The organism is Thalassococcus sp. BH17M4-6 (genome assembly GCF_049323015.1).
Taxonomy (GTDB): Bacteria; Pseudomonadota; Alphaproteobacteria; order Rhodobacterales; family Rhodobacteraceae; genus Puniceibacterium.
In genome coordinates, this window is sequence record NZ_JBMPGU010000003.1 from 54196 (window position 1) to 163620 (window position 109425).

General features: G+C 65.6%; 113 protein-coding genes, 2 tRNA genes, 1 other RNA gene and 1 riboswitch (2 of these 117 cut by a window edge). Of the genes, 61 read left to right on the forward strand and 55 right to left on the reverse strand.

Translation table 11 applies throughout. The features are described from left to right. From ACOXXX_RS05080 to ACOXXX_RS05100, 5 genes are all read right to left on the reverse strand, one after another. On the reverse strand, positions 1–102 hold the 5' end (the start) of the coding sequence (locus ACOXXX_RS05080; protein ID WP_422825472.1) for a hypothetical protein. It extends 663 nt beyond the left edge of the window; only the first 102 of its 765 coding nucleotides appear in the window; its start codon is at positions 100–102; the stop codon falls past the left edge of the window. A 141-nt stretch (positions 103–243) separates the two neighbouring features. After that, positions 244–876, reverse strand: a complete 633-nt coding sequence (tmpT, locus tag ACOXXX_RS05085; RefSeq protein WP_422825473.1) for a thiopurine S-methyltransferase — start codon at positions 874–876, stop codon at positions 244–246. 12 nt (positions 877–888) lie between these two features. Further along, positions 889–1530, reverse strand: coding sequence for a class I SAM-dependent methyltransferase (locus ACOXXX_RS05090; RefSeq protein WP_422825474.1), 642 nt, complete (start codon positions 1528–1530; stop codon positions 889–891). A gap of 7 nt (positions 1531–1537) precedes the next feature. After that, the gene (gene pssA / locus ACOXXX_RS05095; protein WP_422825475.1) at positions 1538–2305 is read right to left on the reverse strand and encodes a CDP-diacylglycerol--serine O-phosphatidyltransferase; all 768 of its coding nucleotides are present in this window, start codon (positions 2303–2305) and stop codon (positions 1538–1540) included. Next, on the reverse strand, positions 2305–2997 hold the full coding sequence (locus ACOXXX_RS05100) for a phosphatidylserine decarboxylase (protein ID WP_422825476.1): 693 nt from the start codon (positions 2995–2997) through the stop codon (positions 2305–2307). Before ACOXXX_RS05100 ends, pssA begins: the two co-directional genes overlap by 1 nt. Before the next feature lie 168 nt (positions 2998–3165). Between ACOXXX_RS05100 and murJ the strand changes: the two genes are divergently transcribed. Both murJ and ACOXXX_RS05110 read left to right on the forward strand, forming a co-directional pair. Continuing rightward, positions 3166–4719: a murein biosynthesis integral membrane protein MurJ gene (gene murJ, locus ACOXXX_RS05105; RefSeq protein ID WP_422825477.1), complete on the forward strand. Its 1554-nt coding sequence runs from the start codon at positions 3166–3168 to the stop codon at positions 4717–4719. Beyond that, positions 4716–6200: a phospholipase D family protein gene (locus ACOXXX_RS05110; protein WP_422825478.1), complete on the forward strand. Its 1485-nt coding sequence runs from the start codon at positions 4716–4718 to the stop codon at positions 6198–6200. Before murJ ends, ACOXXX_RS05110 begins: the two co-directional genes overlap by 4 nt. A 294-nt stretch (positions 6201–6494) precedes the next feature. Here ACOXXX_RS05110 and ACOXXX_RS05115 read toward each other — a convergent pair whose 3' ends face one another. Continuing rightward, the gene (locus tag ACOXXX_RS05115; RefSeq protein ID WP_422825479.1) at positions 6495–7196 is read right to left on the reverse strand and encodes a rhomboid family intramembrane serine protease; all 702 of its coding nucleotides are present in this window, start codon (positions 7194–7196) and stop codon (positions 6495–6497) included. A 78-nt stretch (positions 7197–7274) separates the two neighbouring features. Between ACOXXX_RS05115 and trpS the strand changes: the two genes are divergently transcribed. The 14 genes from trpS (at position 7275) to ACOXXX_RS05185 (ending at position 19054) form a co-directional block, all read left to right on the forward strand. After that, positions 7275–8306 carry a tryptophan--tRNA ligase gene (gene trpS, locus ACOXXX_RS05120; protein ID WP_422825480.1) on the forward strand — a complete coding sequence of 344 codons (1032 nt, stop codon included), beginning with the start codon at positions 7275–7277 and terminating at the stop codon, positions 8304–8306. A gap of 67 nt (positions 8307–8373) precedes the next feature. Further along, positions 8374–9693, forward strand: coding sequence for an ABC1 kinase family protein (locus ACOXXX_RS05125; protein ID WP_422825481.1), 1320 nt, complete (start codon positions 8374–8376; stop codon positions 9691–9693). A 100-nt stretch (positions 9694–9793) separates the two neighbouring features. Beyond that, positions 9794–10279 carry a VOC family protein gene (locus ACOXXX_RS05130; RefSeq protein ID WP_422825482.1) on the forward strand — a complete coding sequence of 162 codons (486 nt, stop codon included), beginning with the start codon at positions 9794–9796 and terminating at the stop codon, positions 10277–10279. 60 nt (positions 10280–10339) lie between these two features. Beyond that, positions 10340–11203, forward strand: coding sequence for a branched-chain amino acid aminotransferase (locus ACOXXX_RS05135; RefSeq protein ID WP_422825483.1), 864 nt, complete (start codon positions 10340–10342; stop codon positions 11201–11203). A 103-nt stretch (positions 11204–11306) separates the two neighbouring features. Further along, positions 11307–11762, forward strand: coding sequence for a universal stress protein (locus tag ACOXXX_RS05140; RefSeq protein WP_422825484.1), 456 nt, complete (start codon positions 11307–11309; stop codon positions 11760–11762). A gap of 116 nt (positions 11763–11878) precedes the next feature. Then, on the forward strand, positions 11879–12442 hold the full coding sequence (locus ACOXXX_RS05145) for a NifU family protein (RefSeq protein WP_422825485.1): 564 nt from the start codon (positions 11879–11881) through the stop codon (positions 12440–12442). A 9-nt stretch (positions 12443–12451) separates the two neighbouring features. Then, positions 12452–12745, forward strand: a complete 294-nt coding sequence (locus tag ACOXXX_RS05150; protein ID WP_422825486.1) for a DUF6958 family protein — start codon at positions 12452–12454, stop codon at positions 12743–12745. Next, complete coding sequence (gene tsaB / locus ACOXXX_RS05155) at positions 12742–13305, forward strand: tRNA (adenosine(37)-N6)-threonylcarbamoyltransferase complex dimerization subunit type 1 TsaB (RefSeq protein ID WP_422825487.1); 564 nt, start codon at positions 12742–12744, stop codon at positions 13303–13305. Before ACOXXX_RS05150 ends, tsaB begins: the two co-directional genes overlap by 4 nt. Then, positions 13302–13721: a GNAT family N-acetyltransferase gene (locus tag ACOXXX_RS05160; RefSeq protein ID WP_422825488.1), complete on the forward strand. Its 420-nt coding sequence runs from the start codon at positions 13302–13304 to the stop codon at positions 13719–13721. The genes tsaB and ACOXXX_RS05160 overlap by 4 nt, the downstream gene beginning before the upstream one ends. A gap of 143 nt (positions 13722–13864) precedes the next feature. Next, on the forward strand, positions 13865–14854 hold the full coding sequence (locus ACOXXX_RS05165) for a BMP family lipoprotein (RefSeq protein WP_422825489.1): 990 nt from the start codon (positions 13865–13867) through the stop codon (positions 14852–14854). Positions 14855–14927: 73 nt separating this feature from the next. Continuing rightward, positions 14928–15284 carry a nuclear transport factor 2 family protein gene (locus ACOXXX_RS05170; protein WP_422825490.1) on the forward strand — a complete coding sequence of 119 codons (357 nt, stop codon included), beginning with the start codon at positions 14928–14930 and terminating at the stop codon, positions 15282–15284. Next, positions 15281–16885 carry an ABC transporter ATP-binding protein gene (locus ACOXXX_RS05175; RefSeq protein ID WP_422825491.1) on the forward strand — a complete coding sequence of 535 codons (1605 nt, stop codon included), beginning with the start codon at positions 15281–15283 and terminating at the stop codon, positions 16883–16885. Before ACOXXX_RS05170 ends, ACOXXX_RS05175 begins: the two co-directional genes overlap by 4 nt. Positions 16886–16994: 109 nt before the next feature. Then, positions 16995–18089 (forward strand): ABC transporter permease, encoded by a 1095-nt coding sequence (locus tag ACOXXX_RS05180; protein ID WP_422825492.1) that lies wholly within the window; start codon positions 16995–16997, stop codon positions 18087–18089. Further along, positions 18089–19054 carry an ABC transporter permease gene (locus tag ACOXXX_RS05185; RefSeq protein ID WP_422825821.1) on the forward strand — a complete coding sequence of 322 codons (966 nt, stop codon included), beginning with the start codon at positions 18089–18091 and terminating at the stop codon, positions 19052–19054. The genes ACOXXX_RS05180 and ACOXXX_RS05185 overlap by 1 nt, the downstream gene beginning before the upstream one ends. 24 nt (positions 19055–19078) lie before the next feature. Here ACOXXX_RS05185 and ACOXXX_RS05190 read toward each other — a convergent pair whose 3' ends face one another. Beyond that, the gene (locus ACOXXX_RS05190; protein ID WP_422825493.1) at positions 19079–20194 is read right to left on the reverse strand and encodes a THUMP domain-containing class I SAM-dependent RNA methyltransferase; all 1116 of its coding nucleotides are present in this window, start codon (positions 20192–20194) and stop codon (positions 19079–19081) included. Positions 20195–20307: 113 nt separating this feature from the next. On the opposite strand from ACOXXX_RS05190, the gene ACOXXX_RS05195 reads away from it, so the two are divergent. The 4 genes from ACOXXX_RS05195 to ACOXXX_RS05210 all read left to right on the forward strand — a co-directional run bounded on the left by ACOXXX_RS05195 (position 20308) and on the right by ACOXXX_RS05210 (position 22918). Then, positions 20308–21222: a sulfite exporter TauE/SafE family protein gene (locus ACOXXX_RS05195; protein ID WP_422825494.1), complete on the forward strand. Its 915-nt coding sequence runs from the start codon at positions 20308–20310 to the stop codon at positions 21220–21222. Then, positions 21222–21986, forward strand: coding sequence for a TIGR02186 family protein (locus ACOXXX_RS05200; RefSeq protein ID WP_422825495.1), 765 nt, complete (start codon positions 21222–21224; stop codon positions 21984–21986). Before ACOXXX_RS05195 ends, ACOXXX_RS05200 begins: the two co-directional genes overlap by 1 nt. Continuing rightward, positions 21986–22417 carry an acyl-CoA thioesterase gene (locus ACOXXX_RS05205; RefSeq protein ID WP_422825496.1) on the forward strand — a complete coding sequence of 144 codons (432 nt, stop codon included), beginning with the start codon at positions 21986–21988 and terminating at the stop codon, positions 22415–22417. The genes ACOXXX_RS05200 and ACOXXX_RS05205 overlap by 1 nt, the downstream gene beginning before the upstream one ends. Positions 22418–22504: 87 nt before the next feature. After that, positions 22505–22918, forward strand: coding sequence for a hypothetical protein (locus tag ACOXXX_RS05210; RefSeq protein ID WP_422825497.1), 414 nt, complete (start codon positions 22505–22507; stop codon positions 22916–22918). Between the two features lie 8 nt (positions 22919–22926). Here the strand turns inward: ACOXXX_RS05210 and uvrC are convergent, their stop codons facing one another. The 7 genes from uvrC to ACOXXX_RS05245 form a co-directional block, all read right to left on the reverse strand. After that, a complete protein-coding gene (uvrC, locus tag ACOXXX_RS05215) occupies positions 22927–24792 on the reverse strand; it encodes an excinuclease ABC subunit UvrC (RefSeq protein WP_422825498.1) in 1866 nt (621 codons plus the stop codon). Beyond that, on the reverse strand, positions 24792–25079 hold the full coding sequence (locus ACOXXX_RS05220) for a hypothetical protein (protein ID WP_422825499.1): 288 nt from the start codon (positions 25077–25079) through the stop codon (positions 24792–24794). The genes uvrC and ACOXXX_RS05220 overlap by 1 nt, the downstream gene beginning before the upstream one ends. 403 nt (positions 25080–25482) lie before the next feature. Then, the gene (locus ACOXXX_RS05225) at positions 25483–26259 is read right to left on the reverse strand and encodes an SDR family oxidoreductase (RefSeq protein WP_422825500.1); all 777 of its coding nucleotides are present in this window, start codon (positions 26257–26259) and stop codon (positions 25483–25485) included. A 10-nt stretch (positions 26260–26269) separates the two neighbouring features. Next, a complete protein-coding gene (locus tag ACOXXX_RS05230; protein ID WP_422825501.1) occupies positions 26270–27220 on the reverse strand; it encodes a calcium/sodium antiporter in 951 nt (316 codons plus the stop codon). Next, a complete protein-coding gene (locus tag ACOXXX_RS05235) occupies positions 27221–27388 on the reverse strand; it encodes a hypothetical protein (RefSeq protein WP_422825502.1) in 168 nt (55 codons plus the stop codon). Beyond that, the gene (locus tag ACOXXX_RS05240; protein WP_422825503.1) at positions 27388–28185 is read right to left on the reverse strand and encodes a S49 family peptidase; all 798 of its coding nucleotides are present in this window, start codon (positions 28183–28185) and stop codon (positions 27388–27390) included. The genes ACOXXX_RS05235 and ACOXXX_RS05240 overlap by 1 nt, the downstream gene beginning before the upstream one ends. A 156-nt stretch (positions 28186–28341) precedes the next feature. Then, positions 28342–30534: a primosomal protein N' gene (locus tag ACOXXX_RS05245; RefSeq protein ID WP_422825822.1), complete on the reverse strand. Its 2193-nt coding sequence runs from the start codon at positions 30532–30534 to the stop codon at positions 28342–28344. A gap of 185 nt (positions 30535–30719) precedes the next feature. Between ACOXXX_RS05245 and ACOXXX_RS05250 the strand changes: the two genes are divergently transcribed. The 4 genes from ACOXXX_RS05250 (at position 30720) to ACOXXX_RS05265 (ending at position 33818) form a co-directional block, all read left to right on the forward strand. Continuing rightward, positions 30720–31427, forward strand: a complete 708-nt coding sequence (locus tag ACOXXX_RS05250) for a DUF484 family protein (protein WP_422825504.1) — start codon at positions 30720–30722, stop codon at positions 31425–31427. Further along, positions 31424–32350, forward strand: coding sequence for a tyrosine recombinase XerC (locus ACOXXX_RS05255; protein WP_422825505.1), 927 nt, complete (start codon positions 31424–31426; stop codon positions 32348–32350). Before ACOXXX_RS05250 ends, ACOXXX_RS05255 begins: the two co-directional genes overlap by 4 nt. 4 nt (positions 32351–32354) lie before the next feature. After that, positions 32355–32978, forward strand: a complete 624-nt coding sequence (locus ACOXXX_RS05260) for an FMN-binding negative transcriptional regulator (RefSeq protein WP_422825506.1) — start codon at positions 32355–32357, stop codon at positions 32976–32978. 234 nt (positions 32979–33212) lie between these two features. Next, positions 33213–33818 (forward strand): glutathione S-transferase, encoded by a 606-nt coding sequence (locus tag ACOXXX_RS05265; protein ID WP_422825507.1) that lies wholly within the window; start codon positions 33213–33215, stop codon positions 33816–33818. 38 nt (positions 33819–33856) lie between these two features. Here the strand turns inward: ACOXXX_RS05265 and ACOXXX_RS05270 are convergent, their stop codons facing one another. Beyond that, positions 33857–34516 (reverse strand): outer membrane protein, encoded by a 660-nt coding sequence (locus ACOXXX_RS05270; RefSeq protein WP_422825508.1) that lies wholly within the window; start codon positions 34514–34516, stop codon positions 33857–33859. A 225-nt stretch (positions 34517–34741) separates the two neighbouring features. Here ACOXXX_RS05270 and petA point away from each other — a divergent pair, with 225 nt between their 5' ends. Genes petA through ACOXXX_RS05285 form a run of 3 tightly spaced genes read left to right on the forward strand, consistent with a single transcriptional unit; the run spans position 34742 to position 37469 of the window. Next, positions 34742–35302, forward strand: coding sequence for a ubiquinol-cytochrome c reductase iron-sulfur subunit (gene petA, locus ACOXXX_RS05275; RefSeq protein ID WP_422825509.1), 561 nt, complete (start codon positions 34742–34744; stop codon positions 35300–35302). A gap of 12 nt (positions 35303–35314) precedes the next feature. Next, the gene (gene petB, locus ACOXXX_RS05280) at positions 35315–36661 is read left to right on the forward strand and encodes a cytochrome b (protein WP_422825510.1); all 1347 of its coding nucleotides are present in this window, start codon (positions 35315–35317) and stop codon (positions 36659–36661) included. Positions 36662–36680: 19 nt separating this feature from the next. After that, positions 36681–37469, forward strand: a complete 789-nt coding sequence (locus ACOXXX_RS05285; RefSeq protein ID WP_422825511.1) for a cytochrome c1 — start codon at positions 36681–36683, stop codon at positions 37467–37469. A gap of 87 nt (positions 37470–37556) precedes the next feature. On the opposite strand, the gene ACOXXX_RS05290 is transcribed toward ACOXXX_RS05285, so the two are convergent. Genes ACOXXX_RS05290 through ACOXXX_RS05300 form a run of 3 tightly spaced genes read right to left on the reverse strand, consistent with a single transcriptional unit; the run spans position 37557 to position 40712 of the window. Next, the gene (locus tag ACOXXX_RS05290) at positions 37557–38255 is read right to left on the reverse strand and encodes an ATP-binding cassette domain-containing protein (protein WP_422825512.1); all 699 of its coding nucleotides are present in this window, start codon (positions 38253–38255) and stop codon (positions 37557–37559) included. Continuing rightward, positions 38242–39756 carry a thiamine/thiamine pyrophosphate ABC transporter permease ThiP gene (locus tag ACOXXX_RS05295; RefSeq protein ID WP_422825513.1) on the reverse strand — a complete coding sequence of 505 codons (1515 nt, stop codon included), beginning with the start codon at positions 39754–39756 and terminating at the stop codon, positions 38242–38244. The genes ACOXXX_RS05290 and ACOXXX_RS05295 overlap by 14 nt, the downstream gene beginning before the upstream one ends. Continuing rightward, positions 39732–40712: a thiamine ABC transporter substrate-binding protein gene (locus tag ACOXXX_RS05300; protein WP_422825514.1), complete on the reverse strand. Its 981-nt coding sequence runs from the start codon at positions 40710–40712 to the stop codon at positions 39732–39734. Before ACOXXX_RS05300 ends, ACOXXX_RS05295 begins: the two co-directional genes overlap by 25 nt. 36 nt (positions 40713–40748) lie before the next feature. Further along, positions 40749–40855: riboswitch (TPP riboswitch) on the reverse strand. Between the two features lie 94 nt (positions 40856–40949). Between ACOXXX_RS05300 and aroC the strand changes: the two genes are divergently transcribed. Then, positions 40950–42050, forward strand: coding sequence for a chorismate synthase (gene aroC, locus ACOXXX_RS05305; RefSeq protein ID WP_422825515.1), 1101 nt, complete (start codon positions 40950–40952; stop codon positions 42048–42050). A gap of 32 nt (positions 42051–42082) precedes the next feature. Here the strand turns inward: aroC and ACOXXX_RS05310 are convergent, their stop codons facing one another. From ACOXXX_RS05310 to ACOXXX_RS05335, 6 genes are all read right to left on the reverse strand, one after another. Then, positions 42083–42952 carry a DMT family transporter gene (locus ACOXXX_RS05310; protein WP_422825516.1) on the reverse strand — a complete coding sequence of 290 codons (870 nt, stop codon included), beginning with the start codon at positions 42950–42952 and terminating at the stop codon, positions 42083–42085. Between the two features lie 84 nt (positions 42953–43036). Further along, complete coding sequence (locus ACOXXX_RS05315; protein WP_422825517.1) at positions 43037–43576, reverse strand: cytochrome b/b6 domain-containing protein; 540 nt, start codon at positions 43574–43576, stop codon at positions 43037–43039. 50 nt (positions 43577–43626) lie between these two features. Further along, positions 43627–43875, reverse strand: a complete 249-nt coding sequence (locus ACOXXX_RS05320) for a ParB N-terminal domain-containing protein (RefSeq protein ID WP_422825518.1) — start codon at positions 43873–43875, stop codon at positions 43627–43629. Positions 43876–44018: 143 nt separating this feature from the next. Further along, a complete protein-coding gene (locus ACOXXX_RS05325; protein WP_422825519.1) occupies positions 44019–45134 on the reverse strand; it encodes a site-specific DNA-methyltransferase in 1116 nt (371 codons plus the stop codon). Positions 45135–45240: 106 nt separating this feature from the next. Then, positions 45241–45849 (reverse strand): ribonuclease HII, encoded by a 609-nt coding sequence (locus ACOXXX_RS05330; RefSeq protein ID WP_422825520.1) that lies wholly within the window; start codon positions 45847–45849, stop codon positions 45241–45243. Positions 45850–46047: 198 nt separating this feature from the next. Next, a complete protein-coding gene (locus ACOXXX_RS05335; protein WP_422825521.1) occupies positions 46048–46617 on the reverse strand; it encodes a hypothetical protein in 570 nt (189 codons plus the stop codon). A 187-nt stretch (positions 46618–46804) separates the two neighbouring features. Between ACOXXX_RS05335 and ACOXXX_RS05340 the strand changes: the two genes are divergently transcribed. Next, the gene (locus ACOXXX_RS05340) at positions 46805–47080 is read left to right on the forward strand and encodes a hypothetical protein (protein ID WP_422825522.1); all 276 of its coding nucleotides are present in this window, start codon (positions 46805–46807) and stop codon (positions 47078–47080) included. After that, the gene (locus ACOXXX_RS05345; RefSeq protein WP_422825523.1) at positions 47052–47756 is read left to right on the forward strand and encodes a hypothetical protein; all 705 of its coding nucleotides are present in this window, start codon (positions 47052–47054) and stop codon (positions 47754–47756) included. The genes ACOXXX_RS05340 and ACOXXX_RS05345 overlap by 29 nt, the downstream gene beginning before the upstream one ends. A 91-nt stretch (positions 47757–47847) precedes the next feature. Here ACOXXX_RS05345 and ACOXXX_RS05350 read toward each other — a convergent pair whose 3' ends face one another. The 5 genes from ACOXXX_RS05350 to ACOXXX_RS05370 form a co-directional block, all read right to left on the reverse strand. Beyond that, positions 47848–48477 carry a YdeI/OmpD-associated family protein gene (locus ACOXXX_RS05350; protein ID WP_422825524.1) on the reverse strand — a complete coding sequence of 210 codons (630 nt, stop codon included), beginning with the start codon at positions 48475–48477 and terminating at the stop codon, positions 47848–47850. A 30-nt stretch (positions 48478–48507) separates the two neighbouring features. Then, complete coding sequence (locus ACOXXX_RS05355) at positions 48508–50169, reverse strand: tryptophan halogenase family protein (protein WP_422825525.1); 1662 nt, start codon at positions 50167–50169, stop codon at positions 48508–48510. 80 nt (positions 50170–50249) lie between these two features. Beyond that, positions 50250–50903: a hypothetical protein gene (locus tag ACOXXX_RS05360; protein WP_422825526.1), complete on the reverse strand. Its 654-nt coding sequence runs from the start codon at positions 50901–50903 to the stop codon at positions 50250–50252. 16 nt (positions 50904–50919) lie between these two features. Beyond that, complete coding sequence (locus ACOXXX_RS05365) at positions 50920–52320, reverse strand: selenium-binding protein SBP56-related protein (RefSeq protein ID WP_422825527.1); 1401 nt, start codon at positions 52318–52320, stop codon at positions 50920–50922. A gap of 248 nt (positions 52321–52568) precedes the next feature. Beyond that, positions 52569–53015, reverse strand: a complete 447-nt coding sequence (locus ACOXXX_RS05370) for an MmcB family DNA repair protein (RefSeq protein WP_422825528.1) — start codon at positions 53013–53015, stop codon at positions 52569–52571. Positions 53016–53119: 104 nt separating this feature from the next. Between ACOXXX_RS05370 and ssrS the strand changes: the two genes are divergently transcribed. The 3 genes from ssrS to ACOXXX_RS05385 all read left to right on the forward strand — a co-directional run bounded on the left by ssrS (position 53120) and on the right by ACOXXX_RS05385 (position 54682). Beyond that, a non-coding RNA gene (ssrS, locus tag ACOXXX_RS05375) (6S RNA) lies at positions 53120–53276 on the forward strand. Positions 53277–53462: 186 nt separating this feature from the next. Further along, positions 53463–54008 (forward strand): sigma-70 family RNA polymerase sigma factor, encoded by a 546-nt coding sequence (locus ACOXXX_RS05380; RefSeq protein WP_422825529.1) that lies wholly within the window; start codon positions 53463–53465, stop codon positions 54006–54008. After that, entirely contained in the window at positions 54005–54682 is a 678-nt protein-coding gene (locus ACOXXX_RS05385) for an anti-sigma factor (protein WP_422825530.1), read from the forward strand. The genes ACOXXX_RS05380 and ACOXXX_RS05385 overlap by 4 nt, the downstream gene beginning before the upstream one ends. 61 nt (positions 54683–54743) lie before the next feature. On the opposite strand, the gene nusB is transcribed toward ACOXXX_RS05385, so the two are convergent. From nusB to rlmB, 5 genes are all read right to left on the reverse strand, one after another. After that, positions 54744–55229: a transcription antitermination factor NusB gene (nusB, locus tag ACOXXX_RS05390; RefSeq protein ID WP_422825531.1), complete on the reverse strand. Its 486-nt coding sequence runs from the start codon at positions 55227–55229 to the stop codon at positions 54744–54746. After that, positions 55226–55777 carry a 6,7-dimethyl-8-ribityllumazine synthase gene (locus tag ACOXXX_RS05395; protein WP_422825532.1) on the reverse strand — a complete coding sequence of 184 codons (552 nt, stop codon included), beginning with the start codon at positions 55775–55777 and terminating at the stop codon, positions 55226–55228. The genes nusB and ACOXXX_RS05395 overlap by 4 nt, the downstream gene beginning before the upstream one ends. Next, positions 55777–56904: a 3,4-dihydroxy-2-butanone-4-phosphate synthase gene (gene ribB / locus ACOXXX_RS05400; RefSeq protein WP_422825533.1), complete on the reverse strand. Its 1128-nt coding sequence runs from the start codon at positions 56902–56904 to the stop codon at positions 55777–55779. Before ribB ends, ACOXXX_RS05395 begins: the two co-directional genes overlap by 1 nt. A gap of 72 nt (positions 56905–56976) precedes the next feature. Then, positions 56977–57300 carry a hypothetical protein gene (locus ACOXXX_RS05405; protein WP_422825534.1) on the reverse strand — a complete coding sequence of 108 codons (324 nt, stop codon included), beginning with the start codon at positions 57298–57300 and terminating at the stop codon, positions 56977–56979. 54 nt (positions 57301–57354) lie between these two features. Beyond that, positions 57355–58146 (reverse strand): 23S rRNA (guanosine(2251)-2'-O)-methyltransferase RlmB, encoded by a 792-nt coding sequence (rlmB, locus tag ACOXXX_RS05410; RefSeq protein ID WP_422825535.1) that lies wholly within the window; start codon positions 58144–58146, stop codon positions 57355–57357. A gap of 149 nt (positions 58147–58295) precedes the next feature. Between rlmB and ACOXXX_RS05415 the strand changes: the two genes are divergently transcribed. Beyond that, a tRNA-Tyr gene (locus tag ACOXXX_RS05415) sits at positions 58296–58379 on the forward strand. Positions 58380–58400: 21 nt separating this feature from the next. Here the strand turns inward: ACOXXX_RS05415 and ACOXXX_RS05420 are convergent. The 3 genes from ACOXXX_RS05420 to ACOXXX_RS05430 form a co-directional block, all read right to left on the reverse strand. Next, positions 58401–58997: a ferric reductase-like transmembrane domain-containing protein gene (locus ACOXXX_RS05420; protein ID WP_422825536.1), complete on the reverse strand. Its 597-nt coding sequence runs from the start codon at positions 58995–58997 to the stop codon at positions 58401–58403. 7 nt (positions 58998–59004) lie between these two features. Continuing rightward, positions 59005–59493 carry a twin-arginine translocation pathway signal gene (locus ACOXXX_RS05425; RefSeq protein ID WP_422825537.1) on the reverse strand — a complete coding sequence of 163 codons (489 nt, stop codon included), beginning with the start codon at positions 59491–59493 and terminating at the stop codon, positions 59005–59007. Positions 59494–59660: 167 nt separating this feature from the next. Next, on the reverse strand, positions 59661–60344 hold the full coding sequence (locus ACOXXX_RS05430; RefSeq protein ID WP_422825538.1) for a fumarylacetoacetate hydrolase family protein: 684 nt from the start codon (positions 60342–60344) through the stop codon (positions 59661–59663). A 210-nt stretch (positions 60345–60554) separates the two neighbouring features. On the opposite strand from ACOXXX_RS05430, the gene ACOXXX_RS05435 reads away from it, so the two are divergent. Further along, positions 60555–62084 (forward strand): aldehyde dehydrogenase (NADP(+)), encoded by a 1530-nt coding sequence (locus ACOXXX_RS05435; RefSeq protein WP_422825539.1) that lies wholly within the window; start codon positions 60555–60557, stop codon positions 62082–62084. Positions 62085–62126: 42 nt separating this feature from the next. On the opposite strand, the gene ACOXXX_RS05440 is transcribed toward ACOXXX_RS05435, so the two are convergent. Then, positions 62127–63041, reverse strand: a complete 915-nt coding sequence (locus tag ACOXXX_RS05440; protein ID WP_422825540.1) for a LysR family transcriptional regulator — start codon at positions 63039–63041, stop codon at positions 62127–62129. Between the two features lie 128 nt (positions 63042–63169). Here ACOXXX_RS05440 and chvE point away from each other — a divergent pair, with 128 nt between their 5' ends. The 6 genes from chvE to ACOXXX_RS05470 all read left to right on the forward strand — a co-directional run bounded on the left by chvE (position 63170) and on the right by ACOXXX_RS05470 (position 70705). Further along, entirely contained in the window at positions 63170–64225 is a 1056-nt protein-coding gene (gene chvE, locus ACOXXX_RS05445) for a multiple monosaccharide ABC transporter substrate-binding protein (protein ID WP_422825541.1), read from the forward strand. 117 nt (positions 64226–64342) lie between these two features. Next, complete coding sequence (gene mmsA / locus ACOXXX_RS05450; RefSeq protein WP_422825542.1) at positions 64343–65845, forward strand: multiple monosaccharide ABC transporter ATP-binding protein; 1503 nt, start codon at positions 64343–64345, stop codon at positions 65843–65845. Positions 65846–65856: 11 nt separating this feature from the next. Beyond that, positions 65857–67086 (forward strand): multiple monosaccharide ABC transporter permease, encoded by a 1230-nt coding sequence (gene mmsB, locus ACOXXX_RS05455; protein ID WP_422825543.1) that lies wholly within the window; start codon positions 65857–65859, stop codon positions 67084–67086. 5 nt (positions 67087–67091) lie between these two features. Next, complete coding sequence (gene araD, locus ACOXXX_RS05460; RefSeq protein WP_422825544.1) at positions 67092–68834, forward strand: L-arabinonate dehydratase; 1743 nt, start codon at positions 67092–67094, stop codon at positions 68832–68834. After that, positions 68834–69757: a Gfo/Idh/MocA family protein gene (locus tag ACOXXX_RS05465; protein WP_422825545.1), complete on the forward strand. Its 924-nt coding sequence runs from the start codon at positions 68834–68836 to the stop codon at positions 69755–69757. Before araD ends, ACOXXX_RS05465 begins: the two co-directional genes overlap by 1 nt. Before the next feature lie 30 nt (positions 69758–69787). Further along, positions 69788–70705, forward strand: coding sequence for a dihydrodipicolinate synthase family protein (locus ACOXXX_RS05470; protein ID WP_422825546.1), 918 nt, complete (start codon positions 69788–69790; stop codon positions 70703–70705). Positions 70706–70995: 290 nt separating this feature from the next. Here the strand turns inward: ACOXXX_RS05470 and ACOXXX_RS05475 are convergent, their stop codons facing one another. Beyond that, the gene (locus ACOXXX_RS05475) at positions 70996–71877 is read right to left on the reverse strand and encodes a helix-turn-helix domain-containing protein (protein ID WP_422825547.1); all 882 of its coding nucleotides are present in this window, start codon (positions 71875–71877) and stop codon (positions 70996–70998) included. A 134-nt stretch (positions 71878–72011) separates the two neighbouring features. Here ACOXXX_RS05475 and pobA point away from each other — a divergent pair, with 134 nt between their 5' ends. Beyond that, positions 72012–73196 carry a 4-hydroxybenzoate 3-monooxygenase gene (pobA, locus tag ACOXXX_RS05480; protein WP_422825548.1) on the forward strand — a complete coding sequence of 395 codons (1185 nt, stop codon included), beginning with the start codon at positions 72012–72014 and terminating at the stop codon, positions 73194–73196. Positions 73197–73267: 71 nt separating this feature from the next. Then, positions 73268–73939, forward strand: coding sequence for a DUF1045 domain-containing protein (locus tag ACOXXX_RS05485; RefSeq protein WP_422825549.1), 672 nt, complete (start codon positions 73268–73270; stop codon positions 73937–73939). Between the two features lie 27 nt (positions 73940–73966). On the opposite strand, the gene ACOXXX_RS05490 is transcribed toward ACOXXX_RS05485, so the two are convergent. Genes ACOXXX_RS05490 through ACOXXX_RS05500 form a run of 3 tightly spaced genes read right to left on the reverse strand, consistent with a single transcriptional unit; the run spans position 73967 to position 79394 of the window. Next, positions 73967–77269 carry an error-prone DNA polymerase gene (locus tag ACOXXX_RS05490; protein WP_422825550.1) on the reverse strand — a complete coding sequence of 1101 codons (3303 nt, stop codon included), beginning with the start codon at positions 77267–77269 and terminating at the stop codon, positions 73967–73969. A gap of 12 nt (positions 77270–77281) precedes the next feature. Further along, on the reverse strand, positions 77282–78748 hold the full coding sequence (locus ACOXXX_RS05495) for a Y-family DNA polymerase (protein WP_422825823.1): 1467 nt from the start codon (positions 78746–78748) through the stop codon (positions 77282–77284). Next, positions 78717–79394 carry an ImuA family protein gene (locus ACOXXX_RS05500; protein ID WP_422825824.1) on the reverse strand — a complete coding sequence of 226 codons (678 nt, stop codon included), beginning with the start codon at positions 79392–79394 and terminating at the stop codon, positions 78717–78719. Before ACOXXX_RS05500 ends, ACOXXX_RS05495 begins: the two co-directional genes overlap by 32 nt. Positions 79395–79597: 203 nt before the next feature. Here ACOXXX_RS05500 and ACOXXX_RS05505 point away from each other — a divergent pair, with 203 nt between their 5' ends. From ACOXXX_RS05505 to ACOXXX_RS05525, 5 genes are read left to right on the forward strand one after another with little or no spacing between them, the layout of a single operon-like run. Beyond that, positions 79598–80731 carry an ABC transporter substrate-binding protein gene (locus tag ACOXXX_RS05505; protein WP_422825551.1) on the forward strand — a complete coding sequence of 378 codons (1134 nt, stop codon included), beginning with the start codon at positions 79598–79600 and terminating at the stop codon, positions 80729–80731. A gap of 54 nt (positions 80732–80785) precedes the next feature. Beyond that, positions 80786–81706 carry a branched-chain amino acid ABC transporter permease gene (locus ACOXXX_RS05510; protein WP_422825552.1) on the forward strand — a complete coding sequence of 307 codons (921 nt, stop codon included), beginning with the start codon at positions 80786–80788 and terminating at the stop codon, positions 81704–81706. After that, positions 81703–82686 carry a branched-chain amino acid ABC transporter permease gene (locus tag ACOXXX_RS05515; RefSeq protein WP_422825553.1) on the forward strand — a complete coding sequence of 328 codons (984 nt, stop codon included), beginning with the start codon at positions 81703–81705 and terminating at the stop codon, positions 82684–82686. The genes ACOXXX_RS05510 and ACOXXX_RS05515 overlap by 4 nt, the downstream gene beginning before the upstream one ends. Next, positions 82679–83428, forward strand: a complete 750-nt coding sequence (locus ACOXXX_RS05520; RefSeq protein ID WP_422825554.1) for an ABC transporter ATP-binding protein — start codon at positions 82679–82681, stop codon at positions 83426–83428. The genes ACOXXX_RS05515 and ACOXXX_RS05520 overlap by 8 nt, the downstream gene beginning before the upstream one ends. Beyond that, positions 83425–84111 carry an ABC transporter ATP-binding protein gene (locus ACOXXX_RS05525; RefSeq protein WP_422825555.1) on the forward strand — a complete coding sequence of 229 codons (687 nt, stop codon included), beginning with the start codon at positions 83425–83427 and terminating at the stop codon, positions 84109–84111. Before ACOXXX_RS05520 ends, ACOXXX_RS05525 begins: the two co-directional genes overlap by 4 nt. 9 nt (positions 84112–84120) lie before the next feature. Here ACOXXX_RS05525 and ACOXXX_RS05530 read toward each other — a convergent pair whose 3' ends face one another. From ACOXXX_RS05530 to ACOXXX_RS05540, 3 genes are all read right to left on the reverse strand, one after another. Then, complete coding sequence (locus ACOXXX_RS05530) at positions 84121–85527, reverse strand: UbiD family decarboxylase domain-containing protein (RefSeq protein ID WP_422825556.1); 1407 nt, start codon at positions 85525–85527, stop codon at positions 84121–84123. Continuing rightward, complete coding sequence (locus ACOXXX_RS05535) at positions 85514–87925, reverse strand: efflux RND transporter permease subunit (RefSeq protein WP_422825557.1); 2412 nt, start codon at positions 87923–87925, stop codon at positions 85514–85516. Before ACOXXX_RS05535 ends, ACOXXX_RS05530 begins: the two co-directional genes overlap by 14 nt. Positions 87926–88023: 98 nt before the next feature. Beyond that, entirely contained in the window at positions 88024–88914 is an 891-nt protein-coding gene (locus ACOXXX_RS05540) for an outer membrane lipoprotein-sorting protein (protein WP_422825558.1), read from the reverse strand. Positions 88915–89305: 391 nt separating this feature from the next. On the opposite strand from ACOXXX_RS05540, the gene ACOXXX_RS05545 reads away from it, so the two are divergent. The 5 genes from ACOXXX_RS05545 to ACOXXX_RS05565 are packed head-to-tail and all read left to right on the forward strand — an operon-like array spanning position 89306 to position 94120. Continuing rightward, the gene (locus ACOXXX_RS05545; RefSeq protein WP_422825559.1) at positions 89306–89971 is read left to right on the forward strand and encodes a phosphoribosylanthranilate isomerase; all 666 of its coding nucleotides are present in this window, start codon (positions 89306–89308) and stop codon (positions 89969–89971) included. Next, a complete protein-coding gene (trpA, locus tag ACOXXX_RS05550) occupies positions 89971–90783 on the forward strand; it encodes a tryptophan synthase subunit alpha (RefSeq protein ID WP_422825560.1) in 813 nt (270 codons plus the stop codon). Before ACOXXX_RS05545 ends, trpA begins: the two co-directional genes overlap by 1 nt. Continuing rightward, positions 90780–91631, forward strand: coding sequence for an AfsA-related hotdog domain-containing protein (locus ACOXXX_RS05555; RefSeq protein WP_422825561.1), 852 nt, complete (start codon positions 90780–90782; stop codon positions 91629–91631). The genes trpA and ACOXXX_RS05555 overlap by 4 nt, the downstream gene beginning before the upstream one ends. Continuing rightward, positions 91632–92936, forward strand: a complete 1305-nt coding sequence (locus tag ACOXXX_RS05560) for a protoporphyrinogen/coproporphyrinogen oxidase (RefSeq protein WP_422825562.1) — start codon at positions 91632–91634, stop codon at positions 92934–92936. Next, entirely contained in the window at positions 92933–94120 is a 1188-nt protein-coding gene (locus ACOXXX_RS05565) for an MFS transporter (RefSeq protein ID WP_422825563.1), read from the forward strand. Before ACOXXX_RS05560 ends, ACOXXX_RS05565 begins: the two co-directional genes overlap by 4 nt. A gap of 100 nt (positions 94121–94220) precedes the next feature. Here ACOXXX_RS05565 and ACOXXX_RS05570 read toward each other — a convergent pair. Beyond that, positions 94221–94296 (reverse strand) — tRNA-Lys (locus tag ACOXXX_RS05570). Positions 94297–94412: 116 nt separating this feature from the next. Here ACOXXX_RS05570 and dapF point away from each other — a divergent pair. From dapF to ACOXXX_RS05590, 4 genes are all read left to right on the forward strand, one after another. Beyond that, positions 94413–95246, forward strand: coding sequence for a diaminopimelate epimerase (dapF, locus tag ACOXXX_RS05575; RefSeq protein WP_422825564.1), 834 nt, complete (start codon positions 94413–94415; stop codon positions 95244–95246). Then, positions 95243–96499 (forward strand): tRNA (N(6)-L-threonylcarbamoyladenosine(37)-C(2))-methylthiotransferase MtaB, encoded by a 1257-nt coding sequence (gene mtaB, locus ACOXXX_RS05580; RefSeq protein WP_422825565.1) that lies wholly within the window; start codon positions 95243–95245, stop codon positions 96497–96499. Before dapF ends, mtaB begins: the two co-directional genes overlap by 4 nt. Positions 96500–96603: 104 nt before the next feature. Continuing rightward, positions 96604–97404: a glutathione S-transferase family protein gene (locus tag ACOXXX_RS05585; protein WP_422825566.1), complete on the forward strand. Its 801-nt coding sequence runs from the start codon at positions 96604–96606 to the stop codon at positions 97402–97404. A 105-nt stretch (positions 97405–97509) separates the two neighbouring features. Next, positions 97510–98202, forward strand: coding sequence for a CDP-alcohol phosphatidyltransferase family protein (locus tag ACOXXX_RS05590; RefSeq protein WP_422825567.1), 693 nt, complete (start codon positions 97510–97512; stop codon positions 98200–98202). 143 nt (positions 98203–98345) lie between these two features. Here ACOXXX_RS05590 and ACOXXX_RS05595 read toward each other — a convergent pair whose 3' ends face one another. Further along, positions 98346–99158 carry an ABC transporter permease gene (locus ACOXXX_RS05595; protein ID WP_422825568.1) on the reverse strand — a complete coding sequence of 271 codons (813 nt, stop codon included), beginning with the start codon at positions 99156–99158 and terminating at the stop codon, positions 98346–98348. A gap of 118 nt (positions 99159–99276) precedes the next feature. Between ACOXXX_RS05595 and ACOXXX_RS05600 the strand changes: the two genes are divergently transcribed. Next, positions 99277–99876 carry a GcrA family cell cycle regulator gene (locus tag ACOXXX_RS05600; protein WP_422825569.1) on the forward strand — a complete coding sequence of 200 codons (600 nt, stop codon included), beginning with the start codon at positions 99277–99279 and terminating at the stop codon, positions 99874–99876. A 24-nt stretch (positions 99877–99900) separates the two neighbouring features. Here ACOXXX_RS05600 and ACOXXX_RS05605 read toward each other — a convergent pair whose 3' ends face one another. Further along, the gene (locus tag ACOXXX_RS05605; RefSeq protein WP_422825570.1) at positions 99901–100803 is read right to left on the reverse strand and encodes a mechanosensitive ion channel family protein; all 903 of its coding nucleotides are present in this window, start codon (positions 100801–100803) and stop codon (positions 99901–99903) included. Between the two features lie 121 nt (positions 100804–100924). Between ACOXXX_RS05605 and rimO the strand changes: the two genes are divergently transcribed. Continuing rightward, positions 100925–102304: a 30S ribosomal protein S12 methylthiotransferase RimO gene (rimO, locus tag ACOXXX_RS05610; RefSeq protein ID WP_422825571.1), complete on the forward strand. Its 1380-nt coding sequence runs from the start codon at positions 100925–100927 to the stop codon at positions 102302–102304. 420 nt (positions 102305–102724) lie between these two features. Here rimO and ACOXXX_RS05615 read toward each other — a convergent pair whose 3' ends face one another. Beyond that, positions 102725–103546, reverse strand: coding sequence for a helix-turn-helix transcriptional regulator (locus ACOXXX_RS05615; protein ID WP_422825572.1), 822 nt, complete (start codon positions 103544–103546; stop codon positions 102725–102727). 58 nt (positions 103547–103604) lie between these two features. Beyond that, complete coding sequence (locus ACOXXX_RS05620) at positions 103605–104060, reverse strand: hypothetical protein (protein ID WP_422825573.1); 456 nt, start codon at positions 104058–104060, stop codon at positions 103605–103607. Positions 104061–104464: 404 nt separating this feature from the next. On the opposite strand from ACOXXX_RS05620, the gene ACOXXX_RS05625 reads away from it, so the two are divergent. Further along, positions 104465–105046 (forward strand): thymidine kinase, encoded by a 582-nt coding sequence (locus tag ACOXXX_RS05625; RefSeq protein WP_422825574.1) that lies wholly within the window; start codon positions 104465–104467, stop codon positions 105044–105046. A gap of 6 nt (positions 105047–105052) precedes the next feature. Here the strand turns inward: ACOXXX_RS05625 and ACOXXX_RS05630 are convergent, their stop codons facing one another. The 5 genes from ACOXXX_RS05630 to ACOXXX_RS05650 form a co-directional block, all read right to left on the reverse strand. After that, on the reverse strand, positions 105053–105625 hold the full coding sequence (locus ACOXXX_RS05630; RefSeq protein WP_422825575.1) for a L,D-transpeptidase: 573 nt from the start codon (positions 105623–105625) through the stop codon (positions 105053–105055). Between the two features lie 195 nt (positions 105626–105820). Further along, complete coding sequence (locus tag ACOXXX_RS05635) at positions 105821–106942, reverse strand: beta-ketoacyl-ACP synthase III (protein WP_422825576.1); 1122 nt, start codon at positions 106940–106942, stop codon at positions 105821–105823. 146 nt (positions 106943–107088) lie between these two features. After that, positions 107089–107427 carry a tRNA-binding protein gene (locus tag ACOXXX_RS05640; RefSeq protein ID WP_422825577.1) on the reverse strand — a complete coding sequence of 113 codons (339 nt, stop codon included), beginning with the start codon at positions 107425–107427 and terminating at the stop codon, positions 107089–107091. Beyond that, entirely contained in the window at positions 107420–108232 is an 813-nt protein-coding gene (gene proC, locus ACOXXX_RS05645; RefSeq protein WP_422825578.1) for a pyrroline-5-carboxylate reductase, read from the reverse strand. The genes ACOXXX_RS05640 and proC overlap by 8 nt, the downstream gene beginning before the upstream one ends. A gap of 82 nt (positions 108233–108314) precedes the next feature. Further along, positions 108315–108815 carry a YbjN domain-containing protein gene (locus tag ACOXXX_RS05650; protein WP_422825579.1) on the reverse strand — a complete coding sequence of 167 codons (501 nt, stop codon included), beginning with the start codon at positions 108813–108815 and terminating at the stop codon, positions 108315–108317. A gap of 490 nt (positions 108816–109305) precedes the next feature. Here ACOXXX_RS05650 and ACOXXX_RS05655 point away from each other — a divergent pair, with 490 nt between their 5' ends. Further along, on the forward strand, positions 109306–109425 hold the beginning of the coding sequence (locus ACOXXX_RS05655) for a CheR family methyltransferase (RefSeq protein ID WP_422825580.1). The gene runs 3768 nt beyond the window's last position; only the first 120 of its 3888 coding nucleotides appear in the window; it begins with the start codon at positions 109306–109308; its stop codon lies off the right edge, out of view.

The window sequence follows — 109425 nt, forward strand, 5'->3', positions numbered from 1 at the left end:
GGTGCGGGCGTAGTCGAGGTTCACCGCGGCGCGGGCCGTGGGTTGCACCGGCTCGCAGGCGGGCAGGAGCAGGAACAGAAGCGGAAGAAGGGCAAGGCGCATGGAATGATCCTGAGACAATGATTCGGAAAAATTTGAATGGAATGACGGCATGATCTTACCCCAAGAGCCGCCGGGACCGGCTGAAAAAATGTCTCAGGGTGGCATTCGGGCGGCGGACCGCCCGCGCAGCGGGTGGGACTGTCAGGTCAGATGCCAGATGGACTCGGTCGCCGGGACGCGGCCCTTGAGCCCCTCGGCCAGCGCGTCGGACCACAGTTTGCGGATGTCGTAGTGCGCGCCGTAAACCCGCGCGACCTCGGCCGCATCCACCGAAAACGGCGGGCCGTCCATCAGGCCTTGATCGTATTCCAGGCAGATCAGCAATTGCGGCGCGCCGCCCGTGATCCGGTGCAGATGCGGCGCGTAGCGGCTGCGCATGTCCGGGGGCAGCGCGATGAGCGCGGCACGATCATACGTGGCATCGACCGCGCCCAGCAGATCCGCGCCGAGGTCGAAGATATCGCCGACGAAGATGTCGATGCCGGGGGCACCGAAGCGGTCCAGACTACCCTGCGACGTGATCTCGGGCGTGGCCCCCAGATCCTCGAACAACTGCTCGACCGCCAGGCGGCTGAGTTCGGCCCCGACGACGCGATGCCCGCGCGCCAGGAGCCAGGCGATGTCCCGGGTCTTGCCGCAGAGCGGGACAAAGACGCGTGCGCCCTGCCCCAGCCCCAGCGCATCCCAATGCGCGACCATCGCGGCGTTGCCGGAGCGTTCGTGAAAACCGATCTGGTTTTCCTGCCAGCGCTGATGCCAGAAACCGGCGTCCATGGGATGCCCCTTTTATGGATGTGCCGTGGCCGGGCTGCCTGCCTTGCGCAGCACTAGAAAGGTCATCATGCCAAACGGCGGCAGGGTGTCTTTCTTGGTCACCCGCAGGGTCGGTTCGCCCAGAACCGCCTGGATCGAAAAATCCGAATGCCACCCCAATAGGTTGGCGAACGGCGCGGTCAGCTTTTCGATTTTGGCAAGGGCGCCCTGATCGCTGGCAAAGTGGTTGGTGATCACGATTTCGCCGCCCGGTTTGCAGACTCGCGCCATTTCAGCCACCACACGCTCGGGCTCGGGCACGACCGAAACGATGTGCATGGCAACGACCGTGTCGAACTGGTTGTCGGCGAAATCGAGCTTGCGGGCATCCATCTGGCGCAGTTCCGTCACCTGGCTCAGCGACATCTCTTGCACCTTGTCGCGGGCCTTTGCCAGCATCTCGTCGCTGAAATCTATCCCCGTCACGTCAAGGTGGGGCGCGTAGTGCCGCAGTGCGAGCCCGGTGCCCACACCGACCTCGAGCACCTTCGGGCCACCGTTTTCGTTGATGTATTCGACCGCCTTTCGGCGCCCGGGTTTGGTGACGGCGCCGAAGGTCCGGTCGTAGACCGGGGCCCAGCGTGCGTAAGAGGATTTGACTGCGCTGATATCCATGGATTTCCTATGGCTTGGGTTTGGAAGACTTCCCACGCGACAGTAACGCCCAGATGACGCTGACCGTGTAGATGCCGCCAAGCACCAGAAGCGTGGCCCAGAGGTAGGTCAGCAGGGCCGCGATCAGAACCATGACCGCCAGAAGATAGAACTTCGCGCGGTCGCGCGAAATGACAAGGGTCTTGAACGAATAAGTGGGAATCTTGCTGATCATCAGCAGGCCGATCACCACCATGTAGGCCGCAATCGCCATCGGCGGCACCGGCCCCATTTCGGGAAACAGGAAGGTCACGTACATCGGCACCATGACAAGGATCGCGCCCGCGGGCGATGGGACCCCTTCGAAAAAGGCGTTGTCGGGTTTCACCGCCCCTTCGGCGGATGCGGTCTTGTTCATCACGTTGAACCGCGCCAGCCGCAGCACGCAGCACACCACGTAGACCAGCACAGCGATCCAGCCGGCGCTTGGCAGTCCCTCTTGGAAGAAGGCGACATAGACGATCAGCGCGGGAGCGAGGCCGAAGTTGCCGAAATCGGCAAGCGAATCCAGCTCGGCCCCGGTGAGCGACTGCCGCTTGAGCAGCCGCGCCATGCGCCCGTCGAGCCCGTCCAGAACCGCCGCCAGAAGGATAAGCTGCACCGCCCTTTCGAACGCCTGTTCGAAGCCGAAGCGAATCGCCGTCAGCCCGGCCACGATCGCCGCCATGGTGATCAGGTTGGGCAGCAGATCGATGATCCGCATGTGCGAGTGGCGTTTGACCGGTTCGTCGCTCATCAGTCGTCCCGCCCCAGCCGGGCGCCTTCGGCGCTGGTGAAATCCGCCAAGACGGTTTCGCCCGCCACCATCGTTTGCCCCAGCGCCACCAGCGGCGCCACCCCGTCAGGCAGGTACACATCGAGCCGCGAGCCAAAGCGGATAAGCCCGAAGCGTTCGCCGGTCCGCATCTGCTGGCCTTCGCTGACAAAGCAGACGATGCGCCGCGCCACCAGCCCGGCGATCTGCACCACCGCCAGCTCTTGCCCGTTGGGCAGGGCAAAGCGCAGCGAATTGCGTTCGTTGTCTTCGCTGGCCTTGTCGAGCGAGGCGTTGAAGAACTTGCCCGGGCGGTAGGCGACCCTGGCCACCGTCCCCGCCGCGGGCGTGCGGTTCACGTGGCAGTTGAAGACGTTCATGAAGATGCTCACCCGCACCAGGGCGGTATCGGGCATGCCCAGTTCCGGCGGCGGCACCGCCCGTTCAATCAGCGACACCACGCCGTCGGCGGGGCTGACCACCAGACCGTCGCGGGTGGGCGTGGTGCGCACCGGGTCGCGGAAGAAGTAGTAGCACCAGACGGTCAGCCCGACGCCGATCCACCCCAGCGGCTCTGCCACAAGGAACAGCGCCAGCGTGATCGCGGCAAAGATGCCGACAAAGCGCCGCCCCTCGGGGTGCATGGGTTTGATGAAGGTGTCGCGCATGCGCATTGCCGGGGGCTCCTGCTGGTCCTGTCCTTCCTCCTATCGTCTGGGGGCACCAAGGTAAAACCCTTATAGCACAGACAGGTTGCTGTCCCGGACGCGGCCCCTTCCCCCTTTGGGCGCGATGCTCTAATCCTGCGGCGGGCGGCATGCCCGCGCAGACCGGAGCCGGAAATGAAGCCCATTCGCCTGATGTCAGGCATCCTTACCGTCGGGTTCTGGACCCTTGCCAGCCGGGTGCTGGGGGTCGCGCGCGAGATCATGATCCTGGCGCTGATCGGGCCGGGTCCGGTGCTCGACGCCTTTGTGGCGGCGTTCCGCCTGCCCAACATGTTCCGCCGCTTTTTCGCCGAGGGCGCGTTCAACGCCGCCTTCGTGCCGATGTTTTCGAAAAAGTACGAGGCGGACGAGGAACCGCTGACATTCGCCCGCGACGCGATGAACGGGCTGGGCTTCGTTCTGCTGGCGCTGTCGGCGCTGGCGCTGATCTTCATGCCCGCGCTGGTCTGGGCGACCGCCGGGGGCTTTGCCGGGTCGGAGCGGTTCGACCTGACGGTGGGGTTCGGGCGGATCGTCTTTCCCTATATCCTTTTCATCTCCATCGCGGCGCTGTTTTCCGGGGCGCTCAATGCCACGGGCCATTTCGCCGCCGCCGCCGCCGCGCCGGTGCTGCTGAACATCTTTGTCATTCTGGCGATGATCGCGGGTCACTATCTGGGCGGCGACGTGGTCATGTGGCTGGTCTGGACCGTGCCGCTGGCGGGCGTCGCGCAGCTGGCGCTGGTCTGGATCGCGGCCGAACGGGCCGGGGTGCGCCTGCGCCCCGGGCGGCCCCGGCTCACGCCCGACATGAAACGGCTGACGGTGGTGGCGATCCCGGCGGCGCTGGCCGGCGGGGTGATGCAGATCAACCTGCTGGTGGGCCAGCAGGTCGCGTCGCATTTCGACAAGGCGGTGGGCTGGCTTTATGCCGCCGACCGCCTCTACCAGTTGCCTCTGGGCGTGGTGGGTATTGCCGTTGGCATCGTGCTGTTGCCCGATCTGTCGCGCAGGCTCAAGGCCGAGGATACCGTCGGCGGCCGCGAGGCGTTTTCCCGCGCCGGCGAGATTTCGCTGGCTCTGACCGTGCCCTGCGCCGTGGCGCTGGTGGTGGTGCCGCTGCCGATGGTTTCGGTGCTGTTCGAACGGGGCGCGACCGGCCCCGACGACAGCGCCGCCATCGCGCTGGCGGTGGCGCTGTACGGGCTGGGCCTGCCGGCCTTCGTGCTGCAGAAGGTGCTGCAGCCGCTGTTTTTCGCGCGCGAGGATACGCGCAGCCCGTTCCGCTATGCGGTGGTGGCGATGCTGGTCAACGCCGCCATCGCCATCGGGCTGGCCCCAGTCATCGGCTGGATCGCCCCCGCCATCGCCACCACGGTCGCGGGTTGGATCATGGTCGCACAGCTGAGCATCGGCGGCCGCCGCTTTGGCGAGGTGGCGCGCTTTGACGCGCGGTTCCGCCGCCGCGCCTGGCGCATTTGCCTGGCGTCGGTGATCATGGGTGTGGTGATGTGGGGAACCCTTGTGCTACTTGGGCCGTTGTTCGCAGTGACCGGCTTGCGCTACCTGGCGCTGCTGGCTTTACTTGTTGTCGGCACGATCAGCTACGGTCTGGCCGGCCAATCCATCGGGGCCTTCCGGCTCTCTGAATTCAGGAACGCACTGCGCAGAAAGCCCCGAATGCAATGACACTGACACCGCTGATCACCGCCGCAGAAGGATTTCCGGCGCTTGAACGCCTTGCCATGTCGGCGCAGGACGAATTGTTCCTGTCCTTCCGCATCTTCGACCCGCGCACCCGGTTGCGCGACCCGCAAGTGCGCGAACGCGGGCTGGACACCTGGGCCGACCTGCTGGCGCTGGTGGCGCAGCGCGGGGTAAAGCTGCGCATGGCGGTGGCGGATTTCGATCCGGTGCTTGCCTCGCATCTGCACCGGCAGGCCTGGACAAACGCATCGGGCTTTGCCGATACGGTGCAGGGCGATGTGCAGATCCTGTGCGCCCCGCACGGCCAGAACGCCGGGACGTTCTGGCGTCTGGTGATCTGGGGCAAGCTGAACCGCCGCCTGCGCGCCCTGCGGTCGGACGATCCCAACCGCCTGACACCGGTGCAGCGCCAAGTGCTGAAATCCGGGCCGATCCTGCGGCCGGTGACGCTGCACCAGAAATGCGCCGTGGCCGACGGCACGCGCTGCATCATCGGCGGGCTGGATGTCAACGAACGGCGCTATGACGACCATGATCACGAGGGCCTGCCAGAAGAGACCTGGCACGATGTCGCGGCCGAAATCCACGGCGATTTCGCCGCCAGCCTGCGCGCCCACCTGGCCGACACGTGGAACGCGGCACTGGCCTGCGGGGCGGCGTCGCTGGCCGACCGCGCGCTGCCCATCGATACCAGCGCCCGCACCCAGTCGCCGGTCGACATGCGGCTGGTGCGCACCTTTTCGGACCCCTGCAACGGGGTCGCGCGCCTGTCCCCCGCGGTGCGCATCACCGAACACGAGGCGGTGCTGCTCAAGGAAATCGGCAAGGCCGAGCGGCATATCTACATCGAGACCCAGTTCCTGCGGCACGCCCCCATCGCCGATGCGCTGGTAAGCGCGGCGCGCCGCGCGGACAATCTGCAACTGGTGATCGTGCTGCCGCCCGAACCCGACCGGGTGATGTTCGACGGCGATACCAACTGGGACGCCCGGCACGCGCAGGGGCTGCAATTGTCGCAGCTGGAAAAGCTGCGGGATGCCTTTGGCGACCGGCTGGCGCTGATCGCGCCGGCGCAGCCCTTCAAAGCACCCGAGGGCAGTGCCGAGGTCTATGGCGCGGGGCCGGTCTATGTGCATTCCAAGGTCACACTGATCGACGACCGGTTCGGGCTGATCGGGTCGGCGAACCTCAACGGTCGGTCGATGCGCTGGGACACCGAGGCGTCGGTGGCGTTCCGCGATCCGGCCACGATCCGCGGGCTGCACGACCGGTTGGCAAGGATCTGGCTGGCCGATCATCGGGGCGACAAGGACATCACGCAGGCCGAGGTCTGGAATGCGGCCGCGAAATCCAACGTCGCCGTCGAGCCGGACCAGCGCATCGGCTTTGCCCTGCCGTTCCCGATGCAGCGGGCGCGCGAGTTTTCGCGCCGCCTGCCTCTCGTGCCGCCGGAGTTCTTCTAGGGCGAGATGCCGCCAGATTGAGTTGCCCGCGAGCAGCCTGAAGCGGACCTTGCGCAACCGGGTAAGGAGCCGCGCCATTGCAGTCGCGTGCGGCTGCGATCAGGTCTTTCCGCGGCGCGCTTTATGGCAGCCAAGTCCGCACGCCACCCCCGCTACGCACCAAGCTCAATCAAATCGCAGCCGCGTGGGGGCGCGACTGCAATGGCGCGGCGGCCTTCGGCCTTGATTCCGCGCCGGGTGCTTGGCTCGTCGTCCTCTCAAGGCCGTTTCAAGCCAATCGCATCACGCGCCGGGTCAATCGCGCCGCAGATAGGCACGCAACCGGGTCCAGCCGCCCGGCACCAAGAGGATCGACAGGCCAAAGCCCACGACAAAGCCGCCGATATCCGCGATCCAGTCCTGCCCGCCGCCAAAGAGCAGGCCAAAGATCAGTTGCAGCCCCAGCAAGATTCCGATGAGCGAAAACGCCCGGATCTGCTGCGCGCCCATACGGCCCAGCTGCACCCAAAGCAGGTAGGTGAACCCGCCGATGAGGCCGTAGACCGCGGGCAGCGCGCCGATGAGCGGCACGCCGCTGCTGGTGAACCATCCGTAGATCAGCGCGCCGCCGATGGCTGAGCCGAGGAAAAGCACCAGCGTGGCGAGGTTTCCCATCACCTCGCCCACCATCTTGCCGAGCGCCAGCAGCATCACGCAGGCGAACATCGCATGGGTGAAATTGGCATGCACAAAGGCATAGGCGACAAAGCGCACCAGCTGCTCTGCGGGGTATTGCCCGGTCTCGACCATCCAGTGCAGCAGCCGGCCTGATACCGCGTAGTCCTGCATCGCCCCCAGCCGCCAGCCCACCGCCTGCGGGCCGCCCATCAGACCACGCGTGCCCAGCTGGAACAGCGCCTCGATGCCCGCGATCATCAGGAAAAGGGCCACCACCACCGGCGGCAGCGGATTGACCGGGCTTTGGTTGATCGGGCTTTCGCGGGGGTCGCTGGGCATGGTGTCGGACCTTTGCTTGACGGCACTGACCCCCATGGGTAAGCCAGCCGCAGCCTTTATGCCAGACGGAGATTTGCCATGTCCGAGGGGGTCCAAACCTCTCCCGCTTTCAGCCAGCGCGTGTTCTCGGGGATCCAGCCCTCGGGCGGGCTGACGCTGGGCAACTACCTGGGCGCGCTCAAGCGGTTCGCCGACAGCCAGAACAGTGGCGTCCAGTCGATTTTCTGCATGGTCGACCTGCATGCGATCACCGTCTGGCAGGATCCCGACAAGCTGCGCCGCGCCACGCGCGAACTGTGCGCGGGCTTTATCGCCAGCGGCATCGACCCGGAAAAGTCGATCCTTTTCAACCAGTCCCAGGTGCCCGAACACGCGCAGATGGCGTGGATCTTCAACTGTGTGGCGCGCATGGGCTGGATGAAGCGGATGACCCAGTTCAAGGACAAGGCGGGCAAGAATGCCGAAAACGCCTCGCTCGGTCTATTCGCCTATCCGGCGCTGATGGCCGCCGACATCCTGACCTATCACACCACCCATGTGCCGGTGGGCGAGGATCAGAAACAGCATCTGGAACTGGCCCGCGACATCGCGACCAAGTTCAATCACGATTACGGGGTGGAATTCTTTCCCCTGACCGAACCGGTGATCGAAGGCGCGGCGACACGGGTGATGAGCCTGCGCGACGGGTCCAAGAAGATGTCGAAGAGCGATCCGTCGGACATGAGCCGGATCAACATGACCGACGATGCCGACACCATCGCCGGCAAGATCCGCAAGGCCCGCACCGATCCAGAGCCGCTGCCGTCCGATGTGAAGGGGCTGGAGGACCGGCCCGAGGCGCGCAACCTCGTCAACATCTACGCCGCGCTCAACGACCAGTCGGTCGAGGCGGTGCTGCGCGACGTGGGCGGCAAGCAGTTTTCCGAGTTCAAGCCGATGCTGTCAGAACTCGCGGTGGAAAAGCTGGCCCCGATCTCGGGCGAAATGGCGCGGCTGATGGAGCAACCGGACGAGATCGACGCGATCCTGCGCCGCGGGTCGGAGCAGGCCCGCGCCATCGCCACGCCCATCGTCGAAAAGACCTACGACATCGTCGGCATGGTACGCTGACGCGCCGCGCGCGTTGCCCCGGGCGGCGCGCGCCTTACCTCTGACCCATCCCCGGAGCCAGAGGCCGATGACCGACAGCGATCCCCCCCGTGAATTTCGCGTGCCAGCGGGCCGCCTGCCCCGGCTTGGCCGGTTCGGGGCGATGACCACCGGCATTCTCGGCTCTGCCGCCGTTCACGGCACCCGGCAACTGGCCAGCGGTCAGCGCCCGGACTGGCGCGGGCTGCTGCTGACCCCGGCCAATGCCACGCGCCTGACCGCGCAGCTCAGCCAGATGCGCGGCGCGGCGATGAAGATGGGCCAGCTTCTGTCGATGGAGGCGGGCGAGTTCCTGCCGCCCGAACTGGCGCAGATCCTGGCCCGGCTGCGCGACGACGCCCATGTCATGCCCGGCCCGCAGCTGAAGAAGGTGCTGACCGACAACTGGGGCGCAGATTTCCTGACACGCTTTGCCCGGTTCGACGTCCGCCCCATCGCCGCCGCGTCCATCGGACAGGTGCACAGGGCGCGTACCCGCGATGGCCGCGATCTGGCGATCAAGGTGCAATATCCGGGCGTGCGCCGCGCCATCGACAGCGATCTGGCGAATGTCGCGTCGCTGCTGCGAATGTCGGGCCTGCTGCCAAAGGGGCTGGACCTTGCGCCTTTCCTGGCCGAGGCGCGTGCGCAGCTGCATGAAGAGGCCGACTACCAGCGCGAGGGCCGCTATCTTGCCCGGTTCCACGAGGTGTTGGCGGGCGATGCCCGCTTTGCCGTGCCGCGCCTGCACGCCGATCTGACGACGCGCGACATACTGGCGATGGATTTCCTGCCCGGCACCCCGGTCGAAGCGTTGGAGAGCGCCGATCAGGCGACCCGCGACCGGGTGACCACGCATTTGCTGGAGCTGGTGCTGGCCGAGCTCTTCGATCTGCGGCTGATGCAGACAGATCCCAATTTCGCCAACTACCGCTATCAGGCCGACACCGGGCGGATCGTCCTGCTGGACTTTGGCGCCACCCGCGACATCCCGCCCGAGAGTGCCGTAAAGTTCCGGCGCCTGCTGCACGCCGCCCTGAGCCGCGACCGCGACCGGCTGCGGACGGCGGCGCATGACATTGGCTATCTGTCCGACGCGACCGCGCCGCATCATGCCGCCCTGTTGCTGGAGATGATGGAGGTGGCCTTTGCGCCGCTGTCCAGCGAGGGGGCGTTCGACTTTGGCACCGCCACGCAGATCGCCGATCTGCAGGCGATGGGATTGCAGTTTGCCACCGACCGCAGCTTTGCCGATGTGCCGCCACCCGAAACGCTGTTCCTGCACCGCAAGATCGGCGGGCTTTACCTGCTGGCCGCCCGCCTGCGCGCCCGCGTCGACATGCCCGCGCTGCTGGCGCCCTACGCCTGACGGGCTTCCGTGCGCCTGCGCACCGAAACGGTTCATCTGCGCCACTTTGCGGATATTGCAGCCATGGCTATCATCTTTTTCTCAGCAAGAGAGACAAAAGATGAGCCAGACCACACATCCCGACACCCGGATCGGACACGTGCACCTGCGGGTGGCCGACCTCGACCGCTCCATCGCTTTCTACCGCGACGTGATGGGGTTCGAGTTGCAGCAGACCTTTGGCGATCAGGCCGCGTTTCTGGGCGCGGGCGGGTATCACCACCACATCGGTCTGAACACCTGGGAAAGCCGCGGCGGGCGTCCTCCCGCGCCGGGCAGCACCGGGCTTTATCACGCCGCCTTCCTTTATCCCGACCGCGCCGCCCTGGGGGCGGCGCTGAAACGGGTGCTGGACGCGGGTGTGCGGATCACCGGCGCGGCCGATCACGGCGTGTCCGAGGCGGTCTATTTCGACGACCCCGACGGCAACGGCATCGAGATCTACCGCGACCGCCCGCCCGAAGACTGGCCGCGCGGGGCCGACGGCACCTTGCAGATGACGAACGCCCGGCTTGACCTTGCCGCCCTGCTGGCCGACGCCGCCTGACCACTGGACGTGGCACCCGCCCCGGCCTAGGGTCGCGCATCGACGATCAGAGGGAACGACATGGCCACCGGCAGCAACATCCGCACCTTTTTCAACGGCCAGTGGCACGACGGCGACGTGCCGGTAATGCGTGCCGCCGACCACGGGTCGTGGCTGGGATCGACCGTGTTCGACGGGGCACGGTCGGTGAACGGGCTGACCCCGGACCTGCGCGCCCATTGCGACCGGGTGAACAACTCTGCCCGCGCGCTGATGGTCACACCGACGGTCAGCGTGGACGAGATGCTGGCCATCGTGCACGAGGGGCTGTCCGCCTATCCCAAGGACGCCGCCGTCTACATCCGCCCGATGTACTGGGCGATCAACGGCGACGTGACCGCCATCGTGCCGCAGCCCGAGGAAACCGGCTTTGCCATCTGTCTCGAGGCGATCCCCATGGCCCCCGAAAGCGCGTCGCTGACCCTGACCCGGACGCGGTTCCGCCGCCCGGTGATGGAGGATGCGGTGGTCAACGCCAAGGCCGGGTGCCTTTATCCCAACAATGCCCGCATGCTGACCGAAGCGCGGTCCAAGGGGTTTTCCAACGCGCTGGTGGCCGATGCCATGGGCAATGTCGCCGAAACCGCCACAGCCAACATCTTCATGGTGCGCGACGGCGTGGTGATGACGCCGGTGCCCAACGGCACCTTCCTCGCCGGGATCACCCGCGCCCGGCACATCCAGAACCTGCGCGCCGACGGCATCGAGGTGGTGGAAACGGTGCTGAGCTTCGGCGATTTCCACGCTGCCGACGAGGTGTTCGCCACCGGCAACATGAACAAGATCACGCCGGTGACCGCCTTCGACGACACGCAATACCAGGTCGGCCCCATCGCGCGCCGGGCCCGGTCGCTTTATTGGGACTGGGCCAGCTCTGAAGGCTGACACGGCTGCGCGTGCCTTGGGGCAGATCCCCCGCGTCACGGCGAAGGACGGTTGTTGCCAGCCCGAAGCGCCTGCGCCATGATCACGCCGAAGGAGTTCGAAGATGCGCAAGTTCCTTGTCGTGCTGGATGACAGCCGCGAATGTCTGAATGCCATGCGGTTCGCCGCGATGCGCGCAGCCCATACCGGGGGCGGGGTGACGATCCTGTCGGTGATCCCACCCGATGAGTTCAACCACTGGATCGGGGTGGGCGACATCATGCGCGAAGAGGCACGCGAAAGGATCGTCGCGCATTTCGAGGTCTTCGCCAAATGGATGCGCGACAAGCAGGGCGTCGACCCCGAGCTTTTGATCCGCGAAGGCGAACCGCAGCCCGAGATCATCGCCCAGGTGCGCGACGACCCCGAGATCGGGGTGCTGGTGCTGGGGGCCGGCACCGACAAGAAGGGCCCCGGTCCGCTGGTCACGCAGCTGAGCCGCATCGCGGGCAGCCTGCCGATACCGATCACCATCGTGCCCGGCGATCTGAGCAAGGAACGGCTCGAAGCGATCACCTGAGCGGACGCGTTCCGCGCGCGATCCCCGGCCAGGTCCAAATTAGAATCGTTCTAAGCGGTTGACGCCTGCGGCCCTCGGGCGCATATAAGAAGTCCATGCGCGAAAGGACGGCACCGATGTTCATCCAGACCGAATCCACCCCGAATCCAGCGACGCTGAAATTCCTGCCCGGCCAGACCGTGCTGGAGATGGGCACCGCTGATTTCCCCTCTTCCGAGGGTGCTGAGGCGTCGCCGCTGGCGGCGCGGCTGTTCAGTGTCGAGGGTGTGAAGGGCGTGTTCTTCGGCACCGATTTCGTCACCGTGACCAAGGGCGACGACACCGACTGGGATCATGTCAAACCCGCCATTCTGGGCGCGATCATGGAGCATTTTCAGTCCGGTCAGCCGGTGATGAAGGACGACGCGCACGGTGGTGACGGCCATGCCGAACACAGCGGCGAGGATGCCGAGGTGGTGGGCCAGATCAAGCAGCTGCTGGACAGCCGCGTGCGCCCGGCCGTGGCGCAGGATGGTGGCGACATCACCTTTCACGGGTTCGAGCGCGGCGTGGTCTACCTGCACATGCAGGGCGCCTGCGCGGGCTGCCCGTCCTCGACCCTGACGCTGAAGATGGGGATCGAGAACCTGCTGCGCCATTATATCCCCGAAGTCACCGAAGTGCGCCCCGTCGCGGTCTGATCCGGGACGATGGCGGACAAGGTCGCGGTCGAGAACGTCAACCATCCGGGGCAAGTGACCCGGGTGGATGCGGCGAAATACACGGCCATCCGCGAGTTGATGCTGAAGGTGCTGCCGAAGGGCGCGCCGGGGCTGACCAATGCCCAGCTGAAGGACGCCATGCGCCCCGATCTGCCGCAGGACCTGTTTCCCGGCGGCGACAAGCTTGGCTGGTGGGTGAAATGCGTGCAGCTTGATCTTGAGGCCAAGGGACTGGTGGCGCGCGCCGACACTAAGCCGCTGACCTTCCACCGCCCCTCATGACCCTGACACTGGCCTTCGACACCTCGGGTCCCTGGTGTGCTGCGGCGCTATTGCGCGGGGACGCGGTGCTTGCTACGCGCGCCGAAGAGATGGCGAAGGGACAGGCGGAGCGGCTGATGCCGCTGCTTGAGGACCTGCTGGCGGAGCATGGGTACGCTTGGGCGGATCTCGACCGGATCGGCGTCGGCACAGGCCCGGGCAACTTCACCGGCATCCGCATCGCGGTCTCTGCCGCGCGCGGTCTTGCGCTGGCGCTGAACATTCCCGCCGTCGGCGTCAGCACGTTTGACGCGATCCATCACGACGCGCCGGAGGCGCTGGCCGGGGTACCGGCACCGCGCGATCACCTGTATGTCCGTGCGCCCGGCGGCGCCCCCGCCTATATTCGCGAGGCCGAGGCCCCCGGCGCACCGATGCTGCCCCCCGCCCCCGCCGCGCTTGTGACCGCCATGGCGCGGGTGGCCGCCGCCGCGCCGAACGGGCCCCCGCCCGCACCCCTTTACATCAAGCCCGCGGATGCCGCGCCGTCGCGCGACGCGCCGCCGGTGCGGCTGGGATGACACCCGAGGCGCTGAGCGCGCTGCAGGCACGGGCCTATCGCCACATGGTGCCATGGTCGGCCCGCGACTTCGCCGATCTGCTGGACCAGCCGACCACGCAGCTTACCGCCACGCCCGAGGCGTTCTGCCTGATGCGGGTGGTGGTGGACGAGGCGGAAATCCTGGCCATCGCCACCGATCCCGACCGGCAGCGCCGTGGCCATGGGTCTGCGGTGCTGGAGCGGGCGATCGGACAGGCGCGGGCGCGCGGTGTCGCGACGGTGTTCCTGGAGGTCGAGGCGGGCAACGCCCCGGCGCTGGCCTTCTACGCCCGGCACGGGTTCAGCCAGACCGGGCGGCGGCGCGGCTATTACCGCCAGAGCGACGGCAGCGCCACCGATGCGCTGCTCATGTCGCGCGCAGTGACCCGAGGTTAAAGGGCCAAACGCCCGCCCTGCCCCCGAAAAACCGGTTGACCCCCAGCGCCGCCTGCGGCCTTAATTGCACCTGATCTGACAGGATCAGCCAAAGAGCGGCAGGGCCACGCGCCCGCCGCCCATCCAACACCTGGGAGCAACGAATGACCCTCATGCAGAAATTCCTCGGCGCGGCCGCCACGCTGGCGCTGAGTGCAGGCGCCGCAGCGGCCGAACCCGCGCTGATCTTCGACCTTGGCGGCAAGTTCGACAAATCCTTCAACGAGGCGGCGTTCAACGGCGCGCAGCGTTGGGCCGAGGAAACCGGCGAGTCGTTCCGCGAGATCGAACTGCAGTCCGAAGCACAGCGCGAACAGGCGCTGCGCCGCTTTGCCGAGAACGGCAACAACCCCATCGTGATGACCGGCTTTGCCTTCGGCAACGTGCTGGGCGAGGTGGCCCCCGACTATCCCGACACCAAGTTCGCGATCATCGACATGGTGGTCGACGCGCCCAACGTCCGCTCGGTCGTGTTCAACGAACACGAAGGCAGCTACCTTGTCGGCATGATGGCGGCGATGGCGTCTGAGTCGGGCACCGTCGGGTTCATCGGCGGCATGGACATCCCGCTGATCCGCAAATTCGCCTGCGGCTATGTGCAGGGCGTAAAGGCGGTGAACCCCGATGCCACCGTGATCCAGAACATGACCGGCACCACCCCGGCGGCCTGGAACGACCCGGTGAAGGGGTCCGAGCTGACCAAGGCCCAGATCAGCCAGGGCGCCGACGTGGTCTATGCCGCGGCGGGCGGCACCGGCGTGGGCGTGCTGCAGACCGCCGCGGACGAGGACATCCTGTCCATCGGCGTCGACAGCAACCAGAACTACCTGCACCCGGGCGAGGTTCTGACCTCGATGCTCAAGCGGGTCGACAACGCGGTCTACGATGCCATGTCGGCGGGTCCCGATCTTGAGGTCGGCATCAATGTCATGGGCGTCGGCAACGGCGGCATCGGCTACGCGATGGACGAATACAATGCCGATCTGGTCACCGAAGACATGCAGGCCACGGTGGACGAGGCCGCGTCCAAGATCGCCAGCGGCGAACTGATGGTGCACGACTACATGTCCGACAACGCCTGCCCGGTGGAATAATCCGCCCCGGCAGACCGATCCCGGGGGCCGGCCCACCTGCGGTGCGGCCCCCGCTTTATTGAAAGGCTTCCTCATGTCCGACGCGATCCGCAACTTTTTTGCCGCCTGGGGGATGGAAGATGCCGCCCTGCGCCAAAGCACCATCGAAGAGGTGACCGGCGCATCCTTCGCCTATACCGACCCCAACACGCCCGACCCGGTGGCCACGGTTCCGGCGTTCCTGGACTATATCGCCATGTTCACCAGCAACATGCCCGGCGCCACTGCCGAGGTGGTCGACGTGTCGGCGCATCACGGCTTTGCCCGCGCGACGGTCGATTTCATGCGCGACGGCGCCACGATGGTGCGCGGGCAGTACTTTGCAGATCTCGACGACAGCGGCGCGATCATCCGCATGGTCGGCTTCACCGGCACCGGAGAGCCCGCATGACCACCGCCGCGCCTGCCATCGAACTCAAGGGCATTTCCAAGGCCTTCGGTCCGGTTCAGGCGAACAAGGACATTTCGATCCGGGTGATGCCCGGGACGATCCACGGGATCATCGGCGAAAACGGCGCGGGGAAATCCACGCTGATGTCGATCCTCTACGGCTTTTACAAGGCCGACGCGGGCGAGATTTTCGTCGGCGGCAAGAAGACCGAGATTCCCGACAGCCAGGCCGCCATCGCCGCGGGCATCGGCATGGTCTTCCAGCATTTCAAGCTGGTGCAGAATTTCACCGTGCTGGAAAACGTCATCCTCGGGGCCGAGGACGGCGGGCTGCTGCGTCCCAGCCTGGCCAAGGCGCGCGGGGTGCTGAAACAGCTGGCCAGCGAATACGAACTGAACGTCGACCCGGATGCGCGGATCGAAAACCTGAGCGTCGGGCACCAGCAGAGGGTCGAAATCCTCAAAGCGCTGTACCGCCAGGCCGATATCCTGATCCTCGACGAACCCACCGGCGTGCTGACCCCGGCCGAGGCCGATCACCTCTTTCGCATCCTCGACAACCTGCGGGCCGAGGGCAAGACGATCATCCTCATCACCCACAAGCTGCGCGAGATCATGGAGATCACCGACACCGTGTCGGTGATGCGCCGGGGCGAGATGACCGCGACCGTGAAGACATCCGAGACCTCGCCCGAACATCTGGCCGAGCTGATGGTGGGCCGCAAGGTGCTGCTGCGCGTGGACAAGAAACCCGCGCAGCCCGGCTCACGCGTGCTCGAGGTCGAGAACCTGCGCCTGACCGACGACAAGGGGGTGGAGCGGCTGCGCGGCATCAGCCTCGAGGTGCGCGCGGGCGAGATCCTGGGGCTGGCCGGGGTTGCGGGCAACGGCCAGTCCGAACTGCTCGAGGTGCTGGGCGGCTATGCCGACGCGACCGGCACCGTCCGCGTCAACGGCGAAGAGATCGACCTGACCGGTGCCGGATCGGACGGGCAAAGCCGCCGCGCCCGAGGCATCGCCCATGTGCCAGAGGATCGCCAGCGCGAGGGGCTGATCATGCCCTACACCGCCTGGGAAAACACCGCCTTCGGCTATCACCGCGACCCGGCGCTGCAATTGGGCCTGCTGATGAACAACGCCGCGATCCGCGACGATGCGGCCGCCAAGATGGAGCGGTTCGACGTGCGCCCGCCCAACCCGAACCTGACCGCCCGCAACTTTTCCGGCGGCAACCAGCAGAAGATCGTTCTGGCGCGCGAGATCGAGCGCAATCCCGACATCCTGCTGATCGGCCAGCCGACGCGCGGCGTCGACATCGGCGCCATCGAATTCATTCACCAGCAGATCGTGGCGCTGCGCGATGCGGGCAAGGCGATCCTGCTGGTGTCGGTGGAGCTTGACGAGATCTTTTCGCTGTCGGACCGGATCGCGGTGATGTTCGACGGCCGGATCATGGGCGTTCGCGACCCCGCCGAGACCGATCAGAAAGAGCTGGGCCTGATGATGGCGGGCATCACCGAAACGCCCGACCGCCCGCTGATCGAAGCGGTGGATGCACAACTGAACGCCAAAGAGGCGCGGGGCTCTAGCCAGCATGTATAGCGTGATACAAACATTAGTTCTAGCTGCCTTAGCTGGCGGGATGATCGGAGGGGCTATCTGGGCATTCCGACGACTTTCTCCCTCAAACGCGGGTGCCAGTGGTACCGCCATGGATAGAATGCCCAACTGGGCCGACGCGGTCCTGGTTCCTCTGATCTCGCTTCTGCTAGCGGCAATCCTGTCGGCGCTGGTGATCCTGGCCATCGGCGAAAGCCCGGTCGAGGCGTTCAAGCTGATGGTCGAGGGGGCGCTGATGCGGTCCTCGGGCTGGGGTTACACGCTTTATTACGCGACGAACTTCATCTTCACCGGGCTTGCGGTATCGGTGGCCTTTCACGCGCGCATGTTCAACATCGGGGGCGAGGGGCAGGCCATGCTGGGCGGCCTTGGGGTGGCGCTTGTCTGCCTTTACATCCCCTGGCCGCACTGGACTGTGGCGCTGGTCTTTGCCAGCGTCGGCGCGGCGCTCTTTGGCGCGCTTTGGGCGCTCATCCCGGCCTATCTGCAGGCCAAGCGCGGCAGCCATATCGTGATCACTACGATCATGTTCAACTTCATCGCGGCCGCCCTGCTGAATTATATCCTCGTCAATCTGCTGCGGCCCGTCGGCTCCATGGACCCGGCGACCGCACGGTTTCCCGAGGCGACGTCGCTGCCCACCTTTCAGGACATGTTTTCGACCGCCGCTGCACCGATGTTTCGTGGCGCGCCCGCGAACGTGAGCTTTTTCATCGCCCTTCTCGCCTGCGTGCTGGTCTGGTTCCTGATCTGGCGCACCCGGCTGGGCTATGAGATCCGTGCCTTCGGCCATTCGGAATCCGCCGCACGCTACGCCGGTATTTCGCCGGTGCGCATCACCATCGTGGCGATGCTCATCTCGGGCGGGCTGGCAGGCATGATGGCGATCAACACCACCATGGGCGAGGCAGAGCGGCTGGTGATGAACGCCACCGAGGGCGCGGGCTTCATCGGCATCGCCGTGGCGCTGATGGGCCGCAATCACCCGCTGGGCGTGCTGCTGGCGGCGATCCTTTTCGGGTTCCTCTACCAGGGCGGGGCCGAACTCGCGCTCTGGACGAACATCCCGCGCGAATTGATCGTGGTGATCCAGGCGCTGGTGATCCTCTTTACCGGCGCGCTCGACAACATGGTGCGGATGCCGCTTGAACGGGTGTTCCTGGCGGCGCGCAAAGGGGGGGCATGATGGATTTCCTGACCCTTCTTCAGGTGCTCGACAGCACCGTGCGGCTGGCCACGCCGCTGCTTCTGGCCTGTCTGGCGGGGCTCTTTTCCGAACGCGCCGGCATCTTCGACATCGGGCTTGAGGGCAAGATGCTCGCGTCGGCCTTTTTCGCCGCCGCCACCGCGTCTATCACCGGGTCTGTCTGGCTGGGCCTGCTGGCGGGGATCGCCGCGTCGATGGTGCTTTCGGGCATCCACGGGCTGGCCTCGATCACCTTTCGCGGCAACCAGCTGATCTCGGGCGTGGCGATCAACTTTCTGGCGGCGGGCATGACGGTGCTGATCGCGCAGGACTGGTTTTCCCAGGGCGGCCGCACGCCGTCGCTGATGGGCGCGGGCCGGTTCGAGAATATCACCCTGCCCTTTGCCGAGGCGCTGTCGGGCGTGCCGATTCTGGGCCCGATCTATGCGGAACTGATTTCGGGCCATTCGATCCTGGTCTACGTCGCCTTTCTTTGCGTGCCCGCGACCTGGTGGATCCTGTTCCGCACCCGGTTCGGCCTGCGCCTGCGCGCCGTGGGCGAGGCGCCCGAAGCGGTGGACACCGCCGGCGTGTCGGTCATCGGCCTGCGCTATGCCGCCATCGCGATCTGCGGCGTGCTGTGCGGTGTCGCGGGTGCCTATCTGGCCACAGGGCTGCAAGCGGGCTTCGTCAAGGACATGACCGCCGGTCGCGGCTACATCGCGCTGGCGGCGCTGATCTTTGCCAAGTGGCGGCCCTGGTACGCGCTTTATGCCTGTCTGCTCTTCGGCCTCTTGCAGGCGGTGGCGCTGCGGTATCAGAACATCGACCTTGGCGGCTTTGTCATCCCGGTGCAGTTCATGGACGCCCTGCCCTACATCCTCACGGTGGTGATCCTCGCGGGCTTTGTCGGCAAGGCGATCCCGCCGCGGGCCGGTGGCGAGCCCTATGTCAAGGAACGCTGAGGCACCTTACGCCCCTTTTCGCGCTCAGCGCAGCGGTCCGGTGTGGTAGAGGCGGATCTTCAGCCCGCCATGGGGCACCGGCGGACCTGCGGGCCTGAACGGCAGGCCTGCCGCCTTGGCCAGCGACGGTTCGCTTGTCACCATGCCGACGCGCCAGCCTGAAAACTGCGTTTTCAGACGCTCACCCAAGGCCGCGTAGACCCCGAAAAGCAGTTTCTTGTTGCCGATGCGCCCGCCGTAGGGCGGGTTGACCATGATCAGCCCCGGCGGGCTTTCGGGCGGGACAAGGTCGCTGACCTGACCGGCTGTAAAGGTGGTGCACTCTGCCACCCCGGCGCGGGCGGCGTTTTCGGTGGCCATCCGCACGGCGCCCGCGTCACGGTCATGGCCGAAGAACCGCAGGTCCGGCACGCCGCCTGACGGTGCGGTCTTCATCGCGGCGAAGGCGTCGGCGTCAAAACGCGCCAGATCCTCGAAGGCAAAGCGGCGGGACCGCCCCGGCAGCAGGCCCGACGCGATCTCCGCCGCTTCGATCACGAAGGTGCCAGAGCCGCACATCGGGTCCAGCAGCGGTTCGGACCCGTCAAAGCCACATTGCCGCAGGAAAAGCGCCGCCAGCGTTTCGCGCATCGGGGCCTTGCCGATGGCCTGTTTGTGGCCACGCTTGTGCAGCCCCTCGCCCGAGGTATCGACGCTGAGGATCACCAGATTGTCGTCGATGCGGACCTTGAGCCTGACGCTGGCGTCGGCGGCGATCTGCACACCCATTTCTTCGCGCAGGGCGGTTTCGATCCGCTGGGCAGCGGCCCCGGCGTGGTAGATCTTGGAGGCGCGGCACGTCACCTCGACCTTGACCGGCACGTCGGCGCGCAGGCTGTCGCCCCATAGAAATTTCCGCGCGCGTTTGTCGAGCTGCGCCAGGTGAAAGGCCCGAAACTCCCCGATCCGCGCCAGAACCCGGCTGGGCCCGCGCAGCACCAGATTGGCGCGCCACACCTCTGGCCAACCGCCCTGGAACGCGACACCGCCGGGCACCGCCTCTGCGCCCGCAAAGCCTGCCGCCTGCGCCTCTTGCAAGAGCGGCGCTTCCAGACCCGGCACCGCCACCAGGAAAATCTCGAACTTGGATGTTTCTGCCATCCGCGTGGCTTAGCCGCTTTTGCTGCGCTCTACGACAGCAAACATGTCGCGGAGCGCCGGTTCTGCGCATCTGACGTGTTGCCATTGCGCGCCGCCTGGGCGCAAAGTGAGATATGCAAGTCTACCTTCCCATCGCCGAGGTCGCGGTCAATCTTTACCTGCTTCTTGGGGTGGGCACGGTCGTGGGCATGTTGTCGGGCATGTTCGGGGTGGGCGGCGGCTTTCTGATCACGCCGCTGCTGTTCTTCATGGGCATCCCGCCCGCCGTGGCGGTGGCCACCGGGGCCAACCAGATCGTCGCCTCCTCGATCTCGGCGGTGCTGGCGCATCTCAAGCGGCGGACGGTCGATCTGCGCATGGGCACGGTGCTGCTGGTGGGCGGCCTGATCGGCGCGGCGCTCGGGGTCTACGTCTTCAACCTGCTGCGCGAGATCGGCCAGGTCGATCTGCTGGTGCGCCTGTGTTACGTGGTTTTCCTGGGCATCATCGGGGCGCTGATGTTCGTGGAGTCCCTGCGCGCGCTGCGCCGGTCAAAGCGCGGCGGTCCGCCCAAGCGCCGCCATCACGGCTGGGTGCACGGGCTGCCCTTCAAGATGCGGTTCCGCACCTCCGGGCTTTATATCTCGGCCATTCCGCCGGTTCTGGTGGGCGTGTCGGTCGGTTTGCTGGCGGCGATCATGGGCGTGGGCGGCGGGTTCATCATGGTGCCCGCGATGATCTACCTGCTGGGCATGCCCACCAAGGTCGTGATCGGCACGTCGCTTTTCCAGATCATCTTTGTCACCGCGTTCACCACGCTTTTGCACGCCACCACGAACTACACCGTCGACCTGGTGCTGGCGCTTGCGCTGATCGTCGGCGGCGTGGTGGGGGCGCAGCTGGGCACGGTGATCGGCATGCGGCTCAAGGCCGAACAGCTGCGGATCCTGCTGGCGCTGCTGGTGCTGGCGGTCTGCGGCAAGCTGGCGCTTGAACTGCTGATCACACCGTCCGAGCTTTATTCGGTCGACGCCACGAGGAGCCTGTGATGCGGCGGGCGCTGGCGATCCTTATGCTGAGCCTGCTGCCGCTACGCCTGTTCGCGCAGGAAGAGGTGGTGCTGGGCCTGAGCCAGGACGAGGTGGCGATCACCGCGAATTTCGACGGCTCCGAAATCCTGATCTTCGGCGCGATCAAGCGCGAAACGGCCATTCCCGAGGATCCGTTGCAGGTGCTGGTCACGGTGGCGGGCCCGCGCCGTCCGCTGACCGTGCGGCGCAAGGAACGCCGGTTCGGGATCTGGGTCAACACCGACGCGGTCGAGGTGGATCTGGCCCCGTCCTTCTATGCGGTGGCCACAAGCGCCCCCTGGAGCGACACGATCAGCGATATCGAGGATCTGCGCTACAAGGTGTCGATCCCGCGTGCGATCCGGTCTGTCGGCGCGCCGATGTCGATCCAGGACAGTCAAAGCTTTACCGAGGCGCTGATCCGCATCCGAGAGAACAACGACCTGTATCAGCTGCGCGAGGAAACCGTGACCCTGCGCGAACAGACGCTGTTCAACACCGCCGTCGCCCTCCCCGCGAACCTGACCGAAGGCATCTACAGCACCCGCATTCTGCTGACACGGGGCGGTGTGGTCATTGCGGAACATGATGCCGCCATCGACGTGCGCAAGGTCGGGCTGGAGCGGTGGCTGTTCAACCTGTCGCGCAATCAGCCGCTGATCTACGGGTTGCTGTCCATCGCCATCGCCATCGCGGCGGGCTGGTCGGCCTCGGCCGCGGCGCGGTACCTGAGGCCCGGCTGATGGCCCGCCCCGCCGCCCCCGTCCGTGCCGATTTCGCCAGCTTCCGCGCGTTGCCGACGCGCTGGATGGACAATGACGAATACGGCCACATGAACAACGCCACCTATTTTTCGCTGTTCGACACCGCCGTCAGCCTTTGGCAGATGGATCAGGGGATCGAGATACGCGGACCTCAGGCAAACCGGTTCCTGGTGGTCGAAAACGGCTGCAGCTACTACGCCGAGGCGGGGTTCCCCGATCTGATCCACGCCGGTCTGCGGCTGGGGCACCTGGGCCGCAGTTCGTTCCGCTACGAGCTGGGCCTCTTTCGCAATGACGAGGACAGCGCCTGCGCCACCGGGTTCTTTGCGCAGGTGAACGTGGATGCCGACGGGCGGCCCGCGCCGCTGTCCGACCATCTGCGCGAAATCCTGTCGCGGATTGCGGTCTAGAACGGCAACCAAAAATTGTTTTTTCCCGGCCTTCGCGTAGACTTTGGGCACCACCACCCCAAAGCAACATCTGCCGAAAGGACCGCCATGTCACGCCGCACCGCCGTTTTCGGAGCTTTTCTGGGCCTTGTCACGCTGGCCACGCCCCTTCTTGCGCAGTCCACGTCCGACGTCCGGTTCGAGGCCGGAAACTATGGCACGATGGTGAACGGCGCGATCATCGGTGATGAATACATCGACTACCGTCTGGGCGCGAAGGCCGGGCAAGAGATGTTCGTGGAACTGAACGTGACCGACAGCAACGGCAACGGCTCGGTCTTTTTCAACATCCTGCCGCCGGGGTCGGATGGCCTCGCGATCTACAACAGCTCGATGGACGGCAACAGCGTCACGCAGGCGTTGCCGACGGACGGAACCTACACGATCCGCGTCTACCAGATGGGCAATGACAGCGACACCGGCAAGACATCCGGGTTCACCATCGACCTGTCGATCCAGTAGATCGCGGTTCAGCCCTGTTCGTGGAAAAAGCCGTAGATCCGTTCGGCCAGCGCCTCTGACACGCCCTCGACCGCGGTGAGGTCCGACAGGTTGGCGCGGGCCACGGCCTTGGCCGATCCGAAATGCGCCAGCAGCGCGCGTTTGCGCGCGGCCCCCACGCCGGGCACGTCGTCCAGCGGTGTGGCGCCAATGGACTTGGACCGTTTCGCGCGATGGGTGCCGATGGCAAAGCGGTGCGCCTCGTCCCGCAGACGCTGCACGAAATAGAGCACCGGATCGTTGTGGCGCAGCGCAAAGGGGCGCTGGCCGACGCGGTGAAACTCCTCTTTGCCGGCATCGCGGTCGATGCCCTTGGCCACGCCCACCATCGGAATATCCTCGACCCCGTGGTCGCGCATGATGCCCGCGACCGCCGACACCTGCCCCGCCCCGCCGTCGATCAGCAGCAGGTCGGGCCAAAGCCCCTTGTCGCGGTCCGGGTCTTCCTTGAGAAGGCGTTTGAACCGGCGTTCCAGCACCTCTTTCATCATGCCGAAGTCGTCGCCAGGCACAAGATCGGCGCCCTTGATGTTGAACTTGCGGTACTGGCCCTTCATCAGCCCTTCGGGCCCCGCAACGATCATCGCGCCGACGGCATTCGTGCCCTGAATATGGCTGTTGTCGTAGACCTCGATCCGCTCGGGCGGCGCCTCAAGCCCAAAGGCCTCGGCCAGGCCTTTCAGAAGCTTTCCCTGCGTCGCGGTTTCGGCCATCTTTCGCGCCAGGCTTTCGCGGGCGTTGCGCGCCGCCCCTTCCACCAGCTCGGCCTTTTCGCCGCGCAGGGGCACCGCCAGTTCGACCTTGCGCCCCAGCTTGCCGGTCAGCGCCTCTTCCATCAGGTCGGTGTTCTCGATCGCGTGGCTGAGCAGGATCAGCCGCGCGGGTTCCTTGGTGTCGTAGAACTGGCCCAGGAACGCCTCGAGCACTTCGGCCTCGTCCACATCGGCGCCGACGCGCGGATAGAAGTCGCGGTTGCCCCAGTTCTGGTTGGCACGGATGAAAAACACCTGCACGCAGGCCTGCCCGCCATCCAGATGCAGCGCGATCACGTCCGCTTCGGTCACGCCGCGGGGATTGATGCCTTGCGCCGTCTGCACCTGCGTCAACGCGCGGATGCGGTCGCGCAGGGCGGCGGCGCGTTCGAACTCCATCGCCTCGGACGCCTGGGCCATCTGGGTGGCCAGCGTTTCCTGGATGCGCGTGGTCTTGCCCCGCAGGAACTGCGCCGCGTCACGCACGCTGTCCTTGTAATCCTCGCTCGAAATCTTGCCGACGCAAGGCGCGCTGCAGCGTTTGATCTGGTGCAGAAGGCAGGGGCGTGTGCGGCTTTGGAACATCGAATCCGAACAGTTGCGCAGCAGGAAGACTTTTTGCAGCTGATTGAGCGTCCGGTTCACCGCGCCTGCGCTGGCGAAGGGGCCGAAATACTGGCCCTTGTCCTTTTTCGCGCCGCGATGTTTGGTGATCTGGGGAAAGTCGTGGTCGGTCACGAGGATGTTGGGAAAGCTCTTGTCGTCGCGCAAAAGCACGTTGTAGCGCGGCTTGAGCTGCTTGATCAGGTTCTGTTCCAGCAGCAACGCTTCGGTTTCGGTCCGGGTGGTCAGGAACATCATCGACGCGGTTTCGCGGATCATCCGCGCGATGCGCCCCGAATGTCCGGCGGGCCGGGCATAGTTGCTGACCCGCGCCTTGAGGTTGCGCGCCTTGCCGACATATAGCACGCGGCTTTGGTCATCCAGCATTCGGTAGACACCGGGGCTGCTGTCCAGCGTTTTGAGATAAGACTGAATGCAGGCGTGCCCGGTCAGCGCGGCCTTTTCCGTCGTATCCGTCATCAGTTTTCCACCCCTGCGCCCATGGTCTTGATTCTATGCTGCTGCTGCAAAAATCCAAGCCCCTGCACAACCCCAAAGGCATCCCCGGTTTCTGTGGATAAGTCTGGGTGCAAACCTGAGGCAACCGGGATTTTTCCTGCAATTCGCCTGACTTCGTTGATCTGCTCATTTATTGGGCAAAGTTGCAACCGCATGAAATAATTGAAAGAAAAATAGATTTTCCGAGTAAGCCGCTGACTTCGCACGGAATTTTTAACAGATTTGTGACGGTCCGTCGCGCGGTGCACAACTTTACTTGCAACCGGATGCAAAAGCTGACGCTAGGTCAGTTTTGGCCCCGGGCGCCGCTTCCGCCTCGACCTGTCATCCGCCACTGACAACCACTTTGTCAGATTAGACTTTCAGAATGTGATTCTTGGCGTCGGGCTGCAAAAACCGTCGATCCGATGCAAGTGTGAAGACATCCCCGGTTCCTGTGGATAACTGCGGTGGTAACTTTCGCTGAGCCGGAAAAATCCGAGCGTTTACGGATATTTCATAAATTTGCATGATTTTTAGGCTACTGCGTAAGCCTTTGAATAAAAATAAAACTTTTTTGACCTCTTGGCAAACATTTGAAATCTCAGGGGTTTTTGTAACGGCTACGTGACGCTGCGACGACCGGTGCAAAAGTTTACTCTGCGTTATGCTTTACTCCACCCCAAGGACATCCGGCGTCTGCCATGCCAGGTGCTGACCGCCGTCGACGCAGAGCAGTTGGCCGGTGATCGCGGGCGCGTTCAGGAAATAGCCAAGCGCCGCGCAGATGTCGTCTTCGTTGGCACCCCGGCTCAGCACCGTTGCGGCCCGCTGACGGGCGAAGTGATCGGTGGACTGGCGCGCCCCGCGCAGGGTCGGGCCGGGACCGATGGCGTTCACCCGCACGCGCGGGGCCAGGGCCTGTGCAGCGGTCTGCGTCAGCGTCCAAAGCCCCGCCTTGGCCAGCGTGTAGGTCATGAACTCCGGCGTCAGCTTGCGCACCCGCTGGTCGATCATGTTGATCACGAGCCCCTGCGCCAACGGTTCGTCCTGGGCGTCCGCCTTTGGGGCGGGCACCTGCGCGGCAAAGTCCTGCGTCAACACGAAGGGCGCGCGCAAGTTGCTTTCGAAATGCCGGTCCCAGCTGTCGCGGGTGGCGGTCTGGATGTTGTCGTAGTCAAAGATCGAGGCATTGTTGACCAGGCAGGTGAGCGGCCCGTCCAGCGCGTTGGCCGCCCGCGCCACCAGACCCTTGACCGCCGCCTCATTCAACAGGTCGGCCTGCAGCGCCTCGGCCTTGCGGTCCATCGCGCGGATCTTCTCGACCACTTCCATGGCCCCGTCGTCAGAGGTGGCGTAATGCACAGCGACGTCGTGCCCGTGTTCAGCGAGGTAAAGTGCCATGGCGCGGCCCAGCCGCTTGCCTGCCCCGGTTACCAGTGCGCGCATTGCCATACCCCTATTGCGTCAGAACCACGGCCACGTAGACCACATAAAGCAGCGTCAACGCGATACCCCAGCGACGGCCGATATTGCGCTTGAGAAAGACGAAGGGAATGAGCAGCAGCGACGCGGCCAGCATCACCCACAGGTCAAAGCGCAGGAAATCCGGGTCGACCGGCATCGGCGCGATCAGCGACGCGATCCCGATGATGGCCAGCAGGTTGAACACGTTCGACCCGATGACGTTGCCCAGGGCCACATCCGCCTGCCGCCGCAGGGCCGCCATGACGGTGGTGGCCAGTTCCGGCAGCGACGTGCCGATCGCCACCAGCGTCAGGCCGATCACCGTGTCGCTGACTCCGAACTGCTGCGCGATCTCGGTGGCGCTGTCGACCAGCAGATCGGCCCCCAGCGGCAGGCCCACAAGGCCCAACACCAGATAGAGGCAGATCTTCCACCAGCGCATGTCGGGATCGACGCCTTCAAGCTCTTCTTCCTCGGGGGCCGCTGCCCCTTCGCGCTTGTGAGCCAGAGAATCGCGCACCGCGTCGCCCAGGATCAGCGCCAGCGCAGCCAGCAGGATCAGCCCCGCGATCCAGTCGAAGACCCCGCGAAACGCCAGCCCGATGAACAGGAACGAACCCAGGATCATCTGGACGTAGCTTTTGCGGGTGTCGTGTTCGGCGGTGTGCATCACCGCCAGAAGTGCCGGAATGCCCAGCACCAGCAGCACGTTGGCGGTGTTCGATCCCACCACGTTGCCAAGCGCGATGCCCGGCACGCCATCGAGCGCCGCCTTGATCGAGATGAGGAGTTCCGGCGCAGAGGTCCCGAAGGCCACGATGGTCAGGCTGACGATGAGGGCGGGAATGCCGACCCGCAGGCTGAGGTTCACCGCCCCCTTGACCAGCGCATCACCGGCCAACAGCAGGATGACCAGCCCCAAGCCCCCGTAAAGCCACACCATTCAGCCGGTCCCCTTGCCACAGGGGCACGGCCCCTTGCCGATGCGGTAGCGCCCGCAGTTGCGGCATTTCGCATTCGCGAGCCGCTTTGCCCCCGGAATCCGCAGCTTTCCGAACATCGCGAGCACGCCCATGGCGACCAGGAACAGGGTGACGATCTTGATGATCACTAGAGCCCGTAGCGCGCGAAATCCGCCCGCTCCTCGATCCCGGCCAGCGCGTCGCGCGTGATCTGCATGCCGAACCGCTGCAGAAGACCGCGCTTCTGCTCGTAGCGGCGAAAGCGGACCTTTTCGCCGAACCGGTCCTTCATCACCACCGCCAGATGGCCGATCCCGTCGGCCAGACCCTCGTCGACGGCCTTCTGGCCGATCCAGACCTCACCGGTGAAAAGATCGGGGTTCTGGCTCAGCCTATCGCCACGACGCGCCTTGATCTGCGCGATGAAGTTGCCGTGCAACTGTTCCAGAAGCCGGTTGAGCCGCGCCACGTCCTCTTCGTTCTCGGGCTTGAACGGGTCCAGCATGGATTTGGACTTGCCCGCGGTATAGACCCGCCGTTCGATCCCCTGCCGTGCGAGGAAGACATGCGCGCCGAACCCGGCCGAGATCACCCCGATGGAGCCCAGGATCGAGCTTTCGTCGGCAAAGATCTCATCCGCCGCAGAGGCCAGCCAGTAGCCGCCCGACGCGGCGACATCCTCGACAAAGGCAAAGACCGGCACGCCGGTTTCCTCGGCCAGCCGCCGGATGCGCGCCCCGATGAGCGAGGATTGCACCGGAGAGCCGCCCGGCGAATTGATCTCGAGCGCGACGGCCTTTGGCTTGCCGCGCTTGAACGCCTTTTCGAGCATGTCGCGCACCGACGCGTCCGACAGCGAGCCGCGCCCGCCCATGCCGATGGCGCCCTGCAGGCGCACAATCGCCACCAGCGGCTCGGACTTCATGAAGGGAATGAAACGTCTCATGTCACGCGATGTAGATTGTGTGCCGGGATGAAACAAGGCGCAGCCGCCAAAGAACCGACCGATGCTGTTCGCCCCGCCCCCTTCTTCGGTTTGAAAAAACCTCGGGGGTGTGGGGGCAGCGCCCCCGCACGCGCGCCGCGCGCGCGTCAGGTTCGGTCAGTAAAAGCTTTGCGGGTCGATATCGATGGCCATGCGCAGCTGGCCGCGCAGGCGAAACTGCCCCGCCCACTCCGCGAGCGCCGGTTGCAGGGCCGCACCCTTGTCTGCCTTGACCAGCAGCCGGACCCGGTGGCGCCCGCGCACCCGGGCGATAGGGGCCGGTGCGGGGCCAAAGACCTGTGCGCCGATGCGGCGCAGAGGCGCGTCCTGCCGGGCCATGGCGTTGCCCAGGTCGAACACTTCCTGCACGTCGGTGGAACTGAGGATGATGCCCGCCATGCGTCCATAGGGCGGCACCCCGGCCTGCCGGCGCTCGGCGGCCTCGGCGCGCCAGAACGCCTCTTCCTCGCCGCCCAGGATGGCGCGGATCACCGGGTGTTCGGGCTGATAGGTCTGCAACAGCGCCTCGCCGGGCTTGTCGGCGCGGCCCGCGCGGCCCGCCACCTGCCGCATCAGCTGAAAGGTCCGTTCGGCGGCGCGCAGGTCCGACCCTTGCAGGCCAAGATCGGCGTCGATCACCCCCACCAGCGTCAGCAGCGGAAAGTTGTGCCCCTTGGCCACAAGCTGGGTGCCGATGATGATGTCGGCCGCGCCTTCGGCGATGCTCTCGATCTCGGCCTTGAGCGCGCGGGCGCTGCCGTACATGTCGGAAGACAGCACCGCGACGCGGGCGTCCGGAAAAAGCGCCGTCACCTCTTCTCCCAGCCGTTCGACGCCGGGGCCCACGGCGGCAAGCTTGCCCTCGACCTCGCAGGACGGGCAGACCTCGGGCAGGGGTTTGCTTTCGCCGCACTGGTGACAGACCAGACGCTTGAGGAACCGGTGTTCGACCATGCGCGCGTCGCAGTGGTCGCAGCCGATCTGGTGCCCGCAGGCCCTGCAGATCGTCACCGGCGCATAACCCCGGCGGTTGAGGAACAATAGCGCCTGTTCGCCCCGCTCGAGCCGCTGGCGCACAGCCCCCTGCAGACCGGGTGACACCCAGCGGTTGGCGGGCAGATCCTCGGCCCGCATGTCGAGCGCGCGCATCCTGGGCATCACCGCCGCGCCGAACCGCGCGGTCAGATCGATGCGGTCGTATTTGCCCGCCTCGGCATTGGCCCAGCTTTCCAGGCTGGGCGTGGCCGAGGCCAGCACCACCCGTGCGCCGCAGATGGCCGCGCGCAGCACCGCCATGTCGCGGGCGTTGTAAAGCACGCCGTCCTCCTGCTTGTAGGAGGTGTCGTGTTCCTCATCCACGACGATCAGGCCCAGCCGCTGATAGGGCAGGAAAAGCGCCGAGCGCGCGCCCACCACCAGCTGCGCGTGGCCCTCGCCGACCATTTTCCACACCCGGCGGCGTTCGGTCATGGTCACGCCCGAATGCCATTCGGCGGGCCGCGCGCCGAACCGCGCCTCGACCCGTGTGAGGAACTCCGCCGTCAGCGCGATTTCGGGCAGCAGGACCAGCGCCTGACGTCCCCGGGCCAGGCAGGCGGCCACCGCCTCGAGATAGACCTCGGTCTTGCCCGACCCGGTGACGCCGCGCAGCAGCGTGGTGCCGTAGACATCCGTCGCCAGCCCCGCGCGCAGGGCGGCCGCACCTGCCTGCTGATCCTCGGTCAGATCCTTGCCGCCAAACGCGGGATCGAGCCGCGGAAAGGGCGTGTCGCGCGGGCTTTCCTCCTCGCGCACGGCCCCCAGCTTGACCAGCCCCTTGACGACCGAGGTGGTGACCCCCGCCGCATCGGCCAGTTCCTTCAGCGTCAGCGACAGCCCGCCCATCTCGCGCAGGACGTCCAGCACGCGGGTCCGCGCGTCGGTCAGGCGGGGCGGCTCCGCCTCGCCCAGCCGGTAGACCTTGCGCATCGACGGCGGGTCGCCCAGGCCCGGCGCCCGGGTGCACAGGCGCAGCATCGCGGGCAGCGGCGTCAGAGTGTATTCCCCGGCGCGCTGCAGGAAATGCCGCAGCTCGGCGCGCATCGGTGCTGCGTCCAGCACCCGGATGACCTGCCGCACCTTGGAATGGTCATAGCCCCCCTCGCCCGTGCCCCAGACCACGCCCAGAACCTTGCGCGGACCCAAAGGCACCTCGACGAAGGCCCCCAGATGGCAGCCACCTTCGGGCGCGCGATAATCCAGCGCGCGATCCAGGGGCTGCGTGGTCAGAACCCCGACCAATGCGCCTTCGTCAAAGAAATCTGCCGACATCGCCTGCCCTGTCTTGCCGCGACCGGCGTCGCGCGCATCGGCCTTTGCGTAGGACAGCGGCGCGCGAAAGCCAAGCGTTGACACATCGGCCACACCCGGCCAAAGAGCGGCCAAAAGCCGGACAAAACAGGCGAAACCCCGCGCAGGCTTTGCTAAGGTCTGCCAAAGAAAATGCAGAGGCCCGCATGAGCAGCAGCCCCGAAATCAACGATTCCCTGCGCGAAACGATCATCTCGCGCCCAGATGTTATTCTGGAAGATCAGGACCTTATGCGGGCACTGATCGCCGCGAACGAACGCTCGATGGGGGGCAATATCGTCGATCTGCGCGGCATCGCGATGGAACGGCTCGAGGCGCGGCTGGACCGGCTGGAAGATACGCACCGTTCGGTGATCGCGGCGGCCTACGAAAACCTTGCCGGGACCAACCAGGTGCACCGCGCGATCCTGCGCATGCTCGACCCGGTGGATTTCGAACCCTTTCTGCGTGATCTGGGCGGCGAGGTCGCGGATATCCTGCGCGTCGACATGGTGCGGCTGGTGCTGGAATCGGTGCAAGGCGACTCCGATGCGGCGATCCAGCGGCTGGGGTCGGTGCTGTCGGTGGCCGAACCCGGCTTCATCGACTCCTACCTGGCCGAAAACCGCTCTGCCCCGGTGCGCACCGTCACCCTGCGCCAGTTGCAGACCGGCGATCGGCGCATTTATGGCGACAAGGCCGACTGGATGCGGTCCGAGGCGTGCCTGAAGCTTGATTTCGGCCCCGGTCGCCTGCCCGGCCTGCTGGTCATGGGCGCCGAGGACCCGCACCAGTTCACGCCGCTGCAGGGCACCGATCTGCTGGCGTTTTTCGCGGGCGTGTTCGAACGCGCGATGCGGCGCTGGCTGTCGTGACCCTGGCGATCTCTCCTCAGGCGCGCGATGCGCTCGAGGGATGGCTCGCCTCGGCGCGGGCGCTCAAGGGGGCGGCCGAAAACACCCTGACGGCCTACCGCACGGATGTGCTGGATTTCATAGCCTTCATGACGCAGCACCACGGCGGCACGCAGGGGCTGGGCCCGCTGTCGCGCCTGACCGTCACCGACATGCGCGCCTGGATGGCGCATCTGCGCGGCGGCGGCGCGGGATCGCGGTCGATGGCGCGCAAGCTGTCGGCGGTGAAATCCTTCTACCGCTGGCTGGCCGAGCGGGAAGGGTTCGAACCCACAGCCGTGCTCTCCACCCGGTCGCCCAAGTTCCAGAAGAAACTGCCCCGTCCGCTGTCCGAAGACGCCGCCCGCGCGATGATCGACACCGTCGAACTGCAGTCGCAAAAAGGCTGGATCGGGGCGCGCGATGCCGCCGTGATCACCCTGCTTTACGGCTGCGGGCTGCGCATATCCGAGGCGCTGGGTCTCAAGGGGCGCGACCTGCCGCTGGGTGAGGTGCTGCGCATCGTCGGCAAGGGCGGCAAGGAACGCATCGTGCCGGTGCTGCCGGTGGCGCGCAGCGCGATGGCCCGCTACCTTGCCGCCTGCCCCTACCCGCCCGAGGACGAGGGCCCGATCTTTCGCGGCGCACGCGGCGGGGCGCTGAACCCGAGGCTGGTGCAGAAGGTGACCGAACAGGCGCGCCTGCAACTGGGCCTGCCCGCCACCGCCACGCCGCATGCCATGCGCCACAGCTTTGCCACCCATCTGCTCGAGGCCGGGGGCGATCTGCGCGCGATTCAGGAATTGCTGGGCCATGCCTCGCTGTCGACGACGCAGGCCTATACCTCGGTCGATACGCTGCACCTGATGAAGGTCTACGCCGCGACCCATCCCAAGGCCGGATAGGCCGATGCACCCCAACCCGGCCTTCCACTCGAAGGACCACGGCAAGGACATCGCCTTTGCCCGCGCGCGCGGTTTCGGCATGCTCGCGATAAGCGTGGACGGCCCGCCGCTGCTGTCGCATGTGCCCTTCCTGCTGGCCGAGGATGGCGGCACTGCCGACCTGCACCTTGTCCGCTCGAACCCCATCGCGCGGGCGCTGACGGTGCCGCTCACCGCCCGGCTCGCGGTGACAGGCGCAGACAGCTATGTCTCGCCCGACTGGTATGGCGTCCCCGATCAGGTGCCGACCTGGAACTACGTCGCCGTACAGCTGACCGGCCGGCTTGAGCGGTTGCCCGAGACCGAGATGCGCGCGATGCTCGACCGCCAGTCGGCGGCCTACGAGGCAAGGCTTTTGCCCAAAACCCCCTGGACCACCGCCAAGATGACGCCCGAGGTGCTGGCCCGGCTGATGCGCGCCATCCCGCCCTGCCGGTTCCACGTAGAGGACATCGCCGCCACCTGGAAGCTGGGCCAGAACAAGCCCGCCGCGGTGCGCATGGCCGCCGCGGACCACGCCAAAGGTGCCGGGCTTGGGTCGGAAACCGCCGCGCTCGCCGCCCTGATGCGCGCGCCGCCCGACCTCTGACCCGTCACCGGCATTTGCTTCGGAGCTGTCGTCGCCTGAGCTTCAAGAGACGGGGCCGGGGCGGCCGCGCAAGGACAATCGCCGAGGGGCCCCGCCTGCGGGGAGACGGCTATTGTCCTTGAGCGGACGGCGCGGCACTGTCATGCAGAAGATCGGGCGTTGACGGCTCCGAAGCATTTGCTTTGGTGAGTCCGAAGCTGCCCCCCGTACCGAACAGCCCCGAAAGGACATCCCATGCAACTTCTGCGCGCCGGCCCCTCTCCTTTTGTCCGCAAGGTGCTCGTGACGCTGCACGAAACCGGCCAGTTCGACGAGGTCGAGCAGATCGATGTCGCGGCCTCGCCGCTGCAACCCGACGCCACGCTGATCGCCGCCAACCCGGTGGGCAAGATCCCGGCGCTGGTGCGGACCAACGGCCCCACGCTCTATGACAGCCGGGTGATTTGCCGCTTTCTCGACGATCGCGCCAAGGCCGGACTTTACCCCGAAAACCGGCTCTGGGATACGCTGACGCTCGAGGCGACGGCGGACGGGATCATGGATGCTGCGGTGCTGATCATCTACGAACAGCGGTTCCGCCCCGCCGACAAGGTCGATCCCGGCTGGATGGAAGGGCAATGGGGCAAGGTGGCGCGCGCGCTCGACGCGCTCAACACCCGTTGGATCAGCCATCTGCACGGACGGCTCGACATGGGCCAGATCGCCATCGGCTGCGCGCTGTCATACCTCGATTTCCGCCACGACGCCCGCCAGTGGCGCACAGGTCGCGATGCGTTGGCGAAATGGCACGCAAGCTTCGCCGAACGCGAATCGATGGTGAAAACCCGACCCACGGGCTGATACGCAAAGCCCCCGCCCTGCCCGCACGCCGGGCAGGTTCAGAACTTCAGCGACAGGCCGAAGTTCACCGCGTTGGTCTTGATGTCCGTCTTCAGCGATCCGTCGCCTTCCAGGTCGGCGTCGTTGCTGGAGTAGACGAACTGGTATTCGCCGAAGACCGCGAACCGGTCATTGAGGTCATAGCTCGCCCCGGCGATCAGACGCGCGGCGGGGCCGGTGTACTGGTAGCCGAAGGTCTTGAAGCCGGTGGTCGTCTCTACATCCACATGCGGCACCGCGATCCCGATGCCACCGCCCAGATAGGGGGTGAAATCGCCCCACTGGTTCTGCCAGCGGCGCATCGCGTTCACTGTCACGATGTTGAGCCCATCCGTGAGCTCGAGGCTCTCAAAGCCCAGGGCAGAGCGTTCGTCGTCGGGCGCATAGACCTTGGTGTGGGTGAATTCGAGCCCGAAGCCCAGCCGTTCATCGCGCCACCACATGCCGCGCACGCCGTAATAGGGGGGCATTTCGAACGACCGGCCTTCCCAGCCGATCAGCGCGTTGTACGAGCCGCCGCCGGGATAATCGCCGGAGATGCGGCTGTGCGGCGCGGTCTGCCAGCCGGTATAGAACGACAGTTCCATTTCCGCCGCCGCCGGTGTGGCCACAGCAGAGGAAAGGCCCAAGGCGGCCGCCGCAAGAATCGCTTTCGTCATGACGCACCCAATGTCCGGCGTTTCTTCTTTCGTAATTAGCACATAGGGTGGATGAGTCGAGGCCTCAACCGCGACACATGCGCGCTTTTGCCCGTCGTGTCCTTTTGATCGCTGGACGGTTCCGGACCGTCCCGCTAAATAGACCCGTGATGAGTTGCAGGCCCGCCCCGCAGCGCGCAGTCTTTGAACTGGCCACACGCCTGGCCCAGGAATGGAGTATACCTCGTGTCCCACGCAGACGATCACGAAGGCACCCGCAGGGATTTCCTTTATTACGCAACCGCCGGCGCCGGTGCCGTCACCGCAGGTGCCGCCATCTGGCCGTTGGTCAACCAGATGAACCCCTCTGCCGACGTCCGCGCCCTGTCGTCGATCCGCGTCGATGTCGGCGGCGTGTCCGAAGGGTCCCAGCTGACCGTCAAGTGGCTGGGCAAGCCCGTCTTCATCCGCCGCCGCACGGCGGAAGAGATCGAGGAAGCGACGGGCGTGCCGATGTCCGACCTGATCGACCCCATCGCCCGCAATGCCAACATCGATGCCAATGCCGAGGCGACGGATGCCAACCGAGCGCTGGACGAGTCCGGCGAATGGCTGGTGATGATGGGCGTCTGCACCCACCTGGGCTGCGTGCCGCTGGGCGAGGCCGGTGATTACGATGGCTGGTTCTGCCCCTGCCACGGATCCCATTACGACACCGCCGGACGCATCCGCCGCGGGCCCGCGCCGACGAACCTGCCGGTACCGCCTGCCGAGTTCGCCGATGAATCCACCCTCGTCCTCGGATAACGGAGCATAGAAATGGCTGGAATTCCGCACGACCATTACGAACCGAAGACCGGTGGCGAAAAGTGGGTCCACCGCCGCCTGCCGGTGATCGGATTACTGTACGACACGATCATGATCCCCACCCCCAAGAACCTGAACTGGATGTGGATCTGGGGGATCGTGCTGACCTTTACCCTGGCGTTGCAGATCATCACCGGCATCACGCTGGTCATGCACTACACGCCCGACGCCGACCTGGCCTTTGGCAGCGTCGAGCACATCATGCGCGACGTGAACGGCGGCTGGGCCCTGCGCTATCTGCATGCCAACGGCGCTTCGCTCTTCTTCGTCGCCGTCTATGCGCATATCTTCCGGGGTCTTTACTACGGCTCCTACAAGGAACCGCGTGAAATCACCTGGATCATCGGCATCCTGATCTACCTGCTGATGATGGGCACCGCCTTCATGGGCTACGTGCTGCCCTGGGGACAGATGTCGTTCTGGGGCGCCACCGTTATCACCGGCCTCTTCGGCGCCATCCCGTTCATCGGGGAGCCGATCCAGACCTGGCTTCTGGGCGGGCCTGCCGTGGACAACGCCACGCTGACGCGCTTCTTCTCGCTGCACTATCTTTTCCCGTTCGTGATCGCGGGGCTGGTGATCGTGCACATCTGGGCCTTCCACACCACCGGCAACAACAACCCCACCGGGGTCGAGGTGCGCCGCACGTCAAAGGCCGATGCGGCGAAAGACACCGTGCCGTTCTGGCCCTACTTCGTGATCAAGGATCTTTTCGCCCTGGCGGTGATCCTGGCCGTGTTCTTCGCCATCGTCGGTTTCATGCCGAACTACCTGGGCCACCCCGACAACTACATCGAGGCGAACCCGCTGGCGACGCCCGCGCACATCGTTCCGGAATGGTACTTCCTGCCCTTCTACGCGATCCTGCGTGCGTTCACCTCCGAAGTCTGGGTCGTGCAGATCGCATCCTTCGTGACCGGCGGCATCATCGACGCCAAGTTCTTCGGCGTGCTGGCGATGTTCGGCGCAATCGCGGTCATGGCCGTGGTCCCGTGGCTTGACACCTCCTCGGTGCGCTCGGGCCGCTTCCGGCCGATGTTCAAGTGGTGGTTTGCCCTGCTCGTCGCGGACTTCTTTGTCCTGATGTGGTGTGGCGCGATGCCGGCCGAAGAACCCTATGCGACGATCTCGCTGATCGCGTCCGCTTACTGGTTTGCCTACTTCCTGGTGATCCTGCCGCTTCTGGGCGTCATCGAAAAGCCGCTGCCGCAGCCGGAAACCATCGAAGCGGATTTCGACGCGCATTATGCCAAGTCGGGCGGCACCGCCACCGCCGTCAAACCGACCCCGGCAGAGTAAGAAAGAGGACACCGAACCCATGTTCAAGAAACTCGCCCTCTCTGCCGTGATGGCAGTCACCCTGACCACCGGCAGCGCCTTTGCCGCCGGTGGGGAAGGGCATGTCGAGGATTTCGATTTCTCCTTCGAGGGGCCGTTCGGCACCTATGACCAGAACCAGCTGCAGCGCGGGCTGAAGATCTACACCGAGGTCTGCGCGGGCTGTCACGGGCTCAAGTTCGTGCCGATCCGGACCCTCTCGGCCGAGGATGGCCCCGGGCTGCCCGAGGATCAGGTGCGCGCCTATGCGGAGCAGAACTTCGAGGTGTTCGACGAAGAGCTGGATGATTTCCGCCCTGCCCGCCCCACCGACAACTTCCCGGCCAACGACTCGCTTGGTGCGCCGGACCTGTCGCTGATGGCCAAGGCACGCGCGGGCTTTCACGGCCCCTACGGTCTGGGCATCAACCAGTTCATCAACGGCATCGGCGGCCCGGAATACATCGCCTCGCTTCTGACCGGCTACACCGGTGAGGATATGGAGCAGGCCGGCACCATCCTTTACGAAAACACCGCCTTCCCGGGCGGCTGGATTTCCATGGCGCCGCCGCTTTACGGCGAGGATGTGGAATTCGACGACGGGCACGAGAACGATCTGCATCACGAGGCTGCGGACGTCGCCGCCTTCCTGATGTGGACGGCGGAACCCAAGATGATGGCGCGCAAGCAGGCCGGTTTTGCCGGAGTGCTGTTCCTGACGGTGCTGTCGGTTCTGCTTTATCTCACCAACAAACGGATCTGGGCGCCGATCAAGCGCAAGCACGGCTGATCCAGCCCGGGCGGATCTGACGAAAAGCCCCGCCTCGCGCGGGGCTTTTTGCTTGAAGGCGAGGAAAGCCCGCACGGGCTTGAGGAGCTACGCCCCCAGATACGCGCGCAGCGCCTCGGGTGGTGCCTCGAACAGCGCATGGGTGCCGACCGGTGGCTGCGCCACGCCGTCAGCCACAAGAACCACCCGGTCGGCAAAGCGTTTCGCGTCACCCGGATCATGGGTCACCAGCACCACCAGCGCCTGCAGCCCCTCGGCCACATCGCGCACCAGTTCCAGCATCTCGGCCTTGAGCGCCGGACCCAGTGCCGCGAAAGGCTCATCAAGCAGCATCACGGGGCGGTCCTGCACCAGCACCCGCGCCAGCGCCGCGCGGCTTTGCTGCCCCCCCGACAGCGCGCCGGGCTTGCGGCCCCCCATCCCTTTCAGCCCCACACGGACCAGCGCATCGTCGATCCGCGCCGTGTCCTCCTTTGAAACCCGCCCGCCGCCGGGCCGCAGCGCCAGCCCCAGGTTGCGCGCGATGGAGAGGTGCGGAAAAAGGTTGTTGTCCTGAAACAGCATCGACACCGGGCGCTTGCCCGGTGCCAGCGGGCCAAGGTCCCGCCCCTGCCAGGTGATCCGCCCGGCCTGCGGCACCCGGAAGCCTGCAATCGCGTCCAGCAAAGTCGACTTGCCCGCCCCCGACGGGCCGATCACCGCCACCCGTTCGCCGGGCTGCAACGAAAGATCGGCTGACAGCGCAAAATCGCCCGCGCGGATATCGACCCCCTCAAGCCTCAGCATTCACACGCCCCCCGCGGTCGAACAGCCAGAACAGCCCCAGGCTCAGCGCCAGCAGCAGCAGCGCCGCTCCTGCTGCCCCCTCCATCCGGTAGGATCCCATCAGTTGGTAGACCCGCAGCGGCAGCGTCGTCCGATCAGGATCGGCGAATAGCGCGATGACCCCAAGGTCCCCCATCGACAGCGCCGCCGTCAGACCGGCGGCGAAACCCAGCGGCCTGCGCAGGCGCGGCACCAGCACCCAGCGCAGCCAGGCCCAGCCGGTCAACCCCAGCGCCGCCCCCAGCCGCCCGAAATCGGCGCGGATCGCCTGCGCCTCGGGCCGCAGGATGCGGAGGGCAAACGGCAGCGCCACCAGCGCGTTGACCAGTCCGGTGACCCAAAGCGCCAGATCGAACGGGTTGGCATAGGGCCGCACGATCAAGAACAGACCCGTGCCCAGCACCAGCGGCGACACGGCGATGCCAGCCAGGCCCACGACCTCTCCGCCGCGTGTCGCCAGCGGCAGCGCCCACACGAGGCACAACAGGGTCGAGGCCAGGGCCACCGTCACCGAATGCTGCGCCGCCTGCCAGACCCCCGGCCCCATCTGACCCAGCCCCGGCAGGCCGCGCAGCACGACCATCGCCAGCGGCGTCAGCAGGAAAAGCGCCACCAGCAGGATTGCCAGAGCGTCGAACAGCAGCGCCGTGCGCCCGATGTCCCAGCGCGGCACCACCCGATCCAGCCCCGCGCCGAACCCGTCGCCGCCCGACAGGCGCAGCGCCACCAGCCCCGCCGCCAGCGCCAGCGCCAGCTGGATGACCGACAGCACCGCCGCGCGGGCAAGATCAAAATCGAACCGGATCGCCTGATAGATCGCGAGCTCTACCGTCGTGGCGCGCGGCCCGCCGCCCAGCGTCAGCGCCACGGCAAAGCTCGACAGGCAGATGACAAAGATCACCGCGAAGGCCCCCGGTACGATGCGCAAGAGCATCGGCGCCTCGATCACCCGCCACATCGCCCAAGGGCCAAGGTCCAGCGAGCCTGCCAGCCGCATCCGTTCCGCCGGGATGGCAAGCCAGGCCTGCAGGATCAGCCGCGTCGCCAGCGGCAGGTTGAGAAAGACATGCGCGATGACGACTCCGTGCAGGCCGTAGATCGACACCTCGGGCAATCCCAGCGCGCGCAGCCCGGTGTTGAGCAGGCCGGCATTGCCAAAGACCGCGAGCAGGCCCAGCACCGCCACGATCACCGGCAGGATGAAGGGCGCGCCCAGCAGCGCCACAAGCAGCCCGCGTCCGGCAAAGCGGCGGCGCGCCAGCGCGCGCGCCACCGGCACCGCGCACAGCACCGACAGCGCCGCAGAAAGCACCGCCTGTACCACCGTGAAGCGCAGCGCCTGCCAGTCGCCCGGGCCCAGCGCCGACCACCCGGTCGCGCGCCAGATCACCGCCGCCACCGGGCCAAGGGTCAGCCCGACGACCAGCAGGCCCGCGACTATTGCGAGAGCGCGCGGCGCCATGCCTCGATGGCCTCGTCCCGCAGGGCTGCGGCCTCGTCCTCGGAATAGAACAGCACCTTTTCCGGCAGATCGAGTTCCTTGAACCCCTCGGGCCAGCCGTCGCGCGGCAAGGCGGCGGGGAAGGACCAGTTGCCTGTGGCGATCATGGTCTGGAAGTCTTCGCTCAGGACAAAGGCCATGAACTCATCCGCCAGCTCCGGCTGATCGGTGCCCGCCACCTTGGCGGCCAGTTCGACCATGAAGTAATGGCCTTCGGGAAAGATCGCGGCCTTCTTGGTACGGTCATCCTCGGCGATGATGTGATAGGCGGGCGAGGTGGTGTAGGACAGGACCATGTCGGCCTCTCCATCCGTGAAAAGGCCATAGCTTTCCGACCAGCCCTTGGTCACCGTCAGGATTTTCGGCGCCAGCTTTTCCCAGGCGGCCTGCGCCCCGTCGCCGTAAACCACCCGCACCCACAGCACCAGCGCAAGGCCGGAAATGGATGACCGGGGATCCTGAATCACGATCTTCAGATCGTCGGGTGCGTCCAGAAGCGCGTCGAAGGATGCAGGTGCGTCGGCCATGCGTTCGGTGTTGTAGATGAACGCCGTGTGCCCATAGTTGAACGGCAGAAAGACCTCGTCGGTCCAGTCGATCGGCAGGGTCAGCGCATCCAGCGGCTGACCGTGCGGCGCGAAAAGCCCCGACTCGCGCGCCTTCTTCGTCACATCGGTGTTCAGACCAAAGACGATGTCGGCATCCGTGCGGTCGCCCTCAAGCAGCAGGCGGGGCAGCAGATCGCCGGGCTTGAACTGCAGATCGCAGGCGCAGCGCGCTTCGAACATCTCTTCGATCTTGGGGCCGGGACCCCATTCAGATGTCACGTAATCGCCCGCGTAAACCGTCAGAACGGGGGTTTGCGCCAGAGCGGTGCTGGCAGAAAATAGGACCGCTGCAATGGAAAGGGCCTTCATGGCATCCTCCTAAATTGCGACGGATGGGCAAAGTTGGAGGCGTATCCAGACCTTCCCTCCGCCGGTGTTAACCGGTTCAGGTTCAACGGGTTCGCTGTCGCATCTCAGGCACCGGACAACCGGCACCACCCCGAGGTAAGCTCAGAGCTAGCGCCCTGCCCTGTGACATTCAAGCGAAATCCCTTGAGGCCGCACCGCCCCTGCCCTAACAACCAGCCCGTAAAGGAGACCCGCGTCATGAGCCTGAATACTTTCGGTCATCTCTTCCGCGTCACGACCTGGGGCGAAAGCCACGGGCCCGCCCTGGGGGCGACGGTGGATGGCTGCCCGCCGGGCGTGCCGATTGACGAGGGCATGATCCAGCACTGGCTGGACCGGCGCAAACCCGGCACGTCGAAATACACCACCCAGCGGCGTGAACCGGACGCTGTACGCATTCTGTCCGGCGTCTTCGAGGGGCAGACCACCGGCACCCCGGTGCAGCTGATGATCGAGAATACCGACCAGCGGTCGAAGGATTACGGCGACATCGCCGAGAAATTCCGGCCCGGCCATGCCGATATCACCTATTGGCAGAAATACGGCATCCGCGATTATCGCGGCGGCGGCCGGTCCTCGGCCCGCGAAACCGCCGCACGGGTGGCGGCGGGCGGGCTGGCGCGCGCGGCCATCGACCAGCTGGCCCCGGGGGTCGAGATCACAGGCTACATGACTCAGATGGGCCCGCACGGCATCTCGGGCGCGCGGGACATGGATCAGATCGACCAGAACCCGTTCTGGGTGCCCTCGGCTCAGACGGCTGAGACCTGGGCCAACTACCTGGAAGAGCTGCGCAAATCCGGCAATTCGGTGGGGGCCATCATCGAGGTGGTGGCGCGCGGCGTGCCCGCGGGCCTGGGTGCGCCTGTCTATGGCAAGATCGACACCGATCTGGCGGCGGCGATGATGTCGATCAACGCGGTCAAGGGCGTCGAGATTGGCGAAGGCATGGCGGCGGCGATGCTGACAGGTGAGGACAATGCCGACGAGATATTCATGGGGAACGACGGCCAGCCGGTCTATTCCAGCAACCATGCGGGCGGCATTCTGGGCGGGATCACCACCGGCCAGGACATCGTGGTGCGCTTCGCGGTCAAACCGACCTCGTCGATCCTGAAACCGCGCCAGACCATCACCAAGTCCGGACAGGCGGCCGAGATCATCACCAAGGGTCGGCACGATCCTTGCGTCGGCATTCGCGCTGTCCCGGTGGGCGAGGCGATGATGGCCTGCGTGATCCTGGACCACCTGCTGCTCCATCGCGGCCAGATCGGCGAGAATCGCGGCAGCATCGGCTGAGGCTGAATCGGTCTTTTCCCCAACTGGCTTGGCTAGACCTTTGACTGCCGCGACACCTGCACCGCCAGAATGCCCATCGCGATGATCGCCACGCCCAGCACGTCGCCCGGCCCCAGCGCCTCGCCCAGCAGGGCGGCGGCGATGGCCACGCCCAGGAAAGGGTTGAGGAAGTGGAAGGTCGCCGCCTTCACCGCGCCGATCCTGTCGACCAGCAGGAACCAGACCAGCGTCGCGGCAAGACCCGGCACCAGCGTGGTGTAGAGAAAGGCCGCAACCAGCTGCCAGGACCAGTCGATCACCAGCGTCTCGAACGCCAGGGCAGGCACCCATAGGACCGCGCTGCCGACCAGCATCTGCAGCCCCACGACCATCAGGAAATTGCCCCCTGACGTGGCCCCGCGCACCGCCAGCGTGGCCGCCGTCAGCGACAGCACCCCCAGACCGCACAGCGCCAGGCCGAAAAGATCGACACCGCCCTGCAGCCGCGCGCCCATGATCAGCGACACGCCCGCAAGCCCCGCCAGCAGCCCGAAGATGCCCAGCGGCCGGATGGATTCGCGAAAGAACGCCCAGCCCGCAAAGGCCACAAGCAGCGGCATGGTCGACGCGATGATCGCCGCGAGAGAGGCCTGAACCGTCTGCATCGCGACGAAGTTCAAACCCAGATACAGCGCGTTCTGGCAGATGCCGAAGATCACCGTCGCCCGCCACTGCGCCCGCGTCAGGTGCCAGCTTTGCCCCATCGCCTTGGCGATCAGCACCGCCAGCAGCCCCGAGATCAGGAACCGGAGCGCCAGCGCGCTCAGCGGCGGGGCGGCGGCGACGATGATCCGCGCCGAGGTAAAGGCCGAGGACCACATGGCCGCAAAGGCCAGCCCCATGAGTATTGCGCGCAGGTCCATGACATCTCCGGTTGGCGGATGGCCGCACCTGACCCGCTCTGCCCGGCGGGGTCAAGGCGGCGCGCGCGCATAGCCGGATTGCGGTTACAAAAACCGGTGCAGGGCCCGTGGCATCATGATCCGCAGCGCGTTGTCGCGCAGGCGCAGATGCCGCCAGATGTGAAAGCCCGCGTGAAAGGCGACGATGGCCGCCAGCAGGTAGAATTCGATGGAATGCAGCTGTCCGACCAGGTCGTTGGCGCGCGGCATCCCCAGCGGTACGGCGATGGGCACGATCCCCCCGGCCCAAAGCTGACGCGACGCGGTCAGCCCCAGCAGAAACCCGGTCACCGCCACGCCGAACAGCCCCCAGATCAGCACCCGGTGCAGCCACCAGTGCACCCGCCGGGCCCGTGGCCCCAGCTTAGGACCCGGGCGGCTGGCCAGCCCCCGGCGCAGATAGTCGGCGGTCCAGAGCAGCGCCAGCGTCACGAAGACCAGCCCCAGCACCGAATGCAGCCGGATCGCCCAGGCCCCCACCTGCGCGACATCCTGCGGGGTCACCAGCAGGAACCACATGGTCAGGGGCACGACGCTCCAGTGAACGATCTTGAGGGCGGTGCGGCGGGTCATTGCAAATCTCATGGTCGGCTCACCTTAGCCACGCACGCGCCACGGGCAAAGTTTCCCCCGCCTCAGTGCTGCCGGGCGCGGACCAGATAGGCCTCGATCTGCGCCTCGCCCAGGGCGCGCAGCGCCTCGAGCCGGTGCAGCCCCTCGACCAGGATGAACCCGGCCCCTTCGGTGCGCACCTGAATGGGCGTGGTCTGGCCATTCTCGATCAGATCCTCGGCCAGCAGATCGCGTTTGGCCGGGTCCAGCGTCTTGCCGCGTTTGGCGGGGACCCGGATATCGGCGATGGCAAGGGTGCGTTTTTCCAGCATACCCTCAGCATGACAGGATCGCTGCCGTCGCGCCATCCGTCATATGTGCATCCGACACGAAAAGACCCCGCCTGACATGCAGGCGGGGCAAGGCAGCGCCTCTGCTTGAGGCGAGGCGCCGGCGGTGTTCGGATATCGGATGGCTAGTTCGGCCGGTCGCTCATCTCGGCGCGGATCTGCTGGCGGAGCACGTCGATGGGCACGACCTTGCCGTCGCGCTTGAAATGCCAGTAGGTCCAGCCGTTGCAGCTGGGCGCGCCCTCCAGATGCGCGCCGACCTGGTGGATCGAGCCCTTGACGTCATTGCCGATCAGCGTGCCGTCGGCGCGGACCTTGGCCTTGTGCCGGTTGCCGATGGAAAACAGCTCTTCGCCCGGGCGCAGCATGCCGCGTTCCACGAGCTGTCCGAAGGGCACCCGCGGTTCGGCGCGTTTCGAGGTGCTGACCTCGAGCCCGACCTTGTCGAACTTGCGCACCGCGTCGATGCGGGCCTGCGCCACCTCGCGGTAGGCGGCCTCGCGTTCGATGCCAATCCAGTCGCGGCCCAGCATCTTGGCCACGGCCCCGGTCGTCCCGGTGCCAAAGAACGGGTCCAGCACCACGTCGCCCACATTGGTGGCGCCGACCAGCACGCGGTGCAGCAGGCTCATCGGCTTTTGCGTCGGATGCGCCTTGTCCCCGGCCGCGTCCTTGAGCCGCTCGCCACCATTGCAGATCGGCAGAACCCAGTCGCTGCGCATCTGGATGCCGTCATTGAGCGCCTTGAGCGCCTCGTAGTTGAAGGTGTACTTGGCGCCCTCGCCCTTCGAGGCCCAGATCATCGTCTCGTGTGCATTGGTGAACCGCTTGCCGCGGAAATTCGGCATCGGGTTCGATTTGCGCCAGACCACGTCGTTGAGGATCCAGAATCCGGCATCCTGCAGGGCGGTGCCCACGCGAAAGATGTTGTGATAGCTGCCGATCACCCAGATCGCCCCGCCGGGCTTGAGCAGCCGCCGCGCCGCCTTGAGCCAGTCCTGGGTAAATCTGTCATAAGCGGCGAAACTGGTGAACTGGTCCCAGTGATCGTCAACCGCATCGACGCGGGAATTGTCGGGGCGGTGCAGGTCGCCCCGCAGCTGCAAATTATAGGGCGGATCGGCGAAGATCAGATCGACCGACGCCTCGGGCAGACCGTTCATCACCTCGATGCAGTCGCCGTCCAGGATCGTGTTAAGAGGGAGCGCCTCGGCGCTCTTCAACTTGGTCATCTTCGTCATTTTCTGCCTCTGTCCCGCGGTGCATGTTTGCACTCGTTTGGTTGAGACAAAGATGAGTCAAAGGTGATTCGTGGTCAATTTCTTTTTTGAATCAAGCATTTAAGAATTATTCTTGATACAAGATATTGTGTACCGGTTTGAACGAACGTCTATGGTGTGGGGTCACACCAAGATTTGTGAGCGCCAATCTGTGGCTTTTCGACGGATATCCCATATTCGTCTCCCAGCCGTAGCCGGGATAGTGTTGCGCCAAATCCCACATGATGCGGTCGCGCCGTATTTTCGCCACAATTGAGGCCGCCGCGATCGACTGCGAAACCGCGTCGCCCTTGATGACCGCGGTCGCGGGCCAGGGAAAATCGCGCGGAATCAGGTTGCCGTCGACCAGCACGTGACCGGGGCGGCGCGGCAGCGCCTCGACCGCGCGGCGCATCGCCAGATGGCTGGCGCGCAGGATGTTGAGCTCATCGATCTCGGCCACGCTCGCCGCGCCGACGCCGATCTCGGCGCAGGTCATCAGCGTGGCATAAAGCACCTCGCGCCTGAGCGGCGGCACCTTCTTGGAATCGTTGAGCCCCTCGGGAATGCGGGCGGGGTCGAGAATGACCGCCGCCGCCACTACGGGTCCGGCCAGCGGCCCGCGCCCCACCTCGTCGACACCGGCGACCACCAGGTCGCCCAGCGCCGCCTCCATCTCGTAATCCGGCATGCTCATATGCCCAGAAACACCGATGCCCGCCTGGGCGCAAGCGGTTCGCCCCCTTCTCCGGTTTGCAAATACCTCGGGGAGTCGCCGCCCCGCGGCGACGGGGCAGAGCCCCCAAAACAAAAAAGCCGCGCGGCCCGGTGTTCCGGTGCCGCGCGGTTCCGGGACCGCCCGCAATGGGGGATTTGGCGGCCCCCTGCTCGTTCCTTAGCGGCGCGCCAGTTCAAAGCCGTTGCGGCGCAGGCAGCGGGTCTTGTAGACCACGCGCACGCCCTTTTCGGTGCGCATCTGCACCCGGCAGCGATCCGGCAGGCGGTTCACGCGGTGAAAGTTCCGCTCGACACAGCGCGCGCCCAGCACCGACACCCGGTCGCCCTTGCGGTTGACGCCGCGCAGCAGGCACCGGGTCGGCAGGCCGCGCGACCGGCGGTCCCAGTCGCGGCCACGGTCGGTGCGGTGGCGGTCGGTGCGGTGGCGGTCGCGCCCGTGGTCATAGCGATCATTCCGATCATAACGATTCCGGTCATAGCGATCCCGGTCATACCGCCCGCGGTCATACCGGTCGTCCCGGTCATAGCGGTGACCGTTGCTGTTGACCCGAACGCGGTCGTCATCGTCGCGACTGTTCTTGATCGCGTTGCCGATGATATAGACCGTCGCGGCGGTGCCCAGGATCCGGGCCAGCGCCTCGGCATCGTTGGCGCGGGCGGGGGTGGCGGCAAAGCCGGTGACGGTCAGGGCGGCGGCCAGAATCGTGGCGATGAATTTACGTGACATGAGACTGTCTCCTTTGCAGTATCGGTTCAGTTGCGGCGGACCCGCACCGGGCTGGCCCGCGTCCATGCCCCGAAACCTGGGCCAGCCCCGCAAAGTCAGGCAATATCGCCCCCCTGTTATCGGATATCCGGGCCGCAACACCCGGCGGTTATTGAATTTCCACGCGCGGCGGCGCATCTTGCGCGGCATGAAACACATCGTCCTTGCCCTTGCCCTATTGCTGCCTGCGACCGCCCAGGCCGCGTGCTTTGCCGACTACAAGGCGAAGCAGGACAACCCCTTGCGGCTGCATTACGGCGTGGCGGAAATCTCGGGCGATTGCTCGACCTCCGCCGCGCGATCCCAACTGGCCGACCGCCTCAAGGCGCAAGGCTGGACCCTGCTGAACGTGGTGTCGGTCTTCGACGCCTCGGGGCTTGACGAAAGGAAGGCCAGTGCCGGACCCTATTTCCTCCGCTTCTGAGGCGCGGCGCACAGGCTCTCGCATCGTCACCCTTGGCCTGTCGGCCATCGTCGCGCTGCTGATCGCGGCGGGGCTGCTCCTGCTGCTGACGCTGCCCGATGCGGGGGCGTTCAATGCCCGGGTCGAACAGCTCTTCATCGAAAATGACGATCTGACCGCGCAGGCGGAAATCAAGCTGCTCGAAATCCTCGCCCAGTCCGGCACCGCCTTTGCCGAAACGCTGGCGAGCTACCGGATGGTGATCTTCGTGCTCTTGGTCTTTGCCACCGCGATGCTGATCGCGGCGCTGGTGTTCCTGGTGATGCTGGTGACGCTCAACCGCCGGATGGCCCAGATCGAACGGTCGGGCATCCAGGTCAGTAGCCTGATCATCAGCCGCGAGGAGAACACCGTCTATCTCAACACCATGGGGTTCAAGCTGACCGAAGCGATGATGGAAACCCTGGCGGTGCTGGCCGAGGCGCGGATGGACAACGAAATGCTCACCGGCGCACAGATCGAGGCGGTGATTTCGGGCCGGTCCGAATGCGATTGCGAAGAGGCCGCCGGCGCCACCCGGATCAAGCGCCTGCGCGACGGGTTGGGCAACCAGCTTGTGTCAGAGCTTCTGGTCAAGAACATCGCCCGGCGTGGCTATGTGCTGGCCATCGACAAGGGCGTGATCGAGGTAGTCTGAGGGGCCGCCCTGCGAAAATCAGGTCTTCAAGCAGCAGCCACTGGCTTGGCAGTGCAAACCGCATCGCCGCCATGGCAGCGGTCCGACACCCCTACCGATCCTGCGCGCCCTTGCCCGCAAGAATTTTGTCGCGGTAGCCAGCGATGCGCCGGATGCGCGTGGCGGCGGTCTTGGCAGCGCCGATCGTGATGGCGTAGCTGCGACGACGTCCGGGGGTCAGGGCGCGGAACGCCTCAGCCAGCTCCGGGTCGGCGTCCAGCGCATCTTCCAGTTCCTCGGGCAGGTCCGGCTCTGTGGTGTCCTTCTTCGGAAGAATGCCCTTTTCGGCATGGCCCATCGCCTCGGCGAGATAGGCGCGGATCGCGGGCTCTTTCTGGGCAACCGCCCCGGCATCCCCGAACCGGATCAGGCTGGCGGTGCGGCTGTTGGGGCCGGGCGGTTCCAGCATCCCCTCGGGATCCGACAGCAGCGCGGCATTGAAGAAGGACAGCCGAAAATCGCCGCGAAAGGCGCCGATCATCGCGATGTTTCGGGCCGCGTGCATGTAGACCGGGTGCCCCCATTTCGCTGCCTCGTCCAGACCGCTGGACAGGCAGATGCGCCGCAGCGCCGCCACCCCGTCGCGCCAGCGCAGCGCCGAACAGTCGGGCGTGTCGAACCGGTCGCAGCGTCCACAGCCCTTGGCGAAGTAGTCCCCGACTTCTGAGATCATCTCGGGCATGCCAGCCGCTCCCGTTGTCTGCTCCAGAGCTCAGAACAGCCCCGGCGCGCTGCCGTCAAGCACCTCTTCGCGGACCTTGAAGCTGGCCTTGACCGTTGCACCCGGCAGCGGCACGGTGCCGGCAGCGACGGGAAAGCTGGGGGCCTTGGGTTTTGACGGCTCAAGCTCGCCCCGGATGGCCAGCAGCGCGGTGCGGTGATCGGCCTTGTGCCGCAGCGCCATGGCGTTGAACTTTGCCGATTGATCGAGGAATTTCAGCCAGCTTTCGCGCCGCAGCTGGAACGGCCAGTTGAAATCGGCGCCATAGCCGGTCTGGTAGACCTGTTTGCCCAGCAGCACCGCCTGATAGACCCGGTGAGAAAACAGCTGCTGCGACGGCAGGTCGAGCGGCCCGGGCAACTGACGTTTCCACAGCTCGAGGTTCTCGGCCAGCAGGTCCGAGATCTTGAGCTCGGTGCGCGCGTCGATCCAATAGGGATCGTCGGTGCGGTTGCCCAGGCGGTAGTGCAGGCTGATGAAATCGCGCACCTCGTTGAACATGGCGTTGGAAATCTGGTTGTAGCGGTTGCGCGGGGCATCGGCGAAATCGCTGTCGGGGAAATGCGTCATCAGCCAGCGGATGCCCATGTCGACCATGTGGATCGCGGTCGATTCGAGCGGTTCGATAAAGCCGCTGGACAGCCCCAGCGCCACGCAGTTCTTGACCCAGGCCCGGCGCGACCGGCCGATGCGCATCGGGATGATCCGTGGCTCGGCCCCTTTGGGCGCGTCGCTGCCCAGATGCGCGAGGAATTCGTCGCGCGCCTGATCGTCGGTGCGGTGCGCGCTGGAAAACACGTAGCCGGTGCCGATCCGGTTGAACAGCGGCACCCGCCAGGACCACCCCGCCCCCAGCGCGGTCGAGGAGGTCGCCGAGGCGATCTTCATCGGGTCGGGGTGTGGGATCTGCAGCGCCATGGCGCGGTCGTTGCCCAGATAGTCCGAATAGCTCTCGAACGGCTCACCCAGTGCCTTGTTGATGATGAGGGCGCGAAAGCCGGTGCAGTCGATCACCAGTTCGACCGGGTGCCGCCCGGTTTCGCGCAGCTTGAGCGCCGCGACATAGCCGCGGTCGTCCAGTTCCACGTCGTCGACGTCGTCGCGCAGATGCGTGACCCCGCGTTTGACCCCGACATCGGCCAGAAGTCCCGCGAACTTGACCGCATCCAGGTGATAGGCATAGCCCACATGCCCCTGCCCCGCCTTGTCCTGCCCCAGCGAAATCGGCGCCTTGTTCTGCCGCACGAGGTCGATGGAGGGGGCAAAGCACTGGGCAAAGTCGCGCTTGCCGCCGCCGAAAGCGTGGTAGTGATAGCCGATATCGGAGCCTTCGACCGCCGGGGCGGGGTTGAAGCCGTTGATGTAGTCGATGAACCGGCCCTTGCGGTCGACATTCCAGTGCCGGAACATCACCCCCAGCTTGAAGGTCGCGTTGCAGGTGCGAAAGAATTCGCGGTCACGGATCTGCATGTGCCGCAGCGTGACCGGCATGTTGGGGACGGTCGCTTCGCCCACACCCACGGTGGCGATGGTGGGGCTTTCGATCAACGTGATCCTGAGGTCGGGCTTGCACAGCGTCCGCATCAGCGTTGCGGCCATCCACCCGGCGGTGCCGCCGCCCACGATGGTCACAGATTTGATTGGTTGCCCCATGTAGTCCCTCGAAGCGATCCCTTCCGGCCCTCATGGTAACGATTAAGTGAGCAAAAATCCACGGGGCGTGACCGCCGGGGTCAGAGCGCGGTCCAGATGCCGATGCCGCCGACCACGATCAGGCTGAGCGCCCAGAGCACATCGAGGTTGAACCAGCTGCGCGACAGGAATTTCAGCCCCAGCCAGTAATACATCCCCGCCGCCAGCGCGCCGCCCGCGACCGCCATCGCCGCCGTATGGGCCACGGCCACCAGAAGGGCGGTCCGGATGTTGCTGCCCATCAGAGATTCCGCGGCGGCATGGCCCGCATCCTCGGGCGCGCAAAGGCCCAGGTAGATCGGCACCAGCATCAGCCCCGCGCCATGGGCGATCGCCGCGAGGAATGACCACAGCGCCAGTTGGCTGGGCCGGACCCGCGCCAGAAACCGCGGATGCCGCCGGTTGATGAGAAGGTACACGCCCAGTCCAACCACCAGCAGCCCCGCGCCGATGCGGATTTCTGCCTCGTGATCGACCAGCACCGTCATCAGCGAAAACGGCAGCAAGATTGCCAGCATCGCCAGGAAATGCCCGCCCGCCAGCAGCGCCAGCGCCCTTGGCAGGGCACGGGCGTCCCGCTCCATCAGCGCCGCCGACACCGCCAGCGGCCAGCCCATGCCGGGGTTGAGACCGTGATAAAGCCCAGAGACGACGACGGCGCTCCAGAGCGCCGCCACCGAGGTCACGTCTTCCAAGGATCAGCCCCGAGGATCAGGCCGAGGGGTAACAGAAACTGTCGGTCGAACAGTCCCCGCCTTCCAGCCGGATCTGGTGGCTGCGATAGCCTTCGGGGAACTCGACCCAGAAATCCTTGTTCAGGGTCAGACCGCCGCCTTCGCCCACATCGGCCATGACCATCGCCGCGCCCCGGTCGCCGGGATAGAACTGGTCATCCCAGGTGGAGTAGAGCGAATTGGTCCAGTAGACCCGCTTGCCGTCGCGGCTGATCTCGACCATCTGCGGCCCGTAGCCAAAGGTTTTGCCGTTGGGATGCGGCGTCTTTGCGACGATGCCGCCGATTTCGACCTTGCCGGCAAGAACCGGGTTCATCGGATCGCTGACATCGTATTGATGCATCTCGCCCAGGCCCCAGCAGGCCACATAAAGGTACTTGTCATCCAGGCTCAGGTCGATGTCCGTGACCAGCGGCGGCACCGCGCCAAAGCCCTTGAGCAGCTCGGGCAGGTCGTCCGCATCGGCGGGCTTGGGGTCGATGGTCACGGTTTTCTTGGCCTCGAACGTGCCGTCCTTGTTGCGCCACCAGGTAAAGATCGCGCCCTGCAGGTTGGTGGTGTCGACCACCACCCCGCAAAAGCCGTATTCCTTGGCGGGGTCATGCGCGGGCCGGATTTCCAGCGCCATCTGGTGATTTGCGCCCAGGTCGATGGTCTGCACGCATTTGCGCGCCCGCAGGTCCCAGAAATGGATGCTGTGCCCGTATTTGTTCGACAGCAGATCCTCGGGCACGATGCCGTTTTCGAATTGCGGCGGCAGGCCCCATTCAGAGCTGACCATGTAGTCGCGCGGCAGGTTCCACCAGAAATCGTAGTGCTTGTCCTGTGCGCCACGGTCCATTTCGTAGCGGCCCAGCACCTCGAACGTTTCGCAATCCATGATGAAGATGCCCGGAGGACCGTCGGTGCCATCTTCGCCGCCGCCGCCCAAGGTGCTGACATAGATGCCCTCGGGGCCGCAGTGGATCGTGTGCGGACGCGAATAGCCGGTCTTTTTCATGATCTCTTCAGGCTCGATGATCTTGTGGATCTTGGCCTTGAGCGGTTCCTTCACGTCCACCACGTAGATGCGGCTGGACCGGATGCCCGGGATGATCAGGTAGCGGCGTTCAAGGAACGCGTGGCCGGTCAGCGGCGACAGGGCCGAGGAGCAGGCGTTCCAGCCGAAGTGGTGAAATTCGTCGCCCTTGTTGGGCATGAACAGCGAATGCACGATCTCGCCGTAGGTCTTGGAATTCGGGTCCACATCGACCACGGCCAGCCCGTCGGGCTGCGACCCGTCGGGGCTCAGCATCAGGGTAAAGGCCAGGGTTTCGGCCGGCGCCTCCATCGCCAGCTTGGGGGTCGCATGGAATGTCGGATCAGGTCTCAGGTTCATCGTCTCTATCCTCCCAGATAACGCGGCGCCGCTGTCCCTTTGCCGAGGAAACCGATGAAGATCAGCACCAATAGGCTGACGGAAAACACGTGAACGGACGACCGGAATAGGCAGCGCACCAAGGGCGGTTATGCGCCCTCTTGGGCAGCATCTGCGAAACCCGGTTCAAATGCCAGACATTTCTATTGTGCCTGACAACAGGCGGGGAATCCGACCGTCCGTGACGCCCTTCTCGAAGGAGATGCGCGCTAAACCAGCCCGATCATCGCATCGGGATCGCGGGCGCTTTGCAGACGGCGCGCGGCGTGAAAGGCGAACCTGCGCACCATGGCGGTGCGGCGCGCGGCAGGCAGCTTGTCCTCGGGTGCCATGCGCAAGATCTCGGCATCGTAGGCGTCGGCGATGATCAGCCCGGTCTCGTCAGGCAAGAGGTCGGTCGGAAAATCCGTATCCACGGCCCAGAAAAACCGGTCGCACCAGTCCAGGTAGCCCTGCCATTTGCCATCCCCCATGAAATCCGCGCGGCAGGATTTGCACTCCACCACCCAGATTTCGCCCTTGGGGCCCAGCGCCATGACGTCGACCCGCTTGCCGCGCTCGGGCACGAATTCCTCGACCACGGCGAATCCGTGGCTGGCCAGATGGCGGCAGACACCGCGGGCCAGAAGCTGGCCGGGAAGAAGCTCATCGCGCATGGATGAAGTTATGAACAAAAGATGAACAAAAGCAAGTCCGCCGCCGGGCATTTTTGCACCGGCCCCTTGCCCCGGACGCATCGGCGCATTACCTCGGGATCAGGCGGGTTCTGCCCTTCTCGTGCCACGGTTGCATTCCGGTGGCCTTAAGCAATTCCGAGGGAGTTGGCTCTGTCCGGGCCCTGGTCCGGTTACCTGACGCCCACCTGTATATACAGGTCCTCGGGAATGAGAGAACCACACGGTTGTGGTGGTTCCCGCCGACTCTCCCTGAACGACGCGCCGTTGTGGGCCGCCTGCGACCTGTGGCTTTCTTGCAAAGGACGCTCTTCCCTGACAAGAAATTGATCGAACACCCTGTGCAAACCGCTATCAATGGTGGTCGACGTGTCTTTCTACGCTGTTTCAGGCCATCGCCTGATCGGACGCTTCAAAAAGGATCAGGGTTTGGCCGAGCTTTCCGAAATCGAAAACATGATCGCCCGCACCGCACTTGGCGACCGGCAGGCGTTTTCCCAGCTTTACGATGCGACCTCGTCGAAACTTTTCGGTGTCGTGCTGCGTGTTCTTAATAACCGTGCGAGTGCCGAGGATGTTTTGCAGGAAAGTTACATGAAAATCTGGCGCCACTCCGACCGGTATCAGTCAAACGGGATGTCCCCGATGACCTGGCTGATCACCATCGCGCGCAACACCGCCATCGACCGCTTGCGCGCCACCCGCGACAGCGGTGCGGATGTGGACGATATGGCGGACCGGCTGGTCGCCAGCGGCCCCACGCCCGAACAATCAGCCATCGCCGCCGGTGAGGCATCGCGGATCACTGCCTGCCTGGACGAACTGGACACCGACAAGGGCCAGGCCGTCCGCGGGGCCTATCTGCAGGGGCTGAGCTATGCCGAACTGGCCGAGAAGTTCAGTGTCCCGCTCAACACCATGCGCACCTGGCTACGGCGCAGCCTGATCAGCCTGCGGGAGTGCATGGAACGATGACCGACGCCGAAACACCCGACATCCGCGCTGCCGAATACGTGCTGCGCCTGCTGAGCCCCGCCGATGAGCGCGCCTTTGAAGAGGCGCTGCCCGGCGATGCGGCGATGCGCGCGCGCGTGGTTTACTGGGCCAACCGGCTCGCGGGGATGAATATCGAGATCGACCCCGTCGCGCCGCCGGCCAAGGTGCGCCGCGCGCTGATGGAGCGGTTGTTCGGAGAGCCCGAGAAAAAGCCGCCGTTCTGGCAGCGTGTGGGCATGTGGCAGGCGATCAGCGCGGCATCGGTCGCGGTGGCGGCCTTCTTTGGCGTGCAGTCGATGCAGCCGTCGCTGGCGCCCGGCCTGATCAGCGAAATCGCCGCCGAGGATGACAGCCTGCGCGTGCTCGCGGTGGTGATCCCCTCGACCCACGTGATCCAGCTGACCCGCACCGCCGGGGAACCGGCAGAGGGCCGTGTGTTCGAGCTTTGGGGCCTGCCGCCCGACGGCGGCGCGCCTGTGTCGCTGGGCGTGCTGCCCGAAGGCCCGACCGCGTCGATCCAGGTCCCGGATGCGCTTCTGGGCTTTCCGGCGACGCAGCTGACGCTGGCGATTTCCGACGAACCCACCGGCGGCTCCCCCACCGGCGCGCCCACGGGCGACGTGTTGGCGCTGGGACAGATCACTTCTCTCTAGTCTGAAGCCGGAAAAACCTGCGCGGACGGGGGGCACCGCCTGCCGTCTGCTGAGGCGTTGTTCAGAACGCTTCCGGCTTCGCCTCGCGCGCCATGTGGTCCAGCACGGCGTTGACGAACTTCGGTTCCTTGCTTTCGGGAAAGAACGCACGGGCGATGTCGACATATTCGACGATCACCACCTTGGGCGGCGTGTCGAGCGACACAAGCTCCGCCCCCGCCGCGCGGAACAGCGCGCGCAGCGTCGGGTCGATCCGGGCGATCGGCCATTTGGCCACCAGCGCGCGGTCGGTCATCTGGTCGATTTTCGCCTGCCAGGACACCGCCTGATCCAGCAGCTTGGCAAACAGGTCGATGTCGCCATCGATCATCTCTTCGCCCTCCTCGACCTCAGCGCCAAAGCGGAAATCGAGGAATTCGCGCCGGACCTGATCGATGCCGACCGACGAATGCTCCATCTGGAACAGCGCCTGCACGGCATAGAGCCGCGAGGCGGATTTCATCTTGCGCTTCTGATTGCCCGAAAGGGGGCTTGGTGCGGTGCTCATGCGGTGCTGGGGTCCTTGGCCGATCCGGCGATCTGGTATTCGTCGCGGGCGGGTTGAAAGCCGACGCCCTTGCGCTGGCCGCCCCACTTACGGGCGAGCGCGATCAGATGCAAGGCCGCGGCCGCGGCACCGCCACCCTTGTTCTGGCCCGCCACCTCGGCGCGCGCCTGCGCCTGCGCCATGTTCTCGACTGTGAGGATGCCGTTGCCGATGCAAAGCCCCTGCAGACCCAGCAACGTGATGCCGCGAGATGAGTCGTTGCAGACGGTTTCATAATGCGTGGTCTCGCCCCGGATGACGCATCCCAGGGCCACGTAGCCGTCGAAATGGCTCAGCCGTTCGGCGATGCCGATGGCGGTAGGGACCTCGAGCGCGCCGGGCACCTCGACGGTTTCATGCGTGCCGCCCGCCGCCTCGATCTCGGCCCGGGCGCCTTCGATCAGCTGGTCGGCGATGTCGCGGTAGTAGGGCGCGACGACGATGAGCAGCTTGACAGGCCGGTCGAACTCCGCGCGCGGCAGGGTGTAATGCGTTTCATTGGAGGCCATCAGCCAAGCTCCGATATCTTCCGGGTGCCTACGATCTCAAGCCCATAGGCATCGAGGCCCACAATCTTGGGAGTGGGGGAATTGGTCAGCAGCACCAGTTTCGACAGGCCCAGCGACGACAGGATTTGCGCCCCCAGGCCGTATTGCCGCAGGGTCTTGGGGCTGACTTCATCATGGACGTCAAGCTTCATCGAGGTGTCGCGCAGCAGCACGACGACGCCGCGGCCCTCGGCGGCGACGGCCTCCATCGCGTGGTGAAACTCCGCCGCACGGCCCCGGGGACCGGTGCCCACGACATCCAGCATCGGGTCCATCGCGTGCATCCGCACCAGCACCGGATCGGGGCCCGACAGATCGCCCTTGGTCAGCACGATATGTTCGTCGCCATGGGTTTCATCCGTGTAGATGCGCATGTTCCATTCGCCGCCGAATTCGCTTTCGACGACTTCCTCCTTGCGCACCCGCACAAGGTTGTCGTTGCGGCGGCGGTAGGAAATCAGGTCGCTGATCGTCCCGATCTTGAGGTTGTGACGCTGGGCAAAGGCCACGAGTTCCGGCAACCGCGACATGGTGCCATCCTCGTTCATGATCTCGCAGATCACACCCGCCGGGTTCAGCCCGGCCAGTCGGCTCACGTCCACTGCAGCCTCGGTATGCCCGGCCCGCACCAGAACCCCGCCCTCGCGGGCGCGCAGCGGAAAAACGTGGCCCGGCGTGGCGATATCCTGCGCCCCTTTCGAGGCGTCGATGGCCACAGCGATGGTGCGCGCGCGGTCTGCCGCGGAAATGCCGGTGGTCACACCTTCGCGCGCCTCGATCGACACTGTGAAAGCCGTCTCATGCCGCGAGGAATTGTTGGTCGACATCAGGCTCAGGCCCAGCTGCTCGATCCGTGGCGCAGGCATCGCCAGGCAGATCAGTCCCCGCCCGTGCATCGCCATGAAATTCACCGCATCAGGCGTGGCCCATTGCGCGGGGATCACCAGATCGCCCTCGTTCTCGCGGTCCTCGTGATCGACCAGAATGAACATGCGCCCGTTGCGCGCATCCTCGATGATCTCCTCGACCGAGGAAATCGCATCCTTCCAGTTCTCTTCGACCGGACCGGGGGTTTCGTATTCCGCCATGAGGCCTCCGCCAATGTCTTGGGCCAGATAAATCACCGCGCCGCGATTGACCAGAGCGACGTCACGCGTGTGTCAGTCGAAGATATCCTCGAGCACGTCGAACGCCTCGGAAAGGAACCGCTTCCCCAGCGTCTTGCGCTTTTTCTTCTTTCTGGACTTCGGCATCTCGCGTTCCCACAGCTGCAACGGCGTGGCGTGGACCTTGGGCCGCTTTTTCTTGCGCGGCTTGGCGCTCGCGGGCCCGTGCGAGGCCTCGGCACCCGGGAACATCTTCATGTCATGCAGAGGTGCGCCGCAGGACGCACAGGCCAGTTCGTGCCGCGTGTCGCCCTGCAAAACCAGCGCGGCGCGGGTACCGCAGTAACAGCAGGTGGCAATCTTGGAACCTGGGGGCAATGCGACTGTCCTTTCCGGTCTTTGGCACCGATATCGGCAGCCCTCCCCGGCCCTTCAAGCCCCCCCGCGCAGTCCTGCGGCATAAAGCGACACGGCAGCCGCGTTCGACACGTTGAGCGACCCGAAGTCGCGGGCAAAGTCGATGCGCACCAGCGTGTCGCAGGTTTCCTTGGTCTTTTGCCGCAGGCCCGGCCCTTCGGCGCCCAGCACCAGCGCCACGGCGCGGTCGCGGCGGCCGTCCAATGCGGCCTCGATGGTCTGATCGGCCTCTCCGTCGAGACCAAGCAGCAAATAGCCCATGCCGCGCAACCGCTCCATCGCGTCGGCCAGGTTGCGTTCGCGCAGATAGGGCTGGCGTTCCAGCGCGCCGCTCGCGGTCTTGGCCAGCGCGCCGGTTTCGGGCGCGGAATGGTGCAGCGTGCCGACGACAGCCGCCGCCCCGAAAACCTCGGCCGAGCGCAGGATGGCGCCGACGTTGTGCGGATCGGTGACCCGGTCCAGCAGCACGACGCGTGGCGGGCCGTCGCCGTCGCCCAGCGCCACATCCTCCAGCCGCCCCCAGTTCAGCGGCTTGACCTCGAGCGCCGCCCCCTGGTGCACCGACTGCGGATCAAGTGGGGCTGCAAACTTGCGCGGGTCACTGATCTCGGGCTCGATCCCCGCCTCGGCAATGGCATCGGCCAGCCGGTCGGCGGCGTTGAGCGTGACCACCAGCCGCAGCTTTTCGCGCCGGGGATTGACCAGCGCGTCGCGCACGGCGTGCAACCCGAAAAGCCACAGGGTCTCTGCCGCAGCGGCCTTGCGCGACTGCTCTTTCTCGACCACCCATTTCGGTTTCTTCGCCATGCCCCGGCCCCTTTCGCGATGCCGCCATCCATGCGCGTCGCGCGCCCTGCCCGCAAGGGTTTTCCGGCGCGATTTTCCGGTTGACGACGCAAATGGCCGCTAGTAATCACGCCTTCACGTCGAACGGAGCCTTGGCTTTGCACGACAGTGGGCGACAGGCCGCAAGGTGTGGCAGGGGACTGTAACTCCCTCGCGGAGACGCACGCTAGGTTCGATTCCTAGGTCGCCCACCATCTTACCGCCAATCTGACTTTTCAGCGGGCCTTGCGCGACCAGATGCGCAGGTCAATCATCGCCCTGGCGGTCACGCCGATGGCAAGCGCGCCAAGTGCGATCTTCGTGTAGAACTCCATCGTGCCTTCGATCAGCAGCGCGTGCAGGACGGTGCAGACCACGGCCACGCACGTCAGCGCCGCATGCCAGCGCCGCCAGGTGCGCCATCGCAGCCGCAGCCGCCCCCGCAGCAGCGCCAAGAGCCCGGCGGCGAAAATCGTCCACATCGCCGCCACACCCCATGGTGAAAAAGGTGTGGGAGAGCGGAAGAGCAGTGCATCCACCACGTCGGGCGGGCTGGTGATCCAGAGGCCCAGTACGTGCAGCGCCACCGCCCCCAGAAGGCTGATCCCGACCCAGCGGTGCAGACGGCGCGTGGCCATGGGCGACAAGCCCGGCAGATACCCGGCCACAGCCAAGGGCTGCAACGGCATCAGCGCAAGGCCCAGGATGCCTGCGAAGCCCGCCAGGATGTAGATTGGACGGCGATACTCGAGATACGGGCTGAACGCCGCCGCGACTACGGGCACCGCCAGCAGGGCCAGCAGCGCCGCCCAGAGGCCGACCGTGCGCAGCACGCGCGGATCAGGCCGGTTGCAGGACGAAATGCGCCTCGAGGCTGGTGTCGCGGGGGCTGTTCATCAGCGGGCGCAGGAACACGGTTTCGAAGTCTTCGCTGTCATAGGCGAGGTGCCCGTGCGCCTGTCCGAAGGCCGGGACGATCTGCGGCATCTCAAGACGAAAGACGCCATTGGCATCGGTCAGCGTCGCGCCGTGGCTGCGGGCGTCGCGTTCATGGCCTTCGGTGGTATGCGCCCAGATCTGGATGCGCTGACCGGGCAGTGGCGCGCCGTCACCCGCGCGGCGCACGGTGCCGGTCATCCAGAAGCCGCCACCGCCGATCCGGTCGACGACGGGAGCGCCGGGGCGGTAGTTGTTCGATCCGCCCCGCATCGACGGGGTGGGTGCCACACCCTGCGCCCGCGCGGGCATCAAAAGCCCAGCCCCGGCGGTGATCAGGGATGCGGCCCCTGCAGCCAGAACGATGCGGCGATGAATCGGAACGGTCGGCATGGTCAGGACTCCTTCCAGGGTCTGGATGGTGTTTTCTGCTAGGGTAAAACCTAGTCATTTGCCCGCCGGAAACCAGCCGGGTGCCTCCCGGACGCGCCGCTTTGCGCTAACATATGCGTGAGGACGCACCTGTCCCGCCCCCGAAAGCGGCAGGTACGCCGGCGCGCTCAGACCACGTTGACGGTCAGCGTGCCCACCCCGTCGATGACCGCCTCGAGCGTGTCGCCGCGGGTCACGGCCCCCACGCCCGCGGGCGTTCCGGCCAGGATCACGTCACCGGTCCGCAGCTCGAAATAGTCCGACAGGTACGAGATCATCTCGGGCACCTTCCAGATCATCTGGTTCAGGTCGCCCTCTTGCCGCAGCGTGCCATTGACGCTGAGCGCGATGCGCCCCTCGCCGGGGTGCCCGACCTCGGACACCGGGCGGAGCGGCCCCACCGGGGCGGAGCGTTCGAACGCCTTGCCGATCTCCCACGGGCGGCCGAGTTTCTTGGCCTCGCCCTGCAGATCCCGGCGCGTCATGTCGAGCGCCACGCCATAGCCCCAGACATGCTTCAGCGCGTCCTCGACCGTGATGCCCGTGCCGCCGGATTTCAGCGCCACCAGCAGTTCGACCTCGTGATGCACGTCCTGGGATTTCGGCGGGTAGGGAAACGTGCCCGACGGGTCGAGGTTGTCGGGATTCTTCTGGAAAAAGAAGGGCGGATCGCGGTCGGGGTCATGCCCCATCTCGACCGCGTGGGCGGCGAAGTTGCGGCCGATGCAATAGACCCGCCGGACCGGAAAGGTGCCGCCTTTTTCGGTCGGCAGGGCGGTGACATCGGGTGCCGGAACGACATGGTTGGACATGGCTTTTCTCCCTGAAATCCTTTGTGAAAAAGGTCTATGCGGAACCGCGCCGGTCCGCAATCCGCACGACCCCGCAGGCCGCCTGAAGCGCCGGCCGCGCGGCGACCCCCCTGTTTTTCGCGCCGACAACATGCTAGGCGACACCAAACTTGGTATACCATCGACCCGGCCGATTGCAGCAAAGCATCCGCCGAACATCAGGAGATCCGCATGCGCGACGACACCCTCTTTTCCCCACATGGCAAACATCTGATCGCAGGCGACTGGGTGGCAAGCGACACCACCTTTACGAACGACCCCGCCAGCGGCGAATCCGCCACATTCAGCGCGGGCACGCCCGATCTGGTCAACCGCGCCTGCGAGGCCGCGGAAGAGGCGTTCTGGTCCTATGGCTACACCAGCCGCGCAGATCGCGCCGCCTTTCTGAACGCCATCGCCGACGAGATCGAGGCCCGGGCCGAGCAGATCACCGACATCGGCACCCGCGAAACCGGCCTGCCCGAGGCGCGCCTGCAGGGCGAACGCGGGCGCACGACCGGGCAGCTGCGGATGTTCGCGGATCATATCCTCAAGGGCGATTACCTTGACCGCCGCCACGATACCGCCCTGCCCGACCGCGCGCCGCTGCCACGGCCCGACCTCAAGATGGTGCAGCGCCCCATCGGCCCGGTGGCGGTCTTCGGCGCATCGAACTTTCCGCTGGCCTTCTCCACCGCCGGGGGCGACACCGCCGCGGCACTCGCCGCCGGGTGCCCCGTGGTGGTCAAGGGCCATCCCGCCCACCCCGGCACCGGCGAAATCGTGGCCGAGGCGATCCATGCCGCGATCCAGAGCCGCGGCATCGCGCCGGGTGTCTTCAGCCTGGTGCAGGACGGCACTCGCGAGGTCGGCCAGGCGCTGGTCCAGCATCCGCTGATCCGCGCGGTGGGCTTTACCGGCAGCCTGGGCGGCGGGCGCGCGCTGTATGACCTATGCGCACAGCGGCCCGAACCGATCCCGTTTTTCGGCGAACTCGGCTCGGTCAACCCGATGTTCCTGCTGGCGCAGGCGGCCAAGGCGCGCGGCGCGGAGGTCGGCACCGGCTGGGCCGGGTCGCTGACCATGGGCGCGGGGCAGTTCTGCACCAACCCCGGCATCGCCGTGGTGGAATCGGGTTCGGATGGCGATGCTTTCGTCAAGGCCGCCGCCGAGGCGCTCAAGGACGTTCAGGCGCAGTGCATGCTGACGGACGGCATCGCCAAGGCCTACCAATCGGGCAAGTCGCGCTTTGACGGGCGCGAAGGTGTCACGCCGGTGCTGGTCACCGACAGTGATGGCCGCAACGCCACGCCCAACCTTTATGAGACCGACGCCAAGACCTATCTTCAGGACCACACCCTGGGCGAAGAGGTCTTTGGCCCGCTGGGGCTGGTGGTGCGCGTGAGCGGCCCGGATGAGATGGTGACGCTTGCCCGCGGGCTGGAAGGGCAGCTGACCTGCACGCTGCACATGGATGAAGGCGATACCGCACAAGCGCAACAGCTGCTGCCGGTGCTGGAGCGCAAGGCGGGCCGGGTGCTGGCCAACGGCTTCCCCACCGGGGTCGAAGTGGCCGACGCGATGGTGCACGGCGGGCCCTACCCGGCGTCGACCAACTTCGGCGCGACCTCGGTCGGGACGCTCTCGATCCGCCGTTTCCTGCGGCCGGTCTGTTATCAGAACATGCCCGACGCGATCCTGCCGGGCGACCTGCAGCCCTGATGCCCTGGCGGGTGGCACGGCGTCAGGCCCGGCCACCCGCCGTCACAACTGGCGCAGCACCTCGTCCAGCAGGGTCTTGGCAATCGGCGACAGGTGGTGCTGACGATGATGCAGCACCAGGTAGGACGACACGACGATGCTTTCCTCGATATCGATGATCCCCAGCCCCGGATCTGTCCGGGTCAGCATCCGCGCCACCTCGCGGGTTTGCGGGGCGATGGCATCCGATCCGGTCACGACGCTCAGCGCCACAAGCAGGGACGAACTGTTCGTCACCTTGCCGGGCGTGGCCAGGCCGTTTTCCAGAAACGCCTGCTCCAGCGCCGTGCGGATCGGCGATCCGGGCTCCTGAATCACGAATTCAAACGGCAGCGTATCGGCGAGCGTCACGGCCCGGCCGAGCAGCGGGTGATCGCCCCGCGCCATCAGGCAGACCTCTTCGGTGCGGCCCGGATAGGCGTGAAAGGCGCGGGTTTCGTGGCTCGACCCGATTCGCGCCAGCACGAAGTCGAACCGCCCCTCCTCCAGCCCCCGGATCAGAGTGACCGAGGGCGCGACCTCGATCGTGGGCTGAATGTCGGGGGCAACCTTCCGCACCTGGGTGAGCGCGGGAACCAGCGCCGCCACCGCCGGGCCGGTCACCGCGCCGACGCGCACCGCCCCTGCGCGCCCGCCGCGCAGGTTCGACACCTCCTTGGTCAGGGTGTCGACCTCGGACAGGATGACCCGTGCGTGGCGCACGAACGCCTCTCCGATCGGGGTGGGCGCCATGCCGCGCGGCAGCCGGTCAAAAAGCGGCCCGCCGACATCGGCCTCGATCTCGGACAGCAGGCGCGACGCGGCGGGTTGCGACATGCCGACCGCCTCGGCCGCGGTTTGCAGCTTTCCGGTATCGCGAATGGCGCGGATGAGCCGAAGGTGCGACGGCTTGAGCCTTTGTGTGAGCGAAGGGTTCATGATTAAAGCATATCAATTTTGGAATGACGTTCTATCATTTTTGCATTAGATTGTTATGACGCACTCCTCTAGCCCTGTCACTCACGGGCTGCGCCGCCAAAGAGCGACAGCCGCAGGAGGAGGAAGACATGACCCTGAAGTCCATTCTGGTGAGCACCGCGCTGGTCGCCACCTTTGCCACCGGCGCCATCGCCGAGGGCCTTGTCGGCATCGCGATGCCGACCAAGTCATCCGCGCGCTGGATCTCGGACGGCGAATCCATGGTGTCGCAGTTCGAAGAGGCGGGATACGACACGATCCTGCAATATGCCGAGGATGACATCCCGAACCAGCTGGCGCAAATCGAGAACATGATCACCAACGGCGTGAACGTGCTGGTCATCGCCGCCATCGACGGCACGACCCTGTCGAACGCGCTGGAGAACGCGCATTTCGCGGGCATCGACGTCATCGCCTATGACCGCCTGATCCGCGACAGCGAACACGTGAGCTATTACGCCACCTTCGACAACTTCAAGGTCGGTGTGCAGCAGGCCGAAACCCTGGTCGCCGGTCTGGAAGAGCGGTTCCCGGATGCGGAAACCTGGAATGTCGAGCTGTTCGGCGGATCGCCGGACGACAACAACGCCTATTTCTTCTACGATGGCGCAATGTCGGTGCTGCAGCCGATGATCGACGACGGCAAGATCACCATCGTGTCGGGCCAGATGGGCATGGACACCGTGGGCACCCTGCGCTGGGACGGCGCGGTGGCGCAGGCGCGCATGGATAACCTTTTGTCGGCGCATTACACCGACAAGACCGTGCACGGCGTTCTGTCGCCCTATGACGGCCTGTCCATCGGGATCCTGTCATCGCTCAAGGGTGTCGGCTATGGCTCGGGCGACACGGCGATGCCGATCGTGACCGGCCAGGACGCCGAGGTGCCGTCGGTCAAGTCGATCCTCGCGGGCGAGCAATACTCGACCATCTTTAAGGACACCCGCGAACTGGCGCGCGTGACCGTCGGCATGGTGGATGCGATCCTCGAAGGCGGCGAGCCCGAGATCAACGACACCGAAACCTACGACAACGGCGTCAAGGTCGTGCCGTCCTACCTGCTCGAACCGCTGAAGGTGACCGAGGAGAACTGGGAAGAGCGCCTGATCGACAGCGGCTACTACACCATGGACCAGATCAAGTAAGCGCCTGTGTCGCTTTGCTTTTGATCACCACCCGGCGGACCGGTGCATCCGGTCCGCCGCCCCCTGACCCATTTTCCATCACGCGAGGCCCGCGCCCAGCAGGACATTCTGCTTGAGATGCGCTCCCTAACCAAGACGTTCCCCGGCGTCCGGGCGCTGGACGATGTTTCGCTCAAGGTGAAAACCGGAGAGATTCACGCCATCTGCGGCGAAAACGGCGCAGGCAAGTCGACGCTGATGAAGGTCCTGTCGGGGGTCTATCCGGCAGGCAGCTACGAGGGCGAAATCCAGTACGACGGCGCGCTGGCGCAGTTCCGCGACATCTCGGATTCCGAGGCGCGCGGCATCATCATCATCCATCAGGAGCTGGCGCTCGTGCCGCTGCTGTCGATCGCCGAGAACCTGTTCCTGGGCAACGAGAACGCCACCGGCGGCGTCATTGACTGGCGCGAAACCAACCGGCGCACCGAAACCCTGCTGCGCAAGGTCGGCCTGCGCGACGCGCCGACGGTGCTGGTCGAAAAGCTGGGCGTCGGCAAGCAGCAACTGGTCGAGATCGCCAAGGCGCTGGCCAAGGATGTGCGCCTGCTGATCCTGGACGAACCCACCGCCGCGCTGTCAGAGTCGGACAGCCAGGCCCTGCTGGACCTGATGCTGGAACTCAAGGCGCAGGGCATGACGCAGATCATCATCAGCCACAAGCTGAACGAGGTGCGGCGCGTGGCCGATACCGTCACGGTGATCCGCGACGGCCACGCGGTCAGCAGTTTCGACGCCGCGGGCCAGGGCATCACCGAGGACCGCATCGTGCGCGACATGGTCGGCCGGTCGATGGAAAACCGCTATCCCAGCCGCACGCCCGACATCGGCAAGACCATCCTGCGCGTCGCCGACTGGTCGGTCTACCACCCCGAACATGACGACCGGCAGGTGATCCGCAACGTCGGCTTCGACGTCCGCGCGGGCGAGGTTGTGGGGATTGCCGGCCTGATGGGCGCGGGCCGCACGGAACTCGCCATGTCGATCTTTGGCCAAAGCTGGGGCCAGAACATCAGCGGTACCGTCGAAATGCACGGCACGCCCGTGGACGTGTCGGACGTCAGCCGTGCGATCAAGGCGGGGCTCGCCTACGTGACCGAGGACCGCAAGAGCCTTGGCCTGATCCTGGACGATACGATCACCCGTAACATCACCCTGGCGAACCTGCCGCAGGTGGCCAACGGTGCTGTACTCAACGAACGTCGCGAAGCGCAGGTGGCCGAAAAGTACCGCACCGATCTGGGCATCCGCACGCCGGGCGTGTTCCAGAAGGTGGTGAACCTGTCGGGCGGCAACCAGCAGAAGGTCGTGCTGTCGAAATGGCTTTTCGCCGGGCCCGAGGTGCTGATCCTGGACGAACCGACGCGCGGCATCGACGTCGGCGCGAAATACGAAATCTACGGCCTGATCAACGATCTGGCCGCCGCCGGCAAGGGCGTGGTCATGATCTCGTCCGAGATGCCCGAGCTTCTGGGCATGTGCGACCGGATATACGTCATGAACGAAGGGGCCTTTGTGGGCGAAATGCCCAGCAGTGAGGCCAGTCAGGAGCGGATCATGTCGCTCATCGTGAACGAATAGGGGAAGAGGGCATGTCAGTCGCAGAAGACACATCGCGCAACGCGGGCACCTCCGGGGGCATCAGCAGTTACCTCAAGGCGCACCTGCGCGAATACGGGCTGCTGTTCGCGCTGATCGCGATCATGGCGTTCTTTCAGATCGTCACCGGCGGTACACTGCTCAGGCCGATCAACCTGACCAACCTGCTGCTGCAGAACAGCTATATCGTGATCATGGCGCTGGGGATGCTGGTGGTGATCGTGGCGGGCCATATCGACCTGTCGGTGGGGTCGGTCATGGGCTTCATCGGCGCGCTGGCGGCGGTGATGGTGGTCAACTGGGACATGTCGATCGCGGTCACGATGCTGACTTGCATCGCCGTCGGCGCCCTTATTGGCGGGGCGCAGGGCTACTGGATCGCCTACTGGAAAATCCCGTCCTTCATCGTGACGCTCGCGGGCATGCTGGTCTTTCGCGGCCTGTCGCTCTGGCTGCTCGAAGGGCAGTCGGTCGGCCCCTTCCCGCGCGAATTCCAGGTCATCGCCACCGGTTTCGTGCCCGATATCCTGCCCGGCGGCGACACGCTAAAGGGCCTTGTGGGCGTGCGCAATTTCAACGTGCTGGCCTTTGCCACCGGGATCGTCGCGGCGGGCTGGGTCGTCTGGTCGGGCCTGCGCCAGCGCGCGCGCAACAAGGCCTACGGGATCGAGGATGAACCGCGCGCCTTTTTCGTCGTGCGCACCGCCATCGTCGCCTTTGCGCTGGTGTTCATCCTTTACAAGCTCGCGACCTTCCGCGGCCTGCCCAACGTGCTGTTGACCATGGGTGTGCTGACCATCGTCTATGCCTTCATCACCGAACGCACGGTGCTGGGCCGCCGGGTCTATGCCCTGGGCGGCAACGAAAAGGCCGCCAAACTCTCTGGCATCAAGACCGAGCGGCTGACCTTCCTCGCCTTCGTCAACATGGGGATGCTGGCGGCGGTGGCGGGGCTGGTCTTTGCCGCGCGGCTGAACACCGCGACGCCCAAGGCCGGGTTTGCGCTGGAACTGGATGTGATCGCGGCGGTCTTTATCGGCGGCGCGTCAATGTCGGGCGGCGTGGGCAAGATCGTCGGTGCGGTCGTGGGCGCCTTCCTGATGGGCGTGCTCAACAACGGCATGTCGATCATGGGCATCGGCATCGACTATCAGCAGATGATCAAGGGGCTTGTGCTGCTCGCCGCCGTGATCTTTGACGTCTACAACAAGAAAAAGGGCTGAGGGGCATGACATTCAAACCCGCCCCCTGGCCGCGCAAGCTGCGCTCTGCCGAATGGTACACCGGCAGCACAAAGGACGTGATCTATCATCGCGGCTGGATGAAGAACCAGGGCTACCCGGACGATCTGTTCGACGGGCGCCCGATCATCGGCATCCTGAACACCTGGTCCGACATGACGCCCTGCAACGGGCATCTGCGCGAACTGGCCGAAAAGGTGAAGGCGGGCATCTGGGAGGCTGGCGGCTTTCCGATGGAGGTGCCGGTCTTCTCGGCCTCGGAAAACACCTTCCGGCCGACGGCGATGATGTTCCGCAACCTCGCCGCCCTGTCGATCGAGGAACAGATCAGAGGCCAGCCGATGGATGGCTGCGTGCTGATGGTGGGCTGCGACAAGACCACGCCGTCGCTGCTGATGGCCGCGGCCTCCTGCGATCTGCCGTCCATCGTCGTGACCGGCGGCCCGATGCTGAACGGCTGGTTCCAGGGCGAACGGGTGGGCGCGGGCACGCACCTGTGGCGCTTTTCCGAAGCCGTGAAGGCCGGAGAGATGACGCAGGACGAATTCCTTGACGCGGAATCCGCCGTGACGCGGTCCTCGGGCAGTTGCAACACCATGGGCACGGCGTCGTCGATGGCCTCGATGTCCGAAGCGCTTGGCATGGCGTTGTCGGGCAACGCCGCGATTCCGGCGGTGGATGCGCGCCGCCGCGTCATGGCGCAGCTGTCGGGCCGCCGGATCGTGCAGATGGTCAAGGACGATCTGAAACCGTCCGACATCCTGACCCGAGCGGCCTTTGAAAACGCCATCCGCTGCAACGGCGCCGTCGGCGGGTCGACCAACACCGTCGTCCACATGCTCGCCATCGCGGGCCGCGTCGGCGTGGACATCACGCTGGATGACTGGGACCGCTGCGGGCGCGACATCGCCACGATCCTGAACCTGCAACCCTCGGGCAAATACCTGATGGAGGAGTTTTTCTATGCCGGCGGTCTGCCGGTCGTGCTCAAACGGCTGGCCGAGGGCGGCAAGCTGCACAAGGATGCGCTGACCGTGTCGGGCCAGACCATCTGGGACGAGGTCAAGGATGCGCAGAACTGGAACGAGGATGTGATCCGCCCCGTCGACAAACCGCTGACCGACAAGGGTGGAATTGCGGTGCTCAAGGGCAACCTCGCCCCCAGGGGCGCGATCCTGAAACCCTCTGCCGCGTCAAAGCATCTGATGCAGCACCGGGGCCGCGCCGTGGTGTTCGAGGATATCGACGACTACAAGGCCCGGATCAACGACGACGCGCTTGAGATCGACGAGACCTGCATCATGGTTCTCAAGAACTGCGGCCCCAAGGGCTATCCCGGCATGGCCGAGGTCGGCAACATGGGCCTGCCGCCCAAGGTGCTGAAAAAGGGCATCAAGGACATGATCCGCATTTCCGACGCCCGCATGTCAGGTACTGCCTATGGCACCGTGATCCTGCATGCCGCCCCCGAAGCGGCGGCGGGCGGGCCGCTGGCGGTGGTGCGCACAGGCGACATGATCGAGGTCGATGTCGACGCGCGTCGCCTGCACCTCGATATCCCGGAGGCAGAGTTGCAAGAGCGGCTCGAGGCATGGCAACCGACGCATGACCGCGCGCAAAGCGGGTACGAATGGTTGCACCAGACCCATGTCGAAGGCGCCGACACGGGAGCGGATCTGGATTTCCTGAAAGGATGCCGGGGCGCGCGGGTAGGAAAGGACAGTCACTGATGAAAGTCGCTCTTGTCGGGATCGGAAAGATCGCCGTGGACCAGCACGTGCCCGCCATCGCGAACAGCGATGATTGGGAGCTTTCGGCCACGGTCAGCCGCAACGGCAGCGTCGAGGGCGTGCCCGCCTTCACCGACTTGGGTGAGATGCTGAGCGCGCATCCCGAGGTCCGGGTCGTATCGCTGTGCCTGCCGCCGGTGCCACGGTTCGACAGCGCCATGCAGGCGCTGCGCGCCGGTCGGCACGTGATGCTGGAAAAGCCGCCCGGGGCCACCATCGCAGAATGCCACGCGCTGGACGCGGCCGCGCGCGAGGCCGGGCTGACGATCTATGCCACGTGGCATTCGCGCCACGCCGACATGGTGGCGGCAGCCAAGGACTGGCTGGCCAAGCGAAGACTGCGCAGGATGACCGTCACCTGGAAGGAAGACGTGCGCCGCTGGCACCCCGGGCAGGCCTGGATCTGGGAACCCGGCGGGCTTGGGGTCTTTGACCCCGGCATCAACGCCCTGTCCATCGTGACGGAAATTCTGCCCGACGACATTCATGTGGCCAGCGCCGAACTGGACGTGCCGTCGAACTGCCAGACCCCCATCGGGGCGCGGATCGCCTTTCATCACCCAAAGGGCGCGGAAGTCACCGCGACCTTCGACTGGCGCCAGGATGGCGACCAGATCTGGCGGATCGAGGCCGAAACCGACGATGGCACGCTGACCCTGGCCGATGGCGGCGCGGTCATGGCCGTCGACGGCACACCGACGGGTACGGCGGCCCCCCTGTCGGGCGAATATCCGCGGCTTTACGCCGAAATGGCCGCGCTCGTCACCAAGGGTCGTCGCGACATGGACCTGCGCCCGATGGTGCTGGCGACCGACGCGCTGGCCCTGGGTCGGCGCATCGCCACCGACCCGTTTCACGACTGACGCGCGACCGCGCCCAAGAAAGGACAGTTCATGACCCGACCGCTTCGCGGCATTTTGCCGGTCGCCCCGACCCCGTTCCACGACGATGGCAGCATCGACACCGAAGGCATGACCCGGGTGATCGACTGCATGATCGACCAGGGGGTCGATGCGATCTGCATTCTGGCCAACTATTCCGAACAGTTCGTCCTGTCCGATGCCGAACGTGCCACACTGACCCGCGTGTCGCTGGAACACGCAGCGGGGCGTGTGCCGATCATCGTCACGGTCAGCCATTTCAGCACACAGGTCGTGATCGACCGCGCGCGCGAGGCGGAAAGCCTGGGCGCGTCGATGCTGATGATGATGCCGCCCTATCATGGCGTCGGGCTCGCCCCGGCGGAGGCGGGCATCTTTGAACATTTCGCCGCCGTGTCCGATGCGATCTCGATCCCGATCATGGTGCAGGACGCGCCGCTGTCGGGCGTGTCGCTGCCCGTACCGCTGCTGGTGCGCATGGCCCGAGAGATCGAGAATGTGAGCTATTTCAAGATGGAAATGCCCTTTGCCGCCGACAAGCTCGCCGCGCTGATCGAGGCGGGCGGAGAGCACATCCTGGGCCCCTTCGACGGTGAAGAGGCCGCCACCCTTCTGGCCGATCTCGACGCGGGCTGCACCGGCACCATGACCTCGGCGCTGCAGCCGGAGCGGATCGGGCCCATCGTGAGCAACTACCTTGCCGGTGACACCGACGCCGCGCTGGCGGGCTGGCGCGACTGCCTGCCGCTGATCAACCACGAAAACCGCCAGTGCGGCCTGCGCGCCACCAAGGTGGTGATGAAGGTCGGCGGCGTGATCGGGTCGGACCATGTGCGCCATCCGCTCAAACCGATGTCGGACCGGACCCGCAACCGCCTGCTGCAACTGGCCGCCAACAGCGACCTCATCGCGCTGCGCTGGGGGCGGTAGAGCGAGGTGTAGACAAATTGAACCGCGCGCGCGGCCTTGAGCCGACGTACGAGCCAGGCACCCGGCGCGGAATCGAGGCCGAAGGCCGCCGCGCTATGGCAGTCGCGCTCCCACGCGGCTGCGATTTGGTTGAGCTTGGTGCAAAGCGGGGGTGGTGTGCAGACTTGGCTGGGATAAAGCGCCTGAGCGGAAGGAGCTGATCGCATCCGCGCGCGAATGCAACGGCGAGGCTCGTCAGCCGGTTGCCCAAGGTCCGCTTCAGGCCGGTTCAAGACAATCGCAGGACGCTTTCAGACGCCACCCTCATCGCGGAAGGCACGCGGCGTGCGGCCTTCTGCAGCCTTGAATGTCCGGCTGAAAAACCCGGTGTCGCGAAATCCGGCGCGGTAGCCCACATCGGCGATGGAATGGCGGGTAAAGGCCAGAAGCCGCTTGGCCTCGACCAGGCGGCGCTGCCGGACCAGCGCGTTGGGCGTGGCACCCAGGATGCGGCGGCAGATCCGCGTGAGGTGCGGCGCGGACACGCCGACCATGGCGGCATAGTCCGCCACCGTCATGGCACTGGCGAAATGCGCCTCGACCGCGTCGCAGAACGCCTGCGCCTGCCGTTCGTGCCGGGTGAGGTCGCTGTCGCCCAGCGCGCTGCCCACGGCGAAGCGGCGGCGCATGTCGGCGCGGATATAGCCCAGCATCAGCCGCACCTGCGCCTGTAACAGCATGCTGCGGTCGGGGCCGATCTGCCGAAACGTCGCCGCCGCCTGCTGCATCAGCGCCGCGACCGCCGCGAAATGCGGGGCGTCGGACGCGGTCAGGATCGCGGCGGCATCGCCCGCCTGGGCGATCATCTCGGCGCTTTCCACCGCGATCAGGTCCATCGGCAGGGTCAGCACATCGCCCACCACGTCGGGCGGAAACCGGAACCCGTGCGGCACGCTGGGCGGCATCAACAGCAGCAACGGCCCGGAGCTTTGGTATTCTGCATCCCCCGCCACGACCCTGACACCGGGCGTCTGGAACAGGAAAACCTGCGCCAGCCGCCGGTGGCGGTGCAGTCGGATTGTCCACCCGTGACGGCTGCTGCGTTCGTGGATCGTTTCGTGATGCACCGGATCGGCAAGCGTGCCAGACAGCAGTTCGCCATAAAGTTCGTAGGTCGGAACAGAGCGGGTCATGCGGCGGGGGCGGACCGGGAAAACATGCACCCAGCCTAGAGGTTTGATCGGATAGTGCAAGAAACGCGATCTCTGGCCCATTGCGAGGGCAGCCCCGGATCGGGACGATGGTGCATCACGACCAGGCGGAGCCCATGACCCAATACATCGACACCCAGGTTTGCATCATCGGCTCGGGCCCGGCGGGGCTGCTGCTTTCGCAGCTTCTGGCCAATGCCGGGATCGACACGGTCGTGCTCGACCGCAAGGACCGTGCCTATATCGAAGGGCGCATCCGCGCGGGCGTGCTGGAACACGGCACCGTCACCGCGCTGGAAGAGGCGGGCGTGGCCGACCGGCTGCACCGCGAGGGTCTGCTGCACGACGGGTTCGACCTTGCCTTCGACGGCGACAGGCACCGGATCGACCTTGCTGCGTTGACCGGCAAGACCGTCACGGTCTACGGCCAGACCGAGGTGACAAAGGACCTGTTCGACCGGCGGTTCGCTGAAGCCCAGCCGTTTTACTTCAATGTCGAGGATGTGAGGCCCACCGATCTGACCTCGGACCGCCCGGTGGTGCGGTTCCGGCAGGACGGCAAGGACGTCGCGGTGCGCTGCGATTATGTGGCGGGCTGCGACGGGTTTCACGGCGTGTCGCGGCAGGCGATCCCCGGCGACGTGCTGCGCACCTTCGAACGGGTCTATCCGTTCGGCTGGCTGGGCATCATGGTCGAACGTCCCCCCGTCAGTCACGAGCTGATCTATGCCAACCACGCACGCGGCTTTGCGCTGGCCTCCATGCGGTCGAAGACGCGCAGCCGATATTACCTGCAGTGCAGCCTGGATGACGACGTTGCGGACTGGTCCGACGACCGGTTCTGGGACGAACTGCGCCTGCGCCTCGGCCCCGACACCGCCGCCCATCTGCAGACCGGCCCGTCGTTCGAGAAAAGCATCGCGCCGCTGCGGTCCTTCGTGGCCGAGCCGATGCGCTATGGCAATTTGTTCCTTGCAGGCGACGCGGCGCATATCGTGCCGCCGACCGGAGCCAAGGGATTGAACCTTGCCGTGGCCGATGTCCGGCTGCTGTCGCGCGCGCTGATCGAGCATTACAGGGACGGCACCGACCATCACCTTGAACACTATTCCGAAACGGCCTTGCGGCGCGTCTGGAAGGTCGAGCGGTTTTCCTGGCAACTCTCGACGCTCATGCACCACTTCCCCGAGAATTCGCCCTTCGAGGCGCGGATGCAGCGGGCGGAATTCGATTACCTGTCGTCGTCCGAGGCGGCAAGCCGCGCCATTGCCGAGAATTACGTGGGCCTGCCGCTGGACTGAGGCGGCGCTTGGCAAGCCCATCCCGCTCTGGCATGGATCGGGCGACAGCGGGCGATGCAAGGGGCCGGTTCATGTCTTACACGCGCTTCGGGATCTACTATCTGCCGCCCGACGGGCCGCTGGCCGCGTTCGGCGCGGGTTGGCTGGGATGGGACGTGGTGCGTGGTGCGGCGGCAAAGCAGCCGGACCTGCCCGACATCGAAGACGTCACCGCGACACCGCGGAAATACGGCTTTCACGGGACGCTGAAGCCGCCCTTTCGCCTGGCCCCGGGTATGTCCCAGCAGGCGCTTGAAGAGGCCATCGCCGCGCTAGTCGCCGTTTGCGCGCCGGCGCATTGCGACGGGCTGACCCTCACACCCCTGGGCCGGTTCCTGGCGCTGACGGCGACGGGCGATGCCAGCGGCATCGGCCGGGTTGCCGCCGATTGCGTACGAGACCTTGACCGGTTCCGCGCCGCGCCCACCGACGCGGAACTGGCGCGCCGCCGCAAATCCGGGCTGACCGCGCGGCAAGAGGCGATGCTGACCGCCTGGGGCTATCCTTACGTGATCGAGGAATTCCGCTTTCACATGACCCTGACGGGGCGCCTGCCCCGCGACCGGATCGGACACTGGCAGGACACGCTTGCCGATCACCTGCCGCCCCTGCCCGCACCCTTTGCCCTGGACGCGGTGGCGCTGGTGGGCGAACGGGCCGACGGATGCTTTGAACTGATACGGCGCTATCCGCTGGCGGGCTGACGGGCCGGTCGAAAGGCCAGCGAAAGATCAGTGGAAATCCCGCGATTTCGGGATCACCCGCACATCGCGCGGGTGCCGGTGCGACGCGGCGGGCAAGGGCCGCGTCACCTCGTCCGCGCGGGCGAGCGGCGGTTGCATGTCTTCGTTCGACAGCCGCGACAGCGCATCGCTGCGGTCGCTCAGGTGATGGGCCACCACGTGAATGACCCCGTCGCCGCGCTGCACGATCCCCTGCACGTCGATCAGGCGCGATTGCATGATGACCTTGCGAAAGGCCGTCATCACCTTTGGCCAGACCACCAGATTGGCGACGCCCTGTTCATCTTCGAGCGTGATGAAGCACACGCCCTTGGCGCTGCCCGGGCGCTGTCGGATCAGCACGATGCCCGCAAGGCGCACCTTCTGGCCATTGCGGCTGTGGTCAAGATCGGCGGTGCTGCAAAACCCCTGCGCGATCAGGCTCTTGCGCATGAAGGCCATGGGATGCGCCTTGAGCGACAGCCGCATGGTCTGATAATCGGCCACCACATGTTCGCAGACCGGCATCGCGGGCAGATCGAACCGCGCCTCGGGCCCTTCGTCGCGGGTGTCGGCAAAGAGCGGCAGATCGGGCGCGTCGCGCAGCGCCCGGGTTTCCCACAGCGCCTGCCTGCGGTCCAGCGTCATCGACCGCATCGCATCCGCCGCCGCCAGCTTGCGCAGGCTGCCCGCATCGACACGCGCGCGCTGCTTGAGGTCGACCAGATCCGTGTAAGGCGCATCACGCGCCGCGATGATCCGGCCGACCACGGCCTGCTGCAGGCCATCCACCTGCCGCAGCCCCAGCCGCACCGCAAAGACGCCGGGACCTTCGGGTTCCAGCGTGTTGTCCCACTGGCTGTAGTTCACATCGGGTGCGCGCACGGTGATCCCGTGTTCGCGTGCATCGCGCACGATCTGCGCGGGCGCGTAGAACCCCATGGGCTGCGAATTCAGCAGCGCCGCGCAGAAGACATCCGGATAGTGGCACTTGATCCAGCTCGAGACATAGACCAGATGCGCAAAGCTGGCGGCATGGCTTTCGGGAAAACCATAGTCGCCAAAGCCCTTGATCTGGTTGAAGCAGCGGCTGGCGAATTCCGGATCATAGCCGCGCCGGATCATCCGCCCGACCATCTTGTCCTCAAGCTTGCCAATGGTGCCGCGCGACCGGAAGGTGGCCATGGCCTTGCGCAGCTGGTTGGCCTCGTCGGGCGAAAATTCGGCCGCGACCATGGCGATCTTCATCGCCTGCTCCTGAAAGATCGGCACGCCCTTGGTGCGCTTGAGAACCTTGCGCAGTTCGTCCGGGTCGTACTGCGGCCCCGGGGAGGGATATTCCTCGGGCTCCTTGCCGCTGCGACGGCGCAGGTAGGGATGCACCATGTCGCCCTGGATCGGACCGGGGCGGACGATGGCGACCTGAATGACCAGATCGTAGAATTCCCGCGGCTTGAGCCGGGGCAGCATGTTCATCTGCGCCCGGCTTTCGACCTGAAAGACCCCCAGGCTGTCGCCCTTGCAGAGCATGTCATAGGTGGCGGTGTCGCCCTCTTCGATGCTGGCCAGGGTCAGTTTCGGGCCATAATGGTTTTCGATCAGATCGAAGGCCTTGCGGATGCAAGTCAGCATCCCCAGGGCCAGCACGTCGATCTTGAGAATGCGCAATTCGTTGATGTCGTCCTTGTCCCATTCGATGAAACTGCGCTCGGGCATCGCACCATTGCCGATGGGCACGGTCTGGGTCAGGGCCTTTTCGGTCAGGATAAAGCCGCCCACATGCTGGCCCAGATGCCGGGGCATGCCGATCAGCTGATCGGCGAGCTTGATGGTGCGCGCCATCAGCGGATCGGACAGGTCGATGCCCGCCTCTGCCGCCTCGCGCGCGCCTACCTCGCGGCCCCAGGAGCCCCAGATCGTCTTGGCCAGCGCGGCGGTGATATCCTCGGACAGGCCCATGACCTTGCCGACCTCGCGCACCGCCATGCGGGGGCGGTAATGGATGACCGTGGCGCAGAGCGCCGCGCGGTCGCGGCCGTATTCGGCATAGATGTGCTGGATCACCTCCTCACGCCGTTCGTGTTCGAAATCGACGTCGATATCGGGGGGCTCTCGGCGTTCCTCGCTGATGAAACGTTCGAACAGCAGGTCGTTGCGGTCGGGGTCCACGGCGGTGATGCCCAGCACATAGCAGACCGCCGAATTGGCCGCCGATCCGCGCCCCTGACACAGGATCGGCGGCTGGCATTCGTAGCGGGCAAAGGTCACGACGCGGTAGATGGTCAGGAAATACTGCGGGATATCCAGCTTGGCGATCAGGTCCAGCTCTTTGCGGAGGGTCTCTCTCACGCGGTCGGGCACCCCGCCGGGATAGCGCCAGTCCGCGCCTTTCCAGGTCAGCTCTTCAAGATAATCCTGCGGCGTGCGCCCCTCGGGCACGGTTTCGCGCGGGTATTCGTAGGACAGTTCGCGCAGATCGAAATGGCAGGCATCGGCAACCTGCCGGGTAGCGCGGATCGCATGCGGCCATTCGGCAAAGAGCCGCTGCATCTGCGCGGGCGATTTCAGGTGCCGTTCGGCATTGGCATCCAGCAGGAACCCCGCCTTCTGGATCGTGGTCTTGTGCAGGATGCAGGTCATCACATCCTGCAGCGGGCGCTGCGCGGGGGTGTGGTAACGCACGTCGTTGGTGGCCAGGATCGACAGGCCGTGACTGCGGGCCAGCCGGTCCAGCCGGTTGATCCGCGCCCGGTCGTCGCCGCGGTACAGACAGCTGGCGGCGATGTGCTGCAGCGTCGGCAGCGCCCGGACCAGACGGCGCAGACCGGCCGCGAAGTGGCGCAGATCCTCTCCCGGCAGGGCAATGAGCTGCACCCCCTCGGCATGCTGCGCCAGATCGTCGAGCGTAATGTCGCAGGCGCCCTTGGCCTGCCAGCGCCCTTCGGTGTCGTGCATCTTGCCCTTGGACAGCAGCGTGCAGAGCCGCCCGTAGGCCGCGCGGTCGCGGGGATAGGCCAGAAACTCCTCGCCCGTGACCAGACGCAGGCGACAGCCGATCACCGGGGTGATCTGCGCCTTCAGCGCCGCGGCGTGCAGGCGCACCACCCCCGCCATGGTATTGAGGTCCGCACAGCCCAGCTTGTCATAGCCCAGCGCATTGGCGGTCGTGGCAAGGTCCACCGCATCCGACGCCCCGCGCAGGAAGGAAAAGCAGGTGGCCAGCCCAAGCTCGACATAATCGGCGGGCGGATTGGGGCGCAGATCGTCCTCTTCGATGGTGCGCCGGGGGGGCTGATGGCTGGGTTCAGGCATGCGGCACACCCGTCATCCGAAACAGCCATGCACGAACCAGCGCGGGTCGCCGCCGCGCCCGTCGCCGTGCAGGCCCTCGCGATAAATCCAGATGCGCCGCCCGGTCTGATCCTCGACCTTGAAATAGTCCCGCAGCCGGGTGCCGGGGCGGTCGGTCCACCATTCCGGCGCGATGCGTTCCGGCCCGGCATAGCGCGCCACCCGGTGCGTCTGCCTGCGCCAGACGAACTGCGCGGGCGGGCCTTCGGGCACGGCGTAAAGCACGCGGATCTCCTCGGGATGATCGAAAAGCCGCAGCGGGCGTTCGCGGGCCACCGCCACCCCGGCATCCGGGACGGCGGCCAGCGCCGCGACCTGCCGTTCGGCCCGTTCCGGCACATGGCTTTCGTGCAGCACCGGGCGGGTCACCGCGCGGGGCCCGAATTTCGCGCTCAGCCGGTCCACCAGCCGGATCAGTTGCAGATCCTCGTCCGCGCCCCCTTCCAGCCGGTTCTGCACCGCCTGCATTTCCTCGACCCCGGCGGCATCGAGGGTGATGAGGTCAAAGCCGAACCCGGGATTGAGGCGGTCGAGCTTGTCGCGAAACAGGCTGTGCAGATGCGCCGGATCGCGGGTCGTGGCCGAGGTCGCAACCGTGATATGGCTGACATCGCCGTCGGTGCGGTAGACCGTCAGGTGCAGGCGGCGGCACCCCTGCCCCGCCTGCGCAAGTGCCGCGCACAGATCCTCGCACAGCGCGGGCAGATAGGGGGCGGGGTCGAAGATCGGTTCGGCCAGACGGCTTTGCACCCGAAAGCGCGGCGGCGCCTCGACGCTCGAGACAGGTTCGGCCAGCTTGCCCAGCGCCTGGTCCAGCCGCAGCAGCGGGTTCGCGGCCAGCCCGGCCTTCACGAAGCGGCGGGTCAGCGCCAGTCGCGGCACCTGCAAAAGCGCGCCGATGGTCCTGAGCCCCAGGCGGCGCAGCAAAAGCAGCGTTTCGGCATCAAGCCGCAGGCCCGCGACCGGCAGCGGCCCCAGCCGGATGTCGATCTGGTCCGCGTCGCAGACCGACCGCACCGGCCCGAACCGCGCCAGTGCCCAGGCCGCCCCCCAGGTGGGGGCCACCGCCAGCTGCGCGCTCAGCCCCAGCATCGCCAGCTGGGTCTCCATCTCGACCAGCATCGCGGATTCGCCCCCCATCAGGTGATCCGACCCCGTGGTGTCGAGGATCAGACCGTCATCGCAGTCGCGTACCGTCCAGGGGCACCAGCGCCGCGCCCACAGCACCAGCCGGTCCAGCGCCGCGCGGTCGCCCGCCGGATCGGCGTAATGCACCTGCAGTTCGGGGCAGATCGCGCGCATGTCGACGATGCGCGCGCCCATGTGGATGCCGTTCAGGCGCGCGGTGCGGTTGGCGGCATGCACGACCGGGCCGTGCTGCCCTTCGCGCGCCAGCACCAGCGGAATGTCATCCGACGGCGCGTCGCCCTGCCGTTCCATCACCTGCTGCCAGCGTTCCATCGCGAACTGCGGCAACGAGATCGAGACGATCCGCCGCCCGGTCATAGGTCGCCACCCACTGACCCGGTTTCGTGCGGCGCGACCGGAACAGGTCGAGCGACCAGCGCGGCAGGCCCGGCGCCTGCGCATCGTCGGGATGCGGGGCTGACGGCAGGGACGCGATGCGAAACCGTTCGCGCGCCGCGCTCAGATCGGCCGAGGCAGCGCGGCGGATCAGCCAGCACGGCACCTCTGCCGCCTCGGAACGCAGGGCCAGCCGCTTGGTCGCGGTGAAGTCCAGCGCTGGCGGATCGCCCCACACCTCGCCGATCACGGCCGCCAAAGCCTTGCATCTCAGACCATCCTCCATCGCCCAAAGCACATCGACCGCGCGCGACAGATCGACCATGATGACGGGACGCGCGGTGCCGATTCCGGCCAGACAGGGACGCCCGGCCTCCTTGCGGGACAGCCGGTCCTGCACCCACAGGATCGGCCCCGCGCGACGCGGCAGCCGCGACAGCACAAAGCCCACCGCCGCTGCGTCGCAGGCCGTGGCGGGAAACACCTCGGACAAGGTATGTTTGCGCTGCGCGGGCTGATGCATCTGCCGCAGCAGCCGTTTGTGCCCTTGCAACACCCCCATATCCATGTCGCGAATCCCCCATTTGTTCACTTTTTGTTCTATCGCGTGTTCCGGTTTTCGTCAAACCCGTCCGCCGCCGCGATCACACCTTACAAATCGTCCCGAACCATGGTTTTCTGCGCCCGCGCGGAAACCGGATTGGACAAAGCCGCCGCTTTCCAACAGGGTCGGATTTCAAGACCAGCACGACAGGGAGACCACAGATGAAACGACTTCTTTCGGCCGCAGCGCTCTGCTCGCTCATGGCCGCACCGGCGTTTGCCGACACCAAGGTGGGCATGATCACCACGCTTTCGGGCGGTGGCGCGGGCCTTGGCATTGACGTGCGCGACGGCTTCATGCTGGCCATCGAACAATCGGGCCGCGACGACATCGAGGTGGTGATCGAGGATGATCAGCGCAAACCCGATATCGCAGTGCAGCTGGCCGACCGGATGATCCAGTCGGACCGGGTGGACGTGCTGACCGGGATCATCTGGTCGAACCTCGCCATGGCGGTGGTGCCATCGGCGGTGAACCAGGGGGTGTTCTACCTTTCGCCCAACGCCGGCCCGTCGCAACTGGCCGGACAGGGCTGTCACGAGAATTACTTCAACGTCGCCTGGCAGAACGACAACCTGCACGAAGCCGCCGGTTCCTACGCCAACAGCGTCGGCTATCAGAACAGCTTTATCCTCGCGCCCAACTATCCGGCGGGCCAGGACGCGCTGACCGGCTACAAGCGGTTCTACGAAGGCGAGATCGCGGACGAGCTTTATACCCAGCTGGGTCAGACCGACTATGCTGCCGAGATCGCGCAGATCCGCGCCTCGGGCGCCGACAGCGTGTTCTTCTTCCTGCCCGGCGGCATGGGGATTTCCTTTCTCAAGCAATATGCCGACAGCGGCGTCGACATCCCGGTGATCGGTCCGGCGTTCAGCTTTGACCAGGGCATCCTGGGCGCCGTGGGCGAGGCCGCGCTTGGCGTGGTCAATACCAGCCAGTGGTCGCCCGATCTGGACAACGCCACCAACACCGCCTTTGTCGAAAGCTTTGCCGCCAAGTACGACCGCCTGCCATCGCTTTACGCCAGCCAGGGCTTCGACACGGCAAACCTGCTGCTGTCGGCGCTGGACAAGGCCGAGGTGTCGGATGCCGATGCCTTCCGCGCGGCACTCGAGGCCGCGGATTTCGACAGCACCCGAGGCGATTTCGCCTTCGGATCGAACCACCATCCGGTGCAGGACATCTATGCCCGCGAGGTCGTGATGGCCGACGGCGTTTTGACCAACCGCGTGATCGGGGTGGCGCTTGAAGACCACGCCGACGCCTATGCGTCGGACTGCGCGCTCAAGTGAACCGTCTGGCCCCGTCCCTGACCGGGCGGGGCCGCGACCAACGGGGCGCGGTGCATGTCGTTCATTCTTCTGGCCGAACAGGTGCTCAACGGGCTTCAGTTCGGGGTGATGCTGTTTTTGATGGCGGCGGGCCTGACCCTGATCTTCGGGGTCATGGGCCTGATCAACCTCGCGCATGGATCGCTGTACATGATCGGCGCCTTTGCCGCCGCCGCCGTCGCCGGGGCGACTGGATCGTTCTTGCTGGCGCTTGTGGGCGCCTTGACCGCAGCGGGCATCGCGGGCGTGTTGATCGAGGTGGCCGTCATCCGCAGGCTCTACGCCGCGCCGCATCTGGACCAGGTGCTGGCCACTTTCGCGCTGATCCTGATCTTTTCCGAAGGCACGCGCTGGGTCTTCGGCTCTTTCCCGCTGTACCTCGATGTGCCCGACGCGCTGTCGGGACCGGTCAGCCTGCCCGGCGGCATCGAATATTCGCGCTACCGGCTGGCGTTGATCGGCATCGGCATCGCCGTGGCGCTGGGGCTGTGGTGGCTGACCGCGCGCACGCGGATCGGCATGCAGATCCGCGCAGGCGAAAATGACCGCGAAATGATCGCCGCCCTGGGCGTTGACATCTCAAGGCTCTACACGCTGGTCTTCGCCATGGGCGCGGCGCTGGCGGGGCTTGCCGGCGCGCTGGTCGGCGCGATCCAGTCGGTGCAGGTCGGCATGGGCGAACCTGTGCTGATCCTCGCCTTCGTGGTGATCGTGATCGGCGGCATCGGGTCGATCAAGGGCGCGTTTATCGGGGCGCTGCTGGTCGGGTTGACCGACACGCTGGGCGGCATCTTTCTGCCCGAGCTTTTCAAGCTTTTCATGGAGGCGGGCGCCGCCACGCAAACCGGATCGGCGCTGGCGTCGATGGCGGTCTACATCCTGATGAGCGGTGTGCTGATCTGGCGGCCCGCGGGCCTGTTCGGGGCGCGGGCATGATCGCGGAACGCTATGTGAACCTGATGGTCCTGGCCGGGCTGCTGGCGCTGCCGGTCTGGGCGCTGATCGCCGATCAGCCGTTCACCATCACGCTGGCCACCCGCGCGGTGATCCTGGCGCTGGCGGCAGTAGGCTTGAACATCGCTCTGGGGATCGGCGGTCTGGTGAGCCTGGGCCACGCGGCGTTCTTCGGCCTGGGGGGCTATGCCATGGGCATCCTCGCCTCTCACGCGCAGAGCTATGCGCCGCTGGACCTTGGATTTTTGACCGTGCCGGGCAGCAAATCCATGCCGGTGATCTGGCTGACGGCAGTGGTGGCCTCGGCGCTGGGGGCGCTGGTAATCGGGCTTTTGTCGGTGCGCAGCGCGGGCGTCTATTTCATCATGCTAACCCTCGCCTTCGGACAGATGTTCTATTACTTCGCCATCTCCTGGAGCGCCTATGGCGGCGAAGACGGGCTGTCGATCTATGTGCGCAACGGCTTTCCCGGCCTCAACACGCTGGTGCCCATCCAGTTCTACGGCCTCTGCCTGGCCCTGCTTTGCGCGGCGCTGGTGCTGAACTGGCGGCTTAGGGCGTCGCCCTTCGGCCTTGCACTCAACGCCGCGCGGCAGGTGCCGCAAAGGGTCGAAACCGTGGGTCTGAGCCCGTTCCGCCTGCGGCTTTGGGCTTTCGTGATCTCGGGCGCGGTGACGGGGCTGGCGGGGGCGCTTTTTGCCGATCTCAACCGCTTTGTAAGCCCGTCGATGTTCAGCTGGCAGATGTCGGGCGAACTCATCGTGCTGATCGTGATCGGGGGTGTGGGGCGGCTTTTCGGGCCGGTCATCGGTGCTGCGCTCTTCGTGGCGCTGGAACATTGGCTGGGCGGGCTGACGGCGTTCTGGCACGTCTGGCTGGGGGCGGTGCTGCTGGGCATCGTGCTCTTCGCCCGTGGCGGCGTGGTCGGCCTTTTGACCGGCAAGGACGGGCCGCATGTCTGACGCCGTGCTCGCCACCCGCAATCTGAGCAAGCGGTTCGGGGCGCTTACCGCCACGGACGACGTGTCGATCGACCTGCGCCGGGGCGAAATCCATGCGGTGATCGGCCCCAATGGGGCGGGCAAATCGACGCTGATCGCGCAGATCTCGGGCGCGCTGCGGCCCGACAGCGGCCGGGTCGAACTGCGGGGCCGCGATGTCACCGGCGACAGCACCCAGGCCCGCGCCCGCGGCGGGCTGGGGCGGACCTTTCAAATCTCTGCCCTGGCGATGGAGGATACGGTACTGGAAAACGCCCTCTTGGGCGCGCTTGGCCGCTCGGGCAGGCCCTGGCGGTTCTGGCGCGCGGTGACGGCGGACCGAGAGCTGCGCGACCGGGCCATGGCGGCGCTGGAACGGGTCGGGCTGGCAGATCATGCGGGCACGCGCACCGCAATCCTCAGCCACGGACAGCGGCGCCAGCTCGAGGTTGCGGTGGCGCTGACGCTGGCGCCGCGCGCCTTCCTGATGGACGAACCGATGGCGGGGCTGGGGGCGGAAGGATCGAAAACCCTGACCACGTTCCTGGACGGACTGCGGACCGAGGCGCCGATCCTGCTGGTCGAGCATGACATGGACGCGGTCTTTGCTCTGGCCGACCGGATCAGCGTGCTGGTCTATGGCCGCGTGATCGCCACCGGCACGGTGGATGAGATACGGCGGTCCCAGGCCGTGCGCGATGCCTACCTAGGGGACGGCGCATGACCCTGCTCGAGGTGGGCAACCTGACCGCAAGCTACGGGCCGGTGCCGGCGCTTTTCGGTGTCGATCTGACGCTGGACGAAGGCCAGGTGATGGCGCTGATGGGGCGCAACGGCATGGGCAAATCCACCACCGTCAAGGCGATCTGCCGGATGATCACATCGTCGGGCAGGCTGCGGCTGGATGGCCATGACCTGCACGCCCTGCCCAGCCACCGCGCCGCGCGGCTGGGCATCGGGCTGGTGCCAGAAGGCCGCCGCTGTTTTCGCGACCTCACGGTGTCCGAAAACCTGTTGGCCGCCGCCCGCCCGGGGCAATGGACAGAGGCGCGGGTGGCCACCCTCTTTCCCCGGCTGGGCGAACGCCGCGGGCAGCGCGCCGCGTCGTTGTCGGGGGGCGAACAGCAGATGCTGGCCATCGGGCGGGCGCTGATGACCAACCCGCGCCTGCTGATCCTCGACGAGGCGACCGAGGGGCTGGCCCCGCTGGTGAGGCAGGAAATCTGGACCGCCATCGCGCGGCTCAGACGCGACACCGGCATGGCGATCCTGCTCATCGACAAATCGGTGCGCGAACTGGCGCAGGTGGCCGACACCGCCGTGGTGCTGGCGCGCGGCAAGACCGTCTGGTCCGGGCCCATGGCCGACCTCACGCCCGACATCACCGCGCGCTACGTCGGTGTCTGAGGGCGGCGCCTAGCCGTCGAAACTGCGCGTGGCGGCGGCGCGCAGGGCGGCGGGCCGGGTGGCGTCGATCCAGGCGCGGGTCGGCACCGCGCCACCGCGGGCGGCGTGCCAGTCCTCGGTCTGCGACGGGTCCATGCGCAGAGGCCGCAGCCCGTCGATAGCATGGGTGTCCTGCGCGAGGTTGCAGCGGGTCGTCATCGCCCAAAGCACATCCTCGTCGCAGGCAAGATTGACATCGTCGTCGGTAAAGACGATCGTCTTGGTAAACGGCATCACCTCGATCAGCCGTCGGGCCAGCCGCGCCAGATCCAGCTGTCGCGCCGCGTCGGGGCGTAGCGCCACGTAAAGCATCAGCATGCCGCCTCCGGCCATGGCGTAGCGCAGATCCGCGATCTGCGACAGCCCGCCCCGCGCGGCCAGCGCCAGCGATTGCGCCAATGCGCCGCCCAGGCCGAGGATCGCGCATTGCTCGCGCCCCGGCCCCAGCGTCGCCTGCAGAATCGCGCCGGGGCGCTGGGTGATGGCGGTGACCTCGATCACCTGCAAGGGCGGCCCGGCATGGCCGTCGTAGCCAAGGAATTCCGGCATGGTCACGCCCGCCGGGCGGTCGCCCAGGGTTTCGGCGCAGGTCTGCGGCGTCAGCCGCCCGTGCAGCACGAATTCCGACTGCGCAAGGCAGGGCGCGTCGCCCCCCGACAGCGCGACGGGTGCCCCTCCCAGCGCACCCGCCAGCGACAGCTTGTCCATGCCCGGCGGCAGGTGCGCCGTGGCGGTGGCCGAGGCGACGGCGACGGCGGGCGGTACGCCGATGTTGATCGTGACGGGCAAATCCTCGCCCCGGCTCCAGGCCGCTTGCGCACGGTGGCGCAGATGGCGGCTGGTCAGCATGAAGATGGCAAGCCGCCGGTCGTCCAAAACCAGCATCCGGTGCGCCGACAGCGCCAGGCCGGGACCCTGCTGGCCGGTCATGACAAAGCCCATGGTGATATAGGGCCCGGCATCGCGGGCGGTGGCGCGGGGGAACGGCAGGCGCGCCAGGTCCACACCTTCCCAGCTGTCGTGCTGCACCGGCGCGACCACCGGGGGAATCGGTGCCAGAGTGGCGCAGGCTTCGGGCAAGGGGCGGCCCCGCAGGCCCGGCATCCAATGCTTGAGCCGGTGTTCACAGCCGTAAAGACCCAGCAGCAGGTCGGGGCCATGTGGCTGGCGATAAATCACCGCAGGTTCCGACCCGGACCGGGGGCGCGCGGGCACACCGGCATGGGCATAGGCGAAATCGGTACAGGCGGCATCGGGGGAAAAGCCGTCCTTCAGCAAGAATTGCCCGGCGTCAGCCGGGCAATCCCTGAGGGTGGCGAGGGCCGCGCGCAAATCCAGCGCGGCCCCCTCCTCTGCTCGAACCTTATGCCGGAGCATCGGCCAGACCCCGTGCCGGGGCGGCGGTGGGCTGACGGTTGGTCAGGCGATCGTAGATCATCAGGACCGCCGGTCCGATAAAGACCTCGGACAGCAGCGCCAGCAGCGCGCCCGATGCCATCAGCAGGCCGAAGCTCTGGATGTTGGACATGGACGACATGGTGAAGACCGCAAAGCCAGCCATCACGACGATCGTGGTTGTGAAGATCGCCCGGCCGATCTCGGCCATGGCGCCGCCGATGGCGTTCTCCATGATCTCGCCCGCCGACAAACGCTCACGCACGTTGTGGAAGAAGTGCAGCGTATCGTCCACGATGAGGCCGGTGATGATGCCGCCGATGAGCACGGTGAAGGTATCGAGCGGAATGCCCAGGTAACCCATCACCCCCAGCAGCACCGCGAAGGGGGCGACGTTGGGGATCATGCTCACGAGGCCCAGCCCGACCGACCGCAGCGCGACCGCCATCATCGCGGTGACCAGCGCCAGAGCCAGCGCGTAGGACACCGTCATGCTGTCCAGCACCTTCTTGGAGGTTTTGGCAAGCAGCGCGATGAGGCCGGTGCTTTCGACCGTGGCGGTGTCGCCGAGGGCCGCTTCGAACCGTGTCTCGATGGTCTGGATCACGTCCGAATAAAGCTTCGCCTCGAGCCAGGGGGTCTGGAAGGACACGCGGCCCGACGAATAGTCCATCGACACGTAACGCTTCATGTCGTCGATCCCCTGCCCTTCGAGCAGCAGAATCTGGTCCCAGATCTCCTCCTGACCGGGGATGGTCAGCGCCGCCGGATCGCCATCGTTGATCGCCTGGTTGGTTTCCTCGACGAAAGAGATGATCGAGGTGTGGCGCCCGATCGGGATATCGACGGCGGCATAGGATCCGCGTGCCGTTTCCTCGACCGCCTTGAGCAGCGTCTCGTCCCGGAAATCCAGACCTTCGGTGGGCGTGATCACCATCTCGAGGTTCACGGTGCCCTGAAACGTGCCGTCGATATATTCGGTCGACAGGCGCGCATCGTTATCGCCGGGCAGCCACAGCAGCGAGTTGTGCGAATAGCTCAGCTGGAAGATGCCAAGACCGGCGGCCAGAACGAAAGCCCCGCAAACCGCCAGCGTCTGACGCGGGGAACGCGCCGACATCATGGCACCGGCGTGCAGCACCGACGCGATGACGCCCGGCTTGTCGCTTTGACGGTTGAGGTAACGCTCCGGCAGGGTGCGGAAGACCAGCGTCGCCCAGATCATCGCCAGCACATAGGACAGGCCCACCGACACGGTGCCAAAGATGCCCAGTGCCGTGATCGGAGCCAGCGGTGCGGCCGCCAGACCCAGCAGGCCCCCGGCGGTGGTCAGCGCGGTGAACAGGATCGGCGTATTGGCCTTTTTCACCGCATTGGCCAGCGCCTTGCGGCCATCCGGTTCGGTGCTGCGCGTTTTGAGCACGGTTGCGATGAAGTGGATGTAGGTACACAGCCCCACCACCAACGTCATCGGGATCAGCAACTGCGTCGGCGGGGTCATCGCGGTGCCGGTCAGCGAAATGGTAGCCAAGGTCGAGAAGATCGCCGTGGCGAAGGACAGGAACGCCCCGATCGCGATAAGGAAACTGCGGTGCAGCGCCAGCATCGCCAGAACCGTGATGATCACGCAAGCCAGCGTAAAGCGCGGCATGTCGCCTTCCATCATCCGCACGATTTCCGTCGACAGGACGGGCGCCCCGGCGATGTGCACGTCAAAGCCTTCGCCCTCGTAGCGGGCCACGATCTGGCGCGCGGCGGCGGTCATTTCGGCGTATTGCGGCGCACCCAGAAGCGCACGTTCCGACAGCGGCGTGAAGACCGCCGGGCAGATCAGGCCCTGCGACGGATCGGGCACACAGTCGTTGGCGGCGGGGGCATAGCGGTAGGGTTCGATGACCACCGCCGCGGTGCTGCCGTCCTTGGAGACGATGAAGTTCTGGTACAGCGGCGTCGACAGGATACGCTCGCGCAGCTCCTGCGGATCGCGGCCGCGCTGCAGCATGTTGCGCACCAGCTCTTCCAGGTAAACGCCGCCGTCTTCATGCTCGATGAACGGAATGTTGTAGGGCGAAAAGATCTCGGACACGTAAGGCACGTTGTCCGCCAGTTCGCGGTGCATTCTCGAGAATTTCGTCAGAAACTCGGTCGAGAAGACGTTGTCCGAGGCGACGGCCACGACGAGGCGGTTGTCCTGGCCGAATTCGCGGCGCATCGCATAATAAGTGTCCAGGGCCGGATCGCTTTCATGCATGAACGCTTCGACGCGTCCGTCTTTCTGAAGGTTGGGAAGGTTAGTCGCGACATAGCCGAAAACCGCGGCGAGAAGGATGACCAGCGCCTTGATCCGGTGGGTGTACACCGTCTGAAGAAAGCGGGTCATCAGGCTTTCGAGAAAGGAAAGCGGATGCATTTGTCAGGCTCCTGCTGAAATTGGGATCGGTTGGGATGCGGCGCAGGGCGCGCCGCATCCCGTCCGGATCAGTTGTTGACGAAGGATTCGCTGCGGAAATCCTTGAAGGTGCTGGCGGAGTTCGACAGGTCATCAAGGTCGAACCACTCGTCCGGCAGGCCGATGTTGAACGCCTCGCCCTGCGTTTCGAAATCCGAGAAGGACACGACGCGGCCTTCCTTGATGGTCGACACGCGGTAGCGGGCCGGCGCGAAGACGCCGTTCACCCAGCGCAGGTCCAGCGTTTCCAGCACGCGCTGTTCGTTGGGCGCGTCAGCGTTGAAGCTGGAGTAGATCGGCATGAAGGTTTCGGTGTCGGCCCAAAGCTCGCCGTCGCGCAGGCCCAGGCGGATGACCTCGTCCTCGGTGCGCGGGTTCACGTAGATCTTGTAGACCGGATAGCCGCGGAATTCGCCGGTGCCCAGCATTTCGCAGTCGTAATCATCGGCCTGACGGATCAGCATTTCGCCAACCGCGAGGTCGGATCCGTAAAGACGCTGGCTCAGGTCCTCGGATTTCACGTCGATGATCTTGTCGGCGGAGGGCAGGTAGACCCAGACCTTGTCGGGCAGTTCTTTTACAAAGCTGTCGCGCACCGACGATTCGACACCTGCGAGTTCCGCCGGGTCGAAAACGTACGACCTCAGCTGGCGGTTGATGCCGTAGTTCTTGTGCGCGGCTGCGATCCGGCGGGTTTTCACGGCACCGGTCTCGTCGGTGATCTTCATGTGCACGATGCGCCAGCTGTCATAGCCGTTGTAGCGATTCTGCACCGCTTCCATGACTTCGCGGCAGTCGTTCATCAGCGGCGAGGTAGGGGTGGCCTTGTCCAGCAGCGGTTCGGCCTGGGCGATACCGGCCAGCGACGCGACGGCCGCCGTGGCGAGGGCAAAAAGGGAAGTCCGGGTCTTGGAGAGCATGAGAGATGTCCTTCGTTCAGATTGATAATGGAACAGTGTTTTTTCATTCCATCGCCAACTTGACGGGACTCCCGGTGAAAACAAAAAAGCGTTTCGTCGCTTTGTCTGAACAATTCACGCGCAATATTTCCGATTATGATCTTAGGTGACTGAATAATTCGCCTTATGCGTGTGCGACGCACCTGTCACGTCAGATTGACAGGTAAAAGTCACTTATCTTCATAGACTTGCTTTCGAACAACACACTTAAATCACGAAACGCACCGGTTCATGATGCTCTGTGAACGGGGCAAATATCTCAGTGAATTATTGAACACTACGTGACGAGGAACGTCGCTAGCGTCGGATCAGTGGCATTCAAGCCGAATTCAAGACGCCGGAGACGTAATAGATGGATCTGAAAATCTGTGGCATCACCAACCGTGACGAACTGGACATCCTCAGCCAGGAAGGTGCCAGATATGCAGGTCTGTGGACCGGCATCGAAGGACACCCCCGCAACCTCAACGATGCCAGGTTCGTCGAGCTTGCCGAACGCTGCGAGACCATCACCCCGGTCGCGGTCAGCGTGCGTCGGCCGGTCAAGGAACTCTGGGCGCTGCTCAAGGAAACCAAAGTCCGCCATATCCAGTTGCACGGCTTCAACGCCCCGCGCGACATCGCCTACCTCAAGGATCAGGGCCTGACCCTAATCAAGACGGTGCATGTGGACGACGAAGGCGACTGCCCGCTGGACCGGATGATCGATTCCTACCGCAACGCCGGATGCGACGTCTTCCTGATCGACCGGTTCGGCGGGCGCCAGGCCATCGGGTCCAGCGGCGTGAGCCTCTGCTCGCGCCAGGTCGCAAGGTGGATCGAGCGGCTTGAAGGCGCGCGGGTCTGGCTGGCCGGAGGGCTGACCGCCGACCGGATCTGCGATCTGGCCGACGACAGCTGCATCGAAGCCGTCGATGTCGATTCCGCCGCCCGTCTGCGGGGCGGCGCCATTCAACGCAAGGCCGCGCGCATGCTGGTTCTTGCTTCCTCTCCCTCCAATCTATTCCAGGTGGCCTGATGAAACATTCCCCCGACTTTTCCGCGGCGATTTCCGTCGCTCCGGCCCGCGCCCTGCGGCGTCCGGCCGTCTGCCCGCTGATCATGGCGGGCGACCCGTCGCTTGACGCGACCCGCGCGCTGCTGCGCCACTGCGCCGAGATGGGCGTGGAATGGGTCGAGCTTTGCGTGCCCTTCCGCAACGCCTTTACCGATGGCGCCACGCTGATCCGCGCGCATGAGCGCGCGCTCAGCCAGGAGGCCGAGATCGAGGCGGTGATCGACATGGCGTCGGAATTCACCGACCGGATCAAGATCGTGCTGCTGGCGGATTCAAGCCACACCCTGCGTCCGCACGGCTTTGAACGGGTTTTGGGCCTGGCCGCCCGCGCCGGGATGGCCGGGGTGCTGCCGCATGGCCTGCCCCCGGCCCTGACCGGGCGGTTCCAGGCGGCGGCCGCTTGGGCGGGTCTGCCGGTCGTGGGCACGATCTATGCAAACGCCGGGCCGGACGTGCGGCGGCAGGTGATCGACGGCGCATCGGCCTTCATCTACCTCGTGTCCACCTACGGGCGGTCCGGCGGGGCGGTCGATCCGGCAATCCTGACCTGCCAGATCGATGCGCTGCGCAGCCATACAGACCTGCCCGTCGCGCTGGGATTCGGCCTGCGCACCCCCGACGACGTCGGCCGCGCCTTCCGCGCGGGCTGCGACATCGCCATCGTCGGCAGTGCCGTCGCCGGAGTCGTGGAGAACGCGCTCAAGTCCGGCGAAGATCCGGTCCTGCAAGCCGCGCTCTTTATCGAGCAGTTGCAGCGGGAGACGGTGAAATGAGCGCGCTCGACCGCCGGATGAACCTGCGCAACGCGGTTCTGGCCTACACGGTCGGCAACCGCCCCGACACGGCGCTGCTGCACGTGGACCAGACGCATCCGTTCTTTTTCGATCATCCGCTGGACCACGTGCCGGGCCTGCTGCTGCTCGAAGGGGCCGTGCAGGCGGCGCAGAATTCCGCGCAGGCGCCCTGTTTCGTCAGCCGCATCACTGCGGAATTCATCCAGTATACACTGTTCGATTCGCCAATCCTTGTGTCCTCGCGCAGCCAGGACCGTGACGGGCGCGAGCTCTGCATCGTCGACATCACCCAGGACGACACGCTGCGCGCCCGGATCGAGGTGGAGCTGACCCGCATGGTCAAGCCCATGCCGCACCGTCGCCCGCCCGGGCCGCTGCGCGCCCTGCCGCCCTGCGCCGGGGCGCCGCTCAACAAGCACCGCGCCGAAAACGTGCTGATCACCACGCCTGTCATCACCGACACACAGATCGAAGCGCGGCTGCTGCCGTTGTCGCAGGACTGCCTTTTCGCCGACACCACCCAGGCGGTGCATCCGCTTTACCTGCTCGAAGCGTTCATGCAGGTGCAGCGCTACCTCAACGCGACGCAGGACGGTGACCAGCGGATCCGCGACATCCTGACCGGCGTCAGCATCGAACAGACGGCGCCCATCCCCGACCTGTCCGACGGCGTCTATCTGCGCGGGGCGCGGGAATTCGCCCCCATCGGACGCGGGCGCATGTCGCGCAGCGCCTGGCTTTATGCCGCGCAGAAGCCTTTTGCCAAATGCGCCATCCACACCGCCCGCGTGCAACGCCGGGCAAAGACCCCTCAAGGAGAGACCTGAATGGACCCCGTTCACATCATCGGTGCCGGTGTTTCCGGCCTGGGCACCGCCCACTTTCTGGCCAAACGCGGCATTCCAAGCATCATCCACGAGGTCGGCGAACATGTCGGTGGCCGCGCCGCCTGCATCCGGCAGGGCGAACATGCGTTTGAGATCGGCGGCAAGAATTTCTCGAGCGCCTGGCCCCGCTTCAACGCGATGCTGGACGAATTCGGCCTGACCGAATTCGAGGATCAGCATCCGGGCTTTCACATCGTCCTGAACGACCAGCTTGTGGCGCTGGAAAAGTCCAAGACGCTCAACGGCGACCTGCGGCTTGCCTCGGCGCTGGGACCGCGCGGCGCGCTGCAGTTCCGCAATTTCCTGAGCTATGCCAAGCGCAACGCGGACCGGCTGAACTATTCCTCCGGCCTGATCGAGCAGGTGGAAAAGCAGTGGGACCACGCCACCATCGACAAGCACTTCACCAAGAAGCTGTGCGCCGGGCCGCTGCGGCTTTTCTCGATCATCATGGGCGGGGCAGAGCCCTCCGAGCTTTACCCGTCGCTGATGATGCTGTTTGCCTCGGGCTTCGGCAAGGGCTCACATCACGCGGTCGCCGGCGGCATCGGACGATTCCACGACAGGCTGGCCGAGGGCAAGACGATCCGCTTCGGCTCGCGCGTGAAACAGATCATGACCTATGACGGCCATGTGTCCGGCCTCATGCTGGAAGATGAAGACGGCGCCCGCATGGTGCCCGCCAACCGGGTCATTTCGGCGGTGCCCGCGCATGTGCTGCGCCAGTTGGTCACCCTGCCCGCCTATGGCCGCGTGGCGCTGGATTCGCTGCGCTATTTCCCGCTGGCGCTGATCAACGTGGTGTATGACGCACCGGTGTTCCGCGACGGGGTGCATTCGATCATGTTCGAACCGGGCGCACCGCTGGGCCATTGTTCGGCCAACCGGCTGCATTCGCCGCATCACGTGCGGTTCACCATGTCGGGCAAGGCCGCGCGCGACATCCTCGACCGGTCGGATGCCGAACTGGTGCAGATCGCCGAAGACAGCTTTTCCAAGCGGATGCCGATCGACGCCAAGCGCCTAAAGGTGCACGTGGCGCGCCACACCGGCGGCATTTGCGGCTATGCCCCGCATTTCACCCAGGTGAAACGCGACCTGCTGCGTGCGGTGGAGACGTTGCAGGGGCTTGAGGTCGCGGGCGATTACCTCGAGGGGCACACGATGGAAGGCTGCCTGACCTCGGCCGATCTGGCGGTGCAGCGTCTGCTGGCCCCCGCCACCCGCACATCGGTCGCGGCATGAGCACCCAAGAGCTTGCCCCCCTGCCCCGCCTCGCGCCGTCGCGGCGCGGGGTGATCTGGGCCGCCAGCGCCTGCGCAGTGATGAGCGGGGCTGCCATCGCTCCGGCCATCCCCGCCATCGAGGCCGCGCTTGGCGCCTCGCAGGCCTCGGTCTGGGGCCGGGTGGCGCTGGTGCTGCCCGCCTTCGTCATCATGTGCGCCGGTCCCTGGATCGGGCGGCGGACGGCGCAGGTCGATCAGCGCATGGGCTTCGTGATCGCGCTTTGCGCCATGGCGGCGATGGGCGTGGCGGGCGGCTTCGCCCAGAACTTCGGCTGGCTTCTGGCGACGCGGATCGGGCTGGGGCTGGCCACCGCCGCGACGCTGTGTTTCGCCACCGCCGCGATTGCCGCGCTCTTTGAGGGCGAAACGCGGGGCCACGTGATCAGCCGACAAGCCGCGATCAACACCTTCGGCGGCGTCGGTTTCGTGCTCGTGGGCGGGTTGCTGGCGCAGTTGGGCTGGCAAGTGCCGTTCCTGCTTTACCTGCTGACCCTGCCGGTCGCGTTCTTCGCCGCGGGGCTTGACTGGCGCGCCCCCGCGAGCCCCCAGCTGGATGCCACAACCCGGCCCCCGATGCAGGCAATCAGGCTCCCGCTGGTGACGGTCGGCCTGGCGATGACGGCGTTCTACCTCGTGCCGGTGCAGGCGCCCTTTGTCCCGGTGCTGGTGGAAACCCCCGCGCTGTCCGGGCTGGTCATTGCCTGCGCCACGCTGGTCAGCGGGCTGGTGTCCTTGCGCATCGGGGCATTGTTGCAAACGGTCTCGGGGCCAGTGGCGCAGGCGGCGGCGATCATCGCGGTCGTTCTGGGCCTGCTCGAATTCGGTCTCGCTGCATCGGTGCCCGCGCTGCTGCTGGCGGCGGCGCTGATCGGTGCCGGATTCGGCGCGCTTCTGCCGATGACCGTGCGCCAGATCATGACTCACAGCACCCCCGCCACCGCCAATGCCATCGCGGGCCTCATCGCGTCGGCGCTTTACGCCGGACAGGTCGCGGCCTCGGCGCTGGCGCTGATCCTGAGCTATGGCAACCCGCGCCTACCGTTCTATGCCACGGCCCTCGGCCTTGGCCTGGCAGCCTTCCTCTGGACCAACCGCGCCAACCTGCGCCCCTGGGCGCAATGGCTCCGCGAAAACGCCGCCTGAGAGACGGGCTGCGCACAAATTTGGAGAACGGCCGGGGACCTACCGAATCACGCCAGCCTGAAGACGGCCAACGCCCATCTGGCGACGCGAAGGGATGCAGTGGTGAGCCGTGCAGGATTCGAACCTGCGACCCACTGATTAAAAGTCAGTTGCTCTACCAACTGAGCTAACGGCCCACTAGGCGGGGTATCTAGAAAGGCCGCCCCATGCGGTCAACCCCAAAAACGCGCAAAACAAAGGCGGCGCGGCGCGGCTCTGGAAAGCGCCGTGCAAGGCGCGTATATGCGCGGGCATGAGCATCGCCACCCCCTCTGACCTGCCGTTCATGAAGATGCACGGGCTGGGCAACGACTTCGTCGTGCTGGACGCGCGTGCGCGGGCCATCGCGGTCACGCCCGCGCTGGCCTTGGCCTTGGGCGACCGGCACCGCGGACTGGGCTTCGACCAGCTGGCGCTGATCACAGATGAGGGACCGGGCGACGCGCATCTCACCTTCTACAACTCCGACGGATCGACCTCGGCCGCCTGCGGCAATGCGACCCGCTGCATCGCCCGCTTCCTGATGGATGAGCGCGGTCGCGATGCCCTGACCCTGACCACGGACCGCGGCAGCCTGCGGGCCGAAGATGCGGGCCAGGGCCTCACCCGCGTCAACATGGGCGCGCCGCAGCTTGACTGGGCTGACATTCCGCTGGCCGAAGAGATGGACACGCTCGAACTGCCCATCGAAGGCGGGCCTACGGCCACCGGCATGGGCAACCCCCATTGCACCTTCTTCGTGCCGGACGCAGACGCCGTGGCGCTTGAGGCGTTCGGCCCCAGGTATGAACATCACCCGCTCTATCCGCAGCGCACCAATGTGCAGGTGGCCAGCGTCATCGGCCCCGATCACCTGCGCATGCGGGTGTGGGAACGCGGCGTGGGTGCCACGCTGGCCTCCGGCTCGTCCTCCTGCGCGACGGCGGTCGCGGCGGCGCGGCGCGGGCTGACCGGGCGCGCGGTGCGGATTGATCTGGACGGCGGCACGCTGATGATCGACTGGCGCGACGATGGCGTCTGGATGACCGGTCCGACGATGCACGTGGCCAGCGGCACGCTGACCGCGGACTGGCTGGCGCAGATATGACCCCGCCCAAGTTCACCACGCTTGGCTGTCGGCTCAACACCTACGAGACCGAGGCGATGAAGGAACTGGCCGCACAGGCGGGCCTTTCGGGTGCGGTCGTCGTCAATACCTGCGCCGTCACTTCCGAGGCGGTGCGCAAGGCGCGTCAGGAAATCCGCCGCCTGCGCCGCGAAAACCCCGAGGCGCGGCTGATCGTCACCGGCTGCGCCGCGCAGACGGAACCCGAGACCTTCACCGCCATGGACGAGGTCGACGCCGTCATCGGCAACACCGAGAAGATGGCCCCACAGACCTGGCGGACGCTGGCCGCGGATTTCATCGGCGAGACGGAAAAGCTGATGGTCGACGACATCATGTCGGTCACGCAAACGGCCGGTCATCTCATCGACGGCTTCGGCACCCGCAGCCGCGCCTATGTGCAGGTTCAGAACGGCTGCGACCACCGCTGCACCTTCTGCATCATCCCCTACGGTCGCGGCAATTCCCGGTCGGTGCCTGCCGGCGTGGTGGTGGACCAGATCAAGCGGCTGGTGGATACGGGTTACAATGAGGTGGTGCTGACCGGCGTTGATCTTACCTCCTGGGGTGCTGATCTGCCGGGCGAACCCCGTCTGGGCGATCTGGTCATGCGCATCCTGAAACTGGTGCCCGACCTGCCGCGCCTGCGGATCAGCAGCATCGACAGCATCGAGGTCGATGAAAACCTGATGCAGGCCATCGCCACCGAACACCGGCTGATGCCGCATCTGCACTTGTCGCTGCAGCACGGCGACGATCTGATCCTGAAGCGGATGAAGCGCCGCCACCTGCGCGACGACGCCATTCGCTTTGCCGAAGAGGCGCGCCGCCTGCGCCCCGACATGACCTTTGGCGCGGATATCATAGCCGGCTTCCCGACAGAGACCGAAGCGCATTTCGAAAACTCGCTGAAGCTGGTCGAGGACTGCGATCTGACGTGGCTGCACGTCTTTCCCTACAGCGCCCGGCCCGGGACGCCTGCGGCGAAGATCCCCAGCAAGGTCGATGGCGGCACCATCAAGGCGCGCGCCGCGCGCCTGCGCGCGGCAGGCTCCGCCGCCGTCGCAAGGCACCTGTCGGCGCAGGTCGGTCGCACGCACCGGGTACTGATGGAATCGCCCGAGATGGGCCGGACCGAACAGTTCACCGAAGTGCGCTTTGCCACGCCGCAAACCGAAGGCGCAATCGTCACCACCCGGATCACCGGCACGGGGGCGGGGCATCTGACAGCCTGACAAAACGTCAGCCTCCGGGTCCGGATCGACAGCCGCGCGATTTTTTGCCAGTATTCAGCCGAGTATAAAGGGCTCTGAAGGCCCCCAACGGCGGAGCACGCGGCATGAGCCCGAAACATATCGTCTATCACATACCGGTCTGTCCGTTTTCCCAGCGGCTCGAAATCCTTCTGGCGTTGCGTGGCCAGCGAGATGCGGTGACCTTTCGGGTCGTCGATATCACCAAGCCGCGCGACCCTTCGCTGCTGGCCAAGACGCGGGGCACCACCGCACTGCCGGTGCTGGAAACGCCCTCGGGTCGAATCCTGAAGGAAAGCCTCATCATCCTGCGGTTTCTGGACGAAAGCCTTCCGGGCCGACCGCTGCGCCGTGATGACCCGGCGGAACATGCGCTGGAAACCATGCTGATCGCGAAAGAGGGGCCTCTGACGATGGCGGGATACCTCTTTGTCATGAACCAGGATCGTGATGCCCGCGCCGCGCATGTCGAAAAGCTGCTGGGCCTTTACCGCGAGATCGAGGATTTCCTGCGCGCCGAAAGCCCCACCGGCCCGTTCCTGTTCGACGACTTCGGACTGGCAGAGGCGGTGTTCACGCCGATCTTCAAACGCTTCTGGTTCCTGCAATATTATGAGGATTTCGATATTCCCAAGACCGACGATTTTGCGCGGGTTCGGGCCTGGAAAGAGGCCTGCATGGCGCATCCGGCAACCGCGCAGGTCTGTGAGGAAGAGATCGTGAAGCTTTATTACGACTATGCCCTGGGCGCGGGCAACGGGGCGCTGCCAGAGGGCCGCAACACGTCGAGCTTTACCTTCACCCCGCCCTGGCAGGACCGACCCTGGCCGCCGCGCGACAAATACGAGGGCACCGCATCCGATGCGACGCTTGGCTTGGTGGCTTGACGGCTGGCGGTCCGGTTTTGCAAATAATCCACACTTGGCGCCCCGAGGCCCTGACTGGCCGGTGTCGGGTTTGCATCGCTTTGGCATTTCGGCCATGACGGACGAATGACAGCACACGGCAAGGCCCTCTTCGTTCATCTTCTGACCGCCACCGGGGCGGTCTTTGCAATGCTGGCCCTGCTTGCCGCCGCGCAAGAGCAATGGTCGATCATGTTCCTCTGGCTCGTCGTGGCCTTTGCGGTGGACGGCGTAGACGGCCCGCTGGCGCGCAAATACGACGTCAAAAGCAACGCGCCGCGCTTTGACGGCGTGCTGCTCGACCTGATCATCGATTACCTGACCTACGTCTTCATTCCGGCCTTTGCGCTGTTTCAATCAGGCCTGTTGCCGGGATGGACAGGCTGGGCCGCGATCATCCTGATCACCTTTGCCAGCGCCATGTATTTCTGCGATAACCGCATGAAAACAGAAGACAATTCCTTTCAGGGTTTCCCCGGCTGCTGGAACATGATGGTGCTGGTGATGTTCGCGCTGACGCCGAATTTCTATGTGATCCTCGGCCTCGTCGCGGTGCTGGCGGTGGCGATGTTCCTGCCACTGAAATTCATCCACCCGGTCCGGACAGAGCGCTGGCGCAGCCTGTCGTTGCCCATAGCGCTCGCCTGGACCTTCTTCGCGGGCTGGGCCGCCTGGGTGGATTTCCACCCCCAAAGCTGGGCGCACTGGGGGCTTGTGGTGACGTCGATCTACCTTGTCGCGGTCGGCGTGGTGCAACAACTGATCCCGGTGCGTGCCTAATCTCTGCTCAGGAACCGGGCCCCGCGGCGCCGGATACCGGTCATCGCCCACCCCCCTAGAATCGCCAACGCTCTTCATCTGCCCCGAAATACTTCGGGGGTCCGGGGGCTGGCCCCCGGCCTTTCCCGGCCTCTGGCCCGGCGTCAGGCTTTGAGCCGGTAGCCCCGTCGGAACATCAGCCAGGCCACCAGCAGCACCAGCACCGTGGCCCCGCCCGCCACCAGGAACGACCGCAGCGGCGGGCTGTCGCTGACGCCGATGATGCCGTAGCGCACCCCGTCGATGATGTAGAAGACCGGATTCACGTGGGTGATCTCGCGCAGGCCCGCGGGCAGCGCCTGCACCGAATAGAAGGTGCCCGACAGAAAGGCGAGCGGCGTCACGATGAAATTGGTGATCGCCGCCATTTGATCGAACTTGTTGGCATAGACGCCGGCCAGCATCCCCAGCCCCGACATGAACGCACCACCCAGCACGATGAATCCCAGAGCGATCAGCGGATGCGCGGGAACGATCCCCAGGAACAGCGCCAGCGCCACCGCGATGGTGACCCCGACGAAAAGCCCGCGCGCCACACCGCCCGCGAGGTACCCCAGCACCAGTTCCGCGCCGGAGAGTGGCGGCATCAGCGTGTCGACGATGTTGCCCTGCACCTTCGAGATCACGATCGAGGACGAGGTGTTGGCGAAGGCATTCTGGATCACCGTCATCGTCAGGATGCCCGGCGCGATGAAGGTGGTGAAGGCCACGCCCATCACCTCGCCCCGCTGTGGGCCGATGGCGATGGTGAAGATCACCAGGAACAGCCCCGCCGTGACCAGCGGCGCCAGCAGCGTCTGGGTCCAGACATTCGCAAAGCGCAGCACCTCGCGTTCGGCCAGCGTGAAGAGGCCAAGCCAGTTGACGCGGCCGAAACGGCGCTCTTGCGGCGGGAAAGGGGCGGGTGTGTCGGTCATATCGGCTCCGTTCGGCATGTGCCCCGCTTGTAACTCGGGGTAGAGTGATTAGAATAGGGCGCACGAGAGAAATTTCAGGCGGCCCCTGCACGGGCCGCTTTTTCACTGAGGGTGACCCATGTCCTGGACTGACGAACGCGTCGAGATGCTCAAGAAAATGTGGGGCGAAGGCCAGTCCGCCAGCCAGATCGCCAAGGAACTGGGCGGCGTGACCCGCAACGCGGTCATCGGCAAGGTGCACCGGCTGGGCCTGTCGAACCGCGCGGGCGCGACCCCCGCCCCCGCTGCCGCCGCAGCCCCGCCCAAGGCCGAGAACAAGCCCGCCGCCGCGCCCAAGGCCGAAGCCAAGCCCAAGCCGCAGCCCAAGACCGAAGCGGCGCGCCCGCAGACGCCCGAACCCGTGCTCGAGACGAAGTCGGCGCAGCCCGCGCCCGCGCGCCGCGCGATCATCCCCGCCGGTCAGCCGCTGCCGCCGCAGCCCTCGGCCAACGAGATCAGCCCCGAAGCGCTGGCCAAGGTCAACGAGATCGAGAAGAAGGCCAAGAAGCTGTCGCTGATGGAACTGACCGAACGGACCTGCAAATGGCCCGTGGGCGACCCCGCGACCGAACATTTCTGGTTCTGCGGTCTGCCGGTGCAGCAAGGTAAACCCTATTGCGAGGCGCATGTGGGCGTCGCCTTCCAGCCGATGAGCGCCCGCCGCGACCGCCGCCGCTGACCCTGTCCTGCGACGGGTGTCGGCTTAGCTGTCCGCGTCGTCGCGATCATCCCGCAGCGGCAGCGGTTCGTTGAAGGTCAGCGTGCGGTAGGGGAACGGTATCTCGATACCAGCCTCGTCCAGAGCACGCTTGATCGCGGAAACCGCGCGGTCACGGCTTTTATGCTCGTCGACCGGTGCGGATTTTGCCCACCAGCGCACCATGAAATCCACTGAGGACGAGTTGAACTCGTAGGCAAAGACCTGCACCTCGCGGTCGCTCTCGTCGCCCGCGACCGGCGCCATGGCCTGAGCGATCACATCGCGGGAGGCATCCACATCCTCTCCATAGGCCACACCGATGATGACCGTGATACGGCGCAGCGTCTTGTCGGTCAGGATCCGCACCGGATTCTTGAAGAGGTAAGAATTGGGCACCAGGATCAGTTCGCCCGACCGCTTGCGCAGGAACGTGTCCCGCAAAGAGATATGTTCGACCTGCCCGGACAGCCCTTCGCATTCGATGTCGTCGCCGATGCGCATCGGTTTGCGCAGCAGGATCAGGAAACCGGCCAGAAAATTCTCGAAGATGTCCTTGAAGGCAAGGCCCACGGCGATCGACCCGATGCCAAGGCCGGTCAAAAGCTTGGTCGGCGTGAGGTTGGGAAAGACCACCGTCATGGCGATCAGCAGGCCCAGGAGCCAGATGAGGATGCTGATCACCTTGGACATCGCCGCGATCAGCGAAGGGCGCGCCTTGGACCGGCGCAGCAGGCGGGCGGTCAGGCTGGATGCGGCCCAGGCGACCAGCCATGTGATGATCAGGATCACCAGTGCTGCGACCAGTGACGGGATCAGCCCGATAGCCCCTTCGATCAACCCGCGCATCTGATCCAGTACGATCTGCACCGGGCTGATATCTCTCAGCAATTCGTCTGCCTGTTCCAAACCGATCCCCTCGTTACCAACTCAGGAGATAGACCGTCTCGCGTCAGCGACCAGTTCGAACCGGTCTGGCAGTCGGTGAACAAGGCCTTTGCCTTTGGTCCGCGCGGGGGTAAGACGCGGCATGTCCCAGAATCCCCCTTCCCTGCGCCCCGATCTTGCCCGTGCCAGCCTCACCGACGCCCGCCGCGTGGGCCAGCCCACCATCGGCATGGTCAGCCTTGGCTGTCCCAAGGCGCTGGTCGACAGCGAACGCATCCTCACCCGCCTGCGCGCCGAAGGGTATGGCGTGTCGCCCGACTATGCGGGGGCCGATGCGGTGATCGTCAACACCTGCGGGTTTCTCGACAGTGCCAAGGCCGAAAGCCTTGATGCCATTGGCGAGGCACTGGCCGAGAACGGCCGCGTCATCGTCACCGGCTGTCTGGGGGCGGAGCCCGACTATATCACCGGCGCCCATCCCAAGGTGTTGGCGGTGACCGGGCCGCATCAGTACGAACAGGTGCTTGATGCGGTGCATGCCGCCGTGCCGCCCGACCCCGATCCGTTTATCGACCTGATGCCCGCCGCCGGAGTGAAGCTCACCCCGCGGCACTACAGCTATCTGAAGATTTCCGAAGGCTGTAACCACAAATGCAAGTTCTGTATCATCCCGGACATGCGTGGCCGTTTGGTCAGCCGACCGCAGCGTGCGGTGATGCGCGAGGCGGAAAAGCTGGTTGAGAGCGGCGTGCGCGAACTGCTGGTGATCAGCCAGGACACCAGCGCCTACGGGACCGACTGGAAGGACCGCGAGAGCAAGGCGCCAATCCTTGATCTGGCGCGCGATCTGGGCAGTCTGGGCGCCTGGGTGCGGATGCATTACGTCTATCCCTATCCGCATGTGCGCGACCTGATCCCGCTGATGGAAGGGGTGAGAGGCACTGGGGGCGGCGTTCTGCCCTACCTCGACATCCCGTTCCAGCATGCCCATCCCGACACGCTGCGGCGCATGGCGCGGCCCGCGGCCAGCGCCCGCACGCTGGACGAGATCGCCGCCTGGCGCGCCGTCTGCCCCGACATCACCCTGCGGTCGACCTTCATCGTCGGCTACCCGGGCGAGACGGAGGAGGAGTTCCAGACCCTGCTGGACTGGCTGGACGAGGCGCAACTCGACCGCGTCGGCTGCTTTCAATACGAAAACGTCGCAGGCGCGCGGTCGAATGCCCTGCCCGATCACGTCGCGCCCGAGGTCAAACAGGACCGTTGGGACAGGTTCATGGCCAAGGCGCAGGAGATTTCGGAGGCGAAGCTCGAAGCGAAGGTCGGCCAGACCCTGCATGTCATCGTCGACGAGGTCGAGGAGGACGCCGCCACCTGCCGGACCATGGCCGACGCGCCCGAGATCGACGGCAACCTCTTCATCGACGAAGGGCACCAGGGGCTGAGCCCCGGCGACATCGTCCCGGTAACGGTGGACGAGGCAGGGGAGTACGATCTCTGGGGGCGCTTGTCGCAGGGCTGACGCCGCAGGCGCGGCGACTCAGGCCCGAGGAATCGCCCGAAAGCTGACCAAACGGTAAACATGCACCCAAGATCAGGCTTTTGACCTGCAGATAATGACAGGTCAAAGTCCGAAACCTGCAAGGATTGATGCGTCGATAGCGCGCAGTTGCCTTTACGTTGACCTGACATAGGGAAACAAACGCGCTATTCTAAAGACGTTGGGACGGTCAGTTTTACGGGGGGAGCCCAAAGACAAACCGGATATTGATACGTGACGGTACGCTTCGCAACCATCTGAAAGAGCGCCCCTTTTCGTGTCATAAGCCCATCAGATGCCCCGCTTGGGGAAAATGCTTATTGCTACGCCATTTCAGAAAGCGAAGGTGCCCGATATCCGGGCACCTTTTTTCGTTGCGGGGTCCAGGTCATCGGCCACGGCTCAGGGCGGTGCGTCCAGCGGGCTGCGCAGGATGCGGGTGCCGACATTGTCGATTTCGACCAGCGTTTCCTCGTGCTGTTCGGGCCGGTTGAACGGGTCAGGCAGCACGCCCATCGACATCGCAAGCGCCGCCAGTTCCGCCCGCGACGACATGCCGGTGTTCTGAATGAGCGCGTTCATCCGCTGCCGCACCGCCGAGATCGAGATATCCAGCTGCGCCGCGATGGTCTTGTCCTGCAGCCCGCTGCCGATCAGCTTGAGCAGTTCAAGCTGCTTGTCGGTGATCTTGTTACGCTCGGGAAATTCCTGCGCGAACAACATGACATAGCGCTGATGCGCCATGATCGCGGCGGTGTTGAGCGTCCAGCCATGGGCGCGGATGATCGCCTGCATCTCGCGCCGGGAATGATCCCCGGAATAGGTGATGAGCGCCGACTGCGGCGGGGCGACGTGGCGCAGCGGCACCGAAAAGCCCGCCCGCAGACCGTGGCTTGCCGCCTTTTTCAGAACCGCCACCCGGCGTTCGGGAATGTGGCGGTATTCCTCGACGAACTCCAGCCCGACCATGACCGGGGTAAGGTAATGCATGGCGTGGTTGCGAAAGTAGCTCCAGCGACGAAGCTCGGGGTCTTCGTTGATTTCCTGCAGCCAGCGGCTGTCGTAGGAGGTGCGGATGAAAAGCGTCTTCTTCCAGTCCTTGTAGGAACTGGCCGAGATGAAATCGACAAACGGCAGCTGGACCCGCTGCCCCAGGGCCACGATCAGCCGCCAGACGTCCAGCGACCGTTCGGTCGCCTCCAGTTCCAGCAGGAAGGCCTGCAACAGCTCAGGTGTGTACCTCTCTGCCTGGACAAGCGGGCGCCGCTCGGGTCCGTCGCTCTCAAACAGTTTCTTCCTCCAGATGCAGTTTCATGTCGATCAGAACGCGCTGCAGCTCGAGCGTTTCCTTCAGCAGGCGCCGCGCCTCGTTGGCGGAAATCACACCATCCTCGATCGAGGTGTGATATTCGCCCATCAGCATGGCAAAACGCTGGCTGAGCGCGATGACGTCCGAATTGACGCCGCCAGAGCGATCATTCTTGCGGCGATCCTCGAAGGACAGGGAAATCCCCTTCAACTCCGACAGTGCGGCGGTGATATGCGGATAAGAGGCGGCCTCTTCCAGAGCGGCCACGGCGTCCACCGGCATGAAGCGTTCGGCATGTTCGGGGTAGTCGGAATAGTAGCGCCCCAGCGTGGCCTTGGATTTGCCGGTCAGCTTGCACGCGGCTTCGATACCGACGTCCTTGACCAGCGCCTCGGTGTGCTTTTTCAGATACCGCGCGACACTCGACATTGATGCCCTCTCCTGATCTGTCCAGTCCGTCCGGGGAAAGCCCGCGACCCTTTCCCATTAATCACTCTGCAATCAAATGTCATTTATAAAGCAAGCCCACGGTTTTGGGCATACGAGTGGTCGGCCATCCCGTTGGCCGGTTCAGGTTGGGGCCTGTTCCCGCGTTTGCCGTTGGGGGGCAAAGCCGCATGGCGTGGCAGCTGCGGGCAGGTCCGGTTCAAAGCGGTGGGATCCCGGGCGCGATCCCCCGGGGCAGCCCGCCCCGTTCGCCGGGGGTCCCACCGCGTTGCCGGATGGCGCGGAACCCGTCGTTTCCCGCGGCACGTCACTCACGCAGTTGCGCGCAGCCCCCGGACCTGCGCCTTGCCCTTGGCAAGGCGCGGCCGCTGCGGCATGAACGGCCCATGGCAAAGCTCTATTTTCACTATTCCACGATGAACGCCGGCAAATCGACCTTGCTGTTGCAGGCTGCGCATAATTACGAAGAACGCGGCATGACACCCTATCTGCTGACCGCGGCGGTCGATCAGCGCGCGGGCGAGGGGCGCATCGGGTCGCGCATCGGGTTGGGCCGCGCCGCCGACACCTTTGACACCGATACCGATCTTTTCGACCATTTCAGCCAGCGTCTGCGGCAGGGTCCCGTCGCCTGCGCCTTCGTCGACGAGGCGCAATTTCTGACCGCCGACCAGGTCTGGCAGCTGGCCCGGGTGGTCGACGATCTGGATGTGCCGGTGATGTGCTACGGTCTGCGGGTGGATTTCCGCGGCGCGCTGTTTCCGGGCTCTGCCACGCTGCTGGCGCTGGCCGACGACCTGCGCGAGGTGCGCACGATCTGTCATTGCGGGCGCAAGGCCACGATGGTGATCCGGCAGGATGCGTCGGGCACACCTGTGCAGGACGGCGAACAGGTGCAGATCGGCGGCAATGAAACCTATGTCTCGCTATGCCGCCGCCACTGGCGCGCCGCCATGGGCGCGCCCTGAGGACGATCAGGCGACGATCACCTTCGTGCCCACCGGCACCATGTCATAAAGTTCGCTGACGTGTTCGTTGGTCAGGCGGATACATCCGCTGGAAAACTTCATCCCGATGGTGTGCGGCAGGTGGGTGCCGTGGATGCGGTAGTACGTGTCGCGCCCGTTGACATACATATAAAGCGCGCGCGCGCCCAACGGGTTCTCGGGGTGCCCGCCCGGCAGACCGCTTGCGAAGGGGCCATACACCTCCGGCTCCATCTCGATCATGTTCCGGGTCGGGATCCAGCTGGGCCATTCGGCCTTGCGGGCGATCACGGCGGTGCCTTCGAAATTGCGGCCCACCGCCCCGAGGGCCACGCCATAGCGGCGCGCCTCGCCATCGCCGGTGATCAGGTACAGGAAATGATCCTGCTTGTTCACGTAGATCGTGCCGACCGGCAGGTTGGTCTTGATCTTCACATCCTGCGGGCGGAACTTGCGCGGCAAACGGACCTTGCTGCGCGGACTTGCGGCTTGGGCCGCGAAGGGGGCGGTACCAAGGAACGCGGCACCTGCCGCAATGAAATTGCGTCGTGTGTTCTGCATCTGCTCTGCCTCATCTCTGCCATCCCACGTTGAGCGCCCGGCGTTTGCCGTCGGGTCGTGTTGCGGAATGGCTTTGCTCGTGGCGGCAGCATAGCGCCAAGCGGCCTTTCACGCACTTCCCGTCCGCTCAACCGCCCTGATACGGGCTGGATGTTGCCAAATTGTTACGAAGGCAGCGGCGGCCTGCCGCCCGTCTCAGGCCCGTTCGAGCAGGACCGACCCCACCGAATAGCCGGCCCCAAAGGAACAGATGACCCCCTTGTCGCCGGGCGACAGATCGTCGGAATGCTTTGCAAAGGCGATGATCGACCCGGCAGAGGAGGTGTTTGCGTAATCCTGCAGGATGTTGGGCTGTTCACCGGGGTCCGGCACGCGGCCCAGCACCTTGCGTCCGATGAAGTCATTCATGCTCTTGTTCGCCTGGTGCAGCCACAGCCGCCGAAGGTCCGCCGCCGTCCAGCCCTGATCTTGCAGATGCGCGCCGATATGCGACGACACCAGCGGCAGCACCTCTTTGAAGACCTTGCGCCCGTTCTGCATGAACTGCATGTCGCGCCGGTCGGCCACGCCGTCGGGCCGGGTGCGGCGCAGAAAGCCGTTGTTGTTGCGGATGTTGTTGGAAAACTGCGTGGCGCAGCGCGTCGAATGGATGAGGAAATGCGCGCCTGTCGCATCCTCGGCCCGCTCGATCACCACCGCAGTGCAGACATCGCCAAAGATGAAATGGCAATCCCGGTCGCGCCATTCCAGATGGCCCGAGCAGATCTCGGGGTTGACCACCAGCGCGCAGCGCACCGATCCCGCGCGCACCATGTCCGCCGCCGCCTGAATGCCGAAGGTGGCCGATGAACAGGCGACGTTCATGTCGAAGGCAAAGCCGCCCGCGCCCAAGAGTTGCTGTATCTCGATGGCGATGGCCGGATAGGCGCGTTCGTGGTTCGATGCGGCGCAGATCACCAGATCGACCTCCTCTGCCGCGCGCCGCGCCGCCGCCAAGGCCTTGCCGCAGGCATCCAGCGCCATTTCCGCCATGATCCCCGGTTCGTCATCGCTGCGCTGGCGCAGTGCCGGATACATGCGGTCAGGGTCCAGCACGCCGGTCTTGTCCATCACGTAGCGCTGTTCGATGCCGGATGCCGACAGAATGAACTCCGCGCTTGACGGGCCCATCGGTTCCACCTCGCCGACGGCGATGGCCTCGGCATGCTCCGCATTGAACCGCGTGGCGTAGGCGTTGAAGGCCGCGACCAGTTCGTCATTGGTGATGACCTGCTGCGGCGTGAACACACCGCTTCCGGTGATGGCTGGCTGAAACATCGGCTCCTCCTCGCGTGGCCCCGACCACACCCCAGAGGTCGCACCGGGTCAAGCGCAACGTTGCGCCACCGAGAGCGATGCCCCGGCTTCATCTTGCCGATAAACTCAAAAATCGCGACGACAGTCGCAGGTGCAAGGCCGCCCCGTCAGTGCATACGCCCGCCCGGCGGTACGTCGAGATCCGGCGCCAGCAAGACGATGGCGCCGTCTTCGTCCGCGACGCCCAGCACCAGCACCTCGGACATGAACGGGCCGATCTGGCGGGGTGGGAAATTCACCACCGCCATCACCTGCCGCCCGATCAGGCTTTCGGGGGTGTAATGCACGGTCACCTGGGCACTGGTTTTCTTCTCGCCGATCTCGGGGCCGAAATCGATCCACATCTTGATCGCGGGCTTGCGTGCCTCGGGGAAGGGTTCGGCCCGGACCACCCGGCCCGCGCGGATGTCCACGGCCAGGAAATCGTCGAACGTGATCTCAGCCATCGGCCAGCGCCTTGGAGCGCGCCGCCGCCGCCCGCACCGTGGCGCGCATCAACGGCGGCAGGCCGTTCTCTTCATCCATCAGCACCTCGAGTCCCGCCTGCGTGGTGCCCCCCGGACTGGTCACGTTCTTGCGCAATTGCCCCGGATCCTCGCCCGCCATGGCAAGCGCGCCCGCGCCCGCCACGGTGGCCCGCGCCAGTTGCAGCGCGAGGTCGGGGGCCAAGCCTTCGGCCTCGCCCGCCGCGGCCAGGCATTCGATCATGTGAAAGACATAGGCCGGGCCCGACCCGCTGACCCCGGTGACCGCGTCCATCTGCGCCTCGTCATCAAGCCGCACAACCTCGCCCACGGCGGACAGCAGCAGTTCGGCCTGGTCCATCTGTTTCGCATCCGTGCGGGCGTTGCCGATGATCGCGGTGATGCCGCGCCCCACCGCAGCGGGCGTGTTGGGCATGGCGCGGATCACCGGCGTGTCACTGCCCAGCAGCCGTTCGTAGGTCGCAATCGGAATACCCGCCGCCACCGACACGAACAGCGTCGCACCGTTGCCAAGTGCCTGCAGGCCCGGCAGCGCATCGCCCATCATCTGCGGCTTGACCGCGATCAGGACCACCGCCGGATCGTCGGGAAGACCGTCGTTCAGATGCACACCGCTTGATTGCAGCCAGTCCGACGGTTGCGGGTCCAGAACCCAGACCGATGCGTTGGGCAGACCCCGGTTCAACCAGCCTTCGAGCATGGCCGACCCCATCTTGCCACAACCCAGAAGCACCAGCCCCCGGCGCGCGATGTCTGTGTCTTTCATTGGTCCCGCTCCCTTTTCCGGTGGCCGCACAGAGGAAAGGACCGGTCGCCCGGTCCCTTCCGACGCACGTCAGGGAGGAGGATTACGCGCGCCCGTACGCTTCTGCAATGGCGACCTGCAGCGCATCGCGGGGGGACTGGTCGCTGTAGATCATCAATTGGAAAGCGGGATAATACCGCTCGGCGCTGATCACCGCGGCGCTGATCAACGTGTCGATCTGTTCGGGGCTGGCGACGTTGCCGCCCGACAGGACAAGGCCGTAGCGATAAACCATGAGCTGCTGTTCCGCCCAGAAGGAAAACGCTCCGGCCCAGCACTGGTCGTTGACGGCGTTGAGCCCTTCGTAGAGCGCGGGAAGCCGGTCTTCGGGCGGCTCCATCTCGAAGGTGCAGATCATCCGCAGGGTTTCGTCGTAGCCCGACCAGGCCAGAGTGATGGAGTAGGTCCGCCACTGCCCCTCGACCGCCATGGCGATCTGGTCGTCGGCGATGCGGTCGAAATCCCAGTCATGGTGTTCGGCCAGATGTTCGACGATGTCGATGGGATGAATGTCGTCTTCCAGAAACTGCTCGGACAGGGCCATGGCGCCACCTCTGTTGTTGTGTAGCGACCGGGCCTGGCAGTGTCCCAATCGCTAGGTGCCTGCTCAAGGGTCAGGGGCTGATCCCGCGACCCTTACCAAATATGGTGCCTGCGCCAAGGTGGGTCTGTAAAGCTATATTTGGCCGATCTACTCAATAAGTTGTGGATGACTGCCAACTGACGCCTAAATGCCCTTCCCGACCGGTGTTCGGGTGGGCGTTTCGCGGTCTCTTGCAAACTGTCGCTCCTGTAGCGTGAGATCGGATCTTGCAGAGCCTCGCAGACCCAGCGCAGCGGCTCTCGACGGGCGCACCACCCGGCGACGCTGGAAATAGATGCATTCCGCCCTCATCTTTTCGGGGATGTTTCCGAACACCCCTTGACAGCGGCGGGGTCAGACACATTCTTCTGGGTTTAAGGCCTGCGACATCGCTTCGGGCGGTGGCTAGGCCGTGCAAGTGTAAACCTACGACTTGCGTACCGGGGATGGTGTGACACGCGATACAAAAATCAGGGGCGTCGTCGGGATCGGCGCGTCTGCGGGCGGGCTTGAGGCGCTGAACGAAATGGTCGCAGCAATCCCCGAGCGCAGCGGGCTTGCCTTCGTGATC

What these genes read in the sequence shown, in the direction of transcription:
- tmpT (WP_422825473.1), bottom strand. Translation starts at nt 876, where the DNA reads ATGGACGCCGGTTTCTGGCATCAGCGCTGGCAGGAAAACCAGATCGGT.
- ACOXXX_RS05090 (WP_422825474.1), bottom strand. Translation starts at nt 1,530, where the DNA reads ATGGATATCAGCGCAGTCAAATCCTCTTACGCACGCTGGGCCCCGGTC.
- pssA (WP_422825475.1), bottom strand. Translation starts at nt 2,305, where the DNA reads ATGAGCGACGAACCGGTCAAACGCCACTCGCACATGCGGATCATCGAT.
- ACOXXX_RS05100 (WP_422825476.1), bottom strand. Translation starts at nt 2,997, where the DNA reads ATGCGCATGCGCGACACCTTCATCAAACCCATGCACCCCGAGGGGCGG.
- murJ (WP_422825477.1), top strand. Translation starts at nt 3,166, where the DNA reads ATGAAGCCCATTCGCCTGATGTCAGGCATCCTTACCGTCGGGTTCTGG.
- ACOXXX_RS05110 (WP_422825478.1), top strand. Translation starts at nt 4,716, where the DNA reads ATGACACTGACACCGCTGATCACCGCCGCAGAAGGATTTCCGGCGCTT.
- ACOXXX_RS05115 (WP_422825479.1), bottom strand. Translation starts at nt 7,196, where the DNA reads ATGCCCAGCGACCCCCGCGAAAGCCCGATCAACCAAAGCCCGGTCAAT.
- trpS (WP_422825480.1), top strand. Translation starts at nt 7,275, where the DNA reads ATGTCCGAGGGGGTCCAAACCTCTCCCGCTTTCAGCCAGCGCGTGTTC.
- ACOXXX_RS05125 (WP_422825481.1), top strand. Translation starts at nt 8,374, where the DNA reads ATGACCGACAGCGATCCCCCCCGTGAATTTCGCGTGCCAGCGGGCCGC.
- ACOXXX_RS05130 (WP_422825482.1), top strand. Translation starts at nt 9,794, where the DNA reads ATGAGCCAGACCACACATCCCGACACCCGGATCGGACACGTGCACCTG.
- ACOXXX_RS05135 (WP_422825483.1), top strand. Translation starts at nt 10,340, where the DNA reads ATGGCCACCGGCAGCAACATCCGCACCTTTTTCAACGGCCAGTGGCAC.
- ACOXXX_RS05140 (WP_422825484.1), top strand. Translation starts at nt 11,307, where the DNA reads ATGCGCAAGTTCCTTGTCGTGCTGGATGACAGCCGCGAATGTCTGAAT.
- ACOXXX_RS05145 (WP_422825485.1), top strand. Translation starts at nt 11,879, where the DNA reads ATGTTCATCCAGACCGAATCCACCCCGAATCCAGCGACGCTGAAATTC.
- ACOXXX_RS05150 (WP_422825486.1), top strand. Translation starts at nt 12,452, where the DNA reads ATGGCGGACAAGGTCGCGGTCGAGAACGTCAACCATCCGGGGCAAGTG.
- tsaB (WP_422825487.1), top strand. Translation starts at nt 12,742, where the DNA reads ATGACCCTGACACTGGCCTTCGACACCTCGGGTCCCTGGTGTGCTGCG.
- ACOXXX_RS05160 (WP_422825488.1), top strand. Translation starts at nt 13,302, where the DNA reads ATGACACCCGAGGCGCTGAGCGCGCTGCAGGCACGGGCCTATCGCCAC.
- ACOXXX_RS05165 (WP_422825489.1), top strand. Translation starts at nt 13,865, where the DNA reads ATGACCCTCATGCAGAAATTCCTCGGCGCGGCCGCCACGCTGGCGCTG.
- ACOXXX_RS05170 (WP_422825490.1), top strand. Translation starts at nt 14,928, where the DNA reads ATGTCCGACGCGATCCGCAACTTTTTTGCCGCCTGGGGGATGGAAGAT.
- ACOXXX_RS05175 (WP_422825491.1), top strand. Translation starts at nt 15,281, where the DNA reads ATGACCACCGCCGCGCCTGCCATCGAACTCAAGGGCATTTCCAAGGCC.
- ACOXXX_RS05180 (WP_422825492.1), top strand. Translation starts at nt 16,995, where the DNA reads ATGGATAGAATGCCCAACTGGGCCGACGCGGTCCTGGTTCCTCTGATC.
- ACOXXX_RS05185 (WP_422825821.1), top strand. Translation starts at nt 18,089, where the DNA reads ATGGATTTCCTGACCCTTCTTCAGGTGCTCGACAGCACCGTGCGGCTG.
- ACOXXX_RS05190 (WP_422825493.1), bottom strand. Translation starts at nt 20,194, where the DNA reads ATGGCAGAAACATCCAAGTTCGAGATTTTCCTGGTGGCGGTGCCGGGT.
- ACOXXX_RS05195 (WP_422825494.1), top strand. Translation starts at nt 20,308, where the DNA reads ATGCAAGTCTACCTTCCCATCGCCGAGGTCGCGGTCAATCTTTACCTG.
- ACOXXX_RS05200 (WP_422825495.1), top strand. Translation starts at nt 21,222, where the DNA reads ATGCGGCGGGCGCTGGCGATCCTTATGCTGAGCCTGCTGCCGCTACGC.
- ACOXXX_RS05205 (WP_422825496.1), top strand. Translation starts at nt 21,986, where the DNA reads ATGGCCCGCCCCGCCGCCCCCGTCCGTGCCGATTTCGCCAGCTTCCGC.
- ACOXXX_RS05210 (WP_422825497.1), top strand. Translation starts at nt 22,505, where the DNA reads ATGTCACGCCGCACCGCCGTTTTCGGAGCTTTTCTGGGCCTTGTCACG.
- uvrC (WP_422825498.1), bottom strand. Translation starts at nt 24,792, where the DNA reads ATGACGGATACGACGGAAAAGGCCGCGCTGACCGGGCACGCCTGCATT.
- ACOXXX_RS05225 (WP_422825500.1), bottom strand. Translation starts at nt 26,259, where the DNA reads ATGCGCGCACTGGTAACCGGGGCAGGCAAGCGGCTGGGCCGCGCCATG.
- ACOXXX_RS05230 (WP_422825501.1), bottom strand. Translation starts at nt 27,220, where the DNA reads ATGGTGTGGCTTTACGGGGGCTTGGGGCTGGTCATCCTGCTGTTGGCC.
- ACOXXX_RS05240 (WP_422825503.1), bottom strand. Translation starts at nt 28,185, where the DNA reads ATGAGACGTTTCATTCCCTTCATGAAGTCCGAGCCGCTGGTGGCGATT.
- ACOXXX_RS05245 (WP_422825822.1), bottom strand. Translation starts at nt 30,534, where the DNA reads ATGTCGGCAGATTTCTTTGACGAAGGCGCATTGGTCGGGGTTCTGACC.
- ACOXXX_RS05250 (WP_422825504.1), top strand. Translation starts at nt 30,720, where the DNA reads ATGAGCAGCAGCCCCGAAATCAACGATTCCCTGCGCGAAACGATCATC.
- ACOXXX_RS05260 (WP_422825506.1), top strand. Translation starts at nt 32,355, where the DNA reads ATGCACCCCAACCCGGCCTTCCACTCGAAGGACCACGGCAAGGACATC.
- ACOXXX_RS05265 (WP_422825507.1), top strand. Translation starts at nt 33,213, where the DNA reads ATGCAACTTCTGCGCGCCGGCCCCTCTCCTTTTGTCCGCAAGGTGCTC.
- ACOXXX_RS05270 (WP_422825508.1), bottom strand. Translation starts at nt 34,516, where the DNA reads ATGACGAAAGCGATTCTTGCGGCGGCCGCCTTGGGCCTTTCCTCTGCT.
- petB (WP_422825510.1), top strand. Translation starts at nt 35,315, where the DNA reads ATGGCTGGAATTCCGCACGACCATTACGAACCGAAGACCGGTGGCGAA.
- ACOXXX_RS05285 (WP_422825511.1), top strand. Translation starts at nt 36,681, where the DNA reads ATGTTCAAGAAACTCGCCCTCTCTGCCGTGATGGCAGTCACCCTGACC.
- ACOXXX_RS05290 (WP_422825512.1), bottom strand. Translation starts at nt 38,255, where the DNA reads ATGCTGAGGCTTGAGGGGGTCGATATCCGCGCGGGCGATTTTGCGCTG.
- ACOXXX_RS05295 (WP_422825513.1), bottom strand. Translation starts at nt 39,756, where the DNA reads ATGGCGCCGCGCGCTCTCGCAATAGTCGCGGGCCTGCTGGTCGTCGGG.
- ACOXXX_RS05300 (WP_422825514.1), bottom strand. Translation starts at nt 40,712, where the DNA reads ATGAAGGCCCTTTCCATTGCAGCGGTCCTATTTTCTGCCAGCACCGCT.
- aroC (WP_422825515.1), top strand. Translation starts at nt 40,950, where the DNA reads ATGAGCCTGAATACTTTCGGTCATCTCTTCCGCGTCACGACCTGGGGC.
- ACOXXX_RS05310 (WP_422825516.1), bottom strand. Translation starts at nt 42,952, where the DNA reads ATGGACCTGCGCGCAATACTCATGGGGCTGGCCTTTGCGGCCATGTGG.
- ACOXXX_RS05315 (WP_422825517.1), bottom strand. Translation starts at nt 43,576, where the DNA reads ATGAGATTTGCAATGACCCGCCGCACCGCCCTCAAGATCGTTCACTGG.
- ACOXXX_RS05320 (WP_422825518.1), bottom strand. Translation starts at nt 43,875, where the DNA reads ATGCTGGAAAAACGCACCCTTGCCATCGCCGATATCCGGGTCCCCGCC.
- ACOXXX_RS05325 (WP_422825519.1), bottom strand. Translation starts at nt 45,134, where the DNA reads ATGACGAAGATGACCAAGTTGAAGAGCGCCGAGGCGCTCCCTCTTAAC.
- ACOXXX_RS05330 (WP_422825520.1), bottom strand. Translation starts at nt 45,849, where the DNA reads ATGAGCATGCCGGATTACGAGATGGAGGCGGCGCTGGGCGACCTGGTG.
- ACOXXX_RS05335 (WP_422825521.1), bottom strand. Translation starts at nt 46,617, where the DNA reads ATGTCACGTAAATTCATCGCCACGATTCTGGCCGCCGCCCTGACCGTC.
- ACOXXX_RS05340 (WP_422825522.1), top strand. Translation starts at nt 46,805, where the DNA reads ATGAAACACATCGTCCTTGCCCTTGCCCTATTGCTGCCTGCGACCGCC.
- ACOXXX_RS05350 (WP_422825524.1), bottom strand. Translation starts at nt 48,477, where the DNA reads ATGCCCGAGATGATCTCAGAAGTCGGGGACTACTTCGCCAAGGGCTGT.
- ACOXXX_RS05355 (WP_422825525.1), bottom strand. Translation starts at nt 50,169, where the DNA reads ATGGGGCAACCAATCAAATCTGTGACCATCGTGGGCGGCGGCACCGCC.
- ACOXXX_RS05365 (WP_422825527.1), bottom strand. Translation starts at nt 52,320, where the DNA reads ATGAACCTGAGACCTGATCCGACATTCCATGCGACCCCCAAGCTGGCG.
- ACOXXX_RS05370 (WP_422825528.1), bottom strand. Translation starts at nt 53,015, where the DNA reads ATGCGCGATGAGCTTCTTCCCGGCCAGCTTCTGGCCCGCGGTGTCTGC.
- ACOXXX_RS05385 (WP_422825530.1), top strand. Translation starts at nt 54,005, where the DNA reads ATGACCGACGCCGAAACACCCGACATCCGCGCTGCCGAATACGTGCTG.
- nusB (WP_422825531.1), bottom strand. Translation starts at nt 55,229, where the DNA reads ATGAGCACCGCACCAAGCCCCCTTTCGGGCAATCAGAAGCGCAAGATG.
- ACOXXX_RS05395 (WP_422825532.1), bottom strand. Translation starts at nt 55,777, where the DNA reads ATGGCCTCCAATGAAACGCATTACACCCTGCCGCGCGCGGAGTTCGAC.
- ribB (WP_422825533.1), bottom strand. Translation starts at nt 56,904, where the DNA reads ATGGCGGAATACGAAACCCCCGGTCCGGTCGAAGAGAACTGGAAGGAT.
- rlmB (WP_422825535.1), bottom strand. Translation starts at nt 58,146, where the DNA reads ATGGCGAAGAAACCGAAATGGGTGGTCGAGAAAGAGCAGTCGCGCAAG.
- ACOXXX_RS05425 (WP_422825537.1), bottom strand. Translation starts at nt 59,493, where the DNA reads ATGCCGACCGTTCCGATTCATCGCCGCATCGTTCTGGCTGCAGGGGCC.
- ACOXXX_RS05430 (WP_422825538.1), bottom strand. Translation starts at nt 60,344, where the DNA reads ATGTCCAACCATGTCGTTCCGGCACCCGATGTCACCGCCCTGCCGACC.
- ACOXXX_RS05435 (WP_422825539.1), top strand. Translation starts at nt 60,555, where the DNA reads ATGCGCGACGACACCCTCTTTTCCCCACATGGCAAACATCTGATCGCA.
- ACOXXX_RS05440 (WP_422825540.1), bottom strand. Translation starts at nt 63,041, where the DNA reads ATGAACCCTTCGCTCACACAAAGGCTCAAGCCGTCGCACCTTCGGCTC.
- chvE (WP_422825541.1), top strand. Translation starts at nt 63,170, where the DNA reads ATGACCCTGAAGTCCATTCTGGTGAGCACCGCGCTGGTCGCCACCTTT.
- mmsA (WP_422825542.1), top strand. Translation starts at nt 64,343, where the DNA reads ATGCGCTCCCTAACCAAGACGTTCCCCGGCGTCCGGGCGCTGGACGAT.
- mmsB (WP_422825543.1), top strand. Translation starts at nt 65,857, where the DNA reads ATGTCAGTCGCAGAAGACACATCGCGCAACGCGGGCACCTCCGGGGGC.
- araD (WP_422825544.1), top strand. Translation starts at nt 67,092, where the DNA reads ATGACATTCAAACCCGCCCCCTGGCCGCGCAAGCTGCGCTCTGCCGAA.
- ACOXXX_RS05465 (WP_422825545.1), top strand. Translation starts at nt 68,834, where the DNA reads ATGAAAGTCGCTCTTGTCGGGATCGGAAAGATCGCCGTGGACCAGCAC.
- ACOXXX_RS05470 (WP_422825546.1), top strand. Translation starts at nt 69,788, where the DNA reads ATGACCCGACCGCTTCGCGGCATTTTGCCGGTCGCCCCGACCCCGTTC.
- ACOXXX_RS05475 (WP_422825547.1), bottom strand. Translation starts at nt 71,877, where the DNA reads ATGACCCGCTCTGTTCCGACCTACGAACTTTATGGCGAACTGCTGTCT.
- pobA (WP_422825548.1), top strand. Translation starts at nt 72,012, where the DNA reads ATGACCCAATACATCGACACCCAGGTTTGCATCATCGGCTCGGGCCCG.
- ACOXXX_RS05485 (WP_422825549.1), top strand. Translation starts at nt 73,268, where the DNA reads ATGTCTTACACGCGCTTCGGGATCTACTATCTGCCGCCCGACGGGCCG.
- ACOXXX_RS05490 (WP_422825550.1), bottom strand. Translation starts at nt 77,269, where the DNA reads ATGCCTGAACCCAGCCATCAGCCCCCCCGGCGCACCATCGAAGAGGAC.
- ACOXXX_RS05495 (WP_422825823.1), bottom strand. Translation starts at nt 78,748, where the DNA reads ATGGAACGGCAGGGCGACGCGCCGTCGGATGACATTCCGCTGGTGCTG.
- ACOXXX_RS05500 (WP_422825824.1), bottom strand. Translation starts at nt 79,394, where the DNA reads ATGGGGGTGTTGCAAGGGCACAAACGGCTGCTGCGGCAGATGCATCAG.
- ACOXXX_RS05505 (WP_422825551.1), top strand. Translation starts at nt 79,598, where the DNA reads ATGAAACGACTTCTTTCGGCCGCAGCGCTCTGCTCGCTCATGGCCGCA.
- ACOXXX_RS05510 (WP_422825552.1), top strand. Translation starts at nt 80,786, where the DNA reads ATGTCGTTCATTCTTCTGGCCGAACAGGTGCTCAACGGGCTTCAGTTC.
- ACOXXX_RS05515 (WP_422825553.1), top strand. Translation starts at nt 81,703, where the DNA reads ATGATCGCGGAACGCTATGTGAACCTGATGGTCCTGGCCGGGCTGCTG.
- ACOXXX_RS05520 (WP_422825554.1), top strand. Translation starts at nt 82,679, where the DNA reads ATGTCTGACGCCGTGCTCGCCACCCGCAATCTGAGCAAGCGGTTCGGG.
- ACOXXX_RS05525 (WP_422825555.1), top strand. Translation starts at nt 83,425, where the DNA reads ATGACCCTGCTCGAGGTGGGCAACCTGACCGCAAGCTACGGGCCGGTG.
- ACOXXX_RS05530 (WP_422825556.1), bottom strand. Translation starts at nt 85,527, where the DNA reads ATGCTCCGGCATAAGGTTCGAGCAGAGGAGGGGGCCGCGCTGGATTTG.
- ACOXXX_RS05535 (WP_422825557.1), bottom strand. Translation starts at nt 87,925, where the DNA reads ATGACCCGCTTTCTTCAGACGGTGTACACCCACCGGATCAAGGCGCTG.
- ACOXXX_RS05540 (WP_422825558.1), bottom strand. Translation starts at nt 88,914, where the DNA reads ATGCTCTCCAAGACCCGGACTTCCCTTTTTGCCCTCGCCACGGCGGCC.
- ACOXXX_RS05545 (WP_422825559.1), top strand. Translation starts at nt 89,306, where the DNA reads ATGGATCTGAAAATCTGTGGCATCACCAACCGTGACGAACTGGACATC.
- trpA (WP_422825560.1), top strand. Translation starts at nt 89,971, where the DNA reads ATGAAACATTCCCCCGACTTTTCCGCGGCGATTTCCGTCGCTCCGGCC.
- ACOXXX_RS05555 (WP_422825561.1), top strand. Translation starts at nt 90,780, where the DNA reads ATGAGCGCGCTCGACCGCCGGATGAACCTGCGCAACGCGGTTCTGGCC.
- ACOXXX_RS05560 (WP_422825562.1), top strand. Translation starts at nt 91,632, where the DNA reads ATGGACCCCGTTCACATCATCGGTGCCGGTGTTTCCGGCCTGGGCACC.
- ACOXXX_RS05565 (WP_422825563.1), top strand. Translation starts at nt 92,933, where the DNA reads ATGAGCACCCAAGAGCTTGCCCCCCTGCCCCGCCTCGCGCCGTCGCGG.
- dapF (WP_422825564.1), top strand. Translation starts at nt 94,413, where the DNA reads ATGAGCATCGCCACCCCCTCTGACCTGCCGTTCATGAAGATGCACGGG.
- mtaB (WP_422825565.1), top strand. Translation starts at nt 95,243, where the DNA reads ATGACCCCGCCCAAGTTCACCACGCTTGGCTGTCGGCTCAACACCTAC.
- ACOXXX_RS05585 (WP_422825566.1), top strand. Translation starts at nt 96,604, where the DNA reads ATGAGCCCGAAACATATCGTCTATCACATACCGGTCTGTCCGTTTTCC.
- ACOXXX_RS05590 (WP_422825567.1), top strand. Translation starts at nt 97,510, where the DNA reads ATGACAGCACACGGCAAGGCCCTCTTCGTTCATCTTCTGACCGCCACC.
- ACOXXX_RS05595 (WP_422825568.1), bottom strand. Translation starts at nt 99,158, where the DNA reads ATGACCGACACACCCGCCCCTTTCCCGCCGCAAGAGCGCCGTTTCGGC.
- ACOXXX_RS05600 (WP_422825569.1), top strand. Translation starts at nt 99,277, where the DNA reads ATGTCCTGGACTGACGAACGCGTCGAGATGCTCAAGAAAATGTGGGGC.
- rimO (WP_422825571.1), top strand. Translation starts at nt 100,925, where the DNA reads ATGTCCCAGAATCCCCCTTCCCTGCGCCCCGATCTTGCCCGTGCCAGC.
- ACOXXX_RS05620 (WP_422825573.1), bottom strand. Translation starts at nt 104,060, where the DNA reads ATGTCGAGTGTCGCGCGGTATCTGAAAAAGCACACCGAGGCGCTGGTC.
- ACOXXX_RS05625 (WP_422825574.1), top strand. Translation starts at nt 104,465, where the DNA reads ATGGCAAAGCTCTATTTTCACTATTCCACGATGAACGCCGGCAAATCG.
- ACOXXX_RS05630 (WP_422825575.1), bottom strand. Translation starts at nt 105,625, where the DNA reads ATGCAGAACACACGACGCAATTTCATTGCGGCAGGTGCCGCGTTCCTT.
- ACOXXX_RS05635 (WP_422825576.1), bottom strand. Translation starts at nt 106,942, where the DNA reads ATGTTTCAGCCAGCCATCACCGGAAGCGGTGTGTTCACGCCGCAGCAG.
- ACOXXX_RS05640 (WP_422825577.1), bottom strand. Translation starts at nt 107,427, where the DNA reads ATGGCTGAGATCACGTTCGACGATTTCCTGGCCGTGGACATCCGCGCG.
- proC (WP_422825578.1), bottom strand. Translation starts at nt 108,232, where the DNA reads ATGAAAGACACAGACATCGCGCGCCGGGGGCTGGTGCTTCTGGGTTGT.
- ACOXXX_RS05650 (WP_422825579.1), bottom strand. Translation starts at nt 108,815, where the DNA reads ATGGCCCTGTCCGAGCAGTTTCTGGAAGACGACATTCATCCCATCGAC.